The sequence below is a fragment of the Chitinimonas prasina genome, assembly GCF_030160395.1.
GTDB lineage: Bacteria > Pseudomonadota > Gammaproteobacteria > Burkholderiales > Chitinimonadaceae > Chitinimonas > Chitinimonas prasina.
In genome coordinates this window covers 445,036-559,687 of the sequence record NZ_BSOG01000001.1, presented here as the reverse complement: position 1 = coordinate 559,687, position 114,652 = coordinate 445,036, and the positions used below count along the sequence as shown (strand labels likewise).

The window sequence follows — 114,652 nt, the reverse complement described above, 5'->3', positions numbered from 1 at the left end:
CCGAATTATCGGCAGTGACAGTGAAAGTATAGGCTACTCCATTGGTCAGGCCGGTCACGATGACAGGGCTAGTGGCATTGGTGGCTGTTGCGCCTCCAGGGCTGGCGGTGGCGGTGTAGCTGGTGATTGCAGCACCACCTGTTGATGCTGGGGCGCTGAAGGCCACAGATACCTGGGTATCGCCCGCCGTTGCAGTGCCTATGGTGGGGGCTCCGGGGACGACGGCGTTGACGGTGAAGGTTTGCGATACCGTGGGTGCGGCGTTAAACGAAGCGTTGCCCGCTTCGTCTGCATCGATGGTGCAACTGCCGGCGGTGACAAAGGTCAGGCTGCCGCCGCTGGTAATGGTGCAGACACCGGTGGTGGAAGAGCTGAACGTGGGGGTCAGGCTTGAGGTGGCGGTGGCAGACAGGGTGGGCGAGGTGCCGAAATTCTGAGCGCCTGGATTGGTAAACGTGATGGTCTGGTTGGCCTTTGGGGTGACCGAGTTGGATGCTGTGGAAGCAGAACTGGTGCCGATAGCATTGGTGGCTGTCACCGTGAAGGTATAGGCGGTACCGTTGCTTAGGCCGGTGACAGTGATCATGCAGGCTGTGGGACCGGCGCAGTTGCCTGTGGCGCCACCTGGGGAGGCGGTGGCGGTGTAGCTGGTGATAGCCGAACCGCCGTCGGAGGCTGGCGCGGTGTAGGTGACCGTTGCTTGCGTGTTCCCTGCCGTGGCTACAACGGTGGTGGGGGCGCCTGGGGCGGTTGGCTGGGTGATGTTGTCGAGTATGACGTTGTCGATGGCGATGGCAAAGGTGCCACCGCCTTGCTTGGTGATCTCGACGTAGGACACGCCCTGAAGCGCCGCATCGTTAAAGGTTTCCACTTCGGCACTTGTCCCACCATCGAGTGACTTGTTGACACTGCCCTTGCTGGTGGTCAGGGTGACATTGAAGCTAACGCCATCGATATCGAACCAGCTCAGCCCATCCAGATCGAAGACCGCGCCGCCTGCTACGGTCAGGGTCAACTTGGTGGTGGCAGTGCTGAATGGATCGTTGACTATCAGGGCATTGCCGGCGAGGTTGGTGATACCTCCTAGTACAACACCTTGGTCATCGACATCGACCACGTCACCTGTTGGTACGATAGTCAGTACGTCGCTGCCTACCGTATCGGTCGCGCTAACGGTGTTGCTCTGGATGTTGGCGAAAGGAAAGGTGACCTGCGCCGCCAACGTTGGTATGGCCAGCATACTGATCAAGAGCAGCATGCATAGGCTCGCCAATTGGCGCCATGGCAAGCCGCTGCTGCCGGGGTGGTCTAGCCTTGAACAGTTTGCTGTATGAGCCATGACAACTTTCCTTGCAAAGAATCGAGACGAGGGGCGGCAGCCCCCAGCCTGGATGGGCGATATAGGTTGTTACACAGTGTTGCAGTTCAGCCTGTACTTTCCATCCTTCAAATGGAGGATGGACGGTTGGTAAAACTGAGTTAAAGCAAAGCCCTAATTGAAATTGACTTGATAGCAATGCCCGTCTTGCCTACTCCCGGTCGCATGCTGCGGCGTGACCAGCACGCCCTCCAGTCGGCCTATGGCTGGGTGCGAGAGGATATACAGGCCTTGAGGAATGACGGGTGTGAGCGGCCCCAGAAAAGACAACAGGAAAGGTACGCGTGGGCTGAGCGCCGGCGCGTGCCAGGCTGGTTTCTCTATAGCAGAGATTAGTTGCAGGGCGAGGGTAGCTCCCTCGCTGTCCTGCAGCGACCAGCTTTGATTTACTGTGTGGGCGATATCGGTGTAGCGAAGTGTGTCCAACATGGTAGAGGGCCTGCGGTAAATGCGCGCCCAGCGCATGACAGGCACGGGCGCGCGGAGCATCAAGGACGGCTGGGGAAGATGCCGCTGGTGGCGATGATGTAGTTCAGGGTAACGAATGGCGGCACGATGGGTACGGTGACTGGAACGTTAACTGACACCGGCAAGGCCTGGCCGCCACCGGTATTGGCGTTTGCCACCGTACCTCCGCCAGCCGGCACGCTGACCGAGAAAGGCTTCAGGGTGGCATTGGACGCTGCTGAGCTGTAGACCTTGGCGGGGGTATTACCGGTCAGGCCTTTACCCAGCACCAAGGTATTGCCCGGGGTGTTATTGTCGGCATTGTTGGTGGCATCAACCGGGATGGCGATATCCACATTGCTACTGCCACCGCCGGGGGTGAAGGTGGCAGTATGGGTGTGTGCTGGGAGGTTGTTGACACCAATCATGACGCTACCCGAGCCGGTGGCCACGACCGTGGCACTGGCGGCACCACCGATCTGGCCCACGGTGGTCATATTCTGGGTGCCTACGGGTACCTTGCTGCGCAGGTCAGGCAAAGCAAACGTCGTTGTGCCGTTACCGCCGTAGGTTACGCCGATGAGTGCGAACAGGGCCTGATTCTGACTGATGCTGACCAACGTACCATCGCAGAGTGCCCAGCCTTGGGGCACCCAGGGTACGGGCCACAGAATGATTTGTCCGAGTATGGGATCCATCTTTCCTCCATCTAGTGGTTTGTTGCGGGTGGGAAACGGGAAGCGGCAGTAAGGGGCTTACGCCATGACCTGGGTGCAGCGCGGCAGCAATAGACGCTGGCGCCGCCGGTATCAAGCCTGGTTGCGCGCAAGGTAATGGGGGTGTGCGTGCAGTGGACGCGGGTGTTCGCAGAACCGACAGGTATGCATGACCTTCCTCCCAGACTTGGCGACTCTACCGGTGGTGAGTCGATCTCTTTTCCGCGCATCAAGCGTGATGCGTGGTATTGCGGGCTGGTGCACCGACAGCGTATGCCGGGTTTAGCCCCTACCTTGATAGTGCAGACCCGTATGGATGGCAAGGTGGCCTGTGGGGAATCGCGCGGTGAGTCTCGTCGGCGTGCTGCAGTGGTGGGCTGCAATTGTGCTGCCTGGCTGACGTGGCGGGTCTATTGTTAATCTAATTCATTCTGTTAGCTGTGGGCGGCAGGGAGGGGAGATGAACAGGCGTCAGTTTCTTGCCTGGGCTGCCTGCGCGGCCCCCGGCCTGATGGCGGTGGCCGAGCCGCTGCGGCCTGTGGTCATGGCCACGGGCGAGTGGCCGCCCTATACCTCGGCCTCGTTACCGGGCAATGGCTTGCTATGCGATCTGGTAGAACAGGCCATGGCCAGGGCGGGGGCTAGGCCGGTGTGGCGGTTTGTCAGCTGGCCCATGGTGGAGAAGCTGGTACTGGAGGGGCAGGCACTGGCGGGACTGCCCTATGTGCGTACGCAAGAGCGGGCACAGCGCTTCGATTTCAGTGTGCCCTTGCACGCAGGTCGCACCATGCTGTTCTACCGAGTGGGCTCACATGCTCAGCAGGGGCACCCCAAATCATTGGCTGAGCTGTCGCGCTACAAATTGGCCGGGCCGCGTGGCTATTGGTGGGAGGCCGAGCTGAACCGCATGGGCGCCGAGTTGCTGTATACCTCGGACGAAGCGGCGGCATTCAAGGTACTGGCAGCTGGCCGGGTGGATTTTGTGCCACAGGATGAGCTGGTGGGCTTGTCGGTGATCGCGGCGACTTTGCCGGGTAGGGGGCAGGAGTTCGGCGCCATGCCGCTGCCTGTGCCACAGGCCAATGAGCAATTGCATCTGATCCTGTCCCGGCGCTATCCGCAGGCGGCCGAGTGGCGCCTACGCCTGGACAAGGCACTCACCGAGGTGCTGGCGGAAGGGCAACTGGACAAGGCCATTGCCGCCTACAAGGCCAGCCAGCAGGCCGCGCCCTAGCATGTCTATCGCGCCTGCGGGCGGACGCATTGCGATGGCCACTGCCGACACGACATTGCTTGGCCTGGATCGTGCTCAGTGCCTTTTAAAGGTCTTCTTACCGGGTTGTTCGCAGCCTTGCCGGATGAAGTACAAGGCTCTTAGGTTTCCAGGGCGCGCAGGTGCTTGCGTACTGAGAAGATTGCCCCCATCAGGCTGAGCACCACCACCACGATCAATGCCATCAGCAGGTCATGCCATTGCGGCAGGCTCAGCTTGAACTGCTCGCCATACAGCGCCGCCAACTGGTCTACCGGGGTCGCCAGGCGCCCCAGGCTGATGGCTACCAGCCCCAAACCCACCAAGCCTCCCAGCAAGCCTTGCAAGGCAGCGAAATACAGGAAGGGGCGGCGGATAAAGCTATCGGTGGCGCCAATCAGCTTGCTGACTTCGATCTCTTCGCGGCGCGTCAGTATCTGCATCCGTATCAGGTTGGCGGTCACTAGCAGCAGGCCTGCGCCAAACAGGGCGGCGATGGTCACCGTGGCTTCGCGGCCCAGGTTGATGAACGAGGCCAGTCGGCGTGCCCATTCCGAATCCATCTGCACATGCTCTACCGCCGGGTCGGCCTTCAGCCGGTTGGACAGGGCCTCCAGCGTGGCCGGATTGCCGTCCTTGAGTGTCAGGCTGAAGGCGTCGGGCAGGGGGTTGTCGCCCAGGCCGGCAAGTAGCTCGGCCATGCCGCTGGATTGCTCCAGATCACGCAGGGCCTGCTGCTTGCTGATATGGCGTACTTCGGCCACGCCGGGCTCCTGGCCCAGCAGGGTCTTGATGCGATTGATATCGGCCTGGCTGGCGGTAGTTTGTAGAAACACGCTGGCCTCCGGCTCGGTAGGCAGGCGGCCGGCAAGCTGGCTGAGGTTGCCGACCAGGGTGTACAACCCCAATGGCAGGGCGACGGCGATGCCGACCACCAGCAGATTGAGGCTGGAGGCCAGCGGGCTGGTGGCGAACAGGCGCAGGGTGGAGCCCAGCGCCAGACGGTGCAGATTGAGCCAGTGCTTCATGCTGGGTGATTCCTCACTGGGTGAACTGGCCTTGGTTGAGACGCAGGATACGGCGGCCATAGTCCGCCATCAGGGTTTCGTCGTGGGCCGAGATGACGATGGTGACCCCTACCTGGTGGAAGCTCTTGAACAGCTCCATGATGTCCAGCGCATAGGCGCGGTCCAGGTTGCCGGTGGGCTCGTCGGCCAGGAGTATGCTGGGACGATGGACAACGGCACGGGCAATGCACAGGCGCTGCTGCTCGCCGCCAGAGAGCGAGATGGGGCTCATCTTCTCGCGGCCCAGCAGGCCAACCTTGTCGAGCGCCGCACGGGCACGGCGGGCTGCCTCGCGGCGGTCGTAGCCGACGATATCGAGCGGCAGCATCACATTGTCGAACACGCTGCGGTCGAACAGTATCTTGTGATCCTGGAAGATCAGGCCGATATGGCGGCGCAGATAGGGCACGGCGCCGCGACGTATGGCGGCGAGATTCTGGCCATTGACCACTACCGAGCCGGCGCTGGGCTTGTCTATGCCGGCGATCAGCTTGAGCAGGGTGGATTTGCCGGCGCCGGAATGCCCGGCCAGAAACACCAGCTCCCCGGTTTCTATCTGGAAGCTGAGGTTCTTCAAGGCCTCGTAGCCGCCGGGGTAGCGCTTGCTGACTTGGTTGAACTGGATCATGGGCGGGTCAGGGTCTGGGCTCGGTGTAGGTCAAACGGGGCCGTGGCAGGCGACCGGGCGGCGGCGCACTGCGCTGGCGGCTTGGAGCGGCGCTTACTCTATCAGGGCGTCCACATAATCCTTGGCTTCAAACGGGCGCAAATCATCAATACCTTCGCCCACGCCGATAAAGCGCAGCGGTATGGCTTTCTGCTTGGCGATGCCGGCAATCACACCGCCCTTGGCCGTGCCGTCCAGCTTGGTCAGTACCAGGCCAGTCAGGCCCAGGGCATCGTCAAAGGCCTTGACCTGTTGCAGGGCGTTCTGGCCGGTATTGGCGTCCAGTACCAGCAGTATCTCGTGCGGGCCACTGGGGTCCGCCTTGGCGATCACCCGCTTGACCTTGGCGATCTCGTCCATCAGGTGCAGCTGGGTAGGCAGGCGGCCTGCCGTGTCTGCCAGCACGATATCTATGCCGCGGGCCTTGGCTGCGTTGATGGCATCGAAGCAGACGGCGGCGGAATCGCCGCCATCCTGGGCAATCACGGTGACGTTGTTGCGCTCGCCCCAGGCCATCAGTTGCTCGCGCGCAGCGGCGCGGAAGGTATCGCCCGCTGCCAGCAGCACGCTCTTGCCCTGGCCCTGAAAGTACTTGGCCAGCTTGCCTATGCTGGTGGTCTTGCCGGCACCGTTCACCCCGGCCACCATGATGATGTAGGGCTTGTGGCCCTCGACCTGCAGGGGTTTTTCCAGCGGGGCAATCAGGTCGGTCAGGGCGCCCTTGAGCGCGCCGCGCAGCTCGCTGGCATCCTTGAGGCCAGCCAGGCTGACCCGCTGCCGCACATCCTTGAGCAGATGCACGGTCGCATCCACGCCCATGTCGGCGGTCAGTAGCACGGTCTCCAGTTCTTCGTAGAGGTCCTCGTCGATCTGGCCTCCGCCGAACAGGGCGGCCAGCTCCTTGCCCAGCTTGTCGCGGGTCTTGGCCAGGCCGGCCTTGAGCTTGTACTGCCAGACTTCGCGCGAGGCCTGTGCCACATCCTTGGCCAGCACCGTCACATCGGTATTCAGTACCTCGACGGTCTTTTGCCAGAACGACTTGTCTTCTGTGCTGGTGCTGGCGGCGGGTGCCGGGCTCGGCACCGCAACTGGCGCGGCTACCGGTGCCGCTACTGGCGTGGTGGCAGGTCCTGCGGGCGCGGTATCTGGCGTAGGGGCGGGCTGTGGGGTGGCGGGTTTCTCGCCGCCCACCAGTTCGCCGATATCGGTATTGAGCGCTTTCCAGAGCTTGCTGCCCCAGCCGGCGGAGGTATTCTGCGTATTTTGATTGTCGGACATCTATGGGTGCATCTGATTGATATTGCGTATGAAACCGGGAGTGCCGGCAAGATGGGGTAGGATTCTAGCTTTCCTGAGCCCTGTTATGAACTATTTCGCCTTGTTGCGGGGTTTTCTATGCACGCCCTTGCACCGGTGCGGTGCCTCATAAAGGGCCAGGAATACGGCGCCAGGAGGTTTGCTGGCGTTGTAGCAGCGGCCCTTGCCTCATGGCAGGTGCCGGTAGATCACTGACTTTTTCGACAGCCCAGCATGCCCAAGCTCGCGCCCAAGACCTCCAAGCCGGTACGTGGTACCAATCAGCTACGCATTATCGGCGGCGAGTACCGCCGCCGCATCCTGCCTTTCCCTGACAGCGAGGGGCTACGCCCAACGCCGGACAGGGTCCGTGAAACCCTGTTCAACTGGCTGGGGCAGGAGCTGCATGGGCAGCGCTGCCTGGACTTGTTTGCCGGCTCCGGTGCCCTCGGCTTCGAGGCGGCATCGCGGGGAGCTGCCAGGGTAGTGATGGTGGAGCAAGCCAGACCGGTGCTGCAGGCCCTGCGCAGCAACCAGCAAAGCCTTGGGGCGCACGCGGTCGACATCGTGGCGGCTGACGCACTGGCCTGGCTGGCGCGCTGTACCGAGCAGTTCGACGTGATCTTTCTCGACCCACCCTTCGCCGGCGATCTGCTGCCCAAGGTACTAGCCCTGCTGCCGCCCATCTTGGCGGAGGATGCCTACGTCTATGCAGAGACGGCAAACTGGCCCGATCTGAGCGGCTGGAAACGCTTGCGCGAGGGCAAGGCAGGTGTGGTGCAGTATGGTTTGCTGCAATGGGGCGGTGAATCGGCAGCGAGCTAGCGGGCAGGCTTGCGGGCATAAGTGTGGGCAGCACAAGTTATGAAGCGCAGGCTCGCCCTTGGGCATACTGGTGCATCCCCAACCTCAGGAGCATTGCAGCATGTTCAAGGTCAATGAGTATTTCGGCGGCACGGTAAAGTCCATCGCCTTTGCCATGGCAGAAGGGCCTGCCACCATCGGTGTGATGGCACCTGGTGAATACGAATTCGGCACCAGTCAGTTAGAAATCATGCACGTGATAGCGGGCGCCCTGACGGTGAAGCTGCCAGGGCAGGACGCCTGGGAGACGTTTGCGGCGGGGAGCCGGTTTACTGTGCCGGCGGACAGCAGGTTTCAGTTGAAGGTGGGGCAGGAGACGGCCTATCTCTGCGAATACCGCTGAATAACAGGGCATAGGCCTACTGCGCACCTCCATCCCGGCCCTGCGATGCTCGCCGTACTCAAGTACGGCTGCGCTTCTCGAACCGGCCTGGAGGCGCTCGCTACGGCCTCTGCCCTGTTATTGCGTGGGTGCGTTGAAGAGCTGGTCGATCGCACGTCTCCATCCCGGCCCTGCGATGCTTGCCGTACTCAGGTACGGCTGCGCCTCTCGAACCGGCCTGGAGGTGCTCGCTACGGCCGTTGCGCTGCTACTGCGATGCTGGCTGGTGAGCCTCCGGTCACACACACAAACAAAAAACGCCCGACTCGATTGAGCGGGCGTTTTTTTGTGGCTGCGGTCCGGCTTATTCCACTGCGGCTTCTTCGGCTTCTTCTTCCAGCGCCGCTTCGGCGGGCGGAATGGCCAGCTGCCATGGCAGCGGGATGTGGGTGCCATTGACTTCCAGGCGGCCGTTCTTCCATACGGCACTGCTGCTGAGCAGGTCGCCATCGGCGCGGATAAGCTTTTGTTCCAGCAGCTTGCGGATCTGGCTTTCCATCAGGTTGCGTGCCAGGTTGTCCAGCTCTTCGGTCTCGGGCTGTTCGCCTTCCTCGGTGTCGATGGCAATAGCGCCGCGAGCCTGCCAGAGGGCGACGGTTTCGATGACCTGCTTGGGTACTTGCAGATCGGCATTGGCCTGGAGTTTTTCCAGCAACAGCAGGGGGCTGTCCAGGTCTTTTTCCTCGAAGCCCTTGAGCGTGACGTTGGCCTTGAGCTTGACTTCGCCCTCGGGCAGCTTGACCGACAGCTCGTTCAGCGACAGCTCTGGATTGTTCTTCAGCAGGGGCAGTCCATCCTTGCGGAACAGGGCCAGCATCTGGGTGGCCTGCTCGCCGGGATCCTTGACCTCGCGCTGGATCTTGTTGGCGGCCAGGCTCAGCTTGGCCAGGGTAGGGCCATGCAGATGGTTGGCCGAGACAGACAATTTGGCCGGGCCATAGGTCTTGCTGTTGAGCGCCAGGCTGCTGACGACCACGTCGCCGCTGGAGTTGATGAACTCGCCCTCGGCGACAGTCTTGACCTGATAGCTCAGGCCGGCCAGCTTGACGTCAACCGGCTGTTCGCCCTCGGTTTGCTTGAAGGTGGCCGAGGCCAGGCTCAGCTTGCCCTCGCCCAGCATCAGGCCGGCTTGGCCGCGGGTATTGTGCGATTCGAAGCGCAGATCCTTGATATCCAGCGTGCCTTTGGGGCCGGCTTCAAAGTGCAGGCCAGGGGCGACTGCGACGATGTCTATCTTGTTGAAATCACCGCCATAGCTGATGGTGGCATCCAGGCCTTGCCAGACCGATTTTACCTTGGCCAGGGTTTCTTCGTAGGTGAAGCTCGGCACCTTAATGGCGAAGACACCATCGTCGTTGAACTTGATGCGGTTCTCGATCTGCAGCGGACGTTGGTCGCCGAACACCTTCTTCAACAGGGCCTGGGTGTCGGCGCTGAAGGCGATATCGGTGGTGACGGCGGCCTTCAGGGGCGAGAAGTCGCCGGACATCAAGAGCGGCAGCGGGCCGTGCTTGATGGTCTGGGTGTAGGTCAGTTCCAGCTTGGCGCCGCCCATTTCTTCCAGCTTGAGCATCTGGTAGGGGGCCAGCAGGTTGGGGGCAACCGCGATGGTGGTGCGCTCGGTCGAGCTAAATACGCCACGCTCGTAGACGCGCGATTTCACGACAAAATAAGGCAGGTCGGCGATCAGCTGGTGTTGCTTGGCCAGCGTGGTCTCGGCTTGCTTGCCGGCCCACCAGCTGGTTCCGGTGTAGGCGGCGGCTGCGCCGATGACGACGGCCAGGGCAATGACTAAGGGCTTCTGCTTCACGGTACGACAGGCCTTTCTGCACAAATGAATGAAAGCGGGCTGCTTGGCAGCCCGCAGATAGCGTATGGCTTAAATATTACGGGCAAGTTCGACGGCGCTGCCGATATAGCTGGCCGGTGTCAGCGCCAGCAGGCGTACCTTCTCGGATTCAGGGATGGCCAGGGTCTTGATGAAGGCGTGCAGGGTGTCGCGATTGATGCCGGCCTTGCCGCGCGTCAGATCCTTGAGCTGCTCGTAGGCATTGGGGACGGCATAGCGGCGCATCACGGTCTGGATGGGTTCGGCCAGGACTTCCCAGTTGGCGTCGAGGTCGGCGGCCATGGCATTGGGGTTGGCTTCCAGCTTGTCCAGTCCCTTGCTGGCCGAGGCGTAGCCCAGCAGGGTGTAGCCAAGGGCCACGCCCATATTGCGCAGCACGGTCGAGTCTGTCAGGTCGCGCTGCCAGCGGGAGATGGGCAGCTTCTGGCTCAGGTGGGTCAACATGGCATTGGCCATGCCCAGATTGCCTTCGGAATTCTCGAAGTCGATGGGGTTGACCTTGTGCGGCATGGTGGAGCTGCCTACTTCGCCTTCCTTGACCTTCTGCTTGAAGAAGCCCAGGGAGATGTAGCCCCAGATATCGCGGTTCATGTCGATGAGGATGGTGTTGACGCGGGCAAAGTCGTCATACAGCTCGCTCATGTAGTCATGCGGCTCAATCTGGATGGTGTAGGGGTTGAAACTGATGCCCAGCGATTCAACAAAGCGGCGGGCAAAGCCGGGCCAATCCACATCAGGGTAGGCCGACAGGTGCGCGTTGTAGTTGCCTACCGCGCCATTGATCTTGCCCAGCAGCTCGACCTCGGCGATGCGCTTGTGCTGGCGCTCCAGCCGGTAGGCGATATTGGCCAGTTCCTTGCCCATGGTGGTTGGGGTGGCAGGCTGGCCGTGGGTGCGCGACATCATGGGTTTGTCGGCCAGTTCGTGCGCCAGGGTCTTGAGACGGGCAACGATATCGGCGAGCTTGGGCAGCATGGCTGCGCGGCCGGCCTTGAGCATCAGGGCATGCGACAGGTTGTTGATGTCTTCCGAGGTGCAGGCAAAGTGCAGGAACTCGGTGACCGGGCCGATTTCGGGATTGCCTGACAGGCGTTCCTTCAGCCAGTACTCAATGGCCTTGACGTCGTGGTTGGTGCGACTCTCGATGGCCTTGACCTCTTCGGCGTGGGCCTCGGAGAAGTTGCTGACGACTTCGTCCAGCTCGGCCACGGTGGCGGCAGAGAAGCTGGGCACCTCGACGATGCCGGGTTCATTCGACAGGGCTTTGAGCCATTCGACCTCCACCTTGACCCGATGCTTGATCAGCGCGTACTCGCTGAAGCAGTCGCGCAGGGCATTGACCTGCTTGTGATAGCGGCCGTCTAGCGGGGAAAGGGCAGTCAGGGTGGAAAGCGTCATGGGGGCAGAAAATCCAATCAAAACAAGCGCAGGATTCTATCACGCCAGGGCGTGCCGCCGGGCGTGACACCATGTAAAAAGCGGCCCTTGGGCCGCTTTTTAATCCGGGATTAATGCCGATTTAATCCACAGCCTTATTTTTTGCTGACCCGGATATTGCCGTTGTAGGTGCCGGCCTCGGTGATGTAGACCAGTGGCCCGGACAGGCGCATGGCGCCGTCCTTCTCGCCCAGCGTCAGTACATAGCTGGCGTTGTTCTGGTGTTTGACATTGAGCTTGCTGCCATCAAAGGTGGCGGGAGCAAAGGCTTCGGTCAGGTCGCCATAAGGGGTGTCGAACATGGTGGCGCGGCCGACCACATTGGCGCCATCCAGCTTCTCGATGACGATGACGGTCTTACCTTCATAGCCCATGCTGTCTATGGTCCACTTGCCTTCCCAGTTGCCGACGATGGGTGCTGCGGCCGTGGTGGGCTGGGTTGGCTCCACTTGTTTGACGATCTCGGCGGGCTTGGTGCTGGGGGCAGGCGTGATGGCTGCGGGTTCTACTGGCTTGGCAGGCTCGATCGGCTTGGGTGCCGTCACGACAGGGCTGGCGGGTTTGGCGGGCTCGGACGGGGTGGTGGCACAGCCGGCCAGCAGCATCAAGGCGGCGACCAGGCTATAGGCAGAAAAACGGGTCATGGTGGTGTCTCCTGATAGGGGGAATATCATGCCGTGCATGATGGCATGACGGCCGAGCGCTTGCTAGACCGTGCCGCCTCGGCGAGCTTGATGCAATGGTTATAGCTGAACCATTTCCAGGTGCTTGAGGCTGCGGCCCAGAAAGCGTTCGCCCACGGTCTGGAAGCGCAGGGGGATATCGGTTACATAGTAGCGATAGGTGGGTTCCTGCCGCTGTGGATTGGCCAGGTCCAGCTCCACCAGCTTGGCGGCCACCTGCTCGGCCACGCTGACTGCGGAGTCCACCAGCCGTATCTGGCTGCCGACCTCCTGCGCCAGCAGCGGCTTGAGCAGCGGATAGTGGGTGCAGCCCAATACCAGGGTGTCGATTCCTTCGGCCAGCACGGGCTTGAGATATTCCTGCACCGTCATGCGGGTGACGGGATGATCCAGCCAGCCCTCTTCCACCAGGGGGACCAGCAGCGGGCAGGCCTGGGAGTAGACGCGGGCCTCGGCGTTTAGCGTGTGCACGCCACGGGCATAGGCATTGCTGTTGACGGTGGTCGGCGTGGCGATCACCCCGATGGCGTGATTGCGGCTGACGGCCACGGCATTGCGGGCGCCGGCGTCTATCACATCGATGACCGGGATATTGACGCGGGCCCGTATCTTGTTGGCCGCCACCGCCGAGATGGTATTGCAGGCAATGACCAGCAGCTTGACCTCCTGCTGCATCAGGAAATCGACGATCTGCTGGGTGAACTGTTCTATGGTGGCAACCGACTTGACCCCATAGGGAACGCGGGCGGTATCGCCGAAATAGACGATGTCCTCAAACGGCAGGCGCTCCATCAGCGCCCGGGTGACGGTGAGCCCGCCTATGCCGGAATCAAAAACACCTATGGGTCGGGAGGCAAGCTGGGAGGGCATGGGGGCAGTCTGGCGGGAGCGGGTTGCGGTAGGCGCGGGATTCTACGCCTGCAGTATAGGGGGTCAATCAGGGCTCGTTTGACTTGCGTGCCTGGTGCTGCTGCAAGGCCCAGGCGACATGCTCGCGCACCAGCTCGCTGGGGTCGTCCTGGCGCTGCTGTAGGGCGGCCAGTACGGCAGGCGTGCTGGGGGCGTTACCCAGGCCAACGGCAATATTGCGCAGCCAGCGCTCGTGGCCTATGCGATAGATGGCAGTGCCGGCCAGGCGTTGGTTGAATTCGGTCTCGCTCCAGCCAAACAGTGTCACTAGGCTTACCGCATCAAGCCCATTGCGGACTGCGAAATCGGCCTCGCTGCTATCGACGGCAAAACGGTTCCAGGGGCAGACCAGTTGGCAGTCGTCGCAGCCATAGACGCGGTTGCCTATCAGTGGGCGGAACTCGGCCGGAATGCTGCCCTTCAGTTCGATGGTGAGGTAGGACACGCAGCGGCGGGCATCGACCCGGTAAGGGGCGACGATGGCGCGGGTGGGGCAGATGTCGATGCACTTGCTGCAGCGGCCGCAGTGCTCCTGCACCAGGGGCGGATCGATGGGCAGGGGCAGGCTGACAAACAGCTCGCCCAGAAAGAACATTGAGCCATGCTCGCGGGTCAGCAGCAGCGTATGCTTGCCCCGCCAGCCCAGGCCTGCACGCACGGCGGCTTCGACTTCCATGACCGGGGCGGAGTCGACAAAGGCGCGGTAGCCCAGGGCATGGCCGGCGGCCTGGATGCGCTCCGCCAGTTTCTGTAGGCGATTGCGCAACACCTTGTGATAATCGCGTCCAAGCGCATAGCGCGAGATGAAGGCCGCTTCGCCGTCGGCCAGTACCGCTTCGCTGTCGAGCGCGTGTGGTGCGCGGTAATTCATCCGTAATGAAATGACGCGGCGGGTGCCCGGCACCAGTTCCGCAGGTCGGGCACGTTTCAGGCCGTGACTGGCCATATAATCCATCTCGCCATGCTGGTCTGCAGCCAGCCAGGCTTGCAGGTTTTGTGCTGCGGCCGGGCCGAGGTCGGCGTCGCCTATCTGGGCCGCATCAAAGCCCAGCTCTGCTGCCCAGCGTTTGATGTCGCTGGCCAGTGCTGTCCAGTCCTGTTCGTCCTTAGTTGGAATATCCCCATGCATAGCCAAGATCATACCCTGACTGCCTACCTGCCCGATGAAGCTGCGACCCTGGCCATGGGCGAGGTGCTGGCGCAAGCGCTGCGGGGCGGGCTGGTGGTGTTTCTGGAAGGCGATCTGGGCGCAGGTAAAACCACGCTGACGCGGGGCATACTGCGGGGACTGGGCCATTCAGGCCGGGTTAAGAGTCCGACCTATACACTGGTTGAACCTTACGTGGTTTCTAACTTATACTTCCATCACTTTGATTTATATAGGTTTGCCGATCCGCTGGAATGGGAGGATGCAGGCTTTAGGGAAATGTTCAATCCCGATAGCATTTGCATGGTGGAGTGGCCGGAAAAAGCACAGGGTTTATTGCCTGTGCCGGACTGGACCATCAGCCTTGTTCCCCAGGATGAAGGACGGGCATTTCGCCTCCTTACCGGTACCTTGCTCGGAGCATCATGTCTCGCAACCTTGACCGCTTCCGCCCAGACGCGACCCGCCGCTTGATGCTGCAGGGCGCCGTGGCGACGCTGCTGTTTGGCATCGCCCCTCGCGCCTTTGCCGGCAGCGCCGTGGTGGCCGTCCGTGTCTGGCCGGCCAAGGCCTATACCCGCATCACGCTGGAATCCAGCGCGCCGCTCAAGTTCAACCAGTTCATGGTGCCGGATCCGGCGCGCCTGGTCGTGGATCTGGAGGGGGCCGACTGGGGCAGTGAGCTGGACAAGATAGCCCAGCGCATCGGTACCGATGATCCCTATGTGCGCCAGTTGCGTGCCGGCCGGTTCAAGCCGGGGACGGTGCGGGTGGTGCTGGATCTCAAAACCGAGGTCAAGCCCCAGGTGTTTACCCTGGAACCATTTGGCGAGTACCAGCACAGGCTGGTGATCGATTTGTACCCCGCCCAGCCGGATGATCCACTGATGGCCTTGCTGAACGACGGCAAGGGCATGCCCGACAAACCGGCAGCCGCCCCCGAGAAGCCGGCGACCAAGCCGCAGGGCGAGGCGACCGAGCGGGACAAGCTGGAAGTCAGCAGGCTGGTGACGATAGCCATTGATCCCGGTCATGGTGGCGAGGACCCGGGCGCCGTGGGCGCCGGCGGAACCTATGAAAAGACGGTCACGCTGTCCATAGGCAAGAAGCTCAAGGCGCTGATAGACAAGCAGCCCAATATGCGTGCTGTGCTGACCCGCGATGATGACTATTTTGTGCCCTTGGCACAGCGTGTGGGCAAGGCGCGCAAGGTGGGGGCCGATCTGTTCATGTCCATCCACGCCGATGCCTTCGTCAAACCCAATGCTCGAGGTTCGTCGGTGTTTGCCCTGTCGGAGCGCGGTGCGACCAGCACGGCGGCACGCCTGCTGGCGCAAAAGCAGAATGAGTCGGACCTGATAGGCGGGGTGAAATTTGATGTGCGCGACCGCCACCTGGCCCAGACCCTGCTGGACCTGACCCAGACGGCGACCATTAACGATAGCCTCAAGCTGGGCAAGGCCATGCTGACCGAGCTGGGCGAGATCAACCGGCTCCACAAACCCCAGGTGGAGCAGGCCGGTTTTGCTGTGCTGAAGGCGCCCGATATTCCTTCGGTGTTGGTGGAGACAGCCTTTATCTCCAATCCCGAAGAAGAAAAGAAGCTGGCCGATGAGGGTTACCAAGACAAAATGGCGGAGGCGCTGCTGAGCGGTATCAAGCGCTATCTGGCTAAAAACCCACCCCTTTCGCGCAACAAGATGGCCTGATCACCAGCCGTGCCGCCCGTGCCTGCTAAGTAGTACACGGGCGGTATCCAGATGCCCTGCTAGGAATGTTCCCATGTTGAAACCAGGCAAACTGTTTGCCGTCGCCACCATCTGCACACTGGTCGTGATGCGTGCACTGTTGACGGGTGCCAAGCCCCGTACCAGGCCCTGACACGTCCTTGTCGAAAAGCCTGTTCAATGTCATTTCGCCGTGCCATTCGCTGGCAAGGCTGCGAAACCTCAGGGCTGACCAGGGAAACGGCCATTCACTGCGTTTTGGCACTTGGCAATAGCTCGTTACTGCCTGCGCACCACGCCTTGAGCCTGGCCATTTCCCAGATCAGCCCAGCGGGCCGGCGCACGACGAAATGACATTGAACAGGCACTACGGCCCTTTAAGGGCGCTATCGACGGCGGCGATCAGTTTGGCGGCGGTAAAGGGTTTGACCACAAAGCCTGCAGCACCAAGGGTCATGGCGGATTTGACCCGTGTTAGGGTGGCTTCGCTACTGATCATGATGATCCGTGGAGAGTGCTTCATGCGCTTGAGGGTGGCCAGCACATCCATGCCGCTCGAGCCTGGCAGGTTGATGTCCAGCAACACCAGATCGGGCTGCTTGTCCTGGCAGCCCTTCAAGCCTTCTTCACCAGAGCTAGCCGCGCCCGCTTGATCAAGCCCGGCATTGGTCAAGATGCCCCGTATCAAGGATCGCAACACGCTATCGTCATCAATGACGTAGAAGGTGGGTTTGTCCCCGGTCATGCGCTTCTCCCAAAGCGGCTAGAGACCGGCTGATATACTGCGGGCTCAGTCCCGAGAATCGATTCCTGATGTCACGTATACGCCCCTTGCCCGACCATCTCGTTAACCAGATCGCTGCTGGCGAGGTGGTGGAGCGACCCGCCTCGGCCCTGAAGGAGTTGCTGGAAAACAGCCTGGACGCGGGTGCGACCACTCTCAGCGTAGACTTGGCGGAAGGGGGAAGCAAACTGATACGGGTGACCGACGATGGCAGCGGCATTGCTCGTGACGAGCTGAGCCTGGCGCTCAGCCGGCATGCCACCAGCAAGATAGCCAGCCTGGAAGACCTGCACCGGGTGCGTACCCTGGGTTTTCGGGGCGAAGGCCTGGCCAGTATCGCGTCGGTGTCGCAACTGCTGTTGAGCAGCCGCGAAGCCGGCTCGACACAGGCCTGGCGGGTCGAGGCGGACAACGGCAGCATCCATGAGGCGGAGCCGGCATCGCTGTCGGCAGGCACTTCGGTCGAGGTGCGCGACCTGTATTTCAATGTGCCGGCGCGCCGCAAGTTCCTGAAAACCCCCGCCACCGAATACGCCCATTGTGAGGATGCCTTCAAACGCATTGCCTTGTCGCGCCCCGACCTTGCGCTGACCTTGACCCATAACGGCAAGGTGCAATGGCGGTTGAAGGCAGAGACAGCCAGCGAACGCATGCGTGCCGTGCTGGGCAATGAGTTTGCCGACACCATGCTGGCCATAGAGGCTCAGGCGGCCAGCCTGCGTCTGACGGGTTTTGCCGGTTCGCCCACCGTGTCGCGGGCCAGCCGCGAGGCCCAGTTTGTCTTCGTCAATGGCCGGTTTGTGCGTGACAAGGTGGTGCTGCATGCCGTGCGCGAGGCTTATCGCGACGTGTTGCATCTGGATAGGCAGCCCCTGTATGTGCTGTTTATCGAGCTGGACCCGGAGGCAGTGGACGTGAACGTACACCCCACCAAGACTGAGGTGCGGTTTCGTGAGTCGCAGGCCATCCACCGCTTTCTGTTCCACGCCCTCAACAAGGCCTTGGCAGAGACCCGGGCGGGTGCAGCTGTAGCCGCCGAGGCGGCGGCCCAGCCCGAAGGTAGCCCGAGCAATATCGCCTATGCGCCCACTTTTCAGCAGATGCGCATGCCGCTGGGCGTGCAGGAGTCGGCAGCAGGCAATTTCTACGGCACCCTGTTCGCCGGAGTGCGTGAGGCGGAACGGGCGGCGCCCCAGGAGGCGTCCATCGGCTCGGTGGTGCAACCGATGGCAACGCCACTGGCTGGCTATCCTGCCCGACCTTTGACCAGCAGCGACGACGACCTGCCGCCGCTGGGCTTTGCCCTGGCGCAGCTGCATGGCGTGTATGTGCTGGCGCAGGCCCGCGATGGCTTGATCGTGGTGGATATGCATGCGGCACATGAGCGGGTGGTGTACGAGAAGCTCAAGACCGCCCTGGATACTGATCGATTGCCTACACAGCCACTGCTGATACCGCTGGCCTTCCCGGCAGACCGGCTGGATGTGGCGACCGTGGAAGAGCACGCAGAGGCGCTCGGCCTGCTGGGGTTTGAAATGGCCGTCATGGGTCCGACCCAGCTGGCAGTGCGCTCCATTCCCATGCTGTTGCGCGACGCCGACCCGGTAGAGCTGGCCCGCTCGGTGCTGGCCGATATCCGCGAGGTAGGCGCCAGCCGCGTACTGACCGAAAAACGCGATGCCCTGCTGGCCAGCATGGCCTGCCATGGCGCTGTGCGGGCCAACCGAAGCCTGACCCTGCCAGAGATGAATGCCCTGCTGCGCGAGATGGAGGCCACCGAGCGCAGCGGCCAATGCAACCATGGCCGACCGACCTGGTTCAGGCTCAGCATGAACGAGCTGGACAAGCTGTTCATGCGGGGGCAATAACATGAGCGTGCTGTTGCTGACCAAGCTAACCTTGTCGCCGCTGCTGATTGGGCTGGCCAGCCTGGCGGGCAGACGCTGGGGGCCGAATGTGGCGGGCATGCTGGGTGGGCTGCCCATCGTGGCCGGGCCGCTGGTGGTGGTGCTGTGGCTGACCCAGGGCGAGCACTATGCCGCCCAGGTGGCCTTGTCCTCGCCCGCCGGGGTGTGGGGCAATGTGGCCTATATGCTGGGAGTGGGCTATGCCAGCGCCTATCTGCGCTGGCCTGGCGCCATCCTGGCGGGCTGGGGGGCTTACCTGCTGGTGGCCTTCGGCGTGTATGGGCTGGGCCTGGCGGAATCGCGCTGGGTGGCTGTGCTGGTGGTGGCCGGGCTATGGCTGGCGGCCACCCAGCTCTTGCCCAAGCCACGCGCCGCCCCCCCGGCGGCGACCTTGCCGCGCAGCGAGCTACTGGTGCGCATACTGGCGGCGGCCTGCCTGGTGTTCGGTTTGTCTACCGCCTCGCCTTTGTTGGGGCCTGCGCTGACCGGTGTGTTTGCCGGTGCGCCGGTTGCCGCTACGGTCATCCCGGCTTTTACCTATGCCAACGCGGGTCGCGATGCATTGCTGCTGGCCTTGCGCGGTTTCTTGACCGGCCTGATGGGGTTTGCCGTGTTTTTTCTGGTGCTGGCCGAAACCGTCGCGCCACTGGGCTGGTGGGCCTTGCTGGTCTCGGCGCTGGCTGGTGGTGCGGTGGGCTGGCTGGCCACACTTTGGGCGAGGAGATCGGCATGAGTACTCTGCCACCTGCAATTTTCCTGATGGGCCCGACGGCCAGCGGCAAGACGGCGCTGGCGGTGGAGCTGGCGCAGCGCCTGCCTGTCGAACTGATCTCGGTTGATTCGGCCCTGGTCTATCGCGATATGGACATTGGCACGGCGAAGCCCGATGCGGCCACGCTGGTGGTGGCGCCGCACCACCTGATCGACATCATCTCGCCGCTGGAGACTTACTCCGCCGCGCAATTCCGCCACGATGCCCTGCAGCTGATGGCCGAGATCACCGCTCGCGGCAAGGTACCGCTGCTGGTTGGGGGCACCATGCTGTACTTCAACGCCCTGCAGCACGGCCTGCACGACCTGCCCTCGGCAGAACCGGCCATACGCCAGCAACTGGAAGCCGATGCTGCCGCCCAGGGGTGGCCTGCCATGCATGCCAGACTGCAGCAGATAGACCCGGCTACCGCCGCGCGGCTGGCGCCCAATGACAGCCAGCGCATAGGCCGCGCGCTGGAGATTTTTCTGGCGTCGGGACGCACCATGGCCGCCTTGCTGGCGGAGCAGCGACAGGTGGAGCCGCTACCTTATACCCTGACCCGGCTGGCATTGATGCCGCCTGACAGGGCGGAGCTGCACGCACGCATCGCGCTGCGGTTTGAGCAGATGCTGAAGGAGGGGTTGATCGACGAAGTGGCCGGGCTGCGTCGGCAGTACCCTGAGCTTGAACCGGAGATGCCATCAATGCGCTGCGTGGGCTACCGGCAAACCTGGGACTACCTGGAAGGACGGTTGGACTACAAGGAACTGTGCGAGCGGGGCATCTATGCCACTCGGCAACTGGCCAAACGGCAGATTACCTGGTTGCGGGGGATGGCGGCAGATGGTGGGGTGATCCCCCTTGAATCTGCTTCGGCGATACAGGGTATAGAATTGCCGACGCCGTGATCGCGGGCTAGTCAGCTGACTTGATGCTTAGTAAACAAAATGCCACACATGGTGTGGCATTTTGTTTTGGTGCGACCACCCAAAGCAAAACCGGGCAATGGCGGTTTCGCTTGGGTTGATGACTACGATGACTTTTTACTTCTTGTCGCCGATATATTTACCCAGGAAGTTTTCAACCTGCTTGGCAAAATCGACCTGATTTTCCAGTTTGGTCCAACCATGGCCTTCGCCAGCATAGACTATCCACTCGACAGGCGTGCCTTGCTTGCGCAGCTTGTCCCGCATCTTCTCGCCATGAACCAGTGGCACGCGGATGTCTTCGGAGCCATAGGCCATCATGACGGGTTTGGTGATACGCGATGCATTCTCCAGGGCGGAAGATTTCTTCATGTACTCCACATCTTTATCTGGATCGCCATGCAGGTCCTTTTGACGATAGCGTGACCAGGCACTATCGGCAGTATCAGACCAGGCAACGCTGAAGAGCATGTTGATGTCCGTCACACCAACATAGTTGATGCCGCATTGATAGAGATCGGGGTCTTTCACCAAACCATACATCGTGGCGTAACCACCATAGCTGGCGCCCATGATGCAAACGCGCTTGGGGTCGACTATGCCTTGTTTGACCAGCCAGTTCACACCATCGGTAATATCATCCTGCATGGATAGGCCCCATTGCTTCCAGCCCGCGCGGTGCAGCTTCCAGCCCAGTCCTGTGGACATACGGAAGTTGGGTTGCAGCACGGCGTAACCACGCGAAGCCATGTGCTGAACAGAAGGATCGAACCCCCAGCTATCGCGGGCGTGCGGACCACCGTGAATGAATGCAACCAAAGGCAGGTTCTTTGCGGCCTTGTCCTTGGGTAGTGTCAGGTAGCCGGGAATGGTCAGGCCATCACGGGCGACATACTTGACAGTCTGCATCGGTGACATCTGCTCGGGGCTGATCTCTGGCTTGTAGGACAGCAATGGCTCCAGCGTGCTGGTTGCTGCCTCATAGAGGAAGGCACGACCCGGTTCGATATCCGATGAAGTGGTGACCAGCATGCGCTCGCCACGTTTTTGGATGGTATTGAGGCTGCCAGGGAAGGTGGCATCGAACTCTGCCTGCCATTTGGCCCATTGCTCATTGAAATAATGGATCTCTGGCTTATGCGCATTGATGCTGATGCCTACTATCTTACGGCTGGCTGCGTCACGGATGATACCCTGCTGAAAATCGGCTTCTGGGTGGCGGAACAGTAGCTCCTTGGGTTTTCCGGCTTCGAAGTCCCAAGTGTAGAGACCGTCGGTGTCCTCCTTGTTACGGCCCACGACCAGCATGGTCTTGTCGTCGGCATCGAAGGCGATAGGCGCATAACCCTCATCGTCCATCAGGTATTCCGTGATGGTTCGCCATTCAGCATCGTTGTTCTCGCGATAGCTGACTTTGTATTTGAACCTGCCGGTTGCTTTGTCACCGTAAAAAGATACGGCGGCGCGCACCTGCTTCTTGCTGTCCACCACCCATTGAGCAACCTTGCCTGGATTGTTGAAGGTCAGCAAACGAGTACGGCCATTGCTCGTGTCCATCAGGTAGACGTCGCTATTGCCAAAATCATCCTGCCCTGCACCGGGACTACGCTTGCTACTGGTCACCAGTATGTCGTTGCTGCCATCCTGGGGGACATCGAGCACGCTAATAGACATCTTTTCAGCAAGATTACGGAAACCGCTACCGTCAGCATTGATGGCGAACGGGCCCTGGCCGCGGGCTTGTTCCATGGTGCCTTTGGTATCCTGGACGTGGAACATCAACCGGTTGTTATTGATCCAGCGTACGCCGGCGGCATCCCATAGCTTGCTGGAGGCAAGGACATTGGCTTCACGTGTTTTCAGGTCGATTACTGCCAGAGCCAGACGACCGTTAACCGGGGTAATCACCGACAGCTTTTCCCCATTGGGTGACAGTACGGGGGAGCCATATTGCGGGCGAGTGAAAAAGTCCTCGATGGGGACGAGCTTGGGCTCGGCTGCTGCAAATGACAACGGGGCTGTCGCTAGCAGCAGGCCCAGGGCAATGCTGTGCAGGATTCGGTGTTTCACCGTGCTTCTCCAATCTGGTGCCGTGATGTGTAGGGGCATCAAAATCATGCGGCAGAATAAAAGATGGCGCCGAAACAGAGTTCCGGCGCCTATCGTTACGACTTGCTCTTAGTAGAAGGTGTAAACCGCGCTGGCTTGGAAGTAACGACCCATGGAATCATGCAACGGGGCGTAGTAATTCCGGCCATTGGTGTACGGGAAGAACGGTGGCTTGCGGTCGAAGGCATTCTTCACTGCACCGCTCAGTATCACGTTCTTGAAGCCTCTGTAGCTGCCACCGATGTTCACTGTGGTGAAGCTGGCGATATCGCGGCAAAGCTCCTCGTATCCTTCCGCGATAAAGCGGCAGGTTTCGTTCGGCGAGCCAACGGCGCCCATCTTGCCGACATAGCGTGCATCGGCAGACAGCGACCATGGACCCTGCTTCCAGCCCACGCCCAGGCTACCTTGCAGACGAGGCTGGCCCGAGGTGCCGATGTACTGCAGCATTGGATCATTCGGCGTGGGGGCAGTGCGATAGGACTGAACATATTGCAGGTTCAGCGAGGGTTCGATCTTGCCGTAGGCGCCCAGGTTGAAGCGGCCGCGCAGATCCATGTCCACGCCCTTGACGTCGGTCACGGAGACATTGGTCAGCAGCAGTTTCACTAGAGTGATTTCACCCTTGGTAGCGCCGTTGGCCGCGTCTGCTGCTGTCAGCGGATCGCGCACGATGACCGTAGCAGGGTTATTGGCGAACAAGGCTTCGTTGGCCAGTACTGTGGTCAGGTCGTACGTCGAAATTTCGTTCTTGCGCTTGATACGCCAGAAGTCGACCGACATATTGAAGGACTGGTTGGGTTCCCACACAAAGCCGTAGGTGAAGCTCTCACCCTTTTCTGGTCCGAGCTTGGGGTTGGAGCCACTCTGGTAGGGGCTTTGCGCATTACAGCCTTCCTTGAAGCTGGCATTGCAGCGTGCCGGATCCTGGAAGGAAATAAAGGCGTTCGAGATAGCTGTCGAGTTTTCCACCAGGGTAGGAGCGCGGAAGCCTTCTGCATAGGTGCTACGCAGAACCAGCGACGACCAGGGGGTCCACTTCAGTCCCAGCTTGGGCGTGGTCGAATTGCCGTAGTCCGAGTAACGGTCGTGGCGTGCTGCCAACTGTGCTTCCAGATTGCTCAGAATAGGAATATTCAACTCGCTATAAATCGAGCGGATATTGCGGCTGTTCGACATGGGCGGCGGCAGTTCGGCGCTATGGTAAAGCTCGCCGGCCACGGCGTTTGGATCTGGATTGGTCTCCAGGCTTTCGCGACGTGCTTCTACACCGACTGCCATGGACAAGGGACCCGCTGGCAGCTCAAGCAGAGCGCCGCTGACCTTTGCATCCCACAAGCTCATGGAGGACTTGTAATGACTGGCACTGTTTGTGACCAGGCTGGGATAGAGAGCAGCATTGCCGGCTACATCACCGAACAGGAACTTGCCGGTCTGCACGGCTTCGATGAACTTGGAGTTCAGCAGGCCGCCCGAGGCGCGCGATTCCACTTCACTTGAGTTGGTTAGGACGGCAGTTTCCCAGTCCCAAGTGCCCAGTACACCCTTGGCGCCAACCAGATAGCGACCAAAGTCAGTGGTGTTCTCCTGGCCTTGTGCCGGCAGGTTCTTTAGCTGCGAACGCAGGCGCACGCTACCGTTGCCGCCAGCCAGAGTCTTGCCATCAGGGCCGATCAGCTCTTGTGGATATTGCGGGTGGGTAATGGGAAGTGCACCAATTTCCTGGCCCAGTTGCATGGCAACCCAGTGCAACTGGCCGGTTACGCGTGCCTTGTTCTGGGTGCGCATGACTTCGGCCCATACCTTGGTATCAGCATTCGGCTGCCAGTTGAATACCGAGGTCAGCGAGAAGCGATCGCTTTTGCCACCAGAGTTGAAGTCAGCATCCTTCAGGTCATCGAATACACAGACCTTGCCGCCAGGCATGCCGCTGGCGCCGAAGAAGTCAGCGGCATCGACCTGCTGATCGGCCGGACAGGCTTTGCCGTCAATTGGGCGGGCATTGAACTTGCCAGTGGCCTTGTCGGTCCAGTAGATATTACCTGGCGCGGTATACAGGTTACGCTGGTCGTCATAACCATAGGCGCGCAAATCCTGCGTCCCAATGTAGCCGCCGCGGTTCTTCAGGAAGGAAGGCTTTTGCTGGCGGATGTCCAGGGTGGCGAAAGCATTGAAGTGCTGTTCCGTCAGGTTGCCGTAGCCAAAACTGGCGGTTGCTCGGGCAGTCTCGCCGTCGCCAACTTCGGATTCACCATAGGAAGCGCCAATTTCCAGGCCTTCATAGCTTTCCTTCAGAATGATGTTAACCACACCCGCCATGGCTTCCGAACCATAAATAGCCGATGCGCCGTCCTTCAGCACTTCGATGCGATCAACCGCACCCATGGGCAAGGTGTTCAGGTCAACGAAAGTGGTCTGGAATTCAGGTTGGGCGTAGGCAGCAAGACGGCGGCCATTGATCAGCATCAGGGTGGCTTGGCTACCCAGACCACGCAGGTTGAGACCGGAAGCGCCTGCGGTAAAGCCGCTGGTGCGGTTCTCATCGATACCACCAACGTTGACGGAAATGTTGCGCAGCACTTCAGTCAGCGTAGTGGCACCACCACGCTTCATCTGCTCATTGGTAATGATCATTACCGGCGAAGCGGTTTCTCGCGAGATGCGCTTGATGTTGGAGCCGGTAACGGTGATCTTTTCGACCTTGGGCTCGGGTGCCGCAGCGGCGGGATCGGCCGCATGGGCGGCGAGGCAGAAGCCAACGCTGGATAAGGCGATGGCAAGGCAGTTGAACTTCATCTGGTGATACTCCCCTAAGGTGTGCGAGGCGGGTTTTCCTGAATTGCCAGATAGGCATTCGTGCGTATTTCGCAACCCGTGCAAGCTACCATTCAGGTGTGGTTCAGGAGAAATATTGTCTCCTTATTGCTGTGCTAGTGTTGGTTAATCGCTACGATTGTGGTGTGGCGTTTTTGGTGGGCATTTTGGCAAGCTGGCCAATATGGAATTGCGGATGATTGGCCACCGGTGTGCTCCGCTGCATGTAGATGCTAAACATGCCATGAGCGTTGCGAACGACCATGTCTGGGGGCTGCCGGGTATGGCAGTCCGGTGTCGCTTCAAGCCGGACGCAGCAAGCATGAAAAAACCCACGGCGTGACCGTGGGTTTCAGTTTTGCGACGACCGCTATTACTTGAAGGTATAGCGGAGCGAAGCGTAGGCGAAGCGGCCCGTAGTCGAATCCTGGAACTCATCGGCATCGGTGGAGAAGCGAGGTGCACGATCGAACAGGTTTGAAATGCCGAAGTTGAACACCGTGTTCTTGATGCCCTTGTAACCTACGTTCAGGTCGACAGTGGTGTAGCTGGGCAGACGTGGGGTGCTGGCATCCAGATTCAGGATGTCTTCCATGTCATAGGTGCCTGCCACGGTACGTGTCGTGGTGTCGTAGGTCCAGGCGCCGCTAGCGAGTTCAATGTTCAGCGAGTTACGCCATCCCGGGTTGTAGTTGTCGTTCAGGCGCGAGCGCGGTGCCTCGGACGGAATGTCGGACTTGTCCAGCTTCAGCAGCCGGCTGTACTGGTTGCCTATGCTCAGGCGGCCCAGATTCAGCAACTGGAAGGAGTAGTTGACACCCCAGTCCAAGCCACTGACGTTCTGCTTGCCGACGTTTAGGTAAGGTACGGTCTGGCCGATCAGGCGACCATCCTTCAGGCCGGGGTACTGGGCTTCCAGAGCCGGGTTACGCGGCGAACGCTCAATCAGGTTGGCATACGTCGGGTTCTTGGTGCCGTCAGCGTTGTACTCATTGTCCAGAATGTACTGGGCATTGAGCGTTTCGATGGTGTTCTTCTGTTTGATCAGGTACCAATCGAGGCTGGTGGTCAGATTGCGGGTGGGCGACAGGACGACGCCAAAGGCGAAGTTCTTCGACTCTTCCGGCTTGAGGTTGGGATTCGATTGAATCTTCAAGCGCGAGGAGTATTGGCACTCACCTGGCCCGTAGCCGAGCGGGCCGCAGCGGACCCAGTCGGCAACCGTCAGGTAGGCGGTCGATTCGGCCATGTACAGCTGTGGCAGTGTCGGTGCCTTGAACGAGGTAGTGGCAGTACCCCGCAGAAGAACTTCCTGCATCGGACGGAAAGCGAACGAGAACTTGGGATTGGTGGTGCCGCCGAAGTCGCTGTAACGGTCGTGGCGCAAGGCCAGCTGAATTTCCAGTTGCTTGATGGGGTTCAGCGCCAGTTCACCGTAAACCGAGACCACACGACGATCGCCGCGGACTGCAGTTGCGCCCTGATTCTCGATGTTGCCGGCAATGGTCTGCGCGTCCGGGGTGTCTTTGATCGAATCCTTGTAGGCTTGCAGGCCCCAGGCAAAACCGACCGGGCTATCCATCAGGTTGAACAGCTCGCTATTGCTGGCTTTGAGTTCAGCGCTCAGCAGCTCGGACTCAGCAGTGCGGTTGGTGGTGGTCAGCAGCTTCTGTACGTCGGCGGCATCATTCCACAGTTTGAACGGGTTGTAGCCGCCATTGACATAGGCGTCGGTGATGGCGTCGGTCTTGAGTTTGCCGCTCTCGATGGTGGTGACCTTGTTCTTGCCGTAGCCAACCGAAGTCTCGTAATCCCAGTCGCCCAGGTTGCCCTTCACGCCGAACACGGCGCGCGAAGTATCAGAAGTGGTCTCTTCGCGAACCTGGCCGGCTTCATACACCGAGCGGAAAACATACAGCGGGGTGCGGTTGAGATCTGTTGCAGGGTTGACACGGTCGATTTGCTCTACACCTGCGTCGTCGATGTAACGAACTGGAAGAGAGGTGGGATAGGCTGCATTGCCAAAGCGGACCTGGCGGTTGGCGCCAGTCGTGTTGCCGCTGGTGAACGAGCCTATGCTGGCAAAGCCGCTCTCGTAGTCAGTAACGTTGCGGTTGAATGCCAATTCGCTGAACAGCGTGGTATCCGGCGTCAAGGCGAAGCTGATGATGCTGGACATGCCAGTACGGGTGGTGCGAGGAATCGATTGCGTGAAGGCAGCGTTCTCGGTGCGGCAAGCCCAGTCACCGCGGGTATCGCGCTCGACAGAGCCCTGACAACCGTCCATGCCTTGCCGCTTCAGGGCGTAGTTAACAAACTCAAAGGTGCCGGGGAAGGCCGTGGTTACACGGGTGTCGGTGCCGCCGTAGGGGCGGAAATCACTTGACTTGGTGTACTTGTGATCGCGGTTAAAGGTGGGCTCGCGTTGGAACAGGTCGGCGGTTACCAGCACGTTGTAGCGGTCACTGGTCAGGTTACCGAAGCCGGCAGAAATCGAGGTCGAGTGCTCTTGGCCGCCACCATCAATGTGCTGGCCATAACGCCCGCTCAGTTCAAGGCCTTGATAGTTGCGCTTGGTTTTGAAGTTGATTACACCGGCTACGGCATCCGAGCCATAGATTGCCGAGGCGCCGTCACGCAGGACTTCTACCTGCTCGATGGCGGCCAGCGGGATGGCGTTAAGGTCGACGAAGCTCGAATCAATACCGGAGGCGTAGCCGTAATTGACTAGGCGGCGACCGTTCAGCAGTACCAGCACGTTCTTCTCACCCAGGCCGCGCAGCGATGCGGCAGCAGCGCCTTGTGCGAATGAGTTGGACGAGCTGCCGGAGAAGAAGCCGGTCACGCTGGGCAGGAGGCTCATCAGTTCGACCACGGTCGAGGCACCCGACGCCTCGATCTCTTCCTTGCGGATGGTTTGGACGGGCGAGGGGCCTTCAATCGCTGCGCGGCGGATGTTGGAGCCGGTGACTTCGATCCGTTCGACTTTTGGTGGTGCGGCTTCTTCGGCTGCGGTGGCGGCTACGCAAAGGCCGATGCTGGCCATTGCAATTGTCAGTTTGCTGAACTTCATAGGTGGTAACTTCTCTCCAGGGGCATGCGGCGTCTATATCCCGAGGCGCTGAATTGGCGCTCGTTGTTTAGCCGAAAACCCTCGAATCTATCATTGCATTGGCGGGAGGGGGTGTGTCTTTCGCCATGCTGATGAGTGGTGTGTCATAAATGAAACATTTATAAGATGTAAGTGTCCGGCATGATGATGAAGTGGGGAGCGACGATTGTGAGGTGAAATCGCAGATGCGCTGTTCTAAGGTGGGGCATGGTTGTTAAGCGCTGTCAGAAAGCCGGTTGTGCAGTTGTGCTGGTCGCGGGTCATGGTTTCCTCGGGTTTTTCATAGTCGATAGACGTGACGGGTGCCCCGGTGCTTGCGCTGGGTCATGGTGTGGGCCTCGCCATTGGCAACGCATCTGTGGACCTACAATGACACCTGTACTTTATTCGCAACAACATGCAGCATTTTTCTGGTAAGGGTTCGGCGCGCACGTCCGGGTGAAGCGGGTGGATGGGTTCTGTTTTCAGTCAAAAGGGCAGGTATGCGCCGGTTATGCAGTATCGCTTAGCAAGTGAGCTGGCTTGGTGTTGCCTGCACCTGTGTCTAGCTGAGGGCATGGCGAGCGACCGTGCCGGTGCTATACTTTTCCGCATCAGTCGCCGCGCATTGCGCGGCGTTTTTTTATGGTTCAGGCAAGGGGCGTTTACGGCGTACTCTGCGTGAATAGAGCGCCTGAGTCAGCGGCCAATAAGACTGATTATTGGCTCGCGGCGCGGAGTAAATTTCAGATGTTGGTCTTGTGAGAATAGAGGACAAGGTAATGAAGCAAATCTTTCCGGCGCTGTTGGTGGGTGCATTGTGTGTCGCGCCTGTTGCAGTGAATGCCGCAGCAGATAGCAAGGCAGAGGTTGCAGTGAAGCCTTGGAGCGCCATCGAGAAGCTATTTGCTCGGCCTAGCTTCATGCAGATGCAATTGTCACCGGATGGCAAGAGCATGGCGGTGCTGGTGCCGGTTAACGACAGGCGCAATCTGGCGGTGATCGATCTGGAGGGAAAGGCGATCAAGGTGCTGACTAATCTCAAGGAGATAGATGTCGCACGTTTTTTTTGGGTCAACAATGACCGCCTGATTTTTACCCAGGGAGACGCCCTTGCTGGCTCCGGCGAGCCGCAGAACTGGGGGGGCGTGGTGGCAGTGAACAAGGATGGCACTGAGCTGCGGCGATTCAAGTCGGGCCATAGCTTGGTAGGCGTGCTGAGCGATGGCTCGGATAATGTGCTGATGGTCAATAATGACCGTAGTAGCAAGGCGCTTGACCTCTACGTGGTCAACTCCAAGACGGAGAAGAGTACCCTGAAAACGTTCGACAATCCTGCTACTCCTGGCGTGATTGTTAGCTTCCTGCCGGATAGCAAAGGAGAAGCACGTTTGGCTTATCTGGTGGACGATAAGCGCACGTTGACCATGACCAAGATTTACCACCGGTCCTCCAGGGAGCAGGGTTGGAAGTTGATAAAGGAGTTTGAGGAGGGTCAGGAGGGGGAGTGGGATGTGTTGGGGCTGGACAGTGATGACAAAACAGCCTTTGTGGCTGTTCGTGGCGTAGATAGTAAGTTTGCCTTGCATACGCTGGACATGGAGACTCAGGTTCTAGGCGAAAAGTTGCTGGCCCATGATCTGGTCGACGTCGGTGGTGGCAATGCAGACTTGATACACGCTGCTTCGGGCAAGGTAATTGGTCTGGCGCTGGATGCGGAAAAGCCAGAGATCTACTGGTTTGACCGGGCTTGGGCCAAGCTCAGTGAGCAAGTGGATGCAACGCTAAAGGGCAGGATCAACTATCTCGCTGGTGATCTGGATGGACGGATTGCCATCTATTCGACAAGCGATGTGGATCAGGGTAGCTACTATTTGCTCGATACCAAGACACTCAAGATGGAGGAGGTGGCCCAGGCTGCTCCCTGGCTGGATGCTGACAAAACCTCGCCTATGCGGCCGGTGCAGTATAAAGCGCGGGATGGCATGACGATCCCCGCCTACTTGACTCTGCCTAAGGGTAAAGCCGAGAAGATGCTGCCCTTGGTAGTAAATATTCATGGCGGCCCGTTCGGTGTGCGGGACTCCTGGGGCTGGAATCCGGAGGTGCAGTTTCTGGCCTCTCGTGGCTATGCCGTGTTGCAGCCCAACTATCGGGGCTCAGGCGGTTATGGCTGGAAGCATCTGCGTAGCGGCTGGAAGCAGTGGGGGTTGGCCATGCAGGACGACATTACCGATGGCGTGAACTGGTTGGTAAACAGCGGTGTGGTCGATAAGAACCGCATCTGTATCTACGGTGGCAGTTATGGCGGCTACGCGACCTTGATGGGATTGGTGAAGGACCCCGACCTTTACAAGTGTGGTGTCGACATCGTGGGTGTGTCTGACATTGAGATGAAGTTTGACGTGCAGTGGTCTGACTATGCGCGTAGCAATTATGTGAAGCATGGTGCCATGGCCGCTTTTGTGGGTGACCCAAAGACTGATCAAGCGCAGTTGAAGATGACTTCGCCACTGCAGAATGCAGACAAGTTCAAGGCGCCTGTGTTCATTGCACATGGTGCGCTGGATCGACGCGTGCCACTGGTGCACGCTGAGCGTATGCGAGATGCGTTGAAGGCCCACGGCAAGGCTTATGAGTGGTTGGTGATAGATGACGAGGGACATGGCTTTTTCAAGATGGAGAACGTCAAGCTGTTCTATCCCGCTGTCGAAGCGTTCCTGAAGAAGTACATAGGCAGTTGAGTTGCACGTGTAACGAAAAAGCCCCGGTTTGTGACCGGGGCTTTCGCTTTTGCGGGCACCGCAGACTCGAGCTCCGAGGGCAGTAGGTGATATTGCCCGCTCTTCAGTTGTCTAGGCTTGTCAGGGTACTTGGCACTGATATTAGATTTTTCTGAAATTCGTTGCGTGGTCGCTACAAACTGTGAAATGTGTAACGAAAATGCTGCAAAAGCCAGGAGGGCTGAGGGTACTATGGGTCATCAGGGAGATTGACGTCGCTGCTTGCTGGGCGAAGTCGCTTGGCTTTTTTGTGTGTTCGCTGCTGAGGGTTGACGACCACTAGCAGTGGTTCCATTGGGAGAAATACAAGTTATGAAGCTGAATCAGATTACACGCGCGCTGCTACTTGTCGGTATCGCTGGCGGCGCAAGCCAGTTTGCCCTTGCTGAAGAGGCACCGGTCAAGGTCGAAAAGATCCAGGTGACGGGCTCCAACATCAAGCGTACTTCGACCGAATCGGCGTCTCCCATACAGGTTATTGGCCGCGAAGAAATCCGTAAAACTGGTGTGACTACCACTTCAGAACTGTTGAAGCTGGTGCCGGCCATCAGCTCCGGCGGCCTGGATGATTTGGATTCGGGTTCTGGCTTTGCTTCGGGTGTGGCTACATCTTCCCTGCGTGGCCTGGGCTCGTCTTCTACGTTGGTGCTGGTGAACGGTCGTCGCATGGCGCCTGCTGCCTATGCAGACCCGAATACCGGACAATCGAGCCTCTACAACCTGAACAACATACCCCTGTCAGCCATTGAGCGCGTGGAAGTGCTGAAGGATGGTGCTTCGGCTGTTTATGGTTCTGATGCCATTGCCGGCGTGATCAACTTCATCCTGCGCAAGGACTACCAAGGTGCACAGGCTTCCTTGTCGGGCGGCGGCTCGCTCAATGGTGGTTTTGGCAATCAATCGGGCAACTTCACCGTAGGTTTCGGCGACCCTGTCAGCAACCGCTTCAATGTGATGGTGTCGGCCGAATACCGCCATCGCGAAGCTACCCCGCTGAGCAAGGCGCATGCGATTAAGAAGGATACCTATTACGAACTGGATTCCCGTCTGAATCCGTCGGCATCGTCGCTGGCCTACCCTGGGAACTACTATATCGAGCGTACCCAAGGTAGTGGTGCGTTTACTGTGCTAGGTGTGGCGGATAACCGCTGCCCGACCTCGATGAAGGTCGGTACAACCTGCCGCTGGGACTTCTACAAGAGTCTGGATGCCGTTTCTGAGTCCGATACCGGTGCGCTCTTTTCCCGCGCATCATTCTCCTTGGGGGAAGACCTGAATGCGTTTGCCGAGATCGGCTACAACAGGGTCGAGGCCGAATACCGCTCCAACCCACGCAGTGTAGCGCAGACCGGCAGCACTTGGTTTACCACGGATGGTCAGCGCAAGTCGTTTACCTTTGTGCTGCCCGCCAATCACCCGGACAACCCTTACAATAACCCCGACTACCCACAACAGTACACGAAGGACAATACCCGCCAGGTTGCGGTTCGCTACCGTTTTGCCGATATCCCATCGTCAGAATCGGTGACGAATGAATCGACCCGTGTTGTGCTGGGCCTGGATGGCTCGCACTTTGGATGGGACTGGAATGCAGGTGCGATGTACAGCAAGGCCGAGCGTAACGCCGTCACTCGTGGTCTGTTGCTGGCAAACGAGCTGCAGAGCGCAATCAATGACTTGAGCTACCGCCCATTTGGCAATAACAGTGCGGCCACAATTGCCAAGATCAGCCCTGATCAGCTCTACACTGGTGAGACCGAAGTCAGCATCGGCGACCTGAAGGGCAGCACCGAATTTGGTAGCCTGCCTGGTGGTCCGATAGGTGTGGCTGTCGGTCTTGAAGCCCGCCGCGAATCCATCAAGGTGACGCCGGATGCCCGCTTGGCGAATGCGGAATTCATTGGCCTGGGGTCGTCCGCTGCAGATGGTAGCCGTAACGTGCGTTCGCTGTTTGGTGAGTTCAATCTGCCACTGCTGAAGACGCTGGAGGCAGAAGCCGCCGTGCGTTATGACCGCTACAGCGACTATGGCTCGTCCACCACGCCCAAGCTTGGCCTGAAATGGACCCCAAATGGTGCCCTGGCCGTCCGTGGTTCGTATGCTGAAGGTTTCCGTGCGCCTGGCCTGACCCAGATCTCCAAGTCTAGCGTGCAATCCTTCAATACCATCATCGACCCGCTGCGTTGCGGTACCTCCAAGTTCCCGAACGTGCCTGGCAACACCATCGATCCCGCATCGCGCGATACCGGTGAGTGCACTACCGGCCGCAGCATTTCCTCGCGTATAGCTGCCAATCCTGATCTGGAACCCGAGAAGTCCAAGAGCTTCACCTTTGGCCTGGTTTTTGCGCCATCGGCGAATTTCAACGGCACGGTCGATATCTACCAGATTCGTCGTAAGGATGAGATTGACCGTCTGAGCTCGCAGTACATCATGGACCAACTCCATGAGGGTGGTGAGTCGCGCTACGCCGACCAGATTTCGCGTAACCAGAATCCGGATACTTGGTTACGTGATACCAATGGCAACATCATCCCGAACACCGGTCCTATCATCAGCACCGTACGTAAGTTCTTCAACCTGGGTGAATCCCGCGTCAAGGGTGTCGATCTGGATTTGAACCTGCGCAACAATCTGGGTGAGTTTGGCCGCCTGAGCAGTAACTTCAATGCTAGCTACCTGATCAGCTACAAGCAGGCCCAGTTTGCTGGTGATGAGTATGTGGAATATGCGGGTGCGTACGGACCGGCAGGTGAGCTGCCACGCCTCAAGAGCACGCTGGCTACGACCTGGTCCAAGGGTCCGTACTCGGTCAACGGCCGTATCAACTATACCGATGGCTGGTACTACGGCGACGGTTCGACCGGTTGTGGTGGTATTGCGGCGTATCAGGCAATGTTTCCGGATTGCAAGGTTCACTCCTGGACTACGTTTGACCTGGGCATGACCTACACAGGCGTGAAGAACCTGACCATAGGCGGTACCCTGCGTAATGTCTTCGATCGCGATGCGCCTTATGATCCTGACAACACCACGCTCGGTTACAACCCTGGCTTCCACAATCCCTATGGTCGTTATCTGAGCCTGAGCGCTACCTACAAGTTCTTCTAAGCGCCCCTGCTGTTGCAATACCTTCGACCCCCGGCTTGCCGGGGGTTTTTCATTTCAGCCACAGATGCATGACCGGCTAAATAAGATAAATGTAGTGTAGTTTCAACCGAGCAATCGCTTGGTTGGCGTCGCTCTCTGGCTTGAGGCGCCTGGATCAAGGTGGTGCGGTAAGCGTCGATCTGAAAATGTAGTCAGATACCGTGTAACTACTTTTCTGGCGACTAATGGCGCTGAATTTGCGACAATTACGGGCCGATTTTTCGCTTTTGCCTGACTTTTGTTACAGGCATGCAAGATTCCATACCCGAGGTCACCCTATGCAGTTCACCCCCCCCGACTACATACAGCACGCCGCCCTGCTTGAATGGGTGTCCAAGGTTGCCGCACTGACCAAGCCCGATCGCATCCACTGGGTTGATGGTTCCGATGCCGAGAACGAAGCCTTGCTGGCGCAGATGGTGGCGGCTGGCACGCTGGTGAAGCTGAACCCGGAGAAGCGGGCGAACTCCTATGCTGCGTTCTCGGATCCTTCTGACGTGGCGCGGGTGGAAGACCGTACCTTTGTCTGTGCCGAGCAAGAGACTGATGCCGGCCCTAACAATAACTGGATGGCGCCTGCCCAGATGCGGCAGACGCTGGATGGCCTGTTCGACGGCTGCATGCGTGGCCGCACCCTGTATGTGATTCCGTTCAGCATGGGCCCATTGGGCTCGCATATTGCCCACATCGGCATTGAGCTGACCGATTCACCCTATGTGGTGGCCTCCATGCGTGTGATGACCCGCATGGGGCGTGCGGTTTACGACGTGCTGGGCAAGGATGGTGCCTTTGTGCCGTGCGTGCATACCGTGGGTGCACCCCTGGCTGCTGGTCAGGCGGATGTGGCCTGGCCTTGCAACAAAGACACCAAGTACATCGTGCACTTCCCCGAGACCCGCGAGATCTGGTCTTATGGTTCGGGCTATGGCGGCAATGCCCTGCTGGGCAAGAAGTGCTTTGCCCTGCGTATTGCCTCCACCATGGGCCGTGACCAGGGCTGGCTGGCTGAGCACATGCTGATACTGGGCGTGGAAAGCCCTGCTGGCGAAAAATCCTATGTGGCAGCGGCCTTCCCCAGTGCCTGTGGCAAGACCAACTTTGCCATGCTGATTCCGCCTAAGGCCTACCAGGGCTGGAAGGTAACGACCGTGGGCGATGATATCGCCTGGATCAAGCCCGGCAGCGATGGCCGGCTGTATGCCATCAACCCCGAGAATGGCTACTTCGGCGTGGCGCCGGGGACGTCGGAGAAGTCCAACCCCAACGCCATGGCCATGCTCAAGCAGAATGTGATCTTCACCAATGTGGCACTGACCGATGATGGCGACGTGTGGTGGGAAGGTATGAGCAAGGAGGCGCCAGCCCACCTGATCGATTGGCAGGGCAAGGACTGGACGCCGGAAATCGGCCGGGAAACCGGTCGCAAGGCTGCCCATCCCAATGCCCGCTTTACCGTGGCGGCCAGCCAGTGTCCTTCGCTGGACGCAGCTTGGGATGATGCCAATGGCGTGCCCATTTCGGCCTTTATCTTTGGCGGCCGTCGTTCTTCCACGGTGCCACTGGTGTCCGAAGCCGCTGGCTGGAGCGAGGGTGTCTACATGGCGGCGACCATGGGTTCCGAGACGACGGCAGCCGCCATGGGCGCCCAGGGCCAGACGCGGCGCGACCCGTTTGCCATGCTGCCCTTCTGCGGCTATCACATGGGCGATTACTTCGACCACTGGCTGAAGATGGGCGACAGGCTGGCGCACGCGCCCGGCATCTTCTGCGTCAACTGGTTCCGCGTGGGCGAGGATGGCAAGTTCCTGTGGCCGGGGTTTGGCGAGAACATGCGGGTGCTGGAGTGGATCGTCGGCCGGGTGCAAGGCAAGGCTCAGGCACGCGAGACTGTGCTGGGCTGGATGCCCTCGTATGCCGACCTGGACTGGACTGGCCTTGACGACATGACCACGGCTCAGTTTGATGCCCTGATGCAGGTGGACATCGAGGCCTGGCGGGCCGAGGTGGCAGCCCATGCCGAGTGGTTTGCCAAGCTGGCCGACAAGCTGCCCAAGCAGCTGGCCGACAAGCGCAGCCAGCTGAGCGAGGCACTGGCAGGCTAAGGTGTACTGGTAACAACAAGTAAAGGCCGCTCCTGGAGCGGCCTTTTTTTGCGCCGGTCGTGCGTGCGGCGCGCCATGCGACGTGGCGGAGTTCAGTCCAGGCGCTGGGACTTGGCGATGCGCTCGCGCTCGACCTTGGTGATGTAGCGCTGTATCAGGGTCTGGTTGGCGCTGGACAGATGGATGAACTGGGCGCCGGTGCGTATGGTGTGTATGCCGTTCTTGAGGGTGATATCAAAGCTGGAGCGCATTTCCACATCGGCCATGACGGTGCCGGTATCGGGCAGCTCTATGCGTATTCCGTGGTACTGGCGGCCGGCATCCATGCGCAGGCCGGGCACGTAGCCAATGATGCCTATACCCCCTACGCTGATATCGGCCAGCGAGATCTCGAAGTCCTCGCCATGCCCCAGGGGGACATAGCAGGAGAGTGGCTGGGCCAGCGGTACGATCAGCCGGTAGAAGTCGCGCCGCTGCAGGCGCAGGGCCTCGGTGGGCTGGGTGACCGCCAGTGCCGGCTTGCCTTGCCACTCCACCAGCCTGGGGGTGCGGGCGGTGAACTGGACCTTGACGTGGCTGAGGGCCGAGGTGCAATACAGTTGCTTCACGGCCAGTATCTGATCCTTGAAGTGACCGTGGGGCAGGTCCAGGATCAGCCTGCCCTGATCGATAGCCAAGGCCATGGACAGGCCGAACTGGTCGGTGTCGTCCACATACAGGCTGACCAGTTCATGGTGCTCGCACAGCTGCAGCAGCAGACGCTGGATTTCCCTTGGCGTAGTGAGCCGCAACTGATCGGCATCGGCCAGCTCGGCGGGCTCGATGCGCAGTGGCAACTCGTCGGTCATCAGGGGTGGCAAGGCAGTTTTCATGGTCTGATTGTAGACATCCAGCAAGGGCGCATCCAGGCACATGGAACTATTACATGTGCCTGTACCTGTGCTTGGCTTAGAGTCTGTTTCAGAGTTTGAATTCCGCCAGCTTGCGTGCCACCGCCAGGTTTTTCAGGCGGACGTAGTCAGGCAGGCCGTTGCGGAAGGGGGGGTAGTCCTCGCCGGCGATCAGCGGCGACAGGTAGCGTCGGCAAGCCTCGGTGATATGGAAGCCGTCTTCGGTGATGAAGTCGCGCGGCATGAACTTCTCCACATTGGCGACCTGGGACAGCGGTGCCTCGGCGATATCCCACTGGTAGGGTGCGTCGCTCAGCCGACGGATGGCCGGCATGACCGAATTCTTGCCGGCCAGTGCCATTTCGACGGCGGCTTTGCCCAGGGCGTAGGCCTGTTCCACGTCGGTCTTGCTGGCGATGTGGCGGGCGGCGCGCTGCAGGTAATCGGCTACCGCCCAGTGATACTTGTAGCCGAGCTTGTCCTTGACCAACTGGGCGATGGTGGGGGCGACGCCACCCAGTTGAGCGTGGCCGAAAGCGTCTTTCAGGCCGGTTTCGGACAGGAACTGGCCCTGCTGGTTCTTGATACCCTCGGAGACACCGATGACGCAGTGGTCGTACTGCTCGACCGTGGCCTTGACCTTGGCGAGGAAGGCCGCCTCGTCGAACTCCACCTCGGGGAACAGCAGGATGTGGGGACCTTCGCCGGCTGCTTCGCTGGCCAGGCCGCAGGCGGCAGTGATCCAGCCTGCGTGGCGGCCCATGACTTCCAGGATGAAGACCTTGGTGGAGGTCTTGGCCATGGAGGCGACGTCGTAGCCGGCCTCGCGGATGCTGGTGGCCACATACTTGGCGACAGAGCCAAAGCCGGGGCAGCAGTCGGTGATAGGCAGGTCATTGTCCACGGTCTTGGGCACATGGATGGCCTGGATGGGGTAGCCCATCTTCTCGGACAGCTGCGCCACCTTGTAGCAGGTATCGGCCGAGTCGCCGCCGCCGTTATAGAAGAAGTAACCGATATCGTGGGCTTTGAATACTTCGATCAGGCGTTCGTATTGCTCGCGATGGGTTTCCAGGCTCTTGAGCTTGTAGCGGCAGGAGCCGAAGGCGCCTGAAGGGGTGTGCTTGAGGCGGGCGATATCCTCGGCGCTTTCCAGCGAGGTATCGATCAGGTCTTCGGTGAGTGCGCCTATGATGCCGTTACGGCCGGCGTAAACCTTGCCTATCCTGTCGCCATGCAGGCGGGCGGTCTCGATGACGCCAGCGGCGGAGGCGTTGATCACGGCGGTGACACCGCCCGACTGGGCATAGAAAGCGTTCTTCACGGTCATGCAGAAAACTCCGAAGAGAGGTTGCGGGGGCAGTGATAGCCCCGGGATGCGATGCACCGCCCGACATGTCCGCCCAGCGTGCCACGCTATCGCGTGGTCTGGTGGCCGATGCCCGGGCAGCAGCGTTAGGGTTGGGTCTTGCCGGCCTCGGCCTGTTTGGCAGCCTCGGCGGCCTGATAGCGCTGCAACTGGGCGCGCCATTCGGTCCAGTCATGGGGTTTGCCGGTCTCGAAGCGTTTTTGCAGGTTGGCCAGCACATTGGGCCAGGCCTTTTCGAAATAGGCACGGGCCTTGGGCCATTCGCCGTCGCTGCCCCAGCCCAGGTGGCTCAGGCTCAGGCGGGTGCCGTCCGCCTCGGCGGCAAAGCGCAGTATCACCACAGTGCGCTGTTGCCGGGCCTGGGGCAGGTGCGGCGGGGCGTTCCAGGTAAAGGACAGCAGCTTTTGCGGCTCTACGGCCAGTACCCGCATGTCGTCGGCGCCTTTCAGGCCCGCCGCGGCATAGGGGTTCATGTATATCTCGAAGGGGCCGCCTGGCCTCGCTTCCACCCGCGCTTCCGGGGCAAAGAAGCCGCTAATGCCTTCGTTGGTCGTCCAGGCCTGCCAGACATCGGCCAGCGGGGCCTTGATCTGGGCTGTCAGTTCTATGCCGCTCTCGGCTGCTGTAGCAGCAAGGGGGGCAAGGCTTAGCAGGGCGGCAAGCAACAGGCGGCGCATAGTGGCTCCAGACCATGACGGGAACGGCCGCATTGTAGTCGGAATCAGCCTGTCCCGCCGCTTGGGCTGACGGCCGTTTGCCGCTATGCCATGGCGGCGGCGAGGCGCTAGTTCACATAAAACAGGATGCTGACGTACTGGCAGAGGCTGCCGCCCAGTACAAACAGATGCCAGATGCCGTGATAGTGCGGTACCCGCTCATCGTTGAGGAAAAAGTAGATACCGGCGCTGTAGATCAGGCCGCCGCCAGCCAGCCAGGCCAGGCCGGCGGTGGGCAGGTTGGCGATCAGAGGCTTGATGCCGATGACGATCAGCCAGCCCATGACTACATAGAGGATCATGGACAGGATGCGGGTGCGGCGCCCCAATGTCAGCTCCTGCACGATGCCGAATATGGCCAGGCCCCAACTCAGGCCAAACAGGGTCCAGCCCCAGGGGCCGCGCAGGGTGACCAGGGTGAAGGGCGTGTAGGTGCCGGCTATCAGCAGGTAGATGGCGCAGTGGTCTATCTTCTGCAGCACGGCCTTGGCCTTGGGTCCCTTGATACTGTGGTAGAGCGTGGAGCCCAGGTAGAGCACGATCAGCATGCTGCCATAGATGGCGGAGCTGACGATTTTCCAGGCATCGCCCTGCAGCGAGGCCAGCGTGATCAGCACTGCCGTGCCGGCAATCGCCAGGGCAGAGCCGGTCAGGTGGGTGATGCTGTTGAAACGTTCACCGTGATACATCGTTTTGCCTTAGTCGAAGAACACCATGCCGGCATAGGGGTGGGTGCGACAGCTTGCCAGCCTGCTGGCCATGTCGCCATCGTGGATTTCCAGTTTGTGCCCGTCGGGGTCGAGAAAGTAGAGCGAGGCACCCTCGCTTAGGTTCACTTTCCATTCCGCCACGCCGGCCTGGCGCAGGGTCTGGACAGCTTGCGCGTAGTCAGCAACGGCGAAGGCGTAATGGGTGTAGCTGGCGCTGGGTGGTGCCTGATCCCGCGACAGGCATAGCCACAGCGATCCTATGCTCAGGTAGGCGCCTTGATCCCAGCGGGCATGTGGCTTGGCGCCCAGCAGATCGACATAGAAGCGGAAGGCGCGATCCAGATCGCTGACGGCCAGGGTAAGGTGGTTGAGTTGTGTCAGCATGGGGCTGGAAAACAAAACAGGCGGGATAGCCCGCCTGTTCGATGTGTGGTCTGTCTACCGGGCTTTACACGCCCAGCGACTTGAACACATTGTCGCGGATGGCATCAACGGCGCCGACACCGGCCACCTTGACGTACTTGGGTGCCTTGGCGTCGCCCGAGCGGGCCAGTTCGCCGTAGTAGCTCACCAGCACTTCGGTCTGCTCGTGGTAGACCGCCAGGCGCTTCTTCACCACTTCTTCCTTGTCGTCGTCGCGCTGTACCAGCGCTTCGCCGGTTTCGTCATCCTGGTCGGCCGCCTTGGGCGGGGCGAACTTGACGTGGTAGACGCGGCCGGAGCCCGGGTGCACGCGGCGGCCGGTAATGCGCTCGAGGATCTCGCTATCGGGTACATCGATCTCGACCACGTAGTCGATATCCACGCCGGCGGCCTTCATGGCATCGGCCTGGGGGATGGTGCGGGGGAAACCGTCGAACAGGAAGCCGTTGGCGCAATCGGGCTGGGCGATACGTTCCTTCACCAGACCGATGATGATGTCGTCGCGGACCAGGCCGCCAGCATCCATGATGGCCTTGGCTTCCAGACCCAGCGGGGTGCCGGCCTTGACGGCAGCACGCAGCATGTCGCCGGTCGAAATCTGCGGAATGCCGAATTTTTCCTTGATGAAGTTGGCTTGAGTGCCCTTACCAGCGCCGGGGGCACCTAACAGTATCAGTCGCATCGTGGGGTTCCAGGTTTTGGTTAATTCAGTTTGTTCAGCTCGGCCCAGCGCAGGCGGACGCGTTCCAGGTCGGCGGGGGTATCCACGCCCGCTTCGGGGGCATGCGAAACCTGGGTAACGCCGATGGAATGACCGTGCCAGAGCACGCGCAATTGTTCCAGCGCTTCGAACTGCTCCAGGGCACAGGGTGCAAGCGTGCGGTAGCGGCGCAAAAAGCCGGCGCGGTAGCCATAGATGCCTATATGCCGAAAGACGGGTAGGTCGGCCGGCAATACGTCGCGCGACTGGGTAAAGGCATCGCGGGCGTAGGGAATCGGTGCCCGGCTAAAGTAGAGGGCACGGCCGCTGTGGTCAAGCACCACCTTGACTACATTGGGGTTGAACATCTCATCAGCCCCAGCAATGACGTGGCATGCGGTGGTCATCGGCAGGCTGTTGTCGCGCTGCAACATAAGTGCCACGGCGTCGATCAGGGCCGGATCTATCAGGGGCTCGTCGCCCTGTACGTTGACCACGGCAGCATCATCGGCCAGGCCCAGGATATCGGCCACCTCAGCCAGCCGTTCGGTGCCGGAGCTGTGCTCCACCCGCGTCATCACCGCCGAATAGCCATGTTCGGCCACCACGGCGCGGATACGCTCGTCGTCAGTCGCCACGTGCACGCTGTGCGCGCCGCTCTTGAGCGCCTGCTCGACTGTGCGTATCACCATGGGCTTGCCGCCGAGATCGGCCAGCGGCTTCTCGGGGAAGCGGCTGGAGGCCAGTCTCGCCGGAATCAGGGCGATAAAGCTCACTTGCCGACTTCCTCTTCGGCGGGCAGCTCACGCGCCTCGCTCTCGAGCATGACCGGAATGCCGTCCTTGACGGCAAAGGCCAGCCTGTCGCCGCGACAGATCAGCTCCTGGCGACCCTTGTCGTAGTAGAGGGGGCCTTTGCACACGGGGCAGACTAGGATTTCAAGCAGTTTGGCGTCCATCTTTACTCTTCAATGCGTTGAGCCGGCTGGTCAGCCAGTCGGCGAGGTCGGGCTCGATAGCGGCTTCGACCGGAACGACCCAAATATTACCACTGTGTGCCAGCCCTTCCTCAGACAAAAGGGCGATTAGCTTGACGGCATCCTTCTCGGTGACCAGCCGGATATCGGCCTGCACCTGGTTGAGATCAGCCACGCTGTAACGATGGTGGTCGGGAAACGGGTGGGGCTGTACCGTCAGGCCTGCGGCCCTGAGGGTGGTGAAGAAGCGCTCGGGATGGCCTATGCCGGCCACGGCGGCTACCTGCCGGTTGGCAAAATGGCTCAAGGGCTGGCGCTGATCGGGTTGCGCCAATTGCCAGGCCTGGCTGGGCTGCAGCGCCATGTCGAAACGCTGGGGGTGTGTTGGCAGGCTTGGTGCGCCGTTGCCGTTCACCAACATGGCCTGGGCCTGCGCCAGCCGGCTGGCTGGCTCGCGCAGGGGGCCGGCGGGTAGCAGCCAGCCGTTCTGCAGGCCCCGATTGCCATCGACCACCACGATCTCGATATCACGCCCCAGGCGGTAGTGCTGCAGGCCGTCGTCGCACAGCAGGACAGTGGTGGTGGGGTGGGCGGCCAGCAGGGCCTGGGCGGCCGCAATGCGGTCGCGGCCCACGAATACCGGGCAGCCGGTGCTGCGGGCCAGTAGCAGGGGTTCGTCGCCGTAGCGGCTGGCGTCGCCGTCGACAGGCACTTCGGCTACGTCGGTTATCTGGCCGCCATAGCCACGGCTGATGATGCCGGGCTGCCAGCCCCGTGCGCGCAACTGCCGGGCCAGGTAGTGCACCGTTGGTGTCTTGCCGGCGCCGCCGGCCGTGATGTTGCCGACCACGACCAGGGGACAGGGCAGGGTGTGTGTTTGCAGTAATCCCAGGCGATAAAGCTGACGGCGCAGGGCCGCCAGGCCGCCGAACAAGGCCGACACCGGCAGCAGCAATGCGGCAGGGAAGCGGGATTGCCAGTGGCGCGGGGTTTGCATTGCCTGCCTCCAAAAGCACATTCCCGCCGGGGCGGGAATGCAGGGGTGGGTGCCGATGGGCGGGCAGCGCGTCTAAAGACGGCTGCCGCCTGTATCGTGGCCTGGGTGCTGGGGTAGCGCCTACTGGGGCGTCTGGGTGGCGAAGGTGAGCTTGCCCAGGCCGGCCATGCGGGCGGCTTCCATGACGTTGACCACAGACTGGTGGCTGGCATTGCCATCGGCGTTGATGACCACCACGGTATCGTCGCTGCTGGCGTACTTGCGCAGATCGGCTGCCAACTGCTCCACACCGGTAAAGCTGATGGCCTGCTTGTCTATGGCGTAACCACCGTTGCTGGAGACCGATATGACAATCTCGGCCGGCTTGCTGTCGGGCTTGTTGGCCTCTGCAGTCGGCAGGTTGATCTTCATCTCGGTGAACTTGGAGAAGGTGGTGGTCGCCATCAGAAAGATGAGTATCACCAGCATCACGTCCAGCAGGGGGATGAGGTTGATTTCCGGTTCCTCGCGGAGCCGGCCGCGACGGAAGTTCATGGCTTAGCTCCGCTCGCCGTGGACGACTTCGACCAGCTTGATGGCTTGCTGCTCCATCTCGACAACCAGGCTGTCGACGGTGGCGCGGAAATGGCGGTAGAAGACCAGGGCGATGACAGCGACAAAGATGCCGGCGGCGGTGTTGTAGAGGGCAATCTTGATGCCCTGTGCCATTTCACCAATATTGCCGGCGGCGCCCGACTGCGCGCTGAACATCTCGATCATGCCGATTACCGTGCCCAGCAGGCCCAGCAGTGGGGTGGCAGTGGCGATGGTGCCCAGGGTGGTCAGGAAGCGGTCGAGATCGTGCGCTACGGCGCGGCCGGTTTCCTCGATGGATTCCTTCATGATCTCGCGCGAGCTCTTGACGTTCTTGAGGCCTGCGGCCAGCACGCGGCCCAGGGGCGAGTTCGATTGCAGGCGCGATAGCATGTCGGAGGTGACACCGCTTTGTTTGAGCTCCTGAACGGTGACGGCCAGCAGGCCGTCGGGCAGGACTTGCGAGCGGCGCAGGGTGACCAGCCGCTCAATGATGATGGCGAGCGCGATAATGGACGCGAGTATGATCGAATAGATCGGCCAACCGGCAGCCTGGATGATGGCGAGCATGGGGTGATGTGTCCTACCGGAATTGGAAAAAACCGCGTAACTTTAGCCCCCCCTTGCCATCGCAGCAAGCATGCCGAGAGCATGAGACCTGCCGAGCGCCCATTCCAGCCTAGCTACAGACTATGACGATGGCGTCTGTGATTGCCTGAATAAACGGTTGTGCAGGGCTTGACTTATGGCAAACCCGCACGGCTGCAAGGCCTCTCCGGTTGTGCACAAGGGCTGTGGATAAGTTTGTGGGTAAGCTGCGGAAATCCACCTGAAATGCCCATGGCACAAGCGCAATACTAACTTGCTCAAAAAAGTGGCTATGATTTATTTCTGTTTAAAATCAATAATTTAAGTATTTGCTGTAACACTGCTGTCAAAAAGCGCACGTCGGTGTTGGGGCAGCGTCCCTAATGTGGATGAAAACGGATTCAAGAGACCAAATGAGCGACATGCTGTCAAGCCCGACCCCGGTTTGGTCGGTTAGTGAACTCAACCGCGCTGTCAAGGGTTTGCTCGAGCGCGAGCTGCCTTTGATGTGGGTTAGCGGCGAGATTTCCAACCTCACCATCGCCGCTAGCGGCCACTGTTATTTCTCGCTGAAGGACAGCGGCGCCCAGGTGCGCTGCGTGATGTTCCGTAACCGCGCCATGTTGTTGCCGTTCAAACCGCGCGAAGGCCTGAAGGTGGAGGCGCGTGCGGCGGTGACGCTGTATGAGGCAAGGGGCGACTACCAGCTCAATATCGAAGCCATGCGGCCTGCTGGCCTGGGCGCGCTGTACGAGGCCTATGAGAAGCTCAAGCTCAAACTGGCCGCCGAAGGCTTGTTCGAGCCTGCACGCAAGCGCCCCCTGCCGGCGGCACCCAGGGCGATAGGTATCGTCACCTCTTTGCAGGCAGCCGCCTTGCGCGATGTGCTGACCACCTTGCGGCGGCGGGCGCCACAGCTGCCCGTGGTGCTCTACCCCAGCCCGGTGCAGGGCGAGGGCGCGGCCGACAAGCTGGCGGCCATGATCAGGCTGGCCAACGCACGGGACGAGGTGGATGTGCTGATCGTCTGCCGTGGCGGCGGCAGCATAGAAGACCTGTGGTCATTCAATGAAGAAGTGGTGGCCAGGGCCATTGCGGAAAGTGCCTTGCCGGTGGTCAGTGGGGTAGGACACGAGACGGATTTCACCATTGCCGACTTTGTCGCCGACCTGCGGGCACCCACACCGACCGCCGCCGCCGAACTGGTGTCGCCCGACCGCAGCCTGCAGCTGGCGCAGTTGCAGGCCATACAGACCGGGCTGCTGCGCAGCTACCAACGGATACTGGAAAACCGCATGCAGCGGCTGGACTATTTGGCACGGCGCCTGATACACCCCGGCGAGCGGGTGGTGCGGCAGCGCCAGCGGCTGGCGCAAAGCAGCCGCAGCCTGGGTTTGAGCATGGCGCGGCTGATGGAAACGGCCCGCTGGCGGCTGGCGCATGGGCAGCAGCGCTATCGCGGTATCAGGCCGGCCCCGGCGCAGTTGGGGCAGGTGTTGGCTGGCTTGAAGCTGCGTTTGGCGCGGGCACAGCTGCGTGAGCAGGAACGCCGGCAGTCACGCCTGGGCAATCTGGCGGGGCGCCTGGAGGCACTAAACCCGCAAGCCGTACTGGCACGCGGCTATAGCCTGGTGGAGACCAGCACAGGCAGCCTGGTGCGTGATGCCCAGCAACTACGCCATGGCGAGCGCCTGCGCCTGCGCTTTGCCCAAGGCGAGGCCGCCGCCGTGGTGAGCGAGGCACCGGTAGAACAGGGTAGTTTGTTCTGACGTCAGCAGACCGCAGCATCAATTGAATAAAAACAGGGCCCCACCCCTGGCGGAGTGAGGCCCTGCTGCGGGCAGCGCCGTTGCCGTGGCGCTTACTTGAGTGCCGTACAGGCCGGCACGACAGCCTGGTTGCTGCCGGTATCGAGGAAGCCGTCGCTGATCCAATGGCCGGTATCCAGCCGGTTCCACAAGGACGTGCGGCCCCAGGTGCCGTTCACCCAATCGCCATTGGCATGGCAGACGATCTGTACCCGGTCGCCATTGCGCACGGTGCGCACCACGGTGGACTGCAGATTGGGTGCCGTGCGTACGTTGATCAACAGGTTGGGGTCGTTGGTCTTGACCGTCACTGTCTTGCCCGGCTGGGGCGGGACATCGCCCGAGCCATAGTTGACCAGCGAACCGCCGGGGTTGACCCGCCGGCCATTGCGCAAGGCATAGCCTTGGTAGGCACTGGCACCTTCAAAGAACTGCCAGCCGCCGATGGTCTTGCCGTTCACCGCGACCGGCTGGCCATTCATGCTGATGGAGAAATGCACGTGTGGCCCGGTGGTGGAGCCGCCGCAAGGCAGGCCATTGCCGATCTGACCCAGGTAGGCGCCCTTGCGCACCAGGGTGCCGTCGGCCAGGTTGGGCAGGTTGACCATATGGTAATAGCGCGAGGTGTAGCCGTTATCGTGCACCAGCTGCACGATGGCGCTGCTGTTGCGCACGCAGCTCTTATAGATACGGCCATCACGAGGGGCCAGTACCTGGCCGTTGCCGCCATTGAAGTCGATGGAATCGAAAGGCCGGCTGGTGCCGCTGTTGCCGTGCGGGCCGCCACCCATATACCAGGCTACACCTTCGGCCCAGGGCAGGCCCAGGCCGGTTTCGCCAGCCAGCAAGGTGGTGCCGGCCATGGGCTGGGCGGCATCCATCTGCTGCTTGAGCATGACGGTACGCTGCGCGCGGAAGGCATCACGCTCGGGCGCGCTCATCACACTGGCCGGCACATTGCCCAGCAGGGTGAAGAACGTGCTGCTTCCCTCCATCCCCACCTGCCACTTGCCACCGCTTTGCCGGGCGATAAAGAGGCGCGAGACCGGGATATCGTCACGCCCCGAGAACAGCACCTGGGTGGCCGAACCCAGCACCCAGGCGCCGCTGCGTTTGTGGATTTCCACGACGGTGTCGCCCGCTGGTGCCGCATCGGCGGCGATGGACTTGACCTTGTCGGCCAGCGCCGTGGTAGCCGCGCGGCGCAGCGCCTCATCGGGGGCGGGGCCGGCATGGGCCGGCAGGCTGAGATAAAGCCCTGCAAGCAGGGCGGCGAGTGGGGTGAAGGAACGTTTTTGCATCGTTGTGTTGCCTCTTTGGGTACGTGGGTGAGTGCGTAACCGGGCCTGCAGCCATGGTTGGCAGGCGGGGTGGACGCACGCGGTTTCCCGTCGTCGAGATAGCCTGGCTTGGGCGCAGGAATGCAGCGTTCTGCCTGCACGAATGGCCTGGCGGCTTTTTGTTGCCCGCCCACTATGGAGCGGGGGTGGTCAAAAAATCTTGTAAGACAACAACGCCTTAACAGAGATTTTTTACAATTCTCATTAAAAATAGCCGTTTAGCATATGCCAAATGCATGGCAATTTATGCCTTTGACATGTTTGGACGATTGTGCAGGAGTGGGGTTTGCCGCAAAGGCAGGCTGGGTGCGGGGGAGGGCGCTATTTGCAGGGATCTCGCGCCAGTTTGGGCGAGCAGCTGCGCTGCAGCGTGCAGAGTTTGGTTGTAGCTAGGCGCGTGCAGAGTTTGGTTGTAGCTAGGCGCGTGCGGCTGGCTGATGAGTAAGCTAAATAGCTGAGGTGGTTGCAGGTGCGTGGTGCGCGGCATTCGCAACTTCTGGGTGGTTTTTCTTCGCGGATCAAGTGCCGCACAGACTCTCGCCGTATAATTTCTGCCGAACGTGTCCCCTTTCGATGCTTGGCACTGAGGAATTGATAATTTATATGCGCGAAATCTTATTGGGTGTCTTCTTGAGTCTTGCATGTTTTGCGGAGGCCGCGACTACTGATCTGGACCTGAGCAGGGAGGAGGTCAGGGCATATCGGGAAAAAACGATCGTGCTGGAGAAGGATGTTGCCTTCCTTAAAGAGGCGACAGGTAATAGGCTAGAAGCCCAAGATAAGCGCATTACTGATATTGGTCTTTCGACGGATCAGCATGCAAACCACATTGCCGCGGTTGCTAACCAAACGACTTATCTTGGTTACCTCATAGCATTCATCGCGCTCGTTGGAGGCTTCGCGGCATACTTTACGGCCACGAGGCAAGCCAAAGAGGCAGCTAATAAATGGTTTGAAAGTAACGCTCAGGAACTTCGTACACAAATTGATGCGCTTAAGAATGAGGCTGATGACCTTCAGAAGCAATTGCGTCAACGGGCAATAGACGCACACAGTGAAATTGATCAACACGCGACAGATGTGACGAAGCATGCGACCGATACTCAGCAAGCGATTTCAGCAATGGCTCAGCGCATGTTTTCTAATGCGTTCAGCACCGATCAAGTGCCACAGCCATCTGCCGATGCAGCAACCATCGAAGCTGTTCAAGCGGCTAGCGAGGCACTGGAGTCGAAACCAGAGCGGGATTTCAAATCTGATGATCATTTTACCCGTGGCCTAAACGAATTCCTTGCCAATCGCTTTGACTCCGCCTTGCATATTTTTGAAAAAGCCTTGGAGCGAGCCCAAGTTGAGAAGCTTATGCCTGAAAGGCATATATGGTTAATGTTTGCTCGTGCGGCCTCTCTTGGTGAGCTTGGACGCAGCGAGGAGTCAGTCGCTGTTTATGACGAAATCGACCGTAGTTTCGGCCCGTCTGACAGGATCTCTGTGCGAGAGCTGGTCGCTGCCGCTCTACTAAACAAAGGCGTAAAGCTATGCCAGCTAAATCGTAGGGAGGAAGGAATCGCCATCTACGATGAGATTGATCTACGTTTTGGTGAAGATACTAGCCCAGATATACGAGAGCGGGTTGCATATGCTCTTTTTAATAAGAGCATTGTGCTTCACCAGCTTGATCGTATGGATGAAGAAATTGCGGTCTATGACGAGGTTAATCGACGTTATGGCAACGACGAGAGTCCTGCATTAGTTGAGTTGGTTGCCGTGGCTCTCTTCAACAAAAGTACCAAGCTGGGTGAGGTTGGCCGCTATGAGGAAGCAATCGCCATTTGCGACGAGATTGTTAGGTGTTACGGCAAAAAAGAAAGTGTTGCCCTGCGGCTAGTGGTTGCTAAGGCGCTCGTCGGCAAGGGTTCTTGGTTCGGTCAACTCGGGCGGAGCGAAGAGGCAGTCGCTATCATTGACGAGGTTGACTGGCGCTTTGGAAAAGATGACAACTCTGCTCTGCGTGAACTGGTCGCCAACGCGCTACTCAACAAGGGCACTTATTTCGGTCGGCTTGATCGTAGCGAAGAAGCAATTGCCGTCTATAACGAGATTGATCGGCGTTACGGCGAAGATACCAGTTCTGCTCTGCGCGAGTGGGTTGCTCGTGCGCTTGTTACCAAGGGTTTAGCGCTGGGTCAGCTTGATCGTAGGGAGGAGGAAATCGCCAGCTACGAGGAGATCGATCGGCGCTATGGCAAAGACGAGAGTCTTTTTTTGGTTGAACTGGTTGCCAAGGCTCTCGTCAGCAAAGGTAACGCACTAGTCAAGCTTGATCGTAGGGAGGAGGCAATTGCCGTCTACGATGAAGTCGAGCGGCGCTTTGGCATAGGTGATAGCGCTGTTTTGCAAGGGGTGACGGCGGATGCGCTGAATGGCCGAGCATATGCTCGGATACTGCAGGCTAAGCATAGCTGGCAAACCGAAGTGGGGCGTCAGGGGTTTCTTGATCATGCAATTAGCGATTTGACGCGAGCTCAAGTAAACAGCTCAGGAGGTAGTCGAGCTACGATACTGGGCAATTTAGGCTATGCATTTTTTCTCTCCGGAAAAACAGATCATGCAGAAGATCTGACGAAAGAATGCCTGCGCCTGGGGGGAGATGAGTCGCTGCAAGCACAACGTGCTGATGCCGGTGTGCAACGCATTGAATTGCTGGATTCTGAGTACGAAACACTATTGGATCGGCTATGGGACGATTTGCGCCCGGAGAGTTAGATACCTCACGTTGGGATGACCGCAACTATGCATTCTTGGCCTGTTCAAACTGGCGACGACCATACGGCTTCGCCCGGTTGACCATTCGCCTTTGATCTAACAATGGCGTAGAAGGCCAGTCTCTCCGACATTGGTTCCACTATCGATAGCGACTCGCAGCGCTCGCGCCTTCGACTCGACCCCAACCCTCAACACTCCCCATCCAGCCACCGCCCCAGCCAAGCCACCGTGACCGCCGCGGCATCCCAGGTCATGGCGCCCAACTGCTCGGCCACCTGCGGGGGCTGTAGTAGCTGGAACTGGCTGACCTCGCCGTCGGTGTTGACCGGGGCGAAGTCGTCGGGCAGGGGTAGGTCGTAGCAGTAGAGCAGTTCGTCGTGCACGCCGTCGGGCTCGCGCCGCTGGCTGCGCAGTATGCCTACCGGGCGGGCGAAGCCGGCCAACCTAGCTGGTACGCCGGCTTCTTCGGCCAGCTCGCGCTGCAGGGTGTCTTCTGGCGATTCGCCGCTGGCGATGCCGCCGGCGGTGAGGTTGTCGAGCTTGCCGGGGTCGACGCTTTTGTGGGTGGCGCGGGTGCCCAGCCACAGGCCGCCGTCTTCGATATAGCCGTTGACGTGGATGGCCCGGCTGCACAGGCCCAGGGTGCGGAAGGCGCTGCGCTCCAGGCTGAAGCGCACGCGGCCCCAGTCGTCCATCCAGTCGTAGCGTTCATCGCGCCAGCCTTTGATCCAGCCTTCGTCGCGCAATTGTTCGGCCAGTTCCTGCAGGGCGCGGCTGCGCATCAGCGGGCCGCCCAGCCTGGGGTCCAGCGCCAGGCCCCGGCCTTCGGTCAGGAACAGCTCGCTCTGCAGCAGGCGGTCGGCCAGGGCGGGGCTGACCCAGCCGGCAGCCAGGCCTTCTACTGCCCATGGCAGCAGCCCGGTAGTGTCGAACCGGGCCTGGGTCTGGCGCCAGTAGGCGATGCGGTCCAGCATCTCGTCGGCACTCATGGGGTGGGCTCCATTGGGCTGCGCTGGCGCAAGGGGGATATGACATAGCGCTTGAGTATGCGCTGCGGTTCTCCCTCGTTGTTCAGGGCGGCGGTGGCGCGGCTGAGCTGCTGCAAGGTGGCGGCGGGCAGCTTGGGGTTGGCGTAGAGGAATACGTCGGTGGTCAGGAACACAAAGGGCGGTGCCAGCAAAGGCTGCACAGCGGGTTCGGCATTCAGTGCGGGGCTCAGGCCGCCCAGCTCGCCGCACAGGCCATCCAGCCGGCCGGCCACCAGCATGCGCATGCCCTGGCGGTAGTCGCTGACTTCATACAGCCGGTGGCCTTTGCGTTGCAGCAGTGGGCAGGTGCCGTTGAGTCGGCCTATCAGGTAGGGCTTGAACTCCTCCAGCTGGCGTGGCTTGAGCGGCAATTGCGCACGATAGAGGATGACGCCTTCGAGCTGTGAAATGGTGCCCAGCTTGATCAGCCCCATCTGTTCGTCGAGCTTGAGGCTGCTGATGGCCAGGTCGATCTGCCGCCGCTGCAGCATGGCATAGAGCCTGGCGGTGGGGTAGAGGGTGTTCTGGTAGGGCAGGCCGGCGCGTTCGGCCACCCGGTTGGTCAGCTGGTAGAAGGCGCCATCGGCCTGCTTGTCGGCGCCCAGATAGCCATAGGGTGTGACATCCAGCGTGCCGAGCCGCAGGCTGGCCGCCTGGGCCCGTGCGGCTATCGTAAACAGCAGGCTGATAAGTAGCAGTCTGAAGAGCATGCGGTATGGCAGGGCCTGTTTATGGGCGATGCCGCCTGAGGGGCCGCCCTGGCCACTCGGCTTGGGCTCGGCGTTGGCAGGCGATGCTTGCTTTATAACGCAGTTGGGCCCTGTCCGTGCATAAGAAGCGGCTGATTTGCGCGCCCGCCACAATCCGCCGCGAGGGTGGCGGCGATGCCTGGCTAGGTCTTCAGCAGCTCTTCCCGCCCTGCCAGCCAGCGCGCCAGGTGGGCTTCGGCCACGGCGGGGGCTCGCTCCAGCAGCTGGCTGGCGACATCGCGAGCCTGCTCCAGCAGGTCGGTGTCGCGTTCCAGGTCGGCAAAGCGCAGCATGGGTACGCCGGATTGGCGGCTGCCCAGGAACTCGCCAGGCCCGCGTATGCGCAGGTCTTCGCGGGCGATGACAAAGCCGTCGGTGGTCTCGAAGATGACCTTGAGCCGTTGCTTGGCGACCTCGCCCAGGGGGCCGCTGTAGAGCAGCACGCAGCTGGATTCCAGCGCACCCCGGCCTACCCGTCCGCGCAGCTGGTGCAGCTGGGCCAGGCCCATGCGCTCGGCGTGTTCTATCACCATGAGTGTGGCATTGGGCACGTCCACGCCGACTTCGATGACCGTGGTGGCGACCAGCACCTGCAACTCGTTGCGGGCGAAGGCTGCCATGACTTCGGCCTTTTCTGCCGCCTTGAGCCGGCCGTGCACCAGGCCGACCTGGTACTCGGGCAGGGCTTCGGCCAGGGCGATATGGGTGTCGATGGCGGTTTGCAGTTCCAGTGCTTCGGATTCCTCGATCAGGGGGCAGACCCAATAGGCCTGGCGGCCTTCGTGCGCTACCTTGCGGACGAACTCGATCATCTCTTCGCGGCGGGCGTCGCTGACCAGCCGGGTCTTGATCGGGGTGCGGCCCGGTGGCAGTTCGTCGACCACGCTGACATCGAGGTCGGCATAGAAGCTCATGGCCAGGGTGCGGGGGATGGGGGTGGCCGACATCATCAGCTGATGGGGCGAGCCGCCCTTGCCGCGCAGGGCCAGCCGCTGGTGGACGCCAAAGCGGTGCTGCTCGTCGACGATGGCCAGGCCCAGTTGGGCGAAGGCGACCGACTCCTGGAACAGCGCGTGGGTACCGATGGCCAGCCGGGCCGCGCCGCTTTCGACCTGGGCAATGGCGGCGGCCTTGGCGCGCGGCTTGAGGGAGCCAGCCAGCCAGGCTACCTCTATGCCCAGCGGCGCCAGCCAGGCCGACAGCTTCTTGTAGTGCTGCTCGGCCAGGATCTCGGTGGGCGCCATCAGGGCGACCTGGTAGCCGGCTTCGATAGCGTCGAGCGCGGCCAGGGCTGCGACGATGGTCTTGCCGGCGCCGACATCGCCTTGCAGCAAGCGCTGCATGGGGTGGGGCGAGGCCAGGTCGTGGCGTATCTCGGCCAGCACTCTTTGTTGTGCGCCGGTCAGGCCAAAGGGTAGGGTGGCGATCAATTGCTGGGCGAGCGTGCCGGCGGCGCTGAGGATGGGCGCGGTCTGCTCGCGGCGGCGGCGGTAGGCCAGCCGCATCGACAGTTGCTGGGCCAGCAGTTCGTCGAACTTGAGCCGCAGCCAGGCGGCGTGAGTGCGTTCGGACAATGCCCGCTGGGCGATGTCCGGCGTGGGGTGGTGCAGCAGCTGCACGGCGGCGCCGAAGGGCATCAGCCCCAGGTCGTCCAGCAGCTTGGCGGGCAGGGTATCGCTCAGCTCACACTGTTTCAGCGCTTGCGCGATCAGTTTGCGCAGGGCTGGCTGGGCCAGGCCGTTGACCGTGGGGTAGACGGGGGTCAGCGATTCGGCCAGGCCGGTCTGCTCGCCCACGCTGCGTATCTTGGGGTGGACCATCTCCTCGCCAAAGAAGCCGCGGCGTATTTCGCCCAGCAGCCGGACGCGCCGGCCCAGGGCCAGTTGCTGCTGCTGGTTGGGATAGAAATTGAGCAGCCGGACATACAGCTCGCCGGTGGCATCGGCCACCCTGGCCACCAGTTGGCGGCGTGGCCGGTAGGTCACTTCGGCATGCACCACCGTGCCTTCCACCAGGGCTGGTGCGCCGACCGGGGCATCGACGATGGGGTAGAGGTGGGTTTCATCCTCGTAGCGCAAGGGCAGGTGCAGTACCAGATCAAACGCCCGCTTGATGCCCAGTTTGGCCAGGCGGGCGGCGGCCGCCTTGGGCAGGGTGGAAATATCCAGGCTCATGCAGGCAGTATGCTGATTACCAGGGCGCCGGCAGCATCGCAGCACCACAGTATGTTGAGATCGTACAGGGCCATGCCGTAGCGCCGTGTGGGGTCGTCGGCATAGCCGGGGCGGGGGTCCTGCGCCAGTACTTCGGCGATCAGGCTGCGCAGGCGGGGGTGCCGTGCCTGCAGGGCCAGCAGCTGGGCATCGGCTTCGGCCGAAAAACGCACCGGCAGCGGTTGGCCGCCATCATCGGCATAGCCGTTGGAGGCATCCGGCAGGGCATCGGCGTAAGCCAGGTAGGGCTTGATATCGAGTATGGGTGTGCCATCGAGCAGGTCGGCACCGGCCAGGTGCAGGCGCACGCCGTTGTCGGTCTCTATGCGCTCCAGCCTGGCCACGGACAGGCCTATGGGGTTGGGCCTGAAGGTGGAGCGGGTGGCGAACACCCCTACGCGCTGGTTGCCGCCCAGCTTGGGGGGGCGCACGGTAGGGCGCCAGCCCTGGTCTGCCGTGGCGTGGAAGACAAACACCAGCCAGACATGGCTGAACTGCGCCAGCTCCCGCACGGCGTCGGGGGTGTCGTAAGGGGGCAGCAGGTGCAGGATGGCCTCGGCTGACGGTGTCAGGCCGGGCTGGCGGGGGATGGCGAATTTTTCCTTGTAGCAGCTTTCTATCCGGCCTATGGCCTGCATGTTCCACTGGCTCATGGCTGTGCCTCCAGCAATGCTGCCAGGGCTTGGTGCTGGCCGGCATCGAGCTGTGCCAGTTGCAGTGCCAGCTGCCCCAGGCTGCGATAGGCCTGCGCCACGGCTGGGTCGAGCGCCTGGGTGGCGGCCAGTTGGCGGGCCACGGTGTGGGTGTCGCCCCGCGCAATGGGGCCGGTGAGGGCGGCATGGGTGCCGAGCCTGTCCAGATTGGCCAGGGTGCCCTGTACCAGTGGGCGCAGGGCGGGCCAGGCCTGTTCGCGGGGCACGCCGGCGGCGGCCATGCAGCGCAAGGCGGCCTCCATCAGGGCGACCAGATCGTTGCAGGCCAGCACGGCACCTGCGTGGTATAGCGTCTTGTGCTGGGCGGTAATGTCAAGGCGGTGGGCGCCGAGTACATCAAACAGCGGTGCCAGCCGTGTCAGGGCGATGGCGTCGCCTTCGCAGCCGCACCAGGTGCCGGCGAAATCCTGTATGGCCTGCGCGGGCTGGGCAAACGATTTGAGCGGGTGCACGCTGGCAACCCATACGCCAGCCGAACGCAGGGGGGCCAGTACCTCGCTGCCCACGGCGCCGCTGGCATGCAGTACCACGCTGTCGGCCGCCAGTATGCCGGCCTGTAGTAGCTGTGCGACCAAGCCGGGCAGGGCGTCGTCGGGAGTGGCCAGCAGGGTAAAGGCCGCTGCCGGCAGGTCGGACAGGGCCATGGCCTGGCCGGCGCCGATAAACGCAATGGCTTCGTCCACCATGGCCGGGCGACGGCCTGCCACGCCCTGCAGGGTGACAACGCCAGCATCGTGCCATAGCCGTGTCAGGCTACGTCCCAGGCGGCCGGGGCCGATCAGATTGAGGGTTGCAGGCGCCATGTGGCTCGTTCTGTGATTGGGGGCGGATAAGGCGCCAAGCCAGCACGGTGGCGGGCTACAGGGCGCTCCCAGAGGCCTCGCTTTCGTCGCGATACGGCGTTGCTCGTGAACAATTTCTCCTTACCTATCAACCATAGGTTGCGTCGAAATTGCTCACTCACGCCTTGTCTCGCTTAGAAATCGAGGTCTCTGGAAGTCCCTTGCAGGCGGATACGGTGGGATTATCGCACGCCTGTGCCGCTTGGCTGCGCTCTGCGGCATTGCCTATTCTGTAGACAGATGTGCATTATTTGTTTACGAAAGGCGTCGCCGTAACACCTTGTGAACGCGTATAATTCCATCGTCATCATTGGCTGCGCAATCTGGAGTACCCCTCATGAAGCTTACCGCCCTCGTCACACTTGGCCTGCTGTTGGCACTGCCGGTCGCGCATGCTGCCAAGGTTTACCAGTGGAAGGACGCAAACGGCAACGTGGTGTTCTCAGACCAGCCGCCACCCGGCCAGAAGACCGAGCAGCGCGAGATCAAGAGTAATGTGATACAGACCAGTGGCGGCAACTTTGCCACCCGCGAGGCCATACGCAAGAATCCGGTCACGCTGTGGAGCAATAGCTGTGGCGATACCTGTGATTCGGCCCGTGCGCTGCTGACCAAGCGCGGCGTGCCTTATTCCATGCGCAACCCGCAAGCCAGCAATGGCGAGATGGAAGAACTGAAGCGCATTGCCGGCGACACCGTGGTGCCGGTATTGCAGGTGGGCGGCAGCACGCTCAAGGGTTTTGAGGAAAACAGCTGGAGCAATGCGCTGGATGCGGCAGGCTATGGCAAGACGGCCGACCCTACGCTCAAGGACCAGGCAGCCAAGAAGCCTTGAGTGGCGAATACTGCTAACATCGAAACGGCGGCTCAGACCGCCGTTTTTTATTGCCGGATGAAAGCCATGCAAATCGCCACCTGGAATGTGAATTCCCTCAAAGTACGCCTGCCGCAGGTGCTGGAATGGCTGGCCGGCCGGCCCGAGCTGACGGTACTGGCACTGCAGGAAACCAAGCTGGAAGACCATGCGTTTCCTAAGGCCGAGATAGAAGCCGCCGGTTTTCATGTGGCCTATGTGGGGCAGAAGACCTACAACGGCGTGGCGTTGATTTCACGCGCGCCCCTGCTGGACGTGCAGTACAACCTGCCCAATTACGAAGACCCGCAAAAGCGGGTGATTGCCGCCACCGTGGATGGCGTACGCGTCATCGGCGCCTATGTGGTCAATGGCCAGGCGCTGGATTCAGAGAAGTATCCCTACAAGCTGGCCTGGCTGGATGCCCTGATCGCCTGGGTGGGCGAGCAATTGCAGCAGCATGGCAAGCTGGCCCTGGTGGGCGATTTCAATATCGCCCCGGAAGACCGCGATGTGCATGATCCGGCCAAGTGGTCTGGCGACGTGCTGGTCAGCCCGCCGGAGCGCGAGCGCTTCCAGCAGTTGCTGGACCTGGGGCTGGTGGACAGTTTCAGACTGTTTGAGCAGGCCGAGAAATCGTTTACCTGGTGGGACTACCGCATGATGGGCTTCCGCCGTAATGCCGGCCTGCGCATAGATCATGTATTGCTGTCGCGGCCACTGGCTGAGCGCTGCACGGCTTGCGAGGTGGACAAGGAGCCTCGCCGGGTGGAGCGACCCAGCGACCATGCGCCGGTGATTGCGACGCTGGCAGATTGAGCCTGGGTGCTGCCTGAGTGCTAGCCGTTGATGGGTGGTGGATCGGATTGCCACCGCTTGGGCAGGCAAAAAAACCGGCCCTAAGGCCGGTTGTCAGTATCGACGGGCTAGGCATCCCGACGAGGAGTTGGGGTTGGCGCCCTTCAGGCCGGATGCCGGCTGCGGGGGCGGAGACGCCGCAGCAGGCTGCGCCAGTCGGGCTCGAACAGGGCGATCAGGATGCCGGCGGTCAGTAGCAGGGCGCCTATCCAGTAATAGGCACCCAGCAGTTCGCCAAACATCAGCCAGCCCAGCAGTGGTCCGACGATCAGGCCGCTGAAGCAGCCGGTCTCGGCCAGTGAGGCATCGGCGGCGCGGTAGCCGAGTACAAAACACTGCATGCAGGCGATGCTGATGCCACCCAGTAGCAGCAGGCCCAGCCATTGGGTGGCGAGCAGGGACGGGACGGCAAAGCCAGCGAACAGGCCGAAGGCCAGCAATTGGCCCAGATAGGTCCACCAGATGATGGCCAGGGTGGACTCGCTATTGGCCCCGCGCTTGAGCAGCACGCCCAGTGCGGCATCGGCCAAGGCGCCAGTCAGTGCGGCCAGCAGGGCCCAATTCACGGCGCTGATTTCCGGTTGTGCCACAACCCATACACCCGCAAAACCGACTGCCACACCCAGCCAGCGCATGGGGCGTACGGCTTCGTTGAGGAAGATCAGGCCCAGCGGTATCAGCCAGATGGAGGTGGTGAGCGCGTAGACCGTGACCTCGCCCAGGCTGAGGTGGGCCAGGGCGTAGAGGGCACAGGCGGCCGAGAGGCTGGTGAAGACCATGCGGCCCAGGTGCAGCCCGGGTTTGCGGGTGCGGATGGCGGCGGCGCGCTGGCGCAGCGCGAAAGGGGCGATCAGCAGCAGGATGCACAGGGCGCGCAGAAACATGACCGTGGCCATGGGCAACTCGCCGCCCAGATGCTTGAACAGGGCATTGATGAAGGTGAATAGCGTCATGCCCAGCACGATCCACAGCACGCCACGGGTATTGCCTGAAAGGGCTGAGAGGTTTGCATGCATGGCATGGCTCCTTGGGCGGGTTGAGTGGCGTGGAATGGCGCCGAGAGCAAGCAATTTATGGCCTGTGGCAAAGCAGCACAAACGCCTTTTTGGCATGTAAGCTATGCGTTTTATGCATGGCTGGAGAAGGCTGATGAAACGCTTGCCGCCGTTGGATGCCTTGCATGTGTTCGCCATTGTGGCGCGCGAAGGCAATATGAGCCGGGCTGCCCAGGTCTTGCATGTGACCCAGAGTGCGGTGAGCCGGCAGGTGCGGCAGTTGGAGGAGTACCTGGGCGAGGTGCTGTTTGTGCGGCAGGCGCGGGGCATTGCCCTGACTGCCGTGGGGCGCCAGCTGCTGCCGGCGGTGGAGCAGGCCTTTGCCGGTTTGCTGCATGCGGTGGAGGGGCTATGCCAGCGGCCGGCCGACCTCAAGATCAAGCTGCCGCCTACCTTGGCCATACGCTGGTTCTTACCACGGCTGCCGGCCTTCCAGGGGCTGCACCCTGGCATCGAGGTGCGGATGAGCACGGCCTCGTTCAGCCGTATCCATTTCGAGCGCGAGGACTTTGATGCGGCCATCGTGGCCGGCAATCTGGGGCCGGGCGAGGGCTATAGCGAGGCGCTGTTTGCCGAGACCCTGGTGCCGGTGTGCGCGCCAGCCATGGCCGAACGCTTGCGCCAGCCGGCTGATCTGGCCGGCGAGGCACTGATACACCTGAGCCCGGACCATGCCGACTGGCGCCGCTGGTTGCGCCAGGTGGGCGTACAGCACCCGGCGCTGGAATCCGGCCCCAGTTTCGAGGTGATCGACATGGCGGTGAACGTGGCCAGCCAGGGCATGGGCGTGGCACTGGCCGACCCGGTGCTGATCGCCCACGACCTGCGTAGTGGCCGGTTGATTGCGCCTTTTCCGGCGCTGCGGATACAGACCGACTACCACTATTGGTTTGTCTGCCCACGAGGGCGGCAGCACGAGCCGGCACTGGCCGCGCTGCATGCCTGGCTCAAGGCCGAGATTGCCGATTCACTTGCTGCGTTAACGCCACAGCCTGCGCCACCTTAAGCGGTTTGATTGAGCATACTGATCGGTATGGTTATATTGCTGCATTCACCTATCCGGTGACTTACAGGAGGAGATTGCATGAAACGCGTGATTGCCGCAGGCCTAGGCGGCCTGATGCTGGCCCTACCCGGTGCTGCCTTTGCCAATGTCGTGACTGCACCCAAGATACCGGTGCGGGATTTCTTCAAGAATCCGGAAAAGACCAATTTCCAGCTTTCGCCCAACGGCAAGTACATCTCCTTTACCCAGCCGGTCGAAAACCGCCTGAATATCCATGTCATGCCCAGGGGCGGTGAGGCCAAGCGGCTGACCACGGTGAAGGACAGGGATATCCGGCAGTATTTCTGGAAGGGCGACGACCATCTGCTGTTCCTCAAGGACAATGGCGGCGACGAGAACTTCCATCTCTATGCGGTGGACCGCGATGGCAAGGCCACGCGTGACCTGACTCCGTTCGACAAGGTGCGGGTGGAACTGATCGATGATCTGGAAGATCATCCCACCGATGTGCTGATCGGCCTGAACAAGCGCAAGGCTGAGGTGTTCGACGCCTACCGGCTGAATGTGAAGACCGGCGAGCTGAAGATGGTGGCCGAGAACCCCGGCAACATCACAAGCTGGGTTACTGACCACAAGGGCGCCATACGCGTGGCCCAGAGTACCGATGGGGTGACCTCATCGCTACTCTACCGCGCCAATGAGAAATCGCCGTTCAAGACGATACTGACCACCAATTTCAAGGATTCGGTGGCGCCGCTGTTCTTTACCTTCGACAACAAGCGCCTTTATGCCGCCTCCAACCTGGGTCGTGACAAGGTAGCCATCGTCGAGATGGACCCGGCTACCGGCAAGGAACTGAAGGTGGTCTACCAGCGCGACGATGTGGATGTGGACGGCCTGCGCTACTCCAAGAAGCGCAAGGTGCTGACGGCAGCCACCTATGAGACCGCCAAGATGGAGCGGCACTTCTTTGATGACACCACTGAAAAGCTGATCAAGGGCCTGCAGGGCAAGCTGCCGGGGTATGAGATCACCCTGCAGGGCAACAAGAATGAAGATGCCTGGATAGTCTCGGCCTGGAATGATCGTACCCGTGGCACCCGCTACTACTACGACGCCAAGGCTGACAAGCTGGAAAAGCTGGCTGAAGTCACCCCCTGGTTGAACGAGCAGCAGATGGCCAGTACCAAGCCTATCAGCTATACCAGCCGCGATGGCTTGACCATACACGGCTACCTGACCCTGCCCCTGGGCAGCGAGGGCAAGAACCTGCCGGTGATCGTCAACCCGCACGGCGGCCCTTGGGCGCGTGACAGCTGGGGCTTCAACCCGGAGGTGCAGTTCCTGGCCAATCGTGGCTATGCCGTGCTGCAGATGAACTTCCGTGGCTCTACCGGCTACGGCAAGGCGTTCTGGCAGGCTTCGTTCAAGCAGTGGGGCAAGACCATGCAGGATGACGTCAGCGATGGCGTCAACCACCTGGTGAAGCAAGGCGTGGCGGACAGCAAACGCGTCTGTATCTATGGCGGCAGCTATGGCGGCTATGCCACCCTGGCCGGCCTGACCTTCTCGCCTGATCTGTATGCTTGTGGCGTGGATTACGTGGGGGTGAGCAATCTGTTTACCTTCATGAAGACCATACCGCCCTACTGGAAGCCTTATCTGGACATGATGTACGAGATGGTGGGCAATCCGGAGAAGGACAAGGCACTGATGGAGTCGGCCTCGCCGGTCTTCCATGTGGATAAGATCAAGGCACCTCTGTTGGTGCTGCAGGGCGCCAAGGACCCGCGCGTGAATGTGGCCGAGTCTGACCAGATCGTGGCGGCGCTGAAAAAGCGTGGCGTGGATGTGGAGTACATCGTCAAGGAGAACGAAGGGCACGGTTTTGCCAACCAGGAAAACCGCTTCGAGGCCTATGAGGCGATGGAGCGTTTCTTTGGCAAGCACCTGGGCAGCTAGGCCAGACCTAATGGCTAAGAGCGGAGAACAAAGCCCAGCGTAGCGGTTCTGGCTAGGCGTGCGAGCGATGACAGTACGTGGGTACGGCAAGCTCGCACAACAACGCCAGAAGGGTTTTGTTAGCCGCTCTAAGTAAGACGGCCGGCGCAAGCCGGCCGTTTTTCATGGGAAGGACGTACGATGTATTGGCTGGAGAGTGAGCGCCTGCTGTTGCGGCGCTGGGAGTCGGCGGACCTTGATGACTTTTGCCGGCTGACCGGCGATGCCGAGGTAATGCGCTGGGTGGGCGACGGCACAACGCTGGACAGGGCTGACACGGCAGTCTGGATTAAACGGGCGAATGCCAATGTGGCGCGCTGGGGCTTTGGTACCCATGCGGTATTGAAACGCGACGACAGGTCGGTGATAGGCTGGGCAGGCCTGATACATAGCGAGCAGGCGAGTGCTGCCGATAGCGCCGAGATTATCTATGCCTTGCGGCCGGACTGCTGGGGGCGGGGCTACGCCACCGAACTGGCGGCGGCCCTGCTGGCATGGGCCTGGCAGTATAGCGATCTGGTGCGCATCGTGGCCACCGTAGACCCTGCCAACGCGGCGTCACTGGCGTTGATGACCAAGCTGGGTTTCAGCCATGAAGGGGACGGGCTGGATGAGGATGGCCTGCCCGAGTCCCGTTTCGCTATCCACCGCCCGGCATCACTGGCCGGCTGAGCCAGCACTGCCAGTGCCGCCGCTAGCCTTGGCGGTATCGAGGGCGGCCTTGAGTTGGGCATATTCATTGCAGCCGGGGCCGCAGAGCTGAAACAGTGTTTGCAGCTCTGTCTCGGCGCGAGCCAGGTCGCCCAGTACGATATAGGCTTCGCCCAGGTATTCATGGGCGCCACGGTGCTTGGGGTCCAGGCTCAGGGCCAATTGGTAGTGGCGCAGCGCCTCGGGCAGCTTGCCCAGCTTGCGATAGGCATAGGCCAGCTGGTTCTGGCCGTTGGCGTCCTTGGGGGCGCGTTCAAGGTATTCCTGCAGCAAGCCTACAGCACGCTCATGCTGGCCCAGCCGATTGGCCGCCAGCGCGTCGCTGTAGTCCGGGTCGGGCTTGGCGTCATTCTCGTTGGACCAGCCGGCAGCCAGGCTGGTGGTGGCATACAGGGCGCAGGCGAGCAGGGCCAGGAGGAAGGTAGGGCGCATGGATGGGTTTCCGGTGGAGAAGGTGGCGCCGGGGCGCCACCGATTATCGCAATGCCCGCAGGGGCGGGGTCTTTAGCACCCTTGCCAGCAACGGTGCGGCAGCCAGGCGCGCAGCCAGGGCGCCGCTGATCAGGCCAAAAGGCAGGAGCCACCAGCTGATGCGGGCCGGCAGTTCGAACAACTGCTGCGAAGCCCCCGCGCCTATGCCCAGCGCCGCCGCAGCTGCCAGCAAGCCGGCCAGGCCGCCCACCAGCAGCAGTTCTGCGCTGGCAGCCTGCCGGACGGTCTTGCCCGAGGCGCCCAGGGTACGCAGGATGGCGGCCTCGCGCTTGCGCTCGTCATGGGTGGCCAGGGTGGCGGCGTACAGCACCACGATGCCGGCTGCCAGGCTGAAGGCGAATACCACCTCTACCGCCGACAGCACCCTGTCGAGTACGCCGCGTACTTCGCGCAGTATCACCGAGACATCGATGACGGTGATGTTGGGGAACTTGCGCGACAGCTCGGTCGAGAAGGTACGCTGGGCATCCGGCAGGTAGAAACTGCTGACAAAGCTGGCCGGCTGGCTCTCCAGCAGGGCGCGATTGCCCACCACGAAGAAGTTGACCCGGAAGGAATCCCAATCGACCCGCCGCAGGCTGGTGACCGGGGCCTTGAAGACCTGGCCGTCTATGGTAAAGGCCAGCTCGTCGCCCAGCTTGATGCCCAGGCGCTGGGCCAGGCCTTCTTCCAGCGACCAGGCGGGGGTGTTGTCGCTCAGGGGCACACCTGCTACCAGCCGGTTGTCGTTGCGCAGGCTGCCACCCCAGCTGAGGTTGAACTCGCGCTCGGCCAGGCGGCGGGCGCGTTCGTCGGGGTATTTGTCGGGCACCACCGGCTTGCCGGCAATGCTGTGCAGGCGGGCACGTATCATGGGGCCGAACACGGGCTCGGGCAGGCCGGCGCGCTTGAACTCGGCCAGGATGCCGGCGCGTTGCTCAGGCTGGATATTGATGGCGAAGCGATTGGGTGCATCGACCGGGACGGACTTGTCCCAGGCACTGAGCAGGTCGTTGCGCACCACCGTCAGCAGCATCAGCGCCATAAGGCCCAGCGATAGCGAGACGATCTGCGCCACGCTGAGTCCGCGTCGCCGGGCAACATTGGCAAGGCCGAAGCGCCAGCCCAGCTGGCCGGGCAGGGGCAGCTTGGGGGTGATCCAGACCAGGCACCAGGCCGCCAGGGTAGCCAGGGCTACCGTGCCGGCGAGGCCGGCCAACGCCAGACCGGCCAGGGTGGTGTCACCTGCCTGCCAGTAGATCAACCCGGCCAGCGCGGCCAGGCCCAGGCCAAAGGCCAGGGGGGCGTTCCCCGCCGGGGTGGCATCGCGCCGTAGTACCCGCAGGGGTGATACGCCCTTGAGCCTGAGCAGCGGGGGCAGACAGAAGCCGAACAGCAGCACCAGGCCGACTGCTGCGCCGGATAGCGCCGGCAAGGGGCCGGCTGGCGGCAGGGTGGTTTCGAACATGCCGGCCAGCAGGTGGGCTAGGCCGAATTGCGTCAGCCAGCCCAGGCCGATACCGGCGCTGATGGACAGCACGGCCATCAGGCTGTACTGGCGAAGGAACAAACCGATGATATTGCCTTGGGTCAGACCCATGGTACGCAGCAGGGCGACGGCATCGAGGTGGCGCTCCACATAGCGGCGGGCTGCCAGCGCAATGGCTGCGGCTGCCATGAAGACGCTGATCAGTGCAGACAGGCGCAGGAAGCGTTCCGCCCGATTGAGCGAGGTATTGATTTCGGGCCGCGCCTCGCGCACATCCTCCAGCCTTTGGCCGCGCTGCAGGCGGGGCTTGAGCCACTCACGCATGGCGGTCACCTGGTCGCGATCACCTGCCAGCAACAGCCGGTAGCGCACCCGGCTGCCAGGCTGGATCAGCCCGGTGGCGGGCAAATCGGCATCGTTGAACATGGCGCGGGGGATGAAGTTGTACAGATCCATCGCACCATCGGGCTCACGCGCCAGGATGGGGCCCAGGGTAAAGGCTTTTTCGCCCAGCTTCAGCGTGTCACCAGGCTTGAGCCCCAGCGAGCTGAACAGGCGCTGGTCGGCCCAGATGGTGCCGGGTGCCGGGCCGCCGCTTACTTTGGCCTCGCTGCCGTTCTGCAGCAGTCGGATATCCCCGCGCAGCGGATAGCTGGTGGAAACGGCCTTGACCGTGACCAGCTGGGCGTTGTCGGCCGTCTGCGCCATGCTGGGGAAGGTGGCGGTGGCACCCCGCATCAGCCCGCGCCGATCCGCTTCGGCCAGGAAATCGGCGGCGATGGGCTGGTCGGCATTCAGCACCAGATCGGCGGCCAGCAGTTGGTCGGCCTCGCTTTGCAGGGCACGGCCTACCCGGTCGGTAAAGAAGCCCACGCTGCTCATGGCGGCAATGGCCACCACCAGGGCAATGGCCATGACGGTCAGTTCGCCGGCAGTCAGATCGCGCTTGAGCCAGCGCCAGGCCAGGCCCCAGCCGTTCATGGCTTGGCACCCCAGGGGGCGGGCGGCAGGGCGACCGGCTTGGTCAGGTCGAAATCCACCCGGAAGCGCCGCTCACCCCTTTGCAATTGGTAGCTGTAGTGCTGGCCGGGCAGTATCTCCACCCGCCAGGTGTTTTCGGCTGCCGCTGGTATCAGCTTGGCCGTATGGGCATCGGCCGGGAAGGACTGCAGACTGGCTGTGCCGGCCTCGGCGGTGTCGCCGCCGTACTGGGTGATGCTGTCCTCGCTGCCATCGGCATGGCGATGATCATGCTTGAGCCGCAGCCCCTGGGCAGTACGGCTGATGACCCAGGTGCGGGAGTGGTCGTCGCCGACATGGAAGGGCACCCGTATGACCTCGGGGCTGCATTCGCGCACGTGCATGGTCAGCTTCTGTTCGCGGAAGCGGGTATCGTTGGGGTTGCCCTCCACCAGCCTGCCCTCGAAGGCCTTGCCACAGAGGCTGCTCAACTGGCGGAAGAAGGCATCGGCTGGTTTTTCCTCGGCAGCATGGGCGGGCAGGGCCAGCGCGCCAGCCATCAGGAGGGGCAAAAGGTGCTGGGAATGGGTCATGTCTCGGTCTTGTTCTGTTGTTGGGGCTGGTTAGCGTGCAGGTCTGGGGCGGCCGATGCCGCTCATACCCCGTCGCGTTCTATGACCTGGCCGCCGGCCAGCCGCAGGCGGGCGCCACAGCGTGCCGCCAGGCGTTCGTCATGGGTGACCAGCACCAGGGTGGTACCGGATTCGCTATTGAGGCTGAACAGCAGATCAATGATGCGCTCGCCGGTTTGGGTATCGAGGTTGCCTGTCGGTTCATCAGCAAACAGCAGCTTGGGCCGGGTGACAAAGGCGCGTGCCAGGGCCACGCGCTGCTGCTCGCCACCCGAGAGTTCCTTGGGGCGGTGCTGTACACGGCTGCCCAGGCCCACCCGCTCCAGCAGCGCCTGTGCTTCGCGGCGAGCCTCCTTGTGGCCGTTCAGCTCCAGCGGTAGCGCCACGTTGTCCAGCGCGGTCAGGGCGGGCAGCAGCTGAAAGCTCTGGAACACGAAACCCACATGCTCGGCCCTCAGCCTCGCCCGGCCGTCTTCGTCCAACTGCCCCAGCGTGTGACCAGCCAGGGTGACGCTGCCTTTGGTGGGGGAGTCCAGGCCGGCCAGCAGACCCAGCAGGGTGGACTTGCCCGAGCCGGATGCGCCGACGATGGCCAGGGTGCTACCGGGTGACAGGCTGAAACTCACGTCGTCCAGTATGGTCAGGGTCTCGTGGTCGAAACCTACTTGCTTGCTGAGACCCTGGGCCGCCAGAATGGGGCTACCTGTGGTTGATGATTCACTGTGAAGGAAATCTGGCGTGGCGCGCATTGTTCTGTTCTTGGGTTTGCTGATTAGTCTGTATACACCAACTGCCTGGGCGGATGGCCCCAAAACCTTGCTGGTGTACGGCGATAGCCTGTCGGCTGGTTACGGCATCCGGCTGGAAGCGGCCTGGCCCAGCCTGCTGCAAAAGAAGCTGGGGCCGGGCTGGCGGGTGATCAATGCCAGCCAGTCGGGAGAGACCACGGCAGGCGGCCTGACCCGTTTGCCGGCAGCCCTCAAGGCCCACAAGCCCGATGTGATCCTGCTGGAGCTGGGGGCCAACGACGGCCTGCGTGGCCTGCCGGTGGCGGCTGCCCGTGCCAACCTGGTCAGCATGATTGAGCAAAGCCGGGCCAGCGGCGCACGGGTGGGCTTGATCGCCGTGCGCCTGCCACCGAACTTTGGCGGCAGTTTCACGGCAAAGTTCGATGCCATGTTTGGCGATCTGGCCAAACAATACAAGCTACCCGCACCACCCTTCCTGCTGGACGGTATCGCAGACCAGCCGGCCCAGTTCCAGGCCGATCAACTGCACCCGGTCGCCGCTGCCCAGCCCAGGCTGCTGGACAATGTCTGGCCCATGGTCAGCAAGTTGATCAAGTAAGTTCGCTTAGCCAAGTTGCTGTAACCACTATTTACAGTGCATAGAGCCTGTTTACGATTTTTTCGCCCAGGCGTTCCGGGCAATGCCCGGAACCCGAAGGGCCGGACCGGAAAAGGGCCATGTACCGCGTTGGACTCCTTGGTAATAACCCGTTATTGCCTGCGTCGTCCGCCTTCTACCTGACTCTTTTCCGGCCCGGCACCGGGGTGAAAAAATCGTGAACAGGCTCTTACAATCAGACGCCTATGACGAGGCTGCGCCTGCCGAGATGGCCGCGGCGGATGTCGACCAAGCCAACAGGCGCGCTAGAATGCAGCACCCGTAGCGGGCAGCGGCGCCTTGAAGCTGTTGTCCGACCGGTCTTGCCGAGGAAGAACGCATTGAATACCGCAGATTACCTAGCGCGTGCGGGGCTGGCCGCAGCCCTGGATGCCGATGCAGTCAACAACCATCTGGCCGCTTATGGCGAGATTGCCGAGAACAGCCAGGCACCGGCGGACGTCGCGTCGCTGTATGCCTACTGGGTGCCGGAACTGGGTGAGAACGGTGCCTGCTCCTTGCCCGACCAACTGGCTGAGACCCCCTATGATCTGGCGGCGACGCTGGGTGGAGTGCGTGCGGACACTACCGTGCAACTGGCAGCGCTCAAGGAGCTGGTAGACCGTATCGTCGCCGAGACCGCCTGTGGCTGGCTGGGCGTGTACCAGGCGCGCGAGGTGGCTGGCGGCCGGGCCTTGGTCAAGCTGGCCTATGCCGGCAAGCCCAGCCGGGCCGAATTCCCGCTGACGGCTGAGTTTGCCTTGCACTCCAACAACAGCGCAGTGGGTTTGTCGGGGCAGGGGCGCATCATAGATAACGTAGCCAGCTATGTGGCCGAGGGCGGGGCGTACTACACCTGCGATGCCGAAGTGCAGAGCGAAGCCTGCCTGCCGCTGTTTGATGAAGCCGGCGCTATTGTGGGCATTGTTGACGCAGAAGACGCCCGCCGCGATTTTTTCCAGGGCGAGATACTGGCCAGGCTGGTGGCCTTTTGCCTGCTGGCGCCAAACTGCCTGCCTGATTGACTCTGGGTAGTTTGACTGGGCGTTAGTAGCGCTGGCCGCCTAGGCTGCGGCCCGGGGCGGCCAAACCTACACCGTAGCCGAGCTGGCTGCTTGGCGGTGCGCGAGCGCATTGGCGTTTTAGACGAACTTGGCTATACCGAGCTGACAACTAACCTTGCCTGCGGCGATGGAATTCGCCCGCAGTGCATGCCGTCAGCCAGGAGAGGAAAGGCCATGCCCACGCCACAAGAGATTACCCAGTCGTTGAACGCCCACCAGAACGATTTCTCTCAGGCGCAGTGGCAGGGCTTGCAGCAGGTGCGCAGCCTGTTTGCCTTTGGCGCTCGCCGCCATCGCAACCCCATGATGCGCAACGAAGATGTGCTGCATGGCGGCCATATGGTGGTACAGGACAACGGTGCGCTCAACCAGTCGCTGCAGCAGGCCGAGGCAAATAGCGGCTGGACTGGCTCGCGCCGTCCGCGCGATTGGACCAGTCTGCCCAGCTCGCATTACCCCAATCACGAAGCGGCACAGACCGAGTTGCAGATGCCGTTCAACCAACGGAATTTCGGCACCATCTTGCACGGCACCACGCCGCAGGGCCATAGCTGGGTGCAGATGGAAGCGCACTCTGGTGTCACCTCGGTTAACGGCGGAAGGCTCAGGGCCCTGACTGACTACGCATTGCACGCTACCGATTATCAGCAATACCGCCAGCACAACCAGAATATCGGCCCCATGGGCATGTCACGTTTCACCGAGGCCCGCCCGCTGACCATTACGGCAGGGCAGCTGGACATGCGTCGGCGCATACAGGCGTTCGAACCCCTATTCGCCGGGCGCAACCAGCGGGTAGACGAGCTGGCGCGGACGCGGGGCCGGCGCGATAACCTCAACCAGGGCATACGAGCCCGTCTGTAGCTTGGCGGGGCAACGGCGCCAAACGCCCTGCGTTATTCGGCGAATATCAGTCCTTGCCATGGAGAAGCCCGCGTATGCGGGCTTTTTCTTTGTTAAATCAATGAATAGCAGAAAACCCTTATGTTTCTGTAGGGTGAATCCGCTGATACTGCGATCCGCCCTCGGCGCGCTGGGTTTTTCGTCCGTCACAAAGCCGGGGTTGAGCTGCCGCTGGGCTGAACTGCATGCCGCAGAACCAATCATGAGCCACAGCGTCTGCCAGACGACAGGGGTAGTACTGATGAAGTTATCGTATCGCATGAGCGCCGTCATCGGCGCCGTTTGCAGTCTGCTGGTGGTGATCGGGGTGATCGCCGTGGTGGGCTTTCAGAACAACCAGGCGGGTCTGGTCCGGTTTGTGGAGCGTGATCAGGCTGAACTGCAAACACTGACGCGGCTGTATGTGCTGGCGCAGGGCAGCAGTGTGTCCTTGCGCAGCCTGTATGCCGACCCCACCAACGAAAAGGCTCTGGCCGAACTCAATGCCGCGCCCGAGCGGATAGCAGCCGTGGTGGCTTCGGCCAACACGCTGCTGGCCGGCGATGCCGATGACCTGAAGCGTCTGGCGCGCTTTGCCGAATTGCGCAAGCTGCAGCAGCAATACCAGTTCGAGGCGCGTGAGCTGGTGCTGGGCGGCGATCTCGATGCGGCCCGCGACAAGATCATCCAGTTCGAGAGCATGTTGGCGTGGGAGCCCATGCAGGCCTTGCTGGAGGACTGGCTGAAGGCGACTAATGGGCAGGTTCAGGCCGCCAAGGCCGAGGCTGCAGCGGCCAGCCAGCGCATCATAGGCGTGGTGGTTGGGGTGGCGCTGGGTGCGCTGGTGCTGGCGGTGCTACTGGGGGGCTGGCTGGTGCGCTCGGTCATGCGCCAGATAGGTGGCGAGCCTGACGTGGCAAGGACGGTGATGCGGCGACTGGCGGAGGGGGACCTGGCCCAAACCGTGACTGTGCGTGCCGGTGACAGCGACAGCCTGCTGGCCAGCGTTGAAGCCATGCGACAGGGCCTGGCCGGGAATGTGCAGGTATTGCGTGCCCTGGCCGAGCAGGTCAGCAGCGAAGCCAGCCAGGTGAGCGGGGGTACCCGGCGCATTTCTGGTAGCGCCCGCCAGCAAAGCGATTCGGCTGCTGCCATGGCGGCGGCCATCGAGCAGTTGAGCGTCAGTGTCAATCATCTGGCCGACAATGCCCGAGTGGCCCACAGCCTGACCGAGCAGGCAGGCCAGGGGGCTGAGACGGGTAGCGCCACCATACAAAAAGTGGGTGCCGAGATAGACCGGGTGGCGAAGTCGATTGCGCAGTCTGCAGGCACCATCAATGCCTTGGGTGCCGAAACCGAGCGCATATCCTCCATCGTTGCGGTGATACGCGACATTGCCGACCAGACCAATCTGCTGGCGCTGAATGCTGCCATCGAGGCTGCCCGTGCTGGTGATACCGGGCGGGGCTTTGCCGTGGTGGCAGACGAGGTACGCAAGCTGGCCGAACGCACCAGCCAGGCCACTGCCCAGATAGGCGGCATGATAGCGGCCACCCAGGCATCGGCCGGCGAAGCCGTGCGCGACATGGAGGCGGCCGTTGGCCAGGTGGCGGTGGGGGTAAGCGGTGCGCGCAGCGCCGATGCCGCCATGCGGGCCATACAAACGGGCAGCCACGAATTGGTGGGGGTGACCAACGAGATATCGCTGGCGCTGAAGGAACAATCGTCGGCCAGCCAGGAAATTGCCCAGAACGTGGAGCGCATCGTGCAGATGGCGGCCAGCACCACGGACGAGGCCGAGCAGGGCGCCGCTGCAGCCGGCCGGCTGGCCGAGGTGGCCCAGGCACTGCAGGCCAGCGTGGCGCACTTCCGCCTGTAAACCTAGTGGTCATGGGCCTGGGCGGCGCCGGATCGCTTCAGCCGGTATCGCCTACCGGCTCACGCCTGGTATTCGGTGGGGGCGAGGTCGTACAGTCTGTCCATGTCAAACCTGGCCATGGCATCGCAGTACTTGTCGAAGCCCAGGGTGCGATAGAAGCCCTGCACGTCCTGGTCGGCAATCAGCATGACACGGTACACCGGCAGGCGGGCCAGCAGCGATTGCATCAGCCGCTGGCCCAGGCCCCGGCCCTGGTAGTCGGGATGGACGGCGACATCATAGATAAAGCCGTGGTATTCGCCGTCGGTGAGTGCTCGGCTGGCGCCCACCAAATGCCCGCCGGCATAGGCCAGGCAAACCAGCTGGCTGTTGAGAAATGCCCGTCGTATCTTGTCGCCCTTGCGCCCACCCAGGCCAGCGGCGGCAAACAGGGCCTCCAGCTCAGCATTGCTGAGTTGGTCGCAGCGGTCGCGTAACTGGATATCCATTCAACCTTCCCAGGTGTCTATAAGCGCATGCCCAGCCAGATGACGGCCGAGGTCGCACCGGCGACCAACGGGTCCAGCAGACGGGGCCAGAACTGACCTGGCTTGAGCTGGGCTGCCGCATCATCGTGATGGGCTTGTTCGTCGGCCAGGATCGCTTCTATGGACTCTGTGGCGGCGCTATCTTGCCCTTGCAGCGTCTGTAGCTGCTGTTGCAGATGCAACAGAACGACCCGCTCCACGGCTACCGTGGTGGCGGCAATAGCCTGCGCGCCCAGCAAGCCAGTGCAGATGCCCAGGAAGTAGCCACCCATCGCGCATAGCCAGTAACTGCGGCAGCGGGGCAGTGCGCGCCTGGCCAGTTCAGCTGCAAAAATGGCGCGATGCCGGGTTTCGTGTGCCTGCTTGTCTGCCAGTCCGGCACAGACTGCCGGCGCAGTAAAACGGGCCAGCAAACGCTGGCCCGCATAGATATGGACTGCACCGTGCTCACCGGCGTGGTTGACCTTGAGTATCCGGTCACCCAGTGTCAAGCGCATCAGCGTTGCTTGCTGCTGGTGTACCACAAGGCGGCACCGGCCAATATCATGGGCAGGCTCAGCCACTGGCCCATGCTGAAACCGAAGGTAAGAATGCCCAGAAAGTCGTCGGGTTCACGGGCGAACTCGGCAACAAAGCGGCAGAGACCATAGCCCAGAAGGAAGACGGCCGACACCTGGCCGGTACGGCGTGGCTTGCCGGAGAAGACCCACAGCACGACAAACAGCAGCAAGCCTTCCAGTACAAACTGGTAGAGCTGGGAAGCGTGGCGGGGCAGCGCACCGTAGGCCTGCAGCATGGCATTGTAGGCCGGGTTGAATTGGGCAGCCTTGAGATCGGCCTGCTGGGCGCTGGGGAACAGCATGGCCCAGGGTGCATCAGGGCTGGTGACGCGGCCCCACAGCTCGCCATTGATGAAATTGCCCAGGCGGCCTGCAGCCAAGCCCAGCGGCACCAGCGGGGCGATGAAGTCAGTCACTTCAAAGAAGCTGCGGCCGGTTTTGCGGCCGAACAGCCACATGGCGACCAGCACGCCCAGGAAGCCGCCATGGAAGGCCATGCCGCCCTCCCATATCTTCAGCACATCGAGTGGATTAGACAGGTAGAAGGTGGGCTTGTAGAACAGCACATAACCGAGCCGGCCACCGAGTATCACACCCAGCACACCGTAGAACAGCAGGTCGTCCAGCTGTGTGGTGGTCCAGCCGCTATGCGGATTGCGCTTGATGCGGCGGTGCCCCAGCCACAGGAAGAACACAAACCCAACCAGGTACATAAGCCCGTACCAGCGTATGGAAAGGGGGCCGAGATGAATGGCGACCGCGTCGATTTGCGGATGAGTCAGCATGGTGCGCTCAGTTATGCGGGAAAGGCCGGCATTATAGCCGGCATGTCTGCATGATACTTGCCAGCCCGCTTGGTTCCCTGCCATGGCTTGCCGGCAGTGGTCTTGCCTGGGCGGTAACCGCATGGCCTGGGCAGCGCAGCGTGGCCCCCGGTAGCGGTGGGCGCACTGCTGCTGCGGGGGCTTGCGTGTGCGGAATTTCTTCTTGCATATCAGTCATCTGCTGCACCGAGGCAATCTGCCGGCACCGTGCCGTGCCGGGTGCGCGCGGCTGCTGCAGGCGCCCCTTTTACACCTCTTTCAGGCTACAATCATCCGCCTGAGACCTGAAACGTTGCGCCCGCCATCGCCGGCGCAGGGTCGCGCCCTGCAGGCCCACCACCCGCTTCCCCGCGCCCCCGTTTCCACCCGTACCACCGGGCTGTCGATCCGTTCCCATTGATGAGGCGCGCCTGACCGCGCCAAGGATTTAGCAGCATGCCCACTTATCGTTCCCGTACCACCACCCACGGCCGCAACATGGCCGGCGCGCGCGCCCTGTGGCGAGCCACCGGCATGAAGGATGGCGATTTCGACAAGCCCATCATTGCCATTTCCAACAGTTTTACCCAGTTTGTACCCGGCCATGTGCACCTGCAGAACCTGGGGCAACTGGTAGCCCGCGAGATAGAGCGGGCCGGTGGGGTGGCCAAGGAATTCAATACCATCGCCGTGGATGACGGCATCGCCATGGGCCACGGTGGCATGCTGTATTCCTTGCCCAGCCGCGAGCTGATCGCCGACTCGGTGGAGTACATGGTCAATGCCCACTGTGCCGATGCGCTGGTATGCATCTCCAACTGCGATAAGATCACGCCCGGTATGCTGATGGCCGCCTTGCGCCTGAATATTCCGGTGGTGTTTGTCTCGGGCGGGCCGATGGAGGCCGGCAAGGTCAACTGGCGTGGCAGCGAACGCAAGCTGGATCTGGTGGACGCCATGGTGGAAGCCGCCAATGACCAGGTCAGCGATGAGCAGGTCGATGCGGTGGAGCGTAGCGCCTGCCCTACCTGCGGCTCGTGTTCCGGCATGTTTACCGCCAATTCCATGAACTGCCTGACCGAGGCGCTGGGTTTGTCCTTGCCTGGCAACGGCTCCACCCTGGCGACCCACGCCGATCGCAAGGAGCTGTTCCTCAAGGCAGGCCGGCTGATTGTGGAACTGGCCAAGCGCTACTACGAAGGCGACGACGCCAGCGTGCTGCCGCGCAATATTGCCACCTACGCGGCTTTCGAGAATGCCATGAGCCTGGACGTGGCCATGGGCGGCTCCACCAATACCGTGCTGCATCTGCTGGCTGCCGCCAGCGAAGCCGGGGTGGACTTCAAGATGGCCGACATAGACCGGATTTCGCGCCGGGTGCCCTGTCTGGCCAAGGTGGCGCCTGCTACCCAGAAATACCATATGGAAGATGTGCACCGTGCCGGTGGCGTGGTGGCCATCCTGGCCGAGCTGGATAGGGCCGGCCTGATCAACCGCGAGGTGCCCACCGTGCATGCGCCCACCATGGCGGCTGCGCTGCAAGCCTGGGACGTGATGCAGCAGCCCGCCGACTCCGACGTGCACCGCTTCTACCGCGCAGCGCCCGGTGGCGTGCCGACTACCATCGCTTTCTCGCAATCGATGCGCTACCCGGAACTCGATCTGGACCGCGAGGGCGGCTGCATACGCTCCCGCCAGCATGCCTATTCGCAGGATGGCGGCCTGGCAGTGCTGTACGGCAATATCGCTGAACGCGGCTGCATCGTGAAGACGGCTGGGGTGGACGACAGCATCCTCAAGTTCACCGGCAGGGTGCGTATCTTCGAGAGCCAGGATGCCGCTGTGGCGGCCATTCTGGCCGATAGCATCGTGGCGGGCGACCTGGTGCTGATACGCTACGAAGGCCCCAAGGGCGGCCCTGGCATGCAGGAGATGCTCTACCCCACCAGTTATCTGAAATCCAAGGGGCTGGGCAAGGACTGCGCGCTGCTGACCGATGGCCGTTTTTCGGGCGGCACATCGGGCCTGAGCATAGGCCATGTGTCTCCCGAGGCGGCCGAGGGTGGCGTGATAGGCCTGGCTGAGGAAGGCGATACCATAGAGATCGATATCCCCAATCGCCGCATCCATCTGGCGGTGGCGGACGAGGAGCTGGCGCGGCGCCGGGTGGCGATGGAGGCACGCGGGGCGCAGGCCTGGAAGCCGGTGAACCGCGACCGCCTGGTCAGCGCTGCACTGCGGGCCTATGCCGCCATGACCACCAGTGCCGATACCGGTGCAGTGCGTGATGTAAGCCAGATAGAACGCAGGTAGACCGTACCCCGAACCGCCAAGGAGTTGACCATGCAGATTGCGAACCTGCCTTTTTGTACAACGGAATGGTCGCAGCTTGCCGTGACTGAGCACCCTGGTGTGACCGGGGTGGCTACTTGGCGTACCCAGCAGTTTGGCGCGGTGCGGGTGCGCATGGTGGAGTACAGCCCTGGCTACCTGGCTGACCATTGGTGCGAGAAGGGGCATTTCCTGCTCTGCTTGGAGGGTGCTCTGCATACCGAGCTGAAGGATGGCCGGCAGTTCCTGCTGCGTGCGGGAATGAGTTACCAGGTGGCCGATGGCGCGGAGCCTCACCGCTCCAGCACGCCTGTCGGGGCTAGGCTGTTTATTGTGGATTGATGAGCAGGATGGCAAACAATCCGCAGCATGCGGCTTTCTATGCGGTGATTGCCGGCATACCCGAGGGCTGGGTGATGAGCTATGGCGCGGTGGCCAAGCGAGCCGGCCTACCACGCCATGCACGCCATGTCGGCGTTGCGCTCAAGCAAGCGCCGGATGGCTTGGACCTGCCTTGGTGGCGGGTGGTGAATGGTGAAGGCAGGATCAGCCCGCGTGGGCTGGATGGCTCGGACGACCTGCAGCGGGTAATGCTGCAGGGCGAGGGCGTTGCCTTTGCCGCAAACGGCCGGATAGACCTGAAACGGTTTGGCTGGGGCGGATAGCCCGGCGCCTCTTGCCTGCCTGGCCGGGTTCAATCGAACTGGGCCACTTCGCCATAGCGCCTTAACTCGTACTGCTTGAAGGCCTCGCGCAACTGTTCCTTCAACTCTTGCGGCTGCCAGGGTTTGGTAATGAAGCGGAAGATGGCGCCTTCATTGATGGCCTTCAGGATGGAGTCCACGTCGGTATAGCTGCTCATGGCAATACGTACCGTATCGGGATGCAGGGTTTTGACTTGGCGCAGGAAATCGGCACCACTGATGCCGGGCTGGCGCTGGTCGGCCAGCACCACGCCTACCTGGTTGATGGCCAGGATCTTGAAGGCGTCGGCAGGGCAGTCCACGTTCAGTATGTGGTAGCCCTCGCGCTGCAGGTCGCGGAGCAGATAGGTGTGTATGGCGGGTGTGCTGTCCACCACCAGCAAGGTGCGCTGATTGCGCTTGATGCTGATGGCGGGCAGTGACAGCACACCGTCATCTGCCAGCAACTGCACGCAACTGTTGGCGGGCAAGGGGGGCGAATAGTAGTAGCCCTGTATCTGGCTGCAGCCAGCCTGCAGCAGAAATCCCAACTGCTCTGCCGTCTCAACACCCTCGGCAATGACGGCGATACCCAGCGAATGCGCCATACTGATGATGGCGCGGGTGACTGAGGCGTTTTCCAGGTTGAGGTGGACATCCTCGACAAAGCTGCGGTCTATCTTGAGCTGGTCGAACGGATACTTCCGCAGATAGCTGAGGGCCGAGTAACCGGTGCCGAAGTCATCAATGGACCACTTGAGCCCCACCGCCTTGAGATCGTTCATGATGCGCTGCGCCGTGTCCACGTTCTTCATCAGCAGGCCTTCGGTGACCTCCAGCTTGATGCGGGCGGCCGGTACGTGGTGGCGGTTGAGCGTGTCGCTGATGTAGGCGACGATATCGTGCTCCTGCAGGCTGTACGTGGAGATGTTGATGGCCACCTCGCCAGGGTCGTAACCCGCTGCCAGCCAGGCGGCGACCTGCTGGAACACACAGTTGATCACATAGCGATCCACATCGCGTATCAGGCCGGACTCCTCGGCCACCGGGATGAAGTCCAGCGGCGATATGATGCGCCCATCGGCCATGCGCCAGCGTATCAGTGCCTCGAAGCCGCACAGTGCGCCGGCCCGTAGATCGAGCTGAGGCTGGTAGAACATCTCCAGTTCGCCATAGCTGATGGCATGGCGCAGATCACGCTCCAGCGCCACCCGTTTCTGCACGGTGTCGTTCATGGTCAGCTCGAATCGGCTGATCTGGCTCTTGCCCTGCTCCTTGGCCTTGTACATGGCGGTATCGGCATTGCGCAGCAACTCGTCCACATCGCTGCCATCAGAGGGGTAGAAGCAATAGCCCATGCTGCTGGAAACATAGAGCTCCACTTCGTTGGCCAGCTTGATGGGCTGGGCCAGTTGGGCGCTCATGCGCTTGAGTGTGCCTTCCACCTCGTGATCGCTGCGGGTTTCGGGCAGCAGCAGCACGAACTCATCACCCCCCAGCCGGGCAACCGTATCGTACTCACGTACGCAGTCACGTATCCGTTTGGCGACTTCTACCAGCAACTGATCGCCGACAGAATGCCCCAGGCTGTCGTTGACGTACTTGAAGTTGTCCAGGTCCATGAAGGCCAGGGCGAAGCGGGCATTGTGGCGGTTCGCTTGGACGATGGCCTGGCGTATGCGGTCCATCAGCAAATTGCGGTTAGGCAAGGTAGTGAGGGTGTCGAAATTAGCCTGGTGTTCCAGCTCGTCCTGATACCGTTTGGACTCGGTGACATCGTTGAGTACCCCGACGTAGTGGCTGATGTTGCCCTGGCTATCGAAAGTAGGTGCCACCCGCAGCTCGTTCCAGAACATGGTGCCGTCTCTGCGGTAATTGCGCAGCAGCGCCTTGCCCTCGGTACCTTGCAGCAGTGCCAACCGTATGGCCGAGAGTGCCACCTGATCGTTGTCCTCACCCTGCAGGAAGCGACAGTTACGGCCCATCACTGTCTCGCGCTTATAGCCAGTGATCCGCTCAAAGGCCTGGTTGACGTAGATGATGGGGTTGTGGGGCTGCCGGTTGTCGGTGATGACGACAGCGTTGACGCTGGATTCGATGGCGCGGTCGCGTATGCGTAGCTCCAGATCTATCACCTGCTGGGCGGTGATGTCCTGCTGCACCACGATGGCGCCCTGGATGCGGTTACGTTCATCGGTCAGGGGTACGGCCGAATTGAGCAGGGTACGCTTGACGCCATCCAGGGCCTGCATGTTTACGGGTTCGTTGAGTATCAACTCACCGACAGCCAGCACCCGCGCCAGCGTCTGCCGTATGCGCTGCACGGCGGAGTCTTCGTTTTCGGGCGGCACTTGCGGTGCGTGGGAGAAGGGGGCGGCACCGCTCCAGATCCTTATGGCCTCGGGATTGTGCAAGAGAACACTGCCTAGCTTGTCGGTGACCCAGACGCCTATAGGCAAGGTTTCCAGCACCTTGAGCATCAGAGCTTCGCTGTGCCTTAGGGCAATCTCGGCCCGCTCGCGTTCGGCCATCTCTATCCGCAGTGCGCTGGTGCGCTCCTGCACCAAGCTTTCCAAGCGCTCAAACACTCGTGCTCGGGTCAGGGCAATCGCCAGTTGCTGGCCTACTGCAGTCAGTGTGTTGAGCTCGGCCTCCGGCCAGTCCTCTCCGTCGTCGCGTACCACATTGAGTATGCCGACCAGTTCACGGCCCAGCATCAGTGGCGCACAGGCATGCCGCCTCGCATGGCCCAGCACATCGCAGTTGCCCACATTAAAGGCCGTCAACTGGCCATCGTGCTGCAGGGCATGCCGGCAGGGGCAATCCTGGCTGGCCAGTGCGTTGATGCGGTCTATGTCCACCTGGCCGCTGGCACCAGCAAAGCGCAGCTTACCCTCCTGGTTATCTGCCAGCAGTAGCCATGCACCCATGCTATGGGGAAAGCAACTAACCGATAGCAGCGAGGCATCGATCAGCTGCTGCTCTGTCTGTGGGGTGCTAAGGCCAGAGGAAAAGCGGAACAGGCTGTCCAGCAGGCTGTGCGATTCAGACAGCTCTACATGCTTGGCCTGCAACTGGCTGTTGAGCCTGACACCCTGCTCATAGGTTGAGATCAGCAAGTCCAGTATCTGCTGGCGGGCCGCTGTGATGAAATGGCGCTCTCCCTCCAGCACCACCTCCACGCCCATGGATACTCTGTCATGGCCTCTTAGCTCATTATTGGCTAGCAGGTAGCGCAGGCGTGATATCAGGTATTTCTCGTCGTAAGGTTTGAGGATGAAATTGTCGGCACCGCAAGCCAGGCCATGTACCACATCACGTGGGTCAGACAAGGTTGTGACGAGAATGATGGGGATTTGGCTGGTTTCGGGATTGGCCTTAAGACGGCGACAGAGTTCGTATCCGTCCATCATGGGCATGACGACATCGCTAATGATGATGTCTGGTATCTGTTCGCTGACCTTGTTCAGCGCCTGCACGCCATTATTGGATATGCGAGGCACGCAGCCATGGCCTTCCAGCAAGGCGCACAACTGCTCGGCCTGGGTAGGGCTGTCCTCAACAATCAAGATATCGATTCCACGCAGCATGGGGGCTGCCCTCCTGTAATGTATTTTTCGCTGCCTTGTGACAGTCGGGTTGTTGCATCAAGTATGGTGCATCAAGCGATTCAGTATGGTGGCAACACCGCCGGGCGTTTCGACATAGCAGGCAGCATGCTGGTTGATAGCTGCCTTGGGCATGCCGTCGACTACCGAAGAAGCGGGGCTTTGTACCAGGGTCAGTGCACCCAATGCCTTGAGCCGGGATAAACCATCCACGCCATCGCGGCCCATGCCGGACAGCAGTACAGCGATGGTATGTCCTCGCATCTGGCTGGCTGCACTGTCGAATAGCTCGTCTATGGCTGGGCGGATAAAGGGCTGTCGTGCACTCTGGTCGAGAGATAGCTGCAAGCTGGCATCTACCCGCAAATGCTGGTCGTCCGGTGCTACATAGATTTGACCAGGCAGGGCCACCTGTCCATGGCTGGCCAGTTGCACTGGCATGGTGGTCTGGGTTGCCAGCCACTCACAGTAATTGCCTGAAAAGCCTGGCGAGATATGCTGTACCAGCAGGATGGGCCAGGGGCAGGCTGGGCTCAGTCGGTTTAGCAAAGTCTTGATGGCCGGTGGGCCGCCTGCCGACGCTCCCATGACCAAGGCCTGAAAGGGGCGTTGCAGCCAATGCTGCAGGGAGAGCAGGGACGAGGCCTGGGTATCGTCTGACGGGCCAGGTTGCTTTACTACCGCTTGAGCGAGGTACAGCAGGCTGCTGGCCAACACCTCGGCACGTTGCTGGAAGTGGGGGTCGGTAGGGCCACTCGGTTTCTCCAGCACCATGAGTGCTCCGGCCTCCAGTGCCTGCATGGCAGTCTGTGCTCCGGGCAGGTTGATGCCACTGGTCACGATGACGATGGGCATTGGATGCTGCTGCATGATGCGGCGGGTGGTTTCGAAGCCGTCCAGGCCCGGCATATGGACGTCCATGGTGATCAGATCTGGTTGCAATGCCGCCAAATGATCCAGTGCAGCCTGGCCATGCTCGGCCTCACTGACACGAAACCCAACCTGCTCCAGGATATGGCGCAGCAGCTGTCGGCTTACGCTGGAGTCGTCTACGAGCAGTACATGCATGTCGGGCTCCCTATAGCAGCCGGTTGACGGCTGCCAACACCGTGTCGGTCTCAAGCCCACCTTTGACCAGATAGGCATTGGCACCCACTTCCAGGCCCCTGGCTTTGTCCTCTGCCGTATGCAATGCCGTGACCAGCACCACGGGCAGCTTGGCCAGGTTGGGGTCGGCGCGCAGCCTGGCGGTCAAGGTGAAGCCATCCATCCGTGGCATCTCGATATCCGAGACCAGCAGGTCGAAAGGGTGCTGCCGCAGGGTATTCCAGGCTTCCAGTCCATCGTTGGCGGTTTGCACGGCGTAACCTGCCGTCTCCAGCAAGGCCCGTAGCAGACCTCGCGAGGTAAACGAATCATCGACCACCAGGATACGTGCCTGCCGCCGTGGTTGTTCCTCCCTGGGTCGTGCCTGCCAGGGGCCATGTGCCTGCAAGCAGCTGCGGTAAAGATCCTGTGGGTGCAGCACAGGGACCAGACTGCCATCGCCCAGCACAGTGGCGCCGAGCAGATTGCGGACTCGGCGCAATTGCCGGCCTAGTGGCTTTAGGGTGATTTCCTGGTCACCCAGGAGTTCGTCTACAAGCAGGGCGATCTGCTGCTCGCCGCTGCCCAGCAGCAGCAGGTTCAGCATGACAGGTTCACTGCCGCTAGGAGCCAGGGCCAGGACCTGGGCCAAAGGACGCAGTGGCAGGCTGAGGCCGTCCAGCATCACGCTGTCACCGCTTTCCTGCCGGTGCAAGGCGGTCAGCGGCAGGCGCAAGGCGCGGCCGACGGCATGGGCCGGGATGGCAAAACGCTGCTCGCCTAGGCGAACCAGCATGACACGGAAGGTCGAACGGCTCAAAGGTAGCTGCAGCGTAAACCGGCAGCCCTGCCCTGGCGTACTGTCGACCGAAATGCTGCCTCCCAGTTGTTCCATCGCCTCGCGTACGATGGCCAGACCCTCGCCCCGCCCCGACAGGGTGGTGAGCAAAGAACTGGTTGTGATGCCGGACTCGAATACCAGCGGCAGCAATTGTGCGTCTGGCAAGGCAGGGCTGCCTGCTGCCAATAGGCCGGTTTCTTCGGCCTTCTGCTGCAGTTTGTGCCTGTCTATGCCGCCGCCGTCATCGGTCAGTGTCAGGCTGAAATGGCTGGCCGAGGTCTGGTGCAGCAGTATCTGCAGTCGGCCCAGGGCAGGCTTGCCATTGGCCGCGCGTACCGCCGGGGGTTCAATGCCGTGGTCCAGCGCGTTGCGCAGTAAGTGCATCAGGGGTGTGCGCAGGGCATCCAGGATGCGCTTGTCTACCTGCAGGCCGGTCTGTGGCAGCAGCAATTCGGCCTGCTTGCCGGTTTGTGCTGCCAGCTCGCCTACCATGGCGGGGAGTTCGTCGAGCATACTTCGGCAGGGCAGGAGTAGCAGTTCGTCCACAGTACGGGTGTAGGCTTCACTGAGACTACCCATGTCGCGATCCAGCGCCTGGCAGGCCTGCCGCAGGCCATGGCTTTCCACCTGCATGGTCGCCAATAGATCCAGGCTCCAGTCCTGCCATTCCAGCAGGCTGCGCAAGGCCTCCTGCTCGGGCATCTGGCCTTGCGCAAGCTGGCTGCGTAAACGGCTCAGCAGGCCCTCGTGGCGGAGCCGGCGTTGCCACAGGCGCTGGAAGTCGGCCTGCAGGCCGTGGCTGCGTCTGTGCAGGTTATGTGCTGTCATCCGGTGCTGGCGCAGGGCCTCACCGTAGTAAGCCAACTGCTCGCCCTGCTCGGCCCTTACCCGTAGCGTCTGGCCACGCCAGGTAGCGGGCCGTTCGGCAAGGGTGGCAGCCGGCGCGTGGGGCGCGGGCGGCGTGGTTTCCACGGCAGCCACTGTTGGTGTCGCTACGATGGGCGATGCAGAGGCAGGGTGCGGAGCGACTGTTGTTTGCGCAAGCAGGTCCATCGCTTGTCTAAACTGCCCGGCCGACAATGCTTCGCCGGCATGGCAACGCTTGAGAAACTGCAGCGCCGCCTGAAAACCGGTGACCATAGCTGGCAGGAATGCTCGCTTGCCCTGGCGTATCTCCTGCAATACTGCCTCCCAGGCATGGCAGATCTGTTCCGGTTCATGCAGGCCTACCGCGCGGGTGGCGCCCTTGAGGCTGTGTACCTCACGGAATACCGCCTCCAGTGAGTCGGGTTCGGGGGCATCTGCCTGCCAACGCAGCAGCTCACTCTCCAGTATGGCAAGCCGTTCGGCAGCCTCCTCCTGGAAGCTGGCCATCAGCCTTTGCATCAATGCTGCGCGGTCTATCGGCATGCGTTCAAGGGCTTAGCTGGTTTGCCGGGCTGGCAGTTTGAACTGGCCTGCCAGCAGCTTGAGACGACCGCCCAGTCCGTGCAGATCGCGGGCTGACTGATCCACTTGCCTGGCGCCTGCGGCATTGTCCTGGCTGGCTTGGCGCAGGTTGACCACGGCAGCCACCACCTGCTCCATACCGGCAAGTTGTTGCTGGCTGGCGCTGGCTATCTGCTGCGCCATGTCGCTGGACTGCTCTATGCTCTCGGCCAGATTGCGCATGGCCTCATCGCTAACTCGGGTGCGTTCGAAGCCCTGGTCTACAGCCTTGCTACCTTGTTCTGCGGCCATGGCTGTACGCGTCATGGCCCGTTGTATGTCTCCCAATATGGTGCGCACCTGTGCCGTGGCCTGTTTCGATTGTTCGGCCAGGGCCTTGACCTCCAGTGCCACCACGGCAAAGCCCTTGCCGGCGTCACCGGCCTTGCCGGCCTCGATCGAGGCATTAACGCCCAACAGGTTGGACTGCTCGGCTAACTCGTTGACGCTGGCGACGATCTCACTGATAGCCTGGCTTTGTTCACCCAGGCGCAAGATACCCTCGGACATGGCGTGCATCTGGTCGCGGACCTGACCTATGCTGCTAAGGGTCTGTGCCACAGCCTCGCGGCCGGCCTGGGCAATCCGGCGATTGTGCTCGGCAGCCTGATTGACCTCCGAGGCTCGGCGATGGGCAAGGTGGGCGGTCTGCTTGACCTCTTCTATGGTGGTTGCGATCTCGGTGATGGAGGTAGCACTTTCCTGCGCACCTCCGGCGACTTGGCCAGCTGTGGTCAGTATCTCTTCGCTGGCGCTGGCGATGACGACGATGCCTTCACGCATTTCCTCGGTCAAGCGGCTCAGGCTGTCCACCATGCGGACGAAGGAGCGCCCCAGCAGATCATGTTCAGACTTAGGTGCCAGTGCGGTACTGAGGTCGCCTTGCGCCAGGCGTTCTGCCTGCAGCGTCAGCGACTTGAGATACTGGCCCATATCGGCAAAGGCTTGGCTCAGATCGCCAACTTCATCGCTGCGATCTGTGTAATGCATTTCGTGCGGGATATCGCCCACGCTGATGCGGCGGGCATAGCTGGTCAGCACCTGCAGGGGCCGCGCTATGCTCTGGCTCAGCGTCAGGGTCAGCGCAATAACCAGCAGGATCAGCCCGCCGCCCAGCCAGATCACCCGCTCCAGCTGTTGACTGATGAGGTGATCATTGGCTTGCTCAAGCTGGCGTATGCGCAGTGCGACCAGTTGATCCAGCTGCCCTGCCAGGTCGTGCAAGCGCAGCACCCTGGCGCGTTGCTCGCCTGTGGCGATCTGCCGAGCTTCATCGAACTTAGCTGCTGCCAGCAAGGGCACGATTTGTTGATCGCGGGCGGCGGTGAATTCTTGCCAGATGTGCGTCACGGCACTGACCAGCCGCGCCATCTCTGCGTCGCCCATGGCATGGTGGCGCAGTTGCTCCAACGTGGCGGCATCCTGCAAGGCGATGGCCTTGAATTTGCTGCCTAATTCCTCTGCGTGCGTGGCATCACGGGTAAGTAGGGTGTTCAGTATCTCAGAGCGCATATCGTGGACGTTGAATCGAATCTCCTTGAAGCCCATCAGATCTTGATTGAGCTCGACGATGGACTGGTTATTGCTGCGTATGGTCTGCAGACTGGTTTGGGCCAGGAAGAGCAGGCCCCCCGCACCCAGCACAATCAGGGCGAAGGCCAGCGTCAGCTTGCTTCGGGTACGCAGGTTCAATAACCACATGGCGGCTCCTTGGGGCCTGTTCGCGAGCTAACACGTGCGGCCAACAGCGGGTTGAAGTGCGATATTGGAAGGGGGGCGATAGCGATGCAGCGGTGAAGCGCAAGGCCAGCTGAGGAATGAACGCAGTACAGCTTCAACGCATCCCGATAGTCAGTCATAGTCATCCACCACCAGGCTGGGTTCGTTCAGTAAGCGGTCGCCGTCCAGTACTTGCCATTGCTGCGGGCTGATCCCTTGCAGCAGGTTGCGGCGCAGGCCGCTTAGGCCGGCCTGTTCTGTCTGTAACGTATTGGGCGCTAGCATCTGTACGCCGAGGATGCGGTCGGCCAGCAGTCCGAATTCCATTGCCGTATTGCGCAGGATCACCAGATGGTTACGGTCTGCCAGGCCTCGTGGCGGTAAGGCAAACAGCACCCGCAGATCCAGCACTGACACCACGCGACCACGGGCATTGACGATGCCGCGTACAAAGGGAGGCGTGCCCGGCAGGGGGGTCAATTGCTTGAGCGGGATGACGGCATCGATATGGGGCAGTGCAAGCGCATAGATTTCATCACCCAGGGTGAAGGCCAGCACCTCCTGCGTCGCATCACATGCAGCCCCCGGCGACTGCGCCCACTGCAGGCTGCGTGCGGCTAGGGCATCAGCCTGCTGTTCTGGCGTTTGGGTATCGCTACGCTGCAGCTGCTCGGCCAGGGCATCAAGTTGCCGGTGCAGCGCGGACCAATGATCACTAGCCATCATGTTCATGAAGGGAATGCTCCCAAGCCCAGGCATAGCTGCCGTAGTTGCGCCACGCTCATGCCATCGCCCAGCGTTACCAGGGACTGCTCATCCTGTCCTGCCAGCAGGTGCAGGCAATGCTGGCGCTGCCGCTCGGCCTGCTCGGTTTGCCCCAGCCGCAGATACAGCTGGCTGGCCAGGTAGGGTGCCATGGCCAGATCGGGTGCCAGGTAGGCCAGCTTGTCGAGCACAGCCAGGGTAGCCTCGGGCCGGCTGGCGGCTTCCAGCGTGAGCGACAGCAACCAGTATGCCTCCAGCCGCAATGGGGCCAACTGTATGGCTTGCTGGCAACTTGCCCCGGCTGCACCCAGCTCGCCACGGTCGGCCTGCGCCTGTGCCTGGGACAGGTAGTCTTCATAGGTGGCGAGCGGTGGGGGGGCTGCTGCTACTGTACGCACCGTAGGCTCAACCTGCGGATTGCTTTGCGGTTTACGGGCGCGCGGTGGGGAGCGATGTGGCGGCAGCGGTGCTGTTGTTGCTTTAGTAGTGCGAAGGGCGGGTGGGTTAGCCCCGGAATCATGTGATATGCCATAGCCCAGCCCCAGCATACGGCCACCAAATCCGGCGGCCTGCGCCAGGCCTGCCTCGGCTGCCGCCAGCAGCAGCAAGCCCTTAGGAGCAAGCTGTGCCTGCAGCCGTTGCAGTGCCAGGTTGGTGGCCATTGGGGTGAGGTACATCAGCACATTGCGGCACAGTATCAGGTCGTAGCCCTGTGCTGATGGGCCAGCCACACTGTAATCGTGCAGAGCCAGGTTATGCACGGCAAAGCGTATGTGGCTGCGCCAGGGCGGCGCTACGCGCCAGCCTTTTCCCTCGCGGGTAAAGTAGCGCTCACGCCAGGCTGGTGTGCTTTGCCTGAACGCGTAGTCACCATACCAGCCGGCCTTTGCATGGGCGATAAAGGCGGGATTGATGTCGGTTGCTAGCAGCGTCAGTTGCCAGTCAGCCAACGCAGGCCCCAGCAGGTCAGCCAGACAGAACAGCAGGGTATAGGCTTCTTCGCCAGTACAGCAGGCAGCACTCCAGACACGCAGGCTGCGATCGCTCGCCTGGATGCGGCTTTGCAGCAGGGGATGCAGTACGTCCTGCTGCAAGGCTTGCCAGGTCTCTGGGTCGCGCCGAAAGTAGGTTTCGCCTACCACCAGGTGGGGTAGCAGGGTTGTCAGCGACAGGGTACCGGTATCGGCCGAAGTCAGCCTGGCTTGCCGCAGGGCGCTACGCAGCCTGGTCTGGCGACTGTCAAAGAAATCCAGCCCCAGTTCTTTGGCGATGCGCTGGGCAAGCGCCGTGGTGGCGTCCTGGTTTTCTGGCACGATGGGTCGGTCAGTGGTGTGCATGGGCGGCTAGCGCGCTGCCGAGCTGTTGTTCGTCTGCCTGGGAGAGAAAGGTATCGACATCCTGCAGCAGATAGAGCCCCTGTCCATCGGCCAATACCCCACGTATCGTGGCATCGCTGCCTTGCAAGGCCGAGACCGGGTGCAGCTCGCTGCTTAACTGGCAAACAGGGTCGGTGCGGTCAACCGGCAACAGCAGTTCCCGCTGGCTGCCGCGCAGCCAGATCCAGTGCGCCCAGGGCTGGGGAGGGGCGGGTGGCCAGCCCAGGCGGGCGCGCATATTCATGACGGGAATGATTTTGCCGTGTACCTGGCAGATACCGCTGATGACGGCGGGGGCGGCAGGCAATGGCAATACCGCCAATGCCTGCAGAACGCGTATCACCTGCTGGGCTGGCAAGGCAAAGCAATGGCCGTTTAAATTAAACGGCAGCACGGTATGGATTGATCCCACACATTCCTCTCTCGCTCTGAATACCAAGAGCTGCTCGCAATACCCAGCTCAGTGGCTCCAACCAGGCAATGGGCTTGGCTACGTCTTGTGCGCCGTGTGCATTCCGGCTTGCGCGCCTTTTTTCCTATTTCGTTCTAGATTAGGACATGACTGCCGGGTGCGCTAAGTAGATATGTCGGTTTATCCGACTCTCCGGCCAAGTTTGATAGGTTGATGGCGCACATGTCCGTGCAGCCTGAACCAATGCTGTCCCAACAAGGGGAGGAGAGGCGGATATGCGATGGACTGTGGGCTGGAAGATTGCCCTGGGCTACCTGTTGGCCTTGCTGGCACTGGTGGTGATAGGACTGACTGCGCACCGTAGCCTGGATGGGTTGCTGGGTGCCGCGAACTGGAAGGACCATACCTATGCAGTGCTGGCGCAACTGGACAGCGTTGCATCGTTGCTGAGAGATGCCGAAACCGGGCAGCGCGGTTATCTACTGACAGGCCAGGAACGTTATCTGGAGCCCTATGTGTTGGCTGTGCGCAAGCTGGATAACACCTTGCAGGCACTGCAGCAGGCCACCCGCGACAATCCCTCTCAGCAGCAGCGCCTGCGGCAGGTACGCCAGGCCACAGCGAACAAGCTGGCTGAACTGAGGCAGACCATAGACCTGCGCCGCGAGGCGGGCCAGCAAGCCGCCATGGCGCTGGTACTGACCGACCAGGGCAAGCGTGATATGGATGCCCTGCGGCGCCTGCTTGCAGAGATGGAGGCCGAGGAGCGTACGCTGCTAAAGCAGCGTGATGCGACCATGCAGGGCAATGCGGTGCTCGCCATGGAGCTGGTGACCTACGGCATTCCCCTGGTCACCTTGCTGGTGCTGGGTGTCGCTGCGCTGGTGACACGCAATATCGCCGTGCCGCTAGGTGAGCTGGCCGAGGAGGCCCGGCTTATCTCACTGGGCAATCTGGCGCCGCGCCTGGCGAGTTCGGCCCGCAGCGATGAGCTGGGGGTGCTGAACCAGGCTTTTCTCCAGATGACCGCCACACTCAGGCTTAAGGCGGCTGCTGCTGCATCGATAGCACAGGGTGATCTGCGCGCCATACCCATTCTGGCATCCGAGCAGGACGAGCTGGGTCTGGCTTTCCGTAACATGGTGACCAATCTGCAGAGCATGGTGGCGGACATGCGCAAGGGTACCCAGACCATGGACAGCGTGGTGGGCACGGTCCTTAGCGGTACCACGCAGGTGGCGACCGCCGCGGACGAGACGGCGACCGCGACCACCCAGTTGGCCACCACCATTGCCGAACTGCGGCAGACCACCGAGCTGACTTCGCAGCGCATGGCCGAGGTATCTAGTAGTGCCCTGATGGCGGCCGAGGTGGCGCGCAGCGGGCAGGCTGCCGTGAATGAAGTGGTGCGCGGCATGCAGGACATACAGGGGAGGATGGGTGTCGTCGCCGAGCGCATAGGCCAGCTGACCGACAAGAGCCAGGCTGTCAGCGATATCGTCAACGCGGTCAATGCGCTATCCGAGCAGTCTGCCATCCTGGCGGTGAATGCCAGCATAGAGGCTGCCCATGCCGATGAGCAGGGCCAGGGCTTTGCCGTGGTGGCACACGAGATGAAAAACCTGGCGGGGCAATCCAAGCAGGCAGTGGTGCAGGTGCGTGGCATCCTGTTGGAAATACAACAACTGATCACCGCGCTGGCCGTGGCGACAGAACACAGTGCCGCTGCGGTAGAGAGCGGCGTGGCGCAATCAGGCGTGGCTGGCGACGCCTTGGCGCGCATGTCCACCACGGCCGCCGCCAATGCCCAGGCAGCACAGCAGATTGCGGTCACGGCCATGCAGCAGGCAACGGGTGTGCAGCAGATTGCCGCCACCGTGCATCATATCAAGCAGGGCAATAACGATAACCTGAACAGCATGCGGGCGATGCAGGTGGCGATGCAGGGGCTGGAAGAGGCCGGATTGCGGTTGGGCGGCATCATCAAGGGCTTTGCTACATGAGGTGCGCCACCAAGGCGAAAAGACTTTTCACCGGCGCTAAGTACAAGCGCTTGATATCCGGCAACGGGGTGCCGAATGGGCGATGCGATCTATAGCGTGAGTATTGGTCCGCTCAGGGGGAGCAGAAACAAGACCTTGCCCCCTCAGGGCTGCGTGTCATTGTGGCTAGTGTATATCAGACGTGACGTCCTGCCTGCTTCCGATGCCAGTACACTCAAGCACCTCCCGTCCGCAGGCGGACGGGAGGCGCCAAGTCAGATTGCGAGGCGTCAGAAGGCGAAGTGATCCTGGTCCAGGCTCATCAAGGGCTGGGCGCCCGTGGCCAGCTTGGCGGTCAGGGCGTGGGTTTCGGGCATCAGCTTGGCGTAGTAGAAGCGGGCAGTACTGATCTTGGCGGCGTAGAACGGCTCGTCTGCCTTGGGCAGGCTGACTGCCACCATGCGGGCCCAGAACCAGCCGTAGACCAAGTGGCCCAGCAGGCGCAGGTAGTCGCTGGCGGCAGCGCCGGCTTCATCCTTGTTCTGCATGGCTGCCATGCCTATCTTCATGGTCACCTCACCCAACTGCTTGTTGAGCGCGGCCAGTGGGGCCACAAACTCGGCCATCTCGGCACGACCTTCCTGCTCCTGGCAGAAACGGTGTACCAGCTTGGTGAACTTGCGCAGCTTGGCACCTTGGTCCATCAGCACCTTGCGGCCGATCAGGTCCATGGCCTGTATGCCATTAGTGCCCTCGTACAGCAGCGAGATGCGTGCATCGCGGACAAACTGCTCCATGCCCCATTCGCGGATGAAACCGTGGCCGCCGAAAATCTGCACGCCGTGGTTGGTGGTCTCAAAACCATTGTCGGTCATGAAGGCCTTGGCCACCGGGATCAGCAGGGCCAACAGGTCGGCCGCATCCTGGCGCTGCTCGGTATCCTCGGCGCGGTCTTCCACATCCAGCAGCACCGCCAGCCAGCTGGAAAATGCCCGGCCGGCTTCGGCATAGGCCTTCATGGTCAGCAGCATGCGGCGTACATCGGGGTGGACGATGATGGGGTCGGCCGGTTTTTCGGGGGCCACCGGCCCGGTGAGGGCACGCATCTGCAGGCGATCCTTGGCATAGGCCAGGGCAGACTGGTACGACACCTCGTTCAGGCCCAGGCCCTGCATGCCCACGCCCAGACGGGCGGCGTTCATCATGGTGAACATATAGCTCATGCCACGGTTGGGCTCGCCTATCAGGTAGCCGACGGCACCATCGAAGTTCATCACGCAGGTGGCATTGGCCTTGATGCCCATCTTGTGTTCCAGCGAGCCGCAGCTCACCGGGTTGCGCTCGCCTACGCCACCGTTGGCTGGCAGGAACTTGGGCACAATGAACAGCGAGATGCCCTTGATGTCGCGCGGGGCATCCGGCAGGCGGGCCAGCACCAGATGGACGATATTGTCGGCGAGGTCGTGCTCGCCGCTGGAGATAAAGATCTTGGTGCCGCTAATACGGTAGCTGCCATCGCCCAAGGGCTCGGCCCGGCTCTTGATCAGCCCCAGGTCGGTGCCGCAATGGGGTTCTGTCAGGCACATGGTGCCGGTCCAGCTGCCATCGACCAGCGGCGGCAGATAGGTCGCCTTCTGCTCATCGCTACCGTGGGCGTGGATGGCCGCATAGGCGCCATGGCTGAGGCCTGGATACATACTCCAGGCCATATTGGCCGAGACATTCATTTCAGAGATGGGGAAGCCCAAGGTCTTGGGCAAGCCCTGGCCACCATAGGTGGGATCGCAGTCCAGCCCGGTCCAGCCACCTTCGCGGAACTGGTCGTAGGCGGCCTTGAAGCCCTTGGGCGTGGTGACCTCGCCATCGACCAGCGTACAGCCTTCCTCGTCGCCACTGCGGTTGAGCGGGAACAGCACCTCTTGGGCAAACTTGGCCGCCTCCTCCAGCACCGAATCAATCAGGTCGCGGTTGGCATCCTGATAGCCGGGCAGGGCGGTAAGGGTGGATTCGACGTTCAGCAGCTCATGCAGGACAAACTGCATGTCACGCAGTGGTGCGCGGTATGTGGCCATGATGGTCTCCAAGTGCTTATTGTTGGTGTGGGTTGATACACTGCTGCTGCCCCAGGGGGCAATGGCAGCTTGTTATTCAATTTACCAAGCGCTTGCTTGAATTACAAGTGCGGCAGCCGTACCGCTTGTCTGGTCGATGCGATCATGTCACCAGGGTGCGATCCGTTGGCATGGATAACGGGCGGTATGTGGGCACGGCAGCTTTGTATAGTCAGGCCAGCAGGGCTTGCAGGGGGTAGCTGTAAGCCTTGCTTTTGTCGCTGCTACTGCCTTGCCCGGCGTTCGACGTTTCTGGAGGTCGCTTTGGTTAGCGGCGCTCAGACCAGGCGGCCGCCGCCATCGATATGCAGCACCTCTCCTGTCATATAGCCATTGGTCAGCAGGAACGCGATCCCCCGGGCAACCTCTTCCGGGTGGCCGACACGGCCTACCGGGAGGGTGGCTGCAGCTTGGGCGAGTACCGCCTTCCTGCCGTCCGGGCCCAGCACGTCGAACAAGGGGGTGTCGATAAAGCCGGGCGAGATGACATTCACCCGGATCGGTGCCAACTCCTGCGCCAAGGCGCGGGCCAGACCTTCGATGCCGCGCACGGCCGCCGAGATGACCGCGGTGCCGTTGCCGGCCGGGCGGTCCGAAAACTGGCCGCCCATCAGCACGATGGAGCCGGTGCCGGGCATCTTGGTCAGTGATGCCTTGATGGCATAAAGCGGCCCAGCGATTCGCTCCTGCAGAGCCTTGAGCAGCGTATCCGGGTCGCTCTCGGCCAACTTGCCGGCGAGCAGGCTGCCGGCGGTGATGACCAGATGATCGATGCGTGTGAGTCCGGCCAGCGCAGCTTCGACGCTGGCACGGTCGGCGATGTCGGCTGCCGAGATGCGGGCGCCCCCCAGTTGTGCTGCGGCGGCTTTGAGCTTGGTGGCATCGCGGCCGATCAGCGTAATGCGCGCGCCACGTGCCTTGGCGGCCAAGGCAGTCGCAAAACCGATGCCGGTGCCGCCGCCGATGACAACGACCTCGCAGTCTTGTAGAGAGGCATGAAAATCAAATGCTTGCATCGTACTACTCCGTATATTGAATGAGTGGCATCGCAGCGGATCGGCTGCGACGGAATGCAGTTTTATTCATGCTGTTTCTGGTGGGTAGGTAGTAAAATTGCAATAGGCTCATTCAAAAATGGAATGACATGGACAGGATTCGCCGGCTGGAATATTTCGTTCGCGCGGTCGAGCTCGGCAGCCTCAGCGCCGCTGCGCGCGAGGCCGGCAGTAGCCAGCCCACGCTGAGCAAGGCGGTGGCTGCGCTGGAGCGAGAATTGGGCGTGCGCCTGCTGGAACGCAGTACCACCAGCCTCGCGCCGACCGACACCGGTCGACGGTTTTACGAACGCGCGAAGCGGGTATTGGAGGAGTGGGCCGAAAGCGTGGCCGCAGCCCGCGGCCTGACCGGACAGCCCGCCGGCCTGTTGCGCGTGAGCGCACCGGTCGGGCTGGGTGAAATGCACCTGAATGGCTGGGTGCTCGACTTTCTCGCCGAATATCCGGACATCGAGGTGGAACTGATCCTGGACGACCGGCAAGTGGACTTGGTCGAGGCCGGGATGGAACTGGCCTTGCGCCTGGGCGGCCCGCTACCGCAGCAGATCATCGCAAGGCGGGTAGCGGCCTCGGCACGGCCCGTGGTGGCTGCGCCCGAATTCCTGGCGCGTTACCCAACTTTGCGAGAGCCACAGGACCTGGCGCGGTTGCCCTACCTCCGTTATGCCTGGCTGCAGAGCGGCGACCAGCTTGAGCTCTCCAACGAAGCAGACGGCCAGCGCGAAACGGTAGCGGTGCGTGGGCGCTATCTGGTGAACAGCTCGTTGGCGATCCGCGAGGGATTGCGGCGCGGCATCGGGGCGGGTATCGCACCGGCCTGGTTGATACAAGACCTGCTCGACACCGGTGAGCTGGTTTTGGCGCTGCCGGACTGGGTAGCTGCGCCGCATCAGGTGCATTTTCTGTATCCAAGCCGGCGCTATCAGCCCCTGAGGGTGCGGGTGTTCATGGACTTCTTGGCAAGCAGGATTACCCGGACCGCCGGTTTTACGGTCTAGGCGTTGGGTTTGAAGTCCGCAGCATTCGCAGCGGTGCAAGGGCAGCCGATCAATTGCACTGGCGTCTGCCAGCGCTTGCAGGCGGTCGGCCTTTGGCGCGCTCCTGTTACCCGACTGGCGACTATCCCTTGCTGCCCGATGACTCTGCCTCGACCTTGCGCAGCTTGAGCTGCTTGCTTTCGCGCTTGAGCGGGCCGCCCACTGGGCAGATGCTGGCGGCGAAACCACCCAGGGTGTTGACCAGGTTGTCCGGCACCAGCCGATACCAGACAAACTGTCCGCGCTTTTCGCTGGTGACTAGGCCTGCGTCTTCCAGTATGCGCAGGTGCTTGGAGAGGGCCGGCTTGGACATCTCGAAGCGCGAGGCGATATCGCCCGCCGTCAGCTCAACCTCGGACAGGTAGGCCAATATCTTGCGGCGAGGTGTGGAGGCCAGGGCCTCAAAGACGCGTTCTATGGATGAGTGTGACATTTAGCTAATTAGCTAATCAGGATGGGTTCAAGTCTATACCCAAACCGGTGTGCTGTCCTGGCCTGTGGCTGGGTGATGCTGGGTACTGATACCCCACATCGGCATACAGGGCTAGCTAGCTTGGTACAGCCGGATGTTGCCTGCGTGTAGGATGGGTTGACGCTGCCTGAATACACGTGTAATAATTTTCTTACATATGAAAGACGACACCATTTCTGGCGAACAGCTGCTGTCCATGCTTGCCGCCCTCGCTAATCCGCACCGACTGCGCATCATTGCTGCGCTGCAGTCGCAGGGCCGCAACTATGTCAGCCAGCTGGCGCGCGAGATAGGTATCAGCCGCCCTTTGCTGCACCTGCATCTTCAAAAACTTGAAGATGCAGGCCTGGTGACCAGCCAGCTTGAGCTGTCGCCCGATGGCAAGGCACTCAATTACTTTGAAGTCAGCCGCTTCGCACTGGAAATCACGCCCGCTGCCATTGCTGAAGCGGCCAAATCCTTATCCACTCATCTCGATCCGTAAAGGCTTCCCATGTCTGAAAATGTGTACCTTTTGACGATCTGTCTGCCACTCGGGACGATCTTGCTGATTTTTGGCATGCGCTACTACGCGGCTGTTATGCAGGCGAAGGCCAACCTGGCACATCAAGAGGCCTATCGCCAGTTGGCGGCCAGTATGGCGACTTCGCAGGCCGCGACCACGGCGATGCTGTCGTCCATTGATACTGCAATGACAGATATCCGATCCCGTATGGCGGCGGTGGAGAAAATTCTGAAGGACGTGGAGTAGGCGAGCCTTGCTCTTGCCCGTGTGCGCCTGGCTGGATTGGCGCACTTCAGGCCGCTCTAGTTTTCAGCACCGTTAGCGCCGCTAACAAAACCCTTCTGGCGTTGCTATGCGCGCCTACTGTACCCAACTGTCTGCTGCGCCCGCCTGGCCTCAATCGCCAGCCGGGTTGTGTTGGCGGCGCTCAGCGTTGTTCCGTGTTCCCTGCAAGGAGTAGGTTGCCATGGCATGTAAAACGATGGAGATATCACCACAGGTTTATGCACGCCTGGCAGGTGTGCTTTACCTGGCGGTTATTGTGTTTGGGGCTTTCGCAGAAGGATTTGTGATCAATAGCCTGGTGGTAGCGGGTGATTTTGCGGCAACGGCACGTAATATCGTGGCCTCACCGGGTTTATGGAACCTGGGGGTGGCCTGCAATCTGATCGTGGTTATCTGTGCTGTACCACAACTCTGGATTGAATACCTATTGCTCAAGCCAGTAAGCCATAAGCTCATGCTGCTGGCTGTGCTGCTCAACCTGTTGAGCCTGGCAGTCGAATGCATGAGCAAGCTGTTTCTGTTGTTGGTGACACACATTTTGAATAATGCCGACTACCTGAAGGTTTTTGAGCCTGGACAATTGCAGATGCTCGCTGGTTTGGCCCTGAAGTCGCACGATATTGCCTTTGATATTGCGCTGATCTTCTTTGGCTTTACCTGCCTGATTATTGGCTACCTGATCTACAAGTCGGACTTCTTGCCGAAATTGATCGGTTTGTTGATGCAGCTCGCGGGCCTCAGTTATCTGGTGGTCTGTTTTTCGTCTTTTTTTGCACCGGCGTTCGCCAACGCGATCATGCCCGGCATTTTTATACCGGTATTGATAGGTGAGGCTTCCTTCTGCCTGTGGCTGTTGGTGAAGGGCGTCAATGTCGAAAAGTGGCGGGCGCGGGCGAGTATGCGGTAGGTAATCATTATTTCTGCACTCGTTCGCTGGTCGGCTGAGAATGCAGCCAGCTCAACGCTTGAGGCGGGTTCGGTGTCGATTACTACAATCGTGCGGATATTGGTTGAACGGATCACCAGCTCTGGCTGCTCAAGATCATGCCGCCGATTTTTCCTGCGCACCTTGATGATCACGCTGACAGTGCTGGAACGGTGACAGTTTTTCGACCAAAGCGGTCATGGGTAAGCACGGACACGTGGGATCGCTTATCGGCTCTCAGCAGCAGCCATGAGTGAAATTGCTTGCAATGTCGCCGCTATCTTGAGGGTGTGAAGGCCCGCTTCGCAGTGTTAGAATCGCTGTTAAGTAGGAGGGTTAGTTAGTCTCGTGTGGGCAAGTCAGTGCTAACAACACATACATGGATGCTAGATTCGAAAGATATCTGCAAACTCACATGGTTATTGGAGTAAAGCATGTCGCATTTCTTGTCCATAAGCGGATTCGTGCGTCCGTTGAATAAATATTAGGCCCTGGGTATATGCAGCCCACGAAGCCGCCATTTGAAATGGATCTATATCTTGCTGGATGCTTCCATTTTGTTGGCCGAGAGCAGTTGCATGAGATTCTTGGTTCTCCTGCATATGTGGAAACAGATAGTCATGCCACATTTGGGGGGCAGGAGGACTGGTGGGTAATGCAAATTAGCCCTGGCGAATTTATAGGCTTGTGCCTAAGGGTGCCCTATCAAGATGCCGTAATCTATTGCTCTAAAAATTCAAAAACTAGCGCTGAAGCCTATTATTCAAAGCTTTCAAAATATTGGGCATATGAATCTTATCCTGAACTTTACCCGCTGTAATTGGCCTAAGGCGCCTAAACTTTCGGTCAACGTGACAGCCCAAAACAGCACTTTGGGTTCCCTCCGCTGCTACGCAGCTCCGGCCGCACGTTACCTCCAACGTTAGCCCTCATACCGACGCTATGTTTGCCGCCCTCAAGTCTGCCCTCCATTCAGCTACCACGCAGCACTACCGCCTGCTACGCAAAACCTACAGCGCAGAGGAACTCTACGGGTATAGCCTCTACACGGACGACAGTCTGTGCAGCATAGGGCCGGTCGCGAACACAAGTTCCCAGATCGCTGCAGCAGCGACTGACCCGATGTACAACTACTATCGCTATGGCCCGCACGAATGGTCCTTGTGGGCAGACCACGGATTGTTTGACGAAGCGAACGACATACTCAAAGCCATACACGCGGATCAATCCCTAGACTTCGATTCAAAGCGCGACGGGATGCTCAAAGCTGCCTTCGTTGCGCTCACTGAAGCTGAAGCCGAAGGCCTCTTTGGTCCGCGAACGCCCACTCGCTTTCTGGCACTCTGGCTTTCGGACTCAGCCGATCCGATCATGGTCGAAGCGGCCAAGGCCTTGAACAGCCACGACGTCTTCAGCGCGTTCTGTTCCGAGTATGCGAATAAGAATTAACCACTCGCTTAACCTGACTCGCTACGGCAAGCGCCGTAAGCCCAGGCTGAGGCACATGATGCATCATCTCAGCCTAGGCTTACACCGCTTGCCTCCGCAGGCCGGTTAGCTCGGACATTGAAGTCTGGAATAGAGGCCACAGCGGCCACTTCATTCCTCCGGTGCGAATGTCTACTTGGGCGGAAATGCAGCCACTCGACGTCATCGCACGGTCTCAGGCCGTACGAGGTCGGCTGAGGATCTGTTCTTCGGTGAATCGCTTCTTCATGTCCAATCTCCTTCGATGTGACCTCCCCCCCCAAATATTTCGGCCGAACCCAGGGCATGTTTTATATATGCCCGTTGCCGCGACCGGTAGTTCGCTAGATCAGGTGATCCAATAGCTCCGGCCCGAACACCTCGCGGTGTATGCGGGTAGGCGGCACGCCAGCGCTCAGTAGCCCTTGCCATTGTTGCTGCATAAAGCCCAGCGGGCCGCAGAGAAAGAACTCGCCCTCGCGATTGCCTTCGTCCACCACCGCAGATAACTGCATTCGGCCTTGGTACTGGTAGTGGCTGCCGAGCTGGTCGGTGTCTGCCGGTTGCTCGTAGAACAGCACTGAGCGCAGCTGTGGTAATTGGGCGCGGGCTGCGGCCAGATCGGCACGCATGGCATGGTGCTGGCCATTGCGGGCGGCATGGGCAAACACGATGGGGCGCCGGCTGGCTTGGCTGGCCAGGGTGTTGAGGGTGGCGACCATGGGGGTGATGCCTATGCCGGCCGAGATCAAGGTGATGGGGGCGGTGCCGGCCAGACCGGGGGTGAAATCGCCAAAGGGGGCGCCGGCCATCAAGGTATCGCCCTGGCGCAGGTGGTCATGCAGCCAGTTGGATACCTGGCCCGCCGGGGTGGTGGGGTTGCCGGCTTCGCGCTTGACACTGATGCGCCACCAAGGGCGGTCGTTTGCATCGGAGAGGCTGTATTGGCGTAGCTGGCGCAGTTCGCCCAACTGCACGGCCACGCTGATGTACTGGCCGGGCTGGAAGCTGCCGGGCGAGCGGCCATCGGCTGTTTGCAGGTAGTAGGACATCACGTCTTCGCTCTCGCGGCGGGTTTCCATTACTACCAGCGTCTGCAAGGCGCCTGCCGCTGTTGCGGTGCGCTGGTACAACCTGGCTTCGGCAGCGATCAGCTCGCCTGCCAGCAGCCAATAGGCTTCATCCCAGGCGGCCAGCAGGGCTGGCGTTGCGGCATCACCCAGTACGGCCTGGATGGCACCCAGCAGGTGGCGGCCGACGATGGGGTAATGGGCGGGGGTAATGCCGACGGAGGCATGCTTGTGCACGATGCGCTCCAGCACGGGCGCCAGGGCGGCGGCATTGTCGATATTGGCGGCGTAGGCAAAGACGGCGGCGGCCAGCGATTGCTGTTGTACCCCGCTGGCCTGGTTGCCCATATTGAACAGATGCTGCAGCTCAGGATGCTGCGCAAACATCTGGGTATAGAAGTGGCGGGTGATGGCCAGGCCATGCTCGCGCAGGACGGGAACGCTGGCGGCGATATAGGGGCGGGATGCGGCAGACAGCATGTGGTACTCCATTAGTGGTATATAAAATGCAACTTTTAATGCAGTGCTTGAGCGCGCAATACAATGGCGGCTTCTCTCCGGCGGTTTTGCGGCTTGGCCGCTTCTTCTGCCGCCAGCCGCAGCACATAGCCCAGCTTGAGCAGGCCGGGGCCGATCAAGAGCATCAGGTGGCCGCCTACCAGGGTGCCCAGGCCGACCTGGTCGGTCTTCAAGTAGGCGAGGTAGAAACCCGCCAGGCTGAGCAGGCAGGCGAACTGGATCAGCCGGGTGGAATAGCGATGTACGAGGGCGGGGTCTTGCATTGTGCGCTCCTTGCTCGGTTTGCCGGGATGGGAAAACGATTTTGCTAGCTGGACCTGCAGGGGGCGGTGGTGGCTGGGGTCTGACTTGTCGCATCAGGGTAGTGCCCCAGTGCATGCATCAGTCGCAGCGATTCTCCTATGCGCTCGGCACGGTTCAGCCAGGCACTGGCCTGGTCGGCAGGCAGGTGTGACTGTAGGGTCTGGCCAAACAGGGCTAGCCAATCCTGCAGCAGGGCTGGGGAGAAGCCGGCCTCGGCATGGCGTTCTGCCACCTGATAGCGGTATTCAAGGTAGCGCGCTCCGCCCAGTGTCACCCACCAGAAATGGGTCAGGTGCTCCAGGTGTGCGGGCCAGTCATGCACCCTGGCAAAGGGTTGAGCCAGAGTAGGGTGGGCGCGTACCTGCTGGTAGAAATCGGCGACCACGGCCGCTACCGTGGGGTGGCCTATCGCCTGTGCAATGGCTTGCATGATCAATGCCTCGCCGTCTGTTGATCGAGAAACTGCCGGTGCAGGGTGATGATGGCCTCGCCGGTACGGCTGCCGCAGACATCGGCCAGTGTGTAGTCATCCATCTTGCTGTAGAAGGCGGCCAGGCCTGCATTGAGCGCCACCTTGAGCAGGCAGTTGCCGCGCAGGGTGCAGGGTGGGTCTTCGCAGTTGATCAGCTCGGTACTGTGCTCCAGCCCCTGCAGCACCTGCCCCAGCTGCAGGCCATGGGCAGGCACGGCCAGCCGGAGACCGCCATTGCGGCCCCGCGTGGCGGCTACCCAGCCCAGCTTGCCCAGGCGGTTGACCACCTTGACCAGATGGTTGTGCGGCACCTGGAACTGCCCGGCGATCTCGGCAATGGTGACGGGCAGGGCGCGGTCGTGTTGGGTCAGGTACATCAGCACGCGCAGGCCTAGGTCAGAGAAGCGGGTCAGTTGCATGGCAGTGGCCGGTGGGGGACTGAGGTAACGATACTAAACATGCATATAAAATGCAACTATATGAAATGTAGGCGGGTGAGACGCGGTGCTGGCGGAGGGAGGTACTGCAGGACTGCTGCCTGATGCGCCCTTGTGGCGACTGTCATGCTGCTGACTTGTTCTACCAAAACAATGCAGGGCTTCATTCACCGTGGAGTCCGGCATGTCGATAGAGAATCCTTCCCGTAGAGGTTTCATGGCGGCGGGTGCCATGGGTTTGGCCAGTGCGTCCAGTTTTTCCCAGGTCATCGCCAAGGCCTTGGCGACACCGGCGCATCAGGGGGCTGGGGGTGTGGGGGATATCGAGCATGTGGTCTTCCTGATGCAGGAGAACCGCTCGTTCGACCATTACTTCGGCAGCCTCGCCGGTGTGCGGGGGTTCAATGATCCGCGGGCTATCCCGCTGCCTTCGGGCAAGCCGGTCTGGTATCAGCCTAATGGCAGTGGCTACGTGCTGCCCTATCATTTTGACGTGCGCAATACCAATGCCCTGAAAGTGGGGCTCGATCATTCCTGGAAAGGCACCGAGGCGGCCTGGAAGGACTGGAATGCCTGGATACCCCGCAAGACGGTGCGCAGCATGGGCTACTTCAATCGGGCCGACCTGCCCTTCTATTACGCGCTGGCAGATGCGTTCACCGTCTGCGATGCCTACCATTGTTCGGTATTCGGGCCGACCGACCCAAACCGTTTCTACGCCTTGAGCGGCCATGCCAACGGCTATCTGACAGGCATTCAGGATGCCCGGCTCTACAACATCAACAATGGCACCTACAACGCCGATATCGCCAATGACAACGCGGCCGCCAAGGGGCTGGAGTGGCAAAGCTATGCCGAGGTGCTGGAAGCCAATGGCATCAGCTGGAAGGTCTATCAGGAGTGGGATAACTACGGCGATAACTATCTGCAGTATTTCAGGAACTTCAGGGTGGATGCTGCCGGCCGTAAGCTGACGGCAGATTCGCCGCTGTACCGCCGGGGTCGTGCCATGGCGCCGGGCTCGCATGGCGGCAATGCGGCGGGTACCAGCGGCCAGTGGCTGATCGATGACTTTGCTGCCGATGTCAGGGCGAATCGGCTGCCGCAGGTATCGTGGATATGCGCACCCACTGAGTACTGTGAACATCCGTCGCACTCGCCTAATGCCGGCGAGCATTTCGCAGCGCGTCTGCTGTCGGCACTGGTGGACAATCCCACTGTGTGGGCCAAGACCGTGCTGATCATCACCTACGACGAGAATGACGGCTTTTTCGACCATATGCCGGCGACGGTACCGCCGCTGAATGCGGGGCGTGGCCGCACGACGCTGGCGAATGCCGGCATGGGCGAGACCTACAACAGTGCCGAGCCCATCGGCCTGGGGCCACGCGTGCCGACGCTGGTCGTTTCGCCCTGGAGCAAGGGGGGGCGGGTCAACTCCCAGCTGTTTGACCATACCTCGCTGATACGGCTGCTGGAAGAGTGGCTGGTGCAGGGCAAGGGCCTGCCGCGCAGCCAGGTGCAATGCAACCTTATCTCGCCCTGGCGCCGGGCCGTGTGTGGCGACATGACCAGTGTCTTCAACTTTGCCAACCCCAATGCCAGCTGGCCTGCCAGCGTGCCGCGCAGTGCCAGCTACTTCAAGTATGGCGGCAGCCGTGATGCCTTGCCCCCGGCCACCCAGAGCCTGCCAAGGCAGGAGACCACGGCCGGTGCCCAGCCGCGTTGGGCATGCGCCTTGCCCTATCGCTCGCAAGTGACGGGCAGTACGGTGGCAGAAGCGCGCAAGTACGCCCTGAGCTTCAACAATACCGGCTCGGTGGCGGCGACCTATATCGTCTATTCCACCGTGCGCAACGACGGGCCATGGCATTACACCGTGGAGGCCGGCAAGCAGATAGCGCTGGAAACCTGGAGCTGGAGCGGCAGTCACTACCAGTTGGTCGTCGTCAGCCACAATGGCTATGCGCGCGAATTTGGCGGCAGCCTGGACAGCCTGCCACGCAAGGCCGAGGTACAGCTGGAGGAAGACCCTGCAGCCCGCTGCGTCAGACTGACGTTCAGCAATGGCGGGGCGCAGGCGTGCCGCTTCAGGCTGGCTGACAACGCCTATGGCGACACCGCCGTGCAGCTGGTCGAGGTGCCGGCCGGGCAAAGCCGCAGCCTGATCCGGCCGCTCTCTGCCAGCTATGGCTGGTATGACTTGGGCGTGAAGCTGGAGGGCGACAGCAGCTACTGGCGCCGGCTGGCAGGCCACCTGGAAGGCGCAGGGCTGGATTACACCGACCCGGTGCTGAACGGCCAGGCCGAGGCGCTCCCTTCGCCGCTGCCACAGCCCCTACCCGTGGTGACATGGACGGCCAGCGCCAGCCAGATCCGCGTGGGGGAGAGTGTGACCGTCAGCTGGCAGGGCATGCCAGCCGGGACGCAGCACTGGCTGGGGGTGTATCGCGCCGGCCAGGTGCCTGGCGCCACCAGCGCCCTGAAATGGCACTACCTGCCTGCCGCAATGGGCAGCCAGGTACTGAGCGGGCTGGCCCAGGGGGACTACTTCATCGCCTTGTTTCTGAACAATGGCTATGCGGAGGCCGCACCCAGGCTGAACCTGCGCGTTGTCAGCGGCTAGTTGGGAGGGCGGTAAGTTACGCCCGTCGGCTGGGTGCGAATAGGGGCTCCGGGGCAGGGTAAGCTGCACACTGTTGCCTTGTTTCTGGAGTTGCCATGTCCGTATCCGCACTTGGTGCTGGCTTGTCAGGCATGCTGGGTTACCAGCGGGCGCTGGACGTCTCGGCCCACAATGTCGCCAATACCCTGACAAGCGGCTTTCGGGCCCGCCAGCCCGATTTCAGCGAAGGCACCCCACCCGGTTCCGGGGTAAGGGTCGCGCCCTCTGCCAGCAGCAGTGAAGGCACCCAGATCGAGACCGAAATGGTGGGCCAACTGATCTACAAGGCAGGCTTCCAGGCCTCGGCCAAGGTGGTGTCCACGGCCGACCAGATGCTGGGCGCGCTGATTGATATCAAAGCCTGAGGGCTTGCGGTGAGCCTGCAATCGGGGTCAAGCGGCGTCGAGAGCGATTCAGGTGCCCGGAGCCCCTCCAGTGCTGGCCATTGAGCCGGCTTGCGCATTCCGTCACGCAGGCAATTATCTTGCGATGGGCCAGCCGGTCTCCCGCTGGCTCTGCCAGGTCAGAGGCGTATCTCTGCCACCATCTCTTCTTCATCAATGCCGATTTCGACAAAGCCGAAACTGCCATAGAAATCCTTGGCGACCGGGTTGGCCGGTACATAGGAGATCAAGATGCGTTGCACGCCGGGTTGGCTGCGAATTTCGTCGAGCGCCCGCTGCAGGGCCTGGCGGCCATGGCCCTTGCCCTGGTGGCGGCTGTCTATCATGAAGCGGTAGATGGCGTAGTCGCCTGGCTGGCCTTCTTCGGCCAGTGAGACATACATCAGAAAGCCGATTGCTTCCTCGCCCAGATAGATGGCCCGGGTATGGTAGTTGGGGTAGAAGCTGGCCTGGGCGATCGAATAGCTGTTGCTGGCGAGATAGTCTTTCTGATGATCCAGCAGTTGTAGGTCGATGATGTCGTCAAAGTTGTCGCGGGTGACTGCGTTAAGGGTGATGGGCATGTTGCTGTGCTTGTCTTGTGTGGGCCGGTCAGCCGTTGCGCTGCGTCATACTGGGCCGTGCATGCGCTTGCTTGCCGGGCGGCCAAGTGGAAGGCGCCGGGTATGCTAGGTGTTGTGGTCTGATGTTGCAACGGGCGAGCTTGTTCGACAGCAGGTGCGTAGGCTGAAATAATGCTGATGGAATATACTGCGTGCCACCCAAGGGTGGTGAGTATGGCTGCCTGATTCGCCTTCCCGCCCTGCCCGCAGGCTGTTAGATTGATTGACGCATAGGCGACCCCGTAGATGAAAACACCGTCAGAGCAACGTCGTCAGCCCTGCCAGGCCCGCGCGCAGATGAAGGTGGCACTCATATTCGAGGCGACCTTGCGCATACTGGAACAAGAGGGCGAGGCGGCGCTCAATACCAATCGTATCGCGGCGGTGGCGGGTATCAGCATAGGCACGCTTTACCAGTATTTCCCGGACAAGGATGCTGTACTGGTGGCGCTGGTGCAGGAAGAGATCAGCCGTTGCTGCGATGCCATCCGTGCCGGCTTCGCCCAACTGCCTGCCAGTGCCCGCTACGGCGATGGTCAGCGCGCCGATGTGCTTGTCAGGGTGTTGCTGGGCGCGTTTGGCGGCAAGGTAGGCGCGCGGCGTGAGTTGGTCAGGGCATTGCAGGCGCGCCAACTGAGCTTGGCGTTTGACCAATACATCATTGAGCAGCTGCATGGCATTCTTCCTTCCCTGCCTTTGCCCAAGGCAGTATTGGCCATATTGATTCGCTCGCTATTGCACACGGTGGACGCCACCCTGCTGCACGACGAGACCATGCTGCAGCGGCCGGGACTCAAGCTGGCACTGATCAAGACCGTGCAAAGCCTGACACGCGAAGGCATGGGTCTGGGCATGCCGACCGCGCGCGTGCGAGGTCGGCAGCCAAGCCTTACTGCTTGATGAAGTCCAACAGGTCCTGATTTAGCCTGTCCTTATGGATGTCGGTCAGGCCATGGGGCGCCCCCGGATAGACGATCAGCTTGGCACCCTTGATCTGGCTGGCGGCGGCCTTGCCTGCTGCGTCTATGGGGACGATTTGATCGTCATCGCCATGGATGACCAGGGTGGGGATGTTGAATCGCTTCAGGTCTGGACGGAAATCGGTGGCCGAGAAGGCGGCGATCGAGTCATAGGTATTCTTGTGGCCACCTTGCATGCCTTGTACCCAGAACGACTGGATCAGGCCCTGCGAGGGTTGGGCGTTGGGGCGGTTGTAGCCATAGAAGGGCCCTGAGGCGATATCGAGATACAGCTGCGAGCGATTCTGCAGCGATGCCTTGCGTATGCCGTCGAACACCGCGAGCGGCAAGCCACCCGGATTGCTCTCGGTCTTGAGCATCAGGGGCGTCACTGCGCTCACCAGCACGGCCTTCTTGACCCGGCTGGTGCCGTGACGGCCGATGTAGCGGGCCACCTCACCGCCGCCGGTGGAGAAGCCCACCAGAGTGACATCCTTTAGCTTGAGCGTCTGGATCACGCTGGCCAAGTCATCGGCATAGTGATCCATGTCATTGCCGTCCCACGGCTGGCTGGATCGGCCATGACCTCGGCGATCATGGGCCACTACCCGATAGCCTTGCGATGCCAGGAACAGCATTTGCGATTCCCAGCTGTCCGAGCTGAGTGGCCAGCCGTGGCTGAAGGTGACGACCGGGCCATTTTTCGGGCCCCAGTCCTTGTAGTAGAGGCGAACACCGTCGTGGGTGACGACGTAGCTGGAGCTTTGCTCCAGGCGGCTTGCTTGTTTGGTGCCCGCGTCGAGGGGGGCTGCGGCTTGCGCAGAGAAGGCAGTGGCAAGCAGAGACAGGGCGAGGGTGCGGTGTAGCAGGTTCATGGTGTTCCTCTTCGCATGGTTGATGTCGTGAAAGGCATTGCCTGTTGGCAGGAGGAACTGTACCGCTTGCTACAATACGAATGATCACGCAAAGTATCGATAACTTGATCAGGAGTGTTTCTGTGGCAGATAGACTAGCCGCCTTGCTGACCCACTTTGCGGTGACGGCCAAGGTATTTCATACCGGGGTGCTGTGCGGCATCCACGATCTGGCAGATGAGCAGGCCGTGGGCTATCTGCACCTGATCCGGCGCGGTCGCCTGGTGGTCAGCCATGGCCAGGGGGCTGCCGTGCAGGTGACCGAGCCCAGCCTGCTGCTCTACCCACTCCCTATGGCGCACCGATTTATCAGCGATGGCGATCAAGGCATAGACACAGCCTGCGCCCGGCTGCACTTTGACGGTGGTGCTGCCAATCCCATCGTGGCTGCGCTGCCGGCGTTTTCCTGCCTGCCGCTGGCCGAGCTTGAGGGGGCTGGGGGCATACTGGATCTGTTGTTCAACGAAGCCGCCAGGCAGCACTGTGGCCGGCAGGCGGTGCTAGACAGGTTGTTTGAAGTGCTGCTGATCCAGGTGCTCAGGCATCTGATGGAGCACGGGCAGACGCAGGCGGGCATGCTGGCAGGCATGGCGCATCCACGCCTGCGGCACGCCTTGGTGGCCATGCATGAACAGGCGGCCCGCGATTGGACGCTGGCGGCGTTGGCGGTACAGGCGGGCATGTCGCGCAGTGTGTTTGCCCATACTTTCCGCGAGGTGGTGGGCTGTACGCCGGGCATGTACCTGCAGCGCTGGCGCATGGCGCTGGCCCAGAAACTGCTGCTGCAGGGGCAGTCACTCAAGCTGATAGCGGGCGATACCGGTTATGGCAGCGAAGCGGCCTTGTCGCGCGCCTTCAAGGCGCAAACCGGCCTGTCGCCCAGACAGTGGCTGGGTCAGCGGGGTCAGCGGCCGGCCTCTCTACCCACCGTTCAATAGGACAGTGCGGCGACAAACCTGAGCAAGCTACGCCGCTAGCGGGTTCTGTTATTCCTTGATCAGCTGCATCTGATTGATATTGCGTAACTTTTCGCCTTTCTTGCCGCCCCGGCGAATGCGAGTAGACGCCTACCCTCCCAGATTCTAGATTATGCCTTCGTCATTGCCCGTGCTGCGGGCTTGCCGATGCCGCTGTGCGGCCCGCATTCGCCGGGGCATAGGGCAGATCGGGCTCGCTATCTCTTCAACCGGGTGCCGCTGGCCGGCACAACAAGGAATTCGTCATGATGCGTTTCAAGCAGTCTTTAATACATGCCTGTGTGGTCGGCCTGCTGGCCACCACCCATACCGCTACATTGGCGGCGGATATGATGGCAGAGAACAAGGCCTTGGCCCGCCAGTTGGCCATCAGTGAGGTGCAGGCGCTCGAGGGGGCAGGCCGGTTTGATGAAACACAGGTGCTGGTCAAGTTCCGCCCCGGTGCCAGCGCGGCGGAGCGGGAGCGGGTTATCCGCTCATTTGGTACCGGCGCGCGACGCCTGGGTGGTCAAGGCAAGCAGGTGATGGCCACGGGCGAGTTCTATGTGGTCAAGCTGGGGCGCCGCTGGTCGGTGGCATCCGTGATGTCGCGTATCGCAGAGGATGACAGCGCCGTCGACTATATCGTGCCGGACTGGATACTGAAACTGCAGGCAGAGCCTGCCAATGATCCGGACTTTGCCAAGGTATGGGGGGTACAGGGCCGCACCACCTCGCCAGCCAGCCCCTTTGGCACGGGTGCCGCCGAGATGTGGGCCAAGGGTTATGTGTGCAAGTCAGCCGCGCCGGCCTATGTGGCGGTGCTGGATACCGGTGTGCGGACGACCCACCAGGATCTGCGCGACCAGGTGTTTATCAATCCCAACGAGGCCGCGGTGGACCAACGTGACGACGACGGCAACGGTCTGGTAGATGATGTAAAGGGCTGGAATTTCTACGCCAACAATAACAATGTCGAAGACGACCACAGCCACGGCACCCATGTGGCAGGCACCATCGCGGCAAGGCGTAACAATGCCTTGGGTTCGGTCGGCATGTGCGGCGACGGCGCGGTGAAAATCATCCCGGTCAAGGTGTGCAGCAGCGGTGGCAGCTGCCCCACCAGTGCTGTGCTGGCGGCCATGAATTACGTGGTCGACCTGAAAAAAAACCGTGGCATCAATGTCGTGGCGGTCAATCTTTCGCTGGGTGGGCTCACCAGCACGCCCAATCTGGCCGGCATAGAGTATTTCCAGGCAGCACAGGAGGCCGGCATCATGGTGGCGGCCGCTGCCGGCAACAATGGCGTCAATACCGATGATCGCTTTATGTGGCCGGCCAGCTTGCCGGTGGACAACATCATCTCGGTCGCCAATCTGAAGGCGGATGGCATGCTGTCGAGCTCCTCCAATCACGGTGCCAGTTCGGTGGACATTGCTGCGCCTGGTTCGGGCATCTATTCCACCGTGCATGGTTCAGACAGCGCCTACAACTGGAAGTCGGGCACCTCCATGGCGGCGCCCCATGTGGCCGGCGCCATAGGCTTGTATCGGGTGCTGCACCCACAGGCAGATGTCGCTGAAACCCGGCATGCGCTGTTCAGCACCGCCGCCGTGGAAAGCAGTCTGGCGGGCAAGGTGGCCGGTGGTCGTCGGCTCGATGTCTCGGCCTGGCCGTGGCAAACCGTGACCACCAGCTATGTGGCCCGCTGCGGCCTGAACGCCGGCAAGACGGGCTTCTGGTTCCTGGTGAATGCCTATACCGACGACAGCCGCCGCACGGTACTGCGCTATATGGGTATCAGCTACAAGGCCTATGACCCGACCGGCAAGCTGCTCAATACCTATATAGGTCGCACCAATAACAACGGTGCCGCGCTCTGGGCATTCAACCGCAGCGCGCAACCCTGGGGGCAGCAGTTCACCGTGCAGGTGCAGACCGATGACGGCGGTAGCCGTACCTACAGCAGCAGCGAACTGAACTGCCCCGTGCCTTGAGCCGCTGGCCATGTGGGGCGACTTTGCTGAGACATGACCGCGCCGTCCTAGAGCCTGTTCAACGTCTTTTCACCGCGTCGTTCGCAGCCTTGCCGGATGAAGGGCAAGGCGCAAGCCGCGCAGCGGTACGGGTACCGTAAGCGGCTTGCAACGCCGCCATTCGCCGGCAAGGCTGCGAACCCGAAGGGCTGCACTGGAAAACGGCCACTCACTGCGTTGTGGCGCTTGGCAATAACTTGTTATTGCCTGCGCACCACGCCTTGTGCCTGGCCATTTTCCAGTTCAGCGACGCGGCGAAAAGACGTTGAACAGGCTCTTAGGCTGGCGCGACATGGATGCGACATCCTTTTGCGGCAACGCAACAGCCTATCAAACGATTGTTTGAAACCCGAACGGCTGTGCTACATTGCGTCCTGTAGTCGCAGTGCAGCTCGCTACGAGTTGCCCTGCGAGGCCGCCGGGCTAGCCCGGCCGGTTTGCCTACGCTTGGGTACTTAGGGCACGTCGGTCATCACCGGCGTGCTTTTTTTCTTTGTGCGCTGCCTTGGCGCATACAAGGTAAAATCTCGCGGTTTACTCATCTATAAGCGCGTATAGGTAATGGCCAAACCCACCAAGCCCGCCAGTTTCGAGGCGGCCATGTCCGAACTGGAAGCCCTGATAGCCGAGATGGAGCGTGGCGACGCCCCGCTGGAGACGGCCTTGCTGTCGTACAAGCGCGGCGGCGAGCTGATACGTTATTGCCAGGAACAACTGGCTGCTGCCGAGCAGCAGATCAAGGTGCTGGATGGCGACAGCCTCAAGCCCTTGGACCTGGAGGAGGCAGAATGAGCGCGCAGCACGATTTTCAGACGTGGTCGTTTGCCATACAGCAACAGATGGAACTGGCGCTGGGTGGCTTGCTGCCTCCTGCCAGCCAGTTGCCGCAGCGGCTGCACGAGGCCATGCGCTATGCCGTGCTGGGTGGTGGCAAGCGGGTCAGGCCGCTACTGGTGTTTGCCGCTGGCGAACTGGTCAATGCCCCGGTCGAGCGTTTGCAGTATGCCGGCAGCGCGGTGGAGATGATCCACGCCTATTCGCTGGTACATGACGACATGCCCTGCATGGATGACGACGTCTTGCGCCGTGGCAAGCCCACCGTGCATGTGGAGTTTGACGACGCTACGGCTTTGCTGGCCGGCGATGCCCTGCAGACGGCGGCATTTGAGGCCTTGACCATGCAGGCCTTGGCGGATGAGCCAGCCGATCAATTGCGCATGGTCAAGCTGCTGGCCAATGCATCTGGTGCAGCGGGCATGGCCGGCGGCCAGGCCATAGACCTGGCTTCGGTGGGGCAACCCTTGAGTCTGCCCGAGCTGGAACATATGCACATACTCAAGACTGGCGCCTTGATACGGGCATCGGTATTGCTGGGCAGTTATTGTGGCGAGCCGCTGGCCTCGGCCCAGCGCGACAAGCTCGATCGCTTTGCCAAGCTGATGGGACTGGCCTTTCAGGTGGTGGACGATATCCTGGATGTAGAGGCCGATACGGCGACCCTGGGCAAGACGGCGGGCAAAGATGCGGCGCATGACAAGCCCACCTATGTCTCCCTGCTGGGGCTGAAGGAGGCCAAGCTACGTGCAGCCGAACTGGAGGCCGAAGCGCTGGCCTGCCTGGATGAATTTGGTACGCGTGCAGCCAGGCTGCGCGAACTGGCGCACTTTATCGTGCATCGGGCTTTTTGATTTCGAATCACTACAGGCGGCCCATGTGCACTCTGGTGTCTGCCGCCTTACCTAGTTGAACGTCATGGCTTATCCGCTTCTCGACAATGTCAATCTGCCTGCCGATCTGCGCGGCTTCGACCAGGACCAGCTCAAGCAGTTGGCCGGTGAGCTGCGTGAGTTCCTGCTGGATTCCATCAGCAAGACCGGTGGTCACTTTGCTTCCAATCTGGGCACCATAGAGCTGACCATTGCCCTGCACCATGTGTTTGAGACCCCGCACGACAGGCTGGTCTGGGACGTGGGTCACCAGACCTATCCGCACAAGGTGCTGACCGGCCGCAAGTCGCGTATGGATACCATGCGCAAGTACCACGGCCTGGCGGGCTTTCCCAAGCGCGAGGAAAGTGAATACGACACCTTTGGCGTGGGCCATAGCTCCACCAGCATAGGCGCGGCGCATGGCATGGCCGAGGCCAGCAAGATACAAGGGCAGCGCCGCAAGGTAGTGGCTGTGATAGGCGATGGCGCCATGACGGCGGGGCAGGCATTCGAGGCGTTGTTCAACGCCGGCGACAAGGATACCGACCTGTTGGTGGTGCTGAACGACAACGAAATGTCGATCTCGCCCAATGTAGGCGCATTCAACGCCTATCTGGCCAAGCTGCTGTCTGGCCGCTTCTACCAGGGTTTCCGTTCCACCGGCAGCAAGGTGCTGGAGAACGTGCCACCTTTGCACGAGTTGGTGCGCCGTGGCGAGGAGCATGTCAAAGGCCTGTTCTCGCCCTCCACGCTGTTCGAGGAATTTGGCTTCCACTATGTGGGCCCGATAGACGGCCACGATCTGGACGCACTGATACCGACCTTGCAGAATCTCAAGAGCCTGTCAGGGCCGCAGTTCCTGCATATCGTCACCAAGAAGGGGCAGGGCTACAAGCTGGCCGAGGGCGATCCGGTGAAATACCACGCCGTGACACCCTTTACGCCAGCCGATGGCATGGCGGCCAAGGCGGCCAGCAAGCCTTCCTATACCCAGATATTTGGCGACTGGCTGTGCGATATGGCGGCCCAAGATGCCCGCCTGGTGGGGATAACCCCGGCCATGCGCGAGGGTTCGGGCATGGTGCGCTTCGAGCAGTTGTTCCCCACGCGCTATTACGATGTGGGCATTGCCGAGCAGCATGCGGTGACGTTTGCCGCTGGCCTGGCCTGCGAGGGACTCAAGCCGGTGGTGGCCATCTATTCCACCTTCCTGCAACGCGCCTACGATCAACTGATACACGATGTCGCGCTGCAAAACCTGCCGGTGGTGTTCGCCATAGACCGCGCCGGCCTGGTGGGAGCCGACGGCCCCACCCATGCCGGCAGTTTTGATATCACCTATCTGCGTTGCATACCCAATATGGCCGTGCTGTGCCCGGCCGATGAGGATGAGTGCCGCCAGATGCTGTACACGGCCTTCCAGCTTGATCAGCCCAGCGCAGTGCGTTACCCACGTGGCACCGGGCCGGGTGTGGCGGTGAACCAGGGCTTCACGGCACTGCCCGTGGGCAAGGGCGTGGTGCGCAGGCAGGGCAAGCGTATTGCCATCCTGGCATTTGGCTCCATGCTCACCCCCGCCTTGCAGGCGGCCGAGGCGCTGGATGCGACCGTGGTCAATATGCGCTGGGTCAAGCCGCTCGATGTGGAGCTGGTCAAGCAGCTGGCGGAAACCCATGACCTGCTGGTGACGGTGGAAGAGAACGCCATCATGGGTGGTGCTGGCTCGGCGGTGATCGAGGCCATGGCGGCGCAGGGTCTGCTCAAGCCCGTGCTGCAACTGGGCTTGCCTGACCGCTATGTGGACCATGGTGACCCGGCCCTGCTGCTGGCCGAATGTGGCCTGGATGCGGCGGGCATCACCGCCAGCATCCACCAGCGGCTGGCGATGTAAGCCCGCTACCTGGCGCCATCGCCCTTGTTGTCCCATAGGCGTAGACAAGGCAATGGTGCTGTCTTTTTTACCCCACTTTTTTACTGACAGATAGCTGGTGGTTTGCGAGCTGTGACGATGGCGCTGGATTCAGCGCTAGAATCGTCACCTCGCCCGAAGGCTGTCGGGTTTTATTTCACGAGGTGCATGTGTTTCTATCCCGCTTCCAATCCCTTTATGCTGTGACGCTGGCGCTGTTGCTGGCAACCCCGCTGGCCAGCCAGGCGACGACTGTGCGCCTGGAAACCTCGCTGGGCCCGGTGGATATCGAGTTGTATGATGCCGAGGCGCCCAAGACGGTGACCAACTTCCTGGGCTATGTGAAGCGGGGCGATTACAACAGCAGCTTCATGCATCGCAGCGTTCCGGGTTTTGTCGTGCAGGGTGGTGGTTTTGCCTGGCGCAACGCCAGCAACTCTGTGGATGCCATTCCTACCCAGCCTGCCGTGGACAATGAGTTCAGCACTGCCCGCTTGAACAAACGGGGCACCGTGGCCATGGCCAAGCTGGATGGCCAAGCCAATAGCGCCACCTCGCAATGGTTCGTCAACCTGGCTGATAATCCTAGCCTGGATAGCCAGAATGGCGGCTTCACTGTGTTCGGCAAGGTGAAGGACAGCAGCATGGCAGTGATCGATGCCATGGCTAAACTGCAGCGTGTCAACGCAGGCAGCCCCTTCAACGAACTGCCCATTACCAGCATGCCTAGCGGCTATCTGGGCCGCAGCAACCTGGTGATGGTGAACCGAGCAGCGGTCTACGATGCCAACTACGACGCAGACCGGGTGTTCGATTACCTGGAAGCGACCTACCCGCAATATCTTGGCACGGTCAAATCGACCTCGGCTTCGGCGGCGGGCTACTACCTGCGTTACTACCCTGGCAAGGAAGCCTACATTGGTACGGCCAATGGCACGCTGTACTACCTGGTGCCCAGCATCAGCCCCAATGTGGAGTCTTTGGGCCCGATGGCAGACTGGATCAAGGCGGTTGCTGCCGCCGGCTACTGATACCAAGCCGTTCTGCCTGATCGAAAAAAGCCTGCTTTGATGCAGGCTTTTTTTCATGTTGCGTGGCCGGTGTGTGGGGACACTAGCAAGGATGACAGGCCATGCGCCGCCCACTGTAAAACAGCTTGAAAATAGAAATCATTATCATTATCATGATTTCAACTTGCTCAGTTAGCCCGGCGGTTGCGATCGGGAAGCGAATGGCCATGCTGATTGAGAAGTGCGAGGCGACATCCTGCTGCCTCACAGTAGGTTGCTGCAACGTTTGTCACCACCCAGTACGGACTGAAGGCCCCACTTGTGGGGCCTCTTTTTTTGTCAGCCAGCATTTGAACGGAGTACAAAGTAAGGGCGTGGCTGCAATCAGGCGGCGAGCCGCTGGTTTATACACTGACGACCTGCACCAAGGGTGCCGCGGTGCCTGCCCGGTCCGCCATTACCCGGCTATCTCTAGCGTCCATGGCAGGCGCTCACTCGCCGGGGTAGCGCACACCAATCTGTGTGCGGATGGTGTCCAGTGCCTGCAGGGTGGCCAGGGTGTCTGCCAGGGGCATACGTGGGCTTTCCAGCAAGTCCAGGCGCAGGCAGCGGTGGACTTCTTCCAGCTCGTAGCGATAGCCGTTGCCACTGACGGGCACGCTGATTGTGCGCGGGGCTTGTCCTTGCTGCTGCAGGGTCAGTCGCGACGGGCAATAGAACGGTGCATGCACGCGTAAGGTGCCCTGCGAGCCCAGCAGGATGGCCTCGGTAGGCGAGGGTGCGCGTAGGCTGCACCAGCCGCTGGAGAGCCCGCCACCGGCATGCTGCAGGGTGAAGGCCGTCTGCTCGTCCACACCGGTCGTGCCCAGTTCGGCCATGCTCTGTATCCGGGCTATCGGGCCCAGGAACAGGCAGGCCAGCGACAAGGGGTAGATGCCGATATCCAGCAGGGCGCCACCGCCCAAGGCCGGATTGAATACCCGGTGGGCGGGGTCAAACGGTTGCAGGAAGCCAAAGTCCGCCTGTACACCTTGCAGCTTGCCTATGGCACCGCTTGCCACCAGTGCCTGGGCTTGGGCGATGGCCGGGATGAAACGCATCCACATGGCTTCCATCATGAAGACCTGCCGTTCGCCTGCCAGCGCAATGGCTTGTGCCGCCTGTTGGGCATTGAGGGTAAATGGTTTCTCGCACAGCACGGGCTTGCCTGCGGTGAGGCAAAGCTGCAGGGCGTCAAAATGCTGGGCGTGCGGCGTGGCGATGTAGACAGCGTCTACTGCTGGGTCAGCGACCAGCTCGGCATAGCTGCCGTAGTGGCGTGCAGCGCCAAAGGTCTGGGCGAAGCTGGCTGCCTTGGCCGTCTCGCGCGAGGCAACTGCGTATAGCCTGGCGTCATCCAATTCGGTCATCGCCCTGGCCAGCTGGCTTGCAATACCGCCGGTGCCGAGTATGCCCCACTGCAGGATGGTCATGATGTGCTTGCGGTCTGTCTGATGAGAGAGGTCGTCATATCAGTGGGGTATATCACCTTGCTATTGAGTTGCGTTGACGTCTAGCGCCAGGGCAAACCCAGCGCCTGCGTAGGCGTCACCCACCCTTCATGGCCTGAGTTCATAACCGGCGCTAGGCATGGCTATGGGCTCGCAGGAAAGTCAGCAGACGGGGGAAAATGTCGATGGCGACATTCTTGCCCATGAAGATGTCCTGGTGGCCGTAGCCGGGGAAGACATGAAGTTGGTGGCGGCCGGGGACGATCTGCT

At 61.3% G+C, this 114,652-nt stretch carries 99 protein-coding genes (2 of these 99 running past the window's edge); 41 read left to right on the top strand and 58 right to left on the bottom strand.

Features of this window, described 5'->3' with window-relative positions:
• The 3 genes from QQK16_RS02745 to QQK16_RS02735 all read right to left on the bottom strand — a co-directional run.
• A protein-coding gene (locus tag QQK16_RS02745) for a beta strand repeat-containing protein (protein WP_284194890.1) crosses the window boundary here: on the bottom strand, positions 1-1,258 show its 5' end (the start). It extends 3,380 nt beyond the left edge of the window; the window shows 1,258 of its 4,638 coding nt (coding positions 1-1,258); its start codon is at positions 1,256-1,258; its stop codon lies off the left edge, out of view.
• A 234-nt stretch (positions 1,259-1,492) separates the two neighbouring features.
• On the bottom strand, positions 1,493-1,807 hold the full coding sequence (locus tag QQK16_RS02740; protein WP_284194889.1) for a DUF6916 family protein: 315 nt from the start codon (positions 1,805-1,807) through the stop codon (positions 1,493-1,495).
• A gap of 59 nt (positions 1,808-1,866) precedes the next feature.
• Positions 1,867-2,523, bottom strand: a complete 657-nt coding sequence (locus QQK16_RS02735; protein WP_284194888.1) for a phage tail protein — start codon at positions 2,521-2,523, stop codon at positions 1,867-1,869.
• Positions 2,524-3,001: 478 nt separating this feature from the next.
• Between QQK16_RS02735 and QQK16_RS02730 the strand changes: the two genes are divergently transcribed.
• Complete coding sequence (locus QQK16_RS02730) at positions 3,002-3,775, top strand: substrate-binding periplasmic protein (protein ID WP_284194887.1); 774 nt, start codon at positions 3,002-3,004, stop codon at positions 3,773-3,775.
• Between the two features lie 140 nt (positions 3,776-3,915).
• Here the strand turns inward: QQK16_RS02730 and ftsX are convergent, their stop codons facing one another.
• From ftsX to ftsY, 3 genes are all read right to left on the bottom strand, one after another.
• The gene (gene ftsX, locus QQK16_RS02725; protein ID WP_284194886.1) at positions 3,916-4,821 is read right to left on the bottom strand and encodes a permease-like cell division protein FtsX; all 906 of its coding nucleotides are present in this window, start codon (positions 4,819-4,821) and stop codon (positions 3,916-3,918) included.
• Positions 4,822-4,834: 13 nt separating this feature from the next.
• Positions 4,835-5,488: a cell division ATP-binding protein FtsE gene (gene ftsE, locus QQK16_RS02720; protein WP_284194885.1), complete on the bottom strand. Its 654-nt coding sequence runs from the start codon at positions 5,486-5,488 to the stop codon at positions 4,835-4,837.
• Between the two features lie 93 nt (positions 5,489-5,581).
• Positions 5,582-6,805, bottom strand: a complete 1,224-nt coding sequence (gene ftsY, locus QQK16_RS02715) for a signal recognition particle-docking protein FtsY (RefSeq protein WP_284194884.1) — start codon at positions 6,803-6,805, stop codon at positions 5,582-5,584.
• Between the two features lie 252 nt (positions 6,806-7,057).
• Here ftsY and rsmD point away from each other — a divergent pair, with 252 nt between their 5' ends.
• Both rsmD and QQK16_RS02705 read left to right on the top strand, forming a co-directional pair.
• A complete protein-coding gene (gene rsmD, locus QQK16_RS02710; protein ID WP_284194883.1) occupies positions 7,058-7,648 on the top strand; it encodes a 16S rRNA (guanine(966)-N(2))-methyltransferase RsmD in 591 nt (196 codons plus the stop codon).
• Between the two features lie 100 nt (positions 7,649-7,748).
• Positions 7,749-8,030 (top strand): pyrimidine/purine nucleoside phosphorylase, encoded by a 282-nt coding sequence (locus QQK16_RS02705; RefSeq protein WP_284194882.1) that lies wholly within the window; start codon positions 7,749-7,751, stop codon positions 8,028-8,030.
• A 343-nt stretch (positions 8,031-8,373) separates the two neighbouring features.
• Here QQK16_RS02705 and QQK16_RS02700 read toward each other — a convergent pair whose 3' ends face one another.
• The 5 genes from QQK16_RS02700 to queG all read right to left on the bottom strand — a co-directional run bounded on the left by QQK16_RS02700 (position 8,374) and on the right by queG (position 14,088).
• On the bottom strand, positions 8,374-9,879 hold the full coding sequence (locus tag QQK16_RS02700; RefSeq protein ID WP_284194881.1) for a YdgA family protein: 1,506 nt from the start codon (positions 9,877-9,879) through the stop codon (positions 8,374-8,376).
• A 69-nt stretch (positions 9,880-9,948) separates the two neighbouring features.
• Positions 9,949-11,316, bottom strand: coding sequence for an adenylosuccinate lyase (gene purB, locus QQK16_RS02695; RefSeq protein ID WP_284194880.1), 1,368 nt, complete (start codon positions 11,314-11,316; stop codon positions 9,949-9,951).
• A gap of 134 nt (positions 11,317-11,450) precedes the next feature.
• On the bottom strand, positions 11,451-11,999 hold the full coding sequence (locus tag QQK16_RS02690; protein WP_284194879.1) for a hypothetical protein: 549 nt from the start codon (positions 11,997-11,999) through the stop codon (positions 11,451-11,453).
• Positions 12,000-12,098: 99 nt separating this feature from the next.
• Positions 12,099-12,908: a glutamate racemase gene (gene murI / locus QQK16_RS02685; protein WP_284194878.1), complete on the bottom strand. Its 810-nt coding sequence runs from the start codon at positions 12,906-12,908 to the stop codon at positions 12,099-12,101.
• A gap of 67 nt (positions 12,909-12,975) precedes the next feature.
• On the bottom strand, positions 12,976-14,088 hold the full coding sequence (gene queG / locus QQK16_RS02680; RefSeq protein WP_284194877.1) for a tRNA epoxyqueuosine(34) reductase QueG: 1,113 nt from the start codon (positions 14,086-14,088) through the stop codon (positions 12,976-12,978).
• On the opposite strand from queG, the gene tsaE reads away from it, so the two are divergent.
• Positions 14,071-14,568, top strand: coding sequence for a tRNA (adenosine(37)-N6)-threonylcarbamoyltransferase complex ATPase subunit type 1 TsaE (tsaE, locus tag QQK16_RS02675; protein WP_284194876.1), 498 nt, complete (start codon positions 14,071-14,073; stop codon positions 14,566-14,568). The genes queG and tsaE overlap by 18 nt on opposite strands.
• Positions 14,520-15,803 carry an N-acetylmuramoyl-L-alanine amidase gene (locus tag QQK16_RS02670; RefSeq protein WP_284194875.1) on the top strand — a complete coding sequence of 428 codons (1,284 nt, stop codon included), beginning with the start codon at positions 14,520-14,522 and terminating at the stop codon, positions 15,801-15,803. Before tsaE ends, QQK16_RS02670 begins: the two co-directional genes overlap by 49 nt.
• A 385-nt stretch (positions 15,804-16,188) precedes the next feature.
• Here QQK16_RS02670 and QQK16_RS02665 read toward each other — a convergent pair whose 3' ends face one another.
• Positions 16,189-16,566, bottom strand: a complete 378-nt coding sequence (locus QQK16_RS02665) for a response regulator (protein WP_284194874.1) — start codon at positions 16,564-16,566, stop codon at positions 16,189-16,191.
• Between the two features lie 68 nt (positions 16,567-16,634).
• Between QQK16_RS02665 and mutL the strand changes: the two genes are divergently transcribed.
• From mutL to miaA, 3 genes are read left to right on the top strand one after another with little or no spacing between them, the layout of a single operon-like run.
• The gene (mutL, locus tag QQK16_RS02660; protein ID WP_284194873.1) at positions 16,635-18,473 is read left to right on the top strand and encodes a DNA mismatch repair endonuclease MutL; all 1,839 of its coding nucleotides are present in this window, start codon (positions 16,635-16,637) and stop codon (positions 18,471-18,473) included.
• Between the two features lies 1 nt (position 18,474).
• Complete coding sequence (locus QQK16_RS02655; RefSeq protein ID WP_284194872.1) at positions 18,475-19,245, top strand: hypothetical protein; 771 nt, start codon at positions 18,475-18,477, stop codon at positions 19,243-19,245.
• Entirely contained in the window at positions 19,242-20,174 is a 933-nt protein-coding gene (gene miaA / locus QQK16_RS02650; protein WP_284194871.1) for a tRNA (adenosine(37)-N6)-dimethylallyltransferase MiaA, read from the top strand. The genes QQK16_RS02655 and miaA overlap by 4 nt, the downstream gene beginning before the upstream one ends.
• 135 nt (positions 20,175-20,309) lie before the next feature.
• On the opposite strand, the gene QQK16_RS02645 is transcribed toward miaA, so the two are convergent.
• The 3 genes from QQK16_RS02645 to QQK16_RS02635 form a co-directional block, all read right to left on the bottom strand.
• Entirely contained in the window at positions 20,310-22,262 is a 1,953-nt protein-coding gene (locus tag QQK16_RS02645) for an alpha/beta hydrolase family protein (RefSeq protein ID WP_284194870.1), read from the bottom strand.
• Between the two features lie 108 nt (positions 22,263-22,370).
• Positions 22,371-25,097, bottom strand: a complete 2,727-nt coding sequence (locus QQK16_RS02640) for a TonB-dependent receptor (protein ID WP_284194869.1) — start codon at positions 25,095-25,097, stop codon at positions 22,371-22,373.
• Positions 25,098-25,488: 391 nt separating this feature from the next.
• Positions 25,489-28,188: a TonB-dependent receptor gene (locus QQK16_RS02635; protein WP_284194868.1), complete on the bottom strand. Its 2,700-nt coding sequence runs from the start codon at positions 28,186-28,188 to the stop codon at positions 25,489-25,491.
• An 800-nt stretch (positions 28,189-28,988) separates the two neighbouring features.
• Here QQK16_RS02635 and QQK16_RS02630 point away from each other — a divergent pair.
• The 3 genes from QQK16_RS02630 (at position 28,989) to QQK16_RS02620 (ending at position 36,241) form a co-directional block, all read left to right on the top strand.
• Entirely contained in the window at positions 28,989-30,950 is a 1,962-nt protein-coding gene (locus tag QQK16_RS02630) for a S9 family peptidase (RefSeq protein ID WP_284194867.1), read from the top strand.
• A 351-nt stretch (positions 30,951-31,301) separates the two neighbouring features.
• Positions 31,302-34,100 (top strand): TonB-dependent receptor plug domain-containing protein, encoded by a 2,799-nt coding sequence (locus QQK16_RS02625; protein WP_284194866.1) that lies wholly within the window; start codon positions 31,302-31,304, stop codon positions 34,098-34,100.
• Positions 34,101-34,417: 317 nt separating this feature from the next.
• Positions 34,418-36,241 (top strand): phosphoenolpyruvate carboxykinase (GTP), encoded by a 1,824-nt coding sequence (locus QQK16_RS02620; protein ID WP_284194865.1) that lies wholly within the window; start codon positions 34,418-34,420, stop codon positions 36,239-36,241.
• A 92-nt stretch (positions 36,242-36,333) separates the two neighbouring features.
• On the opposite strand, the gene QQK16_RS02615 is transcribed toward QQK16_RS02620, so the two are convergent.
• From QQK16_RS02615 to QQK16_RS02565, 11 genes are all read right to left on the bottom strand, one after another.
• Positions 36,334-37,155: a flagellar brake protein gene (locus QQK16_RS02615; RefSeq protein ID WP_284194864.1), complete on the bottom strand. Its 822-nt coding sequence runs from the start codon at positions 37,153-37,155 to the stop codon at positions 36,334-36,336.
• 46 nt (positions 37,156-37,201) lie between these two features.
• Positions 37,202-38,461 carry a 6-phosphofructokinase gene (locus tag QQK16_RS02610; protein WP_284194863.1) on the bottom strand — a complete coding sequence of 420 codons (1,260 nt, stop codon included), beginning with the start codon at positions 38,459-38,461 and terminating at the stop codon, positions 37,202-37,204.
• 125 nt (positions 38,462-38,586) lie between these two features.
• On the bottom strand, positions 38,587-39,177 hold the full coding sequence (locus QQK16_RS02605) for an SRPBCC family protein (RefSeq protein WP_284194862.1): 591 nt from the start codon (positions 39,175-39,177) through the stop codon (positions 38,587-38,589).
• A 107-nt stretch (positions 39,178-39,284) separates the two neighbouring features.
• Positions 39,285-39,905: a PAQR family membrane homeostasis protein TrhA gene (trhA, locus tag QQK16_RS02600; protein WP_284194861.1), complete on the bottom strand. Its 621-nt coding sequence runs from the start codon at positions 39,903-39,905 to the stop codon at positions 39,285-39,287.
• Between the two features lie 9 nt (positions 39,906-39,914).
• Positions 39,915-40,310, bottom strand: coding sequence for a fosfomycin resistance glutathione transferase (gene fos / locus QQK16_RS02595; protein ID WP_284194860.1), 396 nt, complete (start codon positions 40,308-40,310; stop codon positions 39,915-39,917).
• A gap of 64 nt (positions 40,311-40,374) precedes the next feature.
• Entirely contained in the window at positions 40,375-41,031 is a 657-nt protein-coding gene (gene adk, locus QQK16_RS02590) for an adenylate kinase (protein ID WP_284194859.1), read from the bottom strand.
• 20 nt (positions 41,032-41,051) lie between these two features.
• Entirely contained in the window at positions 41,052-41,825 is a 774-nt protein-coding gene (gene kdsB, locus QQK16_RS02585; RefSeq protein ID WP_284194858.1) for a 3-deoxy-manno-octulosonate cytidylyltransferase, read from the bottom strand.
• Positions 41,822-42,007 (bottom strand): Trm112 family protein, encoded by a 186-nt coding sequence (locus QQK16_RS02580; protein WP_284194857.1) that lies wholly within the window; start codon positions 42,005-42,007, stop codon positions 41,822-41,824. Before QQK16_RS02580 ends, kdsB begins: the two co-directional genes overlap by 4 nt.
• Positions 41,988-43,022 (bottom strand): tetraacyldisaccharide 4'-kinase, encoded by a 1,035-nt coding sequence (gene lpxK / locus QQK16_RS02575; protein ID WP_284194856.1) that lies wholly within the window; start codon positions 43,020-43,022, stop codon positions 41,988-41,990. The genes QQK16_RS02580 and lpxK overlap by 20 nt, the downstream gene beginning before the upstream one ends.
• Before the next feature lie 120 nt (positions 43,023-43,142).
• Entirely contained in the window at positions 43,143-43,556 is a 414-nt protein-coding gene (locus QQK16_RS02570; RefSeq protein ID WP_284194855.1) for an ExbD/TolR family protein, read from the bottom strand.
• Between the two features lie 3 nt (positions 43,557-43,559).
• On the bottom strand, positions 43,560-44,165 hold the full coding sequence (locus tag QQK16_RS02565; protein WP_284194854.1) for a MotA/TolQ/ExbB proton channel family protein: 606 nt from the start codon (positions 44,163-44,165) through the stop codon (positions 43,560-43,562).
• A gap of 431 nt (positions 44,166-44,596) precedes the next feature.
• On the opposite strand from QQK16_RS02565, the gene xseA reads away from it, so the two are divergent.
• A complete protein-coding gene (gene xseA / locus QQK16_RS02560) occupies positions 44,597-45,952 on the top strand; it encodes an exodeoxyribonuclease VII large subunit (RefSeq protein ID WP_284194853.1) in 1,356 nt (451 codons plus the stop codon).
• Between the two features lie 92 nt (positions 45,953-46,044).
• Here xseA and QQK16_RS02555 read toward each other — a convergent pair whose 3' ends face one another.
• The gene (locus QQK16_RS02555) at positions 46,045-47,292 is read right to left on the bottom strand and encodes a peptidoglycan DD-metalloendopeptidase family protein (RefSeq protein ID WP_284194852.1); all 1,248 of its coding nucleotides are present in this window, start codon (positions 47,290-47,292) and stop codon (positions 46,045-46,047) included.
• Positions 47,293-47,934: 642 nt separating this feature from the next.
• Here QQK16_RS02555 and QQK16_RS02550 point away from each other — a divergent pair.
• Positions 47,935-50,097 carry a tetratricopeptide repeat protein gene (locus QQK16_RS02550; RefSeq protein WP_284194851.1) on the top strand — a complete coding sequence of 721 codons (2,163 nt, stop codon included), beginning with the start codon at positions 47,935-47,937 and terminating at the stop codon, positions 50,095-50,097.
• Positions 50,098-50,285: 188 nt separating this feature from the next.
• Here QQK16_RS02550 and QQK16_RS02545 read toward each other — a convergent pair whose 3' ends face one another.
• The 5 genes from QQK16_RS02545 to QQK16_RS02525 form a co-directional block, all read right to left on the bottom strand.
• Positions 50,286-51,086 carry an NUDIX hydrolase gene (locus tag QQK16_RS02545; RefSeq protein ID WP_284194850.1) on the bottom strand — a complete coding sequence of 267 codons (801 nt, stop codon included), beginning with the start codon at positions 51,084-51,086 and terminating at the stop codon, positions 50,286-50,288.
• Positions 51,083-51,835, bottom strand: coding sequence for a substrate-binding periplasmic protein (locus QQK16_RS02540; protein ID WP_284194849.1), 753 nt, complete (start codon positions 51,833-51,835; stop codon positions 51,083-51,085). Before QQK16_RS02540 ends, QQK16_RS02545 begins: the two co-directional genes overlap by 4 nt.
• A gap of 182 nt (positions 51,836-52,017) precedes the next feature.
• Positions 52,018-54,048 (bottom strand): ATP-dependent DNA helicase RecG, encoded by a 2,031-nt coding sequence (recG, locus tag QQK16_RS02535; protein WP_284194848.1) that lies wholly within the window; start codon positions 54,046-54,048, stop codon positions 52,018-52,020.
• Complete coding sequence (gene tsaA, locus QQK16_RS02530; RefSeq protein ID WP_284194847.1) at positions 54,045-54,740, bottom strand: tRNA (N6-threonylcarbamoyladenosine(37)-N6)-methyltransferase TrmO; 696 nt, start codon at positions 54,738-54,740, stop codon at positions 54,045-54,047. The genes recG and tsaA overlap by 4 nt, the downstream gene beginning before the upstream one ends.
• Positions 54,737-55,603, bottom strand: coding sequence for a Rossmann-like and DUF2520 domain-containing protein (locus QQK16_RS02525; protein ID WP_284194846.1), 867 nt, complete (start codon positions 55,601-55,603; stop codon positions 54,737-54,739). The genes tsaA and QQK16_RS02525 overlap by 4 nt, the downstream gene beginning before the upstream one ends.
• A 376-nt stretch (positions 55,604-55,979) precedes the next feature.
• Here QQK16_RS02525 and QQK16_RS02520 point away from each other — a divergent pair, with 376 nt between their 5' ends.
• Positions 55,980-56,477, top strand: a complete 498-nt coding sequence (locus QQK16_RS02520; RefSeq protein ID WP_284194845.1) for a glutaredoxin family protein — start codon at positions 55,980-55,982, stop codon at positions 56,475-56,477.
• Positions 56,478-56,543: 66 nt separating this feature from the next.
• Positions 56,544-57,314, top strand: a complete 771-nt coding sequence (xth, locus tag QQK16_RS02515) for an exodeoxyribonuclease III (RefSeq protein WP_284194844.1) — start codon at positions 56,544-56,546, stop codon at positions 57,312-57,314.
• Positions 57,315-57,457: 143 nt separating this feature from the next.
• Here xth and QQK16_RS02510 read toward each other — a convergent pair whose 3' ends face one another.
• Entirely contained in the window at positions 57,458-58,369 is a 912-nt protein-coding gene (locus QQK16_RS02510; protein ID WP_284194843.1) for a DMT family transporter, read from the bottom strand.
• Between the two features lie 133 nt (positions 58,370-58,502).
• On the opposite strand from QQK16_RS02510, the gene QQK16_RS02505 reads away from it, so the two are divergent.
• The 3 genes from QQK16_RS02505 to QQK16_RS02495 all read left to right on the top strand — a co-directional run bounded on the left by QQK16_RS02505 (position 58,503) and on the right by QQK16_RS02495 (position 62,087).
• On the top strand, positions 58,503-59,414 hold the full coding sequence (locus QQK16_RS02505) for a LysR substrate-binding domain-containing protein (RefSeq protein WP_284194842.1): 912 nt from the start codon (positions 58,503-58,505) through the stop codon (positions 59,412-59,414).
• 78 nt (positions 59,415-59,492) lie between these two features.
• Positions 59,493-61,376, top strand: coding sequence for a S9 family peptidase (locus QQK16_RS02500; RefSeq protein ID WP_308446977.1), 1,884 nt, complete (start codon positions 59,493-59,495; stop codon positions 61,374-61,376).
• Positions 61,377-61,556: 180 nt separating this feature from the next.
• Entirely contained in the window at positions 61,557-62,087 is a 531-nt protein-coding gene (locus QQK16_RS02495; RefSeq protein WP_284194841.1) for a GNAT family N-acetyltransferase, read from the top strand.
• Here QQK16_RS02495 and QQK16_RS02490 read toward each other — a convergent pair.
• The 4 genes from QQK16_RS02490 to QQK16_RS02475 all read right to left on the bottom strand — a co-directional run bounded on the left by QQK16_RS02490 (position 62,073) and on the right by QQK16_RS02475 (position 66,427).
• A complete protein-coding gene (locus QQK16_RS02490) occupies positions 62,073-62,558 on the bottom strand; it encodes a tetratricopeptide repeat protein (RefSeq protein ID WP_284194840.1) in 486 nt (161 codons plus the stop codon). The genes QQK16_RS02495 and QQK16_RS02490 overlap by 15 nt on opposite strands.
• Positions 62,559-62,601: 43 nt before the next feature.
• Entirely contained in the window at positions 62,602-65,067 is a 2,466-nt protein-coding gene (locus QQK16_RS02485; RefSeq protein ID WP_284194839.1) for an ABC transporter permease, read from the bottom strand.
• Positions 65,064-65,639: a hypothetical protein gene (locus QQK16_RS02480; RefSeq protein WP_284194838.1), complete on the bottom strand. Its 576-nt coding sequence runs from the start codon at positions 65,637-65,639 to the stop codon at positions 65,064-65,066. Before QQK16_RS02480 ends, QQK16_RS02485 begins: the two co-directional genes overlap by 4 nt.
• Before the next feature lie 62 nt (positions 65,640-65,701).
• On the bottom strand, positions 65,702-66,427 hold the full coding sequence (locus tag QQK16_RS02475) for an ABC transporter ATP-binding protein (RefSeq protein ID WP_284194837.1): 726 nt from the start codon (positions 66,425-66,427) through the stop codon (positions 65,702-65,704).
• Between QQK16_RS02475 and QQK16_RS02470 the strand changes: the two genes are divergently transcribed.
• The 4 genes from QQK16_RS02470 to QQK16_RS02455 all read left to right on the top strand — a co-directional run bounded on the left by QQK16_RS02470 (position 66,417) and on the right by QQK16_RS02455 (position 70,889).
• Positions 66,417-67,025 carry an arylesterase gene (locus QQK16_RS02470; protein WP_284194836.1) on the top strand — a complete coding sequence of 203 codons (609 nt, stop codon included), beginning with the start codon at positions 66,417-66,419 and terminating at the stop codon, positions 67,023-67,025. The two genes, QQK16_RS02475 and QQK16_RS02470, sit on opposite strands and share 11 nt — an antisense overlap.
• 380 nt (positions 67,026-67,405) lie before the next feature.
• A complete protein-coding gene (locus QQK16_RS02465; RefSeq protein ID WP_284194835.1) occupies positions 67,406-68,089 on the top strand; it encodes a GAF domain-containing protein in 684 nt (227 codons plus the stop codon).
• A 213-nt stretch (positions 68,090-68,302) separates the two neighbouring features.
• On the top strand, positions 68,303-68,992 hold the full coding sequence (locus tag QQK16_RS02460) for a hypothetical protein (RefSeq protein ID WP_284194834.1): 690 nt from the start codon (positions 68,303-68,305) through the stop codon (positions 68,990-68,992).
• A 241-nt stretch (positions 68,993-69,233) separates the two neighbouring features.
• Positions 69,234-70,889 carry a methyl-accepting chemotaxis protein gene (locus tag QQK16_RS02455; protein WP_284194833.1) on the top strand — a complete coding sequence of 552 codons (1,656 nt, stop codon included), beginning with the start codon at positions 69,234-69,236 and terminating at the stop codon, positions 70,887-70,889.
• Positions 70,890-70,948: 59 nt separating this feature from the next.
• Here QQK16_RS02455 and QQK16_RS02450 read toward each other — a convergent pair whose 3' ends face one another.
• Genes QQK16_RS02450 through lgt form a run of 3 tightly spaced genes read right to left on the bottom strand, consistent with a single transcriptional unit; the run spans position 70,949 to position 72,761 of the window.
• Complete coding sequence (locus QQK16_RS02450) at positions 70,949-71,377, bottom strand: GNAT family N-acetyltransferase (protein WP_284194832.1); 429 nt, start codon at positions 71,375-71,377, stop codon at positions 70,949-70,951.
• 17 nt (positions 71,378-71,394) lie between these two features.
• Positions 71,395-71,913, bottom strand: coding sequence for a demethoxyubiquinone hydroxylase family protein (locus QQK16_RS02445; RefSeq protein ID WP_284194831.1), 519 nt, complete (start codon positions 71,911-71,913; stop codon positions 71,395-71,397).
• A complete protein-coding gene (gene lgt / locus QQK16_RS02440; RefSeq protein WP_284194830.1) occupies positions 71,913-72,761 on the bottom strand; it encodes a prolipoprotein diacylglyceryl transferase in 849 nt (282 codons plus the stop codon). The genes QQK16_RS02445 and lgt overlap by 1 nt, the downstream gene beginning before the upstream one ends.
• A 474-nt stretch (positions 72,762-73,235) precedes the next feature.
• On the opposite strand from lgt, the gene ilvD reads away from it, so the two are divergent.
• From ilvD to QQK16_RS02425, 3 genes are read left to right on the top strand one after another with little or no spacing between them, the layout of a single operon-like run.
• The gene (ilvD, locus tag QQK16_RS02435; RefSeq protein WP_284194829.1) at positions 73,236-75,092 is read left to right on the top strand and encodes a dihydroxy-acid dehydratase; all 1,857 of its coding nucleotides are present in this window, start codon (positions 73,236-73,238) and stop codon (positions 75,090-75,092) included.
• Positions 75,093-75,122: 30 nt separating this feature from the next.
• Positions 75,123-75,452 (top strand): DHCW motif cupin fold protein, encoded by a 330-nt coding sequence (locus QQK16_RS02430; RefSeq protein ID WP_284194828.1) that lies wholly within the window; start codon positions 75,123-75,125, stop codon positions 75,450-75,452.
• Entirely contained in the window at positions 75,452-75,775 is a 324-nt protein-coding gene (locus QQK16_RS02425) for an MGMT family protein (RefSeq protein ID WP_284194827.1), read from the top strand. Before QQK16_RS02430 ends, QQK16_RS02425 begins: the two co-directional genes overlap by 1 nt.
• Positions 75,776-75,804: 29 nt before the next feature.
• Here the strand turns inward: QQK16_RS02425 and QQK16_RS02420 are convergent, their stop codons facing one another.
• The 7 genes from QQK16_RS02420 to QQK16_RS02390 form a co-directional block, all read right to left on the bottom strand.
• Positions 75,805-79,383 carry an EAL domain-containing protein gene (locus QQK16_RS02420; protein WP_284194826.1) on the bottom strand — a complete coding sequence of 1,193 codons (3,579 nt, stop codon included), beginning with the start codon at positions 79,381-79,383 and terminating at the stop codon, positions 75,805-75,807.
• A gap of 57 nt (positions 79,384-79,440) precedes the next feature.
• Positions 79,441-80,469 (bottom strand): chemotaxis protein CheB, encoded by a 1,029-nt coding sequence (locus QQK16_RS02415; protein WP_284194825.1) that lies wholly within the window; start codon positions 80,467-80,469, stop codon positions 79,441-79,443.
• Positions 80,470-80,479: 10 nt separating this feature from the next.
• The gene (locus QQK16_RS02410; RefSeq protein WP_284194824.1) at positions 80,480-82,714 is read right to left on the bottom strand and encodes a hybrid sensor histidine kinase/response regulator; all 2,235 of its coding nucleotides are present in this window, start codon (positions 82,712-82,714) and stop codon (positions 80,480-80,482) included.
• A 36-nt stretch (positions 82,715-82,750) separates the two neighbouring features.
• On the bottom strand, positions 82,751-84,517 hold the full coding sequence (locus QQK16_RS02405; protein ID WP_284194823.1) for a methyl-accepting chemotaxis protein: 1,767 nt from the start codon (positions 84,515-84,517) through the stop codon (positions 82,751-82,753).
• A 150-nt stretch (positions 84,518-84,667) separates the two neighbouring features.
• The gene (locus tag QQK16_RS02400) at positions 84,668-85,267 is read right to left on the bottom strand and encodes a chemotaxis protein CheW (protein WP_284194822.1); all 600 of its coding nucleotides are present in this window, start codon (positions 85,265-85,267) and stop codon (positions 84,668-84,670) included.
• On the bottom strand, positions 85,264-86,637 hold the full coding sequence (locus tag QQK16_RS02395; protein ID WP_284194821.1) for a CheR family methyltransferase: 1,374 nt from the start codon (positions 86,635-86,637) through the stop codon (positions 85,264-85,266). The genes QQK16_RS02400 and QQK16_RS02395 overlap by 4 nt, the downstream gene beginning before the upstream one ends.
• The gene (locus QQK16_RS02390; protein ID WP_284194820.1) at positions 86,624-87,088 is read right to left on the bottom strand and encodes a chemotaxis protein CheW; all 465 of its coding nucleotides are present in this window, start codon (positions 87,086-87,088) and stop codon (positions 86,624-86,626) included. Before QQK16_RS02390 ends, QQK16_RS02395 begins: the two co-directional genes overlap by 14 nt.
• 275 nt (positions 87,089-87,363) lie before the next feature.
• Between QQK16_RS02390 and QQK16_RS02385 the strand changes: the two genes are divergently transcribed.
• Positions 87,364-89,091, top strand: a complete 1,728-nt coding sequence (locus tag QQK16_RS02385; protein WP_284194819.1) for a CHASE3 domain-containing protein — start codon at positions 87,364-87,366, stop codon at positions 89,089-89,091.
• Between the two features lie 269 nt (positions 89,092-89,360).
• Here QQK16_RS02385 and QQK16_RS02380 read toward each other — a convergent pair whose 3' ends face one another.
• Together QQK16_RS02380 and QQK16_RS02375 are read right to left on the bottom strand one after the other, a co-directional pair.
• Complete coding sequence (locus QQK16_RS02380; RefSeq protein WP_284194818.1) at positions 89,361-91,142, bottom strand: acyl-CoA dehydrogenase C-terminal domain-containing protein; 1,782 nt, start codon at positions 91,140-91,142, stop codon at positions 89,361-89,363.
• A 317-nt stretch (positions 91,143-91,459) separates the two neighbouring features.
• Positions 91,460-92,197 (bottom strand): SDR family oxidoreductase, encoded by a 738-nt coding sequence (locus QQK16_RS02375; RefSeq protein ID WP_284194817.1) that lies wholly within the window; start codon positions 92,195-92,197, stop codon positions 91,460-91,462.
• Between the two features lie 128 nt (positions 92,198-92,325).
• Here QQK16_RS02375 and QQK16_RS02370 point away from each other — a divergent pair, with 128 nt between their 5' ends.
• Entirely contained in the window at positions 92,326-93,234 is a 909-nt protein-coding gene (locus QQK16_RS02370; protein ID WP_284194816.1) for a LysR family transcriptional regulator, read from the top strand.
• Between the two features lie 121 nt (positions 93,235-93,355).
• Here QQK16_RS02370 and QQK16_RS02365 read toward each other — a convergent pair whose 3' ends face one another.
• Entirely contained in the window at positions 93,356-93,706 is a 351-nt protein-coding gene (locus QQK16_RS02365; protein WP_284194815.1) for a metalloregulator ArsR/SmtB family transcription factor, read from the bottom strand.
• 196 nt (positions 93,707-93,902) lie between these two features.
• On the opposite strand from QQK16_RS02365, the gene QQK16_RS02360 reads away from it, so the two are divergent.
• From QQK16_RS02360 to QQK16_RS02340, 5 genes are all read left to right on the top strand, one after another.
• The gene (locus QQK16_RS02360) at positions 93,903-94,229 is read left to right on the top strand and encodes an ArsR/SmtB family transcription factor (protein ID WP_284194814.1); all 327 of its coding nucleotides are present in this window, start codon (positions 93,903-93,905) and stop codon (positions 94,227-94,229) included.
• Between the two features lie 9 nt (positions 94,230-94,238).
• On the top strand, positions 94,239-94,496 hold the full coding sequence (locus tag QQK16_RS02355) for a hypothetical protein (protein WP_284194813.1): 258 nt from the start codon (positions 94,239-94,241) through the stop codon (positions 94,494-94,496).
• Between the two features lie 220 nt (positions 94,497-94,716).
• Positions 94,717-95,442: a DUF4386 domain-containing protein gene (locus QQK16_RS02350; RefSeq protein WP_284194812.1), complete on the top strand. Its 726-nt coding sequence runs from the start codon at positions 94,717-94,719 to the stop codon at positions 95,440-95,442.
• A gap of 517 nt (positions 95,443-95,959) precedes the next feature.
• A complete protein-coding gene (locus QQK16_RS02345; RefSeq protein ID WP_284194811.1) occupies positions 95,960-96,280 on the top strand; it encodes a hypothetical protein in 321 nt (106 codons plus the stop codon).
• Between the two features lie 122 nt (positions 96,281-96,402).
• Positions 96,403-96,909 carry a DUF4303 domain-containing protein gene (locus QQK16_RS02340; protein ID WP_284194810.1) on the top strand — a complete coding sequence of 169 codons (507 nt, stop codon included), beginning with the start codon at positions 96,403-96,405 and terminating at the stop codon, positions 96,907-96,909.
• 362 nt (positions 96,910-97,271) lie between these two features.
• On the opposite strand, the gene hmpA is transcribed toward QQK16_RS02340, so the two are convergent.
• The 4 genes from hmpA to QQK16_RS02320 are packed head-to-tail and all read right to left on the bottom strand — an operon-like array spanning position 97,272 to position 99,710.
• Complete coding sequence (gene hmpA, locus QQK16_RS02335; RefSeq protein WP_284194809.1) at positions 97,272-98,477, bottom strand: NO-inducible flavohemoprotein; 1,206 nt, start codon at positions 98,475-98,477, stop codon at positions 97,272-97,274.
• Positions 98,478-98,512: 35 nt separating this feature from the next.
• The gene (locus tag QQK16_RS02330; RefSeq protein WP_284194808.1) at positions 98,513-98,779 is read right to left on the bottom strand and encodes a hypothetical protein; all 267 of its coding nucleotides are present in this window, start codon (positions 98,777-98,779) and stop codon (positions 98,513-98,515) included.
• Positions 98,780-98,823: 44 nt separating this feature from the next.
• Positions 98,824-99,249: a group III truncated hemoglobin gene (locus QQK16_RS02325; RefSeq protein ID WP_284194807.1), complete on the bottom strand. Its 426-nt coding sequence runs from the start codon at positions 99,247-99,249 to the stop codon at positions 98,824-98,826.
• A gap of 2 nt (positions 99,250-99,251) precedes the next feature.
• A complete protein-coding gene (locus QQK16_RS02320) occupies positions 99,252-99,710 on the bottom strand; it encodes an RrF2 family transcriptional regulator (protein WP_284194806.1) in 459 nt (152 codons plus the stop codon).
• 202 nt (positions 99,711-99,912) lie between these two features.
• Here QQK16_RS02320 and QQK16_RS02315 point away from each other — a divergent pair, with 202 nt between their 5' ends.
• Together QQK16_RS02315 and QQK16_RS02310 are read left to right on the top strand one after the other, a co-directional pair.
• The gene (locus tag QQK16_RS02315) at positions 99,913-102,354 is read left to right on the top strand and encodes a phosphocholine-specific phospholipase C (protein WP_284194805.1); all 2,442 of its coding nucleotides are present in this window, start codon (positions 99,913-99,915) and stop codon (positions 102,352-102,354) included.
• A gap of 95 nt (positions 102,355-102,449) precedes the next feature.
• Entirely contained in the window at positions 102,450-102,758 is a 309-nt protein-coding gene (locus QQK16_RS02310) for a flagellar basal body rod C-terminal domain-containing protein (RefSeq protein ID WP_284194804.1), read from the top strand.
• 158 nt (positions 102,759-102,916) lie between these two features.
• Here the strand turns inward: QQK16_RS02310 and QQK16_RS02305 are convergent, their stop codons facing one another.
• Positions 102,917-103,360 (bottom strand): GNAT family N-acetyltransferase, encoded by a 444-nt coding sequence (locus tag QQK16_RS02305; RefSeq protein ID WP_284194803.1) that lies wholly within the window; start codon positions 103,358-103,360, stop codon positions 102,917-102,919.
• Between the two features lie 285 nt (positions 103,361-103,645).
• Between QQK16_RS02305 and QQK16_RS02300 the strand changes: the two genes are divergently transcribed.
• A complete protein-coding gene (locus QQK16_RS02300) occupies positions 103,646-104,299 on the top strand; it encodes a TetR/AcrR family transcriptional regulator (RefSeq protein WP_284194802.1) in 654 nt (217 codons plus the stop codon).
• Here the strand turns inward: QQK16_RS02300 and QQK16_RS02295 are convergent.
• On the bottom strand, positions 104,289-105,233 hold the full coding sequence (locus tag QQK16_RS02295; protein ID WP_284194801.1) for an alpha/beta fold hydrolase: 945 nt from the start codon (positions 105,231-105,233) through the stop codon (positions 104,289-104,291). The two genes, QQK16_RS02300 and QQK16_RS02295, sit on opposite strands and share 11 nt — an antisense overlap.
• A gap of 122 nt (positions 105,234-105,355) precedes the next feature.
• Here QQK16_RS02295 and QQK16_RS02290 point away from each other — a divergent pair, with 122 nt between their 5' ends.
• From QQK16_RS02290 to QQK16_RS02265, 6 genes are all read left to right on the top strand, one after another.
• Positions 105,356-106,210, top strand: coding sequence for an AraC family transcriptional regulator (locus QQK16_RS02290; RefSeq protein WP_284194800.1), 855 nt, complete (start codon positions 105,356-105,358; stop codon positions 106,208-106,210).
• 284 nt (positions 106,211-106,494) lie between these two features.
• On the top strand, positions 106,495-108,225 hold the full coding sequence (locus QQK16_RS02285) for a S8 family peptidase (protein WP_284194799.1): 1,731 nt from the start codon (positions 106,495-106,497) through the stop codon (positions 108,223-108,225).
• Between the two features lie 600 nt (positions 108,226-108,825).
• Positions 108,826-109,056 (top strand): exodeoxyribonuclease VII small subunit, encoded by a 231-nt coding sequence (locus QQK16_RS02280; RefSeq protein WP_284194798.1) that lies wholly within the window; start codon positions 108,826-108,828, stop codon positions 109,054-109,056.
• A complete protein-coding gene (locus tag QQK16_RS02275; RefSeq protein WP_308446976.1) occupies positions 109,053-109,952 on the top strand; it encodes a polyprenyl synthetase family protein in 900 nt (299 codons plus the stop codon). The genes QQK16_RS02280 and QQK16_RS02275 overlap by 4 nt, the downstream gene beginning before the upstream one ends.
• 64 nt (positions 109,953-110,016) lie before the next feature.
• The gene (dxs, locus tag QQK16_RS02270) at positions 110,017-111,864 is read left to right on the top strand and encodes a 1-deoxy-D-xylulose-5-phosphate synthase (RefSeq protein WP_284194797.1); all 1,848 of its coding nucleotides are present in this window, start codon (positions 110,017-110,019) and stop codon (positions 111,862-111,864) included.
• A gap of 188 nt (positions 111,865-112,052) precedes the next feature.
• Positions 112,053-112,913, top strand: coding sequence for a peptidylprolyl isomerase (locus QQK16_RS02265; RefSeq protein ID WP_284194796.1), 861 nt, complete (start codon positions 112,053-112,055; stop codon positions 112,911-112,913).
• A gap of 470 nt (positions 112,914-113,383) precedes the next feature.
• Here the strand turns inward: QQK16_RS02265 and QQK16_RS02260 are convergent, their stop codons facing one another.
• Both QQK16_RS02260 and QQK16_RS02255 read right to left on the bottom strand, forming a co-directional pair.
• Complete coding sequence (locus tag QQK16_RS02260; RefSeq protein WP_308446975.1) at positions 113,384-114,364, bottom strand: Gfo/Idh/MocA family protein; 981 nt, start codon at positions 114,362-114,364, stop codon at positions 113,384-113,386.
• Positions 114,365-114,515: 151 nt separating this feature from the next.
• On the bottom strand, positions 114,516-114,652 hold the 3' end of the coding sequence (locus QQK16_RS02255; protein WP_284194795.1) for an alpha/beta hydrolase. It continues 1,609 nt past the right edge of the window; only the last 137 of its 1,746 coding nucleotides appear in the window; the start codon falls outside the window, past its right edge — the gene reads right to left on this strand; the stop codon is at positions 114,516-114,518.

Coding starts and splice junctions, on each gene's coding strand:
- QQK16_RS02740 (WP_284194889.1), bottom strand. CDS start 1,807: ATGTTGGACACACTTCGCTACACCGATATCGCCCACACAGTAAATCAA.
- QQK16_RS02735 (WP_284194888.1), bottom strand. CDS start 2,523: ATGGATCCCATACTCGGACAAATCATTCTGTGGCCCGTACCCTGGGTG.
- QQK16_RS02730 (WP_284194887.1), top strand. CDS start 3,002: ATGAACAGGCGTCAGTTTCTTGCCTGGGCTGCCTGCGCGGCCCCCGGC.
- ftsX (WP_284194886.1), bottom strand. CDS start 4,821: ATGAAGCACTGGCTCAATCTGCACCGTCTGGCGCTGGGCTCCACCCTG.
- ftsE (WP_284194885.1), bottom strand. CDS start 5,488: ATGATCCAGTTCAACCAAGTCAGCAAGCGCTACCCCGGCGGCTACGAG.
- ftsY (WP_284194884.1), bottom strand. CDS start 6,805: ATGTCCGACAATCAAAATACGCAGAATACCTCCGCCGGCTGGGGCAGC.
- rsmD (WP_284194883.1), top strand. CDS start 7,058: ATGCCCAAGCTCGCGCCCAAGACCTCCAAGCCGGTACGTGGTACCAAT.
- QQK16_RS02705 (WP_284194882.1), top strand. CDS start 7,749: ATGTTCAAGGTCAATGAGTATTTCGGCGGCACGGTAAAGTCCATCGCC.
- purB (WP_284194880.1), bottom strand. CDS start 11,316: ATGACGCTTTCCACCCTGACTGCCCTTTCCCCGCTAGACGGCCGCTAT.
- QQK16_RS02690 (WP_284194879.1), bottom strand. CDS start 11,999: ATGACCCGTTTTTCTGCCTATAGCCTGGTCGCCGCCTTGATGCTGCTG.
- murI (WP_284194878.1), bottom strand. CDS start 12,908: ATGCCCTCCCAGCTTGCCTCCCGACCCATAGGTGTTTTTGATTCCGGC.
- tsaE (WP_284194876.1), top strand. CDS start 14,071: ATGCATAGCCAAGATCATACCCTGACTGCCTACCTGCCCGATGAAGCT.
- queG (WP_284194877.1), bottom strand. CDS start 14,088: ATGATCTTGGCTATGCATGGGGATATTCCAACTAAGGACGAACAGGAC.
- QQK16_RS02670 (WP_284194875.1), top strand. CDS start 14,520: ATGTCTCGCAACCTTGACCGCTTCCGCCCAGACGCGACCCGCCGCTTG.
- QQK16_RS02665 (WP_284194874.1), bottom strand. CDS start 16,566: ATGACCGGGGACAAACCCACCTTCTACGTCATTGATGACGATAGCGTG.
- mutL (WP_284194873.1), top strand. CDS start 16,635: ATGTCACGTATACGCCCCTTGCCCGACCATCTCGTTAACCAGATCGCT.
- QQK16_RS02655 (WP_284194872.1), top strand. CDS start 18,475: ATGAGCGTGCTGTTGCTGACCAAGCTAACCTTGTCGCCGCTGCTGATT.
- miaA (WP_284194871.1), top strand. CDS start 19,242: ATGAGTACTCTGCCACCTGCAATTTTCCTGATGGGCCCGACGGCCAGC.
- QQK16_RS02640 (WP_284194869.1), bottom strand. CDS start 25,097: ATGAAGTTCAACTGCCTTGCCATCGCCTTATCCAGCGTTGGCTTCTGC.
- QQK16_RS02635 (WP_284194868.1), bottom strand. CDS start 28,188: ATGAAGTTCAGCAAACTGACAATTGCAATGGCCAGCATCGGCCTTTGC.
- QQK16_RS02630 (WP_284194867.1), top strand. CDS start 28,989: ATGAAGCAAATCTTTCCGGCGCTGTTGGTGGGTGCATTGTGTGTCGCG.
- QQK16_RS02625 (WP_284194866.1), top strand. CDS start 31,302: ATGAAGCTGAATCAGATTACACGCGCGCTGCTACTTGTCGGTATCGCT.
- QQK16_RS02620 (WP_284194865.1), top strand. CDS start 34,418: ATGCAGTTCACCCCCCCCGACTACATACAGCACGCCGCCCTGCTTGAA.
- QQK16_RS02615 (WP_284194864.1), bottom strand. CDS start 37,155: ATGTGCCTGGATGCGCCCTTGCTGGATGTCTACAATCAGACCATGAAA.
- QQK16_RS02610 (WP_284194863.1), bottom strand. CDS start 38,461: ATGACCGTGAAGAACGCTTTCTATGCCCAGTCGGGCGGTGTCACCGCC.
- QQK16_RS02605 (WP_284194862.1), bottom strand. CDS start 39,177: ATGCGCCGCCTGTTGCTTGCCGCCCTGCTAAGCCTTGCCCCCCTTGCT.
- trhA (WP_284194861.1), bottom strand. CDS start 39,905: ATGTATCACGGTGAACGTTTCAACAGCATCACCCACCTGACCGGCTCT.
- fos (WP_284194860.1), bottom strand. CDS start 40,310: ATGCTGACACAACTCAACCACCTTACCCTGGCCGTCAGCGATCTGGAT.
- adk (WP_284194859.1), bottom strand. CDS start 41,031: ATGCGACTGATACTGTTAGGTGCCCCCGGCGCTGGTAAGGGCACTCAA.
- QQK16_RS02580 (WP_284194857.1), bottom strand. CDS start 42,007: ATGGACGCCAAACTGCTTGAAATCCTAGTCTGCCCCGTGTGCAAAGGC.
- lpxK (WP_284194856.1), bottom strand. CDS start 43,022: ATGCAAACCCCGCGCCACTGGCAATCCCGCTTCCCTGCCGCATTGCTG.
- QQK16_RS02570 (WP_284194855.1), bottom strand. CDS start 43,556: ATGAACTTCCGTCGCGGCCGGCTCCGCGAGGAACCGGAAATCAACCTC.
- QQK16_RS02565 (WP_284194854.1), bottom strand. CDS start 44,165: ATGCTCGCCATCATCCAGGCTGCCGGTTGGCCGATCTATTCGATCATA.
- xseA (WP_284194853.1), top strand. CDS start 44,597: ATGAGCGACATGCTGTCAAGCCCGACCCCGGTTTGGTCGGTTAGTGAA.
- QQK16_RS02555 (WP_284194852.1), bottom strand. CDS start 47,292: ATGCAAAAACGTTCCTTCACCCCACTCGCCGCCCTGCTTGCAGGGCTT.
- QQK16_RS02550 (WP_284194851.1), top strand. CDS start 47,935: ATGCGCGAAATCTTATTGGGTGTCTTCTTGAGTCTTGCATGTTTTGCG.
- QQK16_RS02545 (WP_284194850.1), bottom strand. CDS start 51,086: ATGAGTGCCGACGAGATGCTGGACCGCATCGCCTACTGGCGCCAGACC.
- QQK16_RS02540 (WP_284194849.1), bottom strand. CDS start 51,835: ATGCTCTTCAGACTGCTACTTATCAGCCTGCTGTTTACGATAGCCGCA.
- recG (WP_284194848.1), bottom strand. CDS start 54,048: ATGAGCCTGGATATTTCCACCCTGCCCAAGGCGGCCGCCGCCCGCCTG.
- tsaA (WP_284194847.1), bottom strand. CDS start 54,740: ATGAGCCAGTGGAACATGCAGGCCATAGGCCGGATAGAAAGCTGCTAC.
- QQK16_RS02525 (WP_284194846.1), bottom strand. CDS start 55,603: ATGGCGCCTGCAACCCTCAATCTGATCGGCCCCGGCCGCCTGGGACGT.
- QQK16_RS02520 (WP_284194845.1), top strand. CDS start 55,980: ATGAAGCTTACCGCCCTCGTCACACTTGGCCTGCTGTTGGCACTGCCG.
- xth (WP_284194844.1), top strand. CDS start 56,544: ATGCAAATCGCCACCTGGAATGTGAATTCCCTCAAAGTACGCCTGCCG.
- QQK16_RS02510 (WP_284194843.1), bottom strand. CDS start 58,369: ATGCATGCAAACCTCTCAGCCCTTTCAGGCAATACCCGTGGCGTGCTG.
- QQK16_RS02505 (WP_284194842.1), top strand. CDS start 58,503: ATGAAACGCTTGCCGCCGTTGGATGCCTTGCATGTGTTCGCCATTGTG.
- QQK16_RS02500 (WP_308446977.1), top strand. CDS start 59,493: ATGAAACGCGTGATTGCCGCAGGCCTAGGCGGCCTGATGCTGGCCCTA.
- QQK16_RS02495 (WP_284194841.1), top strand. CDS start 61,557: ATGTATTGGCTGGAGAGTGAGCGCCTGCTGTTGCGGCGCTGGGAGTCG.
- QQK16_RS02490 (WP_284194840.1), bottom strand. CDS start 62,558: ATGCGCCCTACCTTCCTCCTGGCCCTGCTCGCCTGCGCCCTGTATGCC.
- QQK16_RS02485 (WP_284194839.1), bottom strand. CDS start 65,067: ATGAACGGCTGGGGCCTGGCCTGGCGCTGGCTCAAGCGCGATCTGACT.
- QQK16_RS02480 (WP_284194838.1), bottom strand. CDS start 65,639: ATGACCCATTCCCAGCACCTTTTGCCCCTCCTGATGGCTGGCGCGCTG.
- QQK16_RS02475 (WP_284194837.1), bottom strand. CDS start 66,427: ATGCGCGCCACGCCAGATTTCCTTCACAGTGAATCATCAACCACAGGT.
- QQK16_RS02460 (WP_284194834.1), top strand. CDS start 68,303: ATGCCCACGCCACAAGAGATTACCCAGTCGTTGAACGCCCACCAGAAC.
- QQK16_RS02455 (WP_284194833.1), top strand. CDS start 69,234: ATGAGCCACAGCGTCTGCCAGACGACAGGGGTAGTACTGATGAAGTTA.
- QQK16_RS02450 (WP_284194832.1), bottom strand. CDS start 71,377: ATGGATATCCAGTTACGCGACCGCTGCGACCAACTCAGCAATGCTGAG.
- QQK16_RS02445 (WP_284194831.1), bottom strand. CDS start 71,913: ATGCGCTTGACACTGGGTGACCGGATACTCAAGGTCAACCACGCCGGT.
- lgt (WP_284194830.1), bottom strand. CDS start 72,761: ATGCTGACTCATCCGCAAATCGACGCGGTCGCCATTCATCTCGGCCCC.
- ilvD (WP_284194829.1), top strand. CDS start 73,236: ATGCCCACTTATCGTTCCCGTACCACCACCCACGGCCGCAACATGGCC.
- QQK16_RS02430 (WP_284194828.1), top strand. CDS start 75,123: ATGCAGATTGCGAACCTGCCTTTTTGTACAACGGAATGGTCGCAGCTT.
- QQK16_RS02425 (WP_284194827.1), top strand. CDS start 75,452: ATGAGCAGGATGGCAAACAATCCGCAGCATGCGGCTTTCTATGCGGTG.
- QQK16_RS02420 (WP_284194826.1), bottom strand. CDS start 79,383: ATGCTGCGTGGAATCGATATCTTGATTGTTGAGGACAGCCCTACCCAG.
- QQK16_RS02415 (WP_284194825.1), bottom strand. CDS start 80,469: ATGCATGTACTGCTCGTAGACGACTCCAGCGTAAGCCGACAGCTGCTG.
- QQK16_RS02410 (WP_284194824.1), bottom strand. CDS start 82,714: ATGCAAAGGCTGATGGCCAGCTTCCAGGAGGAGGCTGCCGAACGGCTT.
- QQK16_RS02405 (WP_284194823.1), bottom strand. CDS start 84,517: ATGTGGTTATTGAACCTGCGTACCCGAAGCAAGCTGACGCTGGCCTTC.
- QQK16_RS02400 (WP_284194822.1), bottom strand. CDS start 85,267: ATGAACATGATGGCTAGTGATCATTGGTCCGCGCTGCACCGGCAACTT.
- QQK16_RS02395 (WP_284194821.1), bottom strand. CDS start 86,637: ATGCACACCACTGACCGACCCATCGTGCCAGAAAACCAGGACGCCACC.
- QQK16_RS02385 (WP_284194819.1), top strand. CDS start 87,364: ATGCGATGGACTGTGGGCTGGAAGATTGCCCTGGGCTACCTGTTGGCC.
- QQK16_RS02380 (WP_284194818.1), bottom strand. CDS start 91,142: ATGGCCACATACCGCGCACCACTGCGTGACATGCAGTTTGTCCTGCAT.
- QQK16_RS02375 (WP_284194817.1), bottom strand. CDS start 92,197: ATGCAAGCATTTGATTTTCATGCCTCTCTACAAGACTGCGAGGTCGTT.
- QQK16_RS02370 (WP_284194816.1), top strand. CDS start 92,326: ATGGACAGGATTCGCCGGCTGGAATATTTCGTTCGCGCGGTCGAGCTC.
- QQK16_RS02365 (WP_284194815.1), bottom strand. CDS start 93,706: ATGTCACACTCATCCATAGAACGCGTCTTTGAGGCCCTGGCCTCCACA.
- QQK16_RS02360 (WP_284194814.1), top strand. CDS start 93,903: ATGAAAGACGACACCATTTCTGGCGAACAGCTGCTGTCCATGCTTGCC.
- QQK16_RS02355 (WP_284194813.1), top strand. CDS start 94,239: ATGTCTGAAAATGTGTACCTTTTGACGATCTGTCTGCCACTCGGGACG.
- QQK16_RS02350 (WP_284194812.1), top strand. CDS start 94,717: ATGGCATGTAAAACGATGGAGATATCACCACAGGTTTATGCACGCCTG.
- QQK16_RS02345 (WP_284194811.1), top strand. CDS start 95,960: ATGCAGCCCACGAAGCCGCCATTTGAAATGGATCTATATCTTGCTGGA.
- QQK16_RS02340 (WP_284194810.1), top strand. CDS start 96,403: ATGTTTGCCGCCCTCAAGTCTGCCCTCCATTCAGCTACCACGCAGCAC.
- hmpA (WP_284194809.1), bottom strand. CDS start 98,477: ATGCTGTCTGCCGCATCCCGCCCCTATATCGCCGCCAGCGTTCCCGTC.
- QQK16_RS02330 (WP_284194808.1), bottom strand. CDS start 98,779: ATGCAAGACCCCGCCCTCGTACATCGCTATTCCACCCGGCTGATCCAG.
- QQK16_RS02325 (WP_284194807.1), bottom strand. CDS start 99,249: ATGCAAGCCATTGCACAGGCGATAGGCCACCCCACGGTAGCGGCCGTG.
- QQK16_RS02320 (WP_284194806.1), bottom strand. CDS start 99,710: ATGCAACTGACCCGCTTCTCTGACCTAGGCCTGCGCGTGCTGATGTAC.
- QQK16_RS02315 (WP_284194805.1), top strand. CDS start 99,913: ATGTCGATAGAGAATCCTTCCCGTAGAGGTTTCATGGCGGCGGGTGCC.
- QQK16_RS02310 (WP_284194804.1), top strand. CDS start 102,450: ATGTCCGTATCCGCACTTGGTGCTGGCTTGTCAGGCATGCTGGGTTAC.
- QQK16_RS02305 (WP_284194803.1), bottom strand. CDS start 103,360: ATGCCCATCACCCTTAACGCAGTCACCCGCGACAACTTTGACGACATC.
- QQK16_RS02300 (WP_284194802.1), top strand. CDS start 103,646: ATGAAAACACCGTCAGAGCAACGTCGTCAGCCCTGCCAGGCCCGCGCG.
- QQK16_RS02295 (WP_284194801.1), bottom strand. CDS start 105,233: ATGAACCTGCTACACCGCACCCTCGCCCTGTCTCTGCTTGCCACTGCC.
- QQK16_RS02285 (WP_284194799.1), top strand. CDS start 106,495: ATGATGCGTTTCAAGCAGTCTTTAATACATGCCTGTGTGGTCGGCCTG.
- QQK16_RS02280 (WP_284194798.1), top strand. CDS start 108,826: ATGGCCAAACCCACCAAGCCCGCCAGTTTCGAGGCGGCCATGTCCGAA.
- QQK16_RS02275 (WP_308446976.1), top strand. CDS start 109,053: ATGAGCGCGCAGCACGATTTTCAGACGTGGTCGTTTGCCATACAGCAA.
- dxs (WP_284194797.1), top strand. CDS start 110,017: ATGGCTTATCCGCTTCTCGACAATGTCAATCTGCCTGCCGATCTGCGC.
- QQK16_RS02260 (WP_308446975.1), bottom strand. CDS start 114,364: ATGACCATCCTGCAGTGGGGCATACTCGGCACCGGCGGTATTGCAAGC.